The organism is Paenarthrobacter sp. NPDC057355 (assembly GCF_042667405.1).
GTDB lineage: Bacteria > Actinomycetota > Actinomycetes > Actinomycetales > Micrococcaceae > Arthrobacter.
On sequence record NZ_JBHVAL010000011.1, the window covers coordinates 1 to 115,343 of the forward strand.

At 64.0% G+C, this 115,343-nt stretch carries 90 protein-coding genes, 1 tRNA gene and 1 pseudogene (1 of these 92 running past the window's edge); 49 read left to right on the forward strand and 43 right to left on the reverse strand.

The features are described from left to right. Nucleotides 1-17 precede the first annotated feature (17 nt). Nucleotides 18-1,427: an MFS transporter gene (locus ACFUOZ_RS13230; protein ID WP_377548797.1), complete on the reverse strand. Its 1,410-nt coding sequence runs from the start codon at nucleotides 1,425-1,427 to the stop codon at nucleotides 18-20. Between the two features lie 293 nt (nucleotides 1,428-1,720). Here ACFUOZ_RS13230 and ACFUOZ_RS13235 point away from each other — a divergent pair, with 293 nt between their 5' ends. From ACFUOZ_RS13235 to ACFUOZ_RS13245, 3 genes are read left to right on the forward strand one after another with little or no spacing between them, the layout of a single operon-like run. Continuing rightward, nucleotides 1,721-3,133 (forward strand): MFS transporter, encoded by a 1,413-nt coding sequence (locus ACFUOZ_RS13235; RefSeq protein ID WP_377548800.1) that lies wholly within the window; start codon nucleotides 1,721-1,723, stop codon nucleotides 3,131-3,133. Next, nucleotides 3,134-5,332 carry a molybdopterin oxidoreductase family protein gene (locus ACFUOZ_RS13240; RefSeq protein WP_377548802.1) on the forward strand — a complete coding sequence of 733 codons (2,199 nt, stop codon included), beginning with the start codon at nucleotides 3,134-3,136 and terminating at the stop codon, nucleotides 5,330-5,332. It begins immediately after the preceding gene. Then, nucleotides 5,329-6,891: an FAD-dependent oxidoreductase gene (locus ACFUOZ_RS13245; RefSeq protein WP_377548805.1), complete on the forward strand. Its 1,563-nt coding sequence runs from the start codon at nucleotides 5,329-5,331 to the stop codon at nucleotides 6,889-6,891. The genes ACFUOZ_RS13240 and ACFUOZ_RS13245 overlap by 4 nt, the downstream gene beginning before the upstream one ends. 110 nt (nucleotides 6,892-7,001) lie before the next feature. Here the strand turns inward: ACFUOZ_RS13245 and ACFUOZ_RS13250 are convergent, their stop codons facing one another. Continuing rightward, nucleotides 7,002-8,411 (reverse strand): NAD(P)H-quinone dehydrogenase, encoded by a 1,410-nt coding sequence (locus ACFUOZ_RS13250; RefSeq protein WP_262277896.1) that lies wholly within the window; start codon nucleotides 8,409-8,411, stop codon nucleotides 7,002-7,004. A 116-nt stretch (nucleotides 8,412-8,527) separates the two neighbouring features. On the opposite strand from ACFUOZ_RS13250, the gene ACFUOZ_RS13255 reads away from it, so the two are divergent. The 4 genes from ACFUOZ_RS13255 (at nucleotide 8,528) to ACFUOZ_RS13270 (ending at nucleotide 14,952) form a co-directional block, all read left to right on the forward strand. After that, nucleotides 8,528-9,328: a purine-nucleoside phosphorylase gene (locus ACFUOZ_RS13255; protein WP_186313634.1), complete on the forward strand. Its 801-nt coding sequence runs from the start codon at nucleotides 8,528-8,530 to the stop codon at nucleotides 9,326-9,328. A 468-nt stretch (nucleotides 9,329-9,796) separates the two neighbouring features. Continuing rightward, nucleotides 9,797-11,398 carry a glycoside hydrolase family 68 protein gene (locus ACFUOZ_RS13260; RefSeq protein WP_377548808.1) on the forward strand — a complete coding sequence of 534 codons (1,602 nt, stop codon included), beginning with the start codon at nucleotides 9,797-9,799 and terminating at the stop codon, nucleotides 11,396-11,398. Between the two features lie 82 nt (nucleotides 11,399-11,480). Next, the gene (locus tag ACFUOZ_RS13265) at nucleotides 11,481-13,103 is read left to right on the forward strand and encodes a glycoside hydrolase family 32 protein (RefSeq protein ID WP_377548811.1); all 1,623 of its coding nucleotides are present in this window, start codon (nucleotides 11,481-11,483) and stop codon (nucleotides 13,101-13,103) included. Nucleotides 13,104-13,203: 100 nt separating this feature from the next. Beyond that, the gene (locus ACFUOZ_RS13270; RefSeq protein WP_377548813.1) at nucleotides 13,204-14,952 is read left to right on the forward strand and encodes a phospho-sugar mutase; all 1,749 of its coding nucleotides are present in this window, start codon (nucleotides 13,204-13,206) and stop codon (nucleotides 14,950-14,952) included. A 3-nt stretch (nucleotides 14,953-14,955) separates the two neighbouring features. On the opposite strand, the gene nirD is transcribed toward ACFUOZ_RS13270, so the two are convergent. Continuing rightward, on the reverse strand, nucleotides 14,956-15,366 hold the full coding sequence (nirD, locus tag ACFUOZ_RS13275) for a nitrite reductase small subunit NirD (protein ID WP_377548815.1): 411 nt from the start codon (nucleotides 15,364-15,366) through the stop codon (nucleotides 14,956-14,958). 282 nt (nucleotides 15,367-15,648) lie between these two features. Between nirD and nirB the strand changes: the two genes are divergently transcribed. The 3 genes from nirB to ACFUOZ_RS13290 are packed head-to-tail and all read left to right on the forward strand — an operon-like array spanning nucleotide 15,649 to nucleotide 20,478. Next, nucleotides 15,649-18,261, forward strand: a complete 2,613-nt coding sequence (gene nirB / locus ACFUOZ_RS13280; RefSeq protein ID WP_377548817.1) for a nitrite reductase large subunit NirB — start codon at nucleotides 15,649-15,651, stop codon at nucleotides 18,259-18,261. A gap of 12 nt (nucleotides 18,262-18,273) precedes the next feature. After that, nucleotides 18,274-19,308 (forward strand): uroporphyrinogen-III C-methyltransferase, encoded by a 1,035-nt coding sequence (gene cobA, locus ACFUOZ_RS13285; protein ID WP_377548820.1) that lies wholly within the window; start codon nucleotides 18,274-18,276, stop codon nucleotides 19,306-19,308. 12 nt (nucleotides 19,309-19,320) lie between these two features. Then, nucleotides 19,321-20,478 (forward strand): uroporphyrinogen-III synthase, encoded by a 1,158-nt coding sequence (locus ACFUOZ_RS13290; RefSeq protein WP_377548822.1) that lies wholly within the window; start codon nucleotides 19,321-19,323, stop codon nucleotides 20,476-20,478. A 13-nt stretch (nucleotides 20,479-20,491) separates the two neighbouring features. Here the strand turns inward: ACFUOZ_RS13290 and ACFUOZ_RS13295 are convergent. Then, nucleotides 20,492-21,789, reverse strand: a pseudogene (locus ACFUOZ_RS13295) (Y-family DNA polymerase). A 189-nt stretch (nucleotides 21,790-21,978) separates the two neighbouring features. Then, on the reverse strand, nucleotides 21,979-23,445 hold the full coding sequence (locus ACFUOZ_RS13300; RefSeq protein WP_377548824.1) for a sugar porter family MFS transporter: 1,467 nt from the start codon (nucleotides 23,443-23,445) through the stop codon (nucleotides 21,979-21,981). A gap of 137 nt (nucleotides 23,446-23,582) precedes the next feature. Here ACFUOZ_RS13300 and ACFUOZ_RS13305 point away from each other — a divergent pair, with 137 nt between their 5' ends. Then, nucleotides 23,583-24,602, forward strand: coding sequence for a LacI family DNA-binding transcriptional regulator (locus tag ACFUOZ_RS13305; RefSeq protein ID WP_377548826.1), 1,020 nt, complete (start codon nucleotides 23,583-23,585; stop codon nucleotides 24,600-24,602). On the opposite strand, the gene ACFUOZ_RS13310 is transcribed toward ACFUOZ_RS13305, so the two are convergent. Together ACFUOZ_RS13310 and ACFUOZ_RS13315 are read right to left on the reverse strand one after the other, a co-directional pair. After that, complete coding sequence (locus ACFUOZ_RS13310; protein ID WP_377548828.1) at nucleotides 24,599-25,030, reverse strand: LexA family protein; 432 nt, start codon at nucleotides 25,028-25,030, stop codon at nucleotides 24,599-24,601. The two genes, ACFUOZ_RS13305 and ACFUOZ_RS13310, sit on opposite strands and share 4 nt — an antisense overlap. A gap of 190 nt (nucleotides 25,031-25,220) precedes the next feature. Next, a complete protein-coding gene (locus ACFUOZ_RS13315; protein WP_377548830.1) occupies nucleotides 25,221-25,814 on the reverse strand; it encodes a dihydrofolate reductase family protein in 594 nt (197 codons plus the stop codon). 104 nt (nucleotides 25,815-25,918) lie between these two features. On the opposite strand from ACFUOZ_RS13315, the gene ACFUOZ_RS13320 reads away from it, so the two are divergent. The 11 genes from ACFUOZ_RS13320 (at nucleotide 25,919) to ACFUOZ_RS13370 (ending at nucleotide 37,609) form a co-directional block, all read left to right on the forward strand. Beyond that, nucleotides 25,919-26,350 (forward strand): hypothetical protein, encoded by a 432-nt coding sequence (locus ACFUOZ_RS13320; protein WP_377548832.1) that lies wholly within the window; start codon nucleotides 25,919-25,921, stop codon nucleotides 26,348-26,350. A gap of 151 nt (nucleotides 26,351-26,501) precedes the next feature. After that, nucleotides 26,502-29,234, forward strand: coding sequence for a GMC oxidoreductase (locus tag ACFUOZ_RS13325; RefSeq protein WP_377548835.1), 2,733 nt, complete (start codon nucleotides 26,502-26,504; stop codon nucleotides 29,232-29,234). Further along, nucleotides 29,231-31,204: a hypothetical protein gene (locus tag ACFUOZ_RS13330; RefSeq protein ID WP_377548838.1), complete on the forward strand. Its 1,974-nt coding sequence runs from the start codon at nucleotides 29,231-29,233 to the stop codon at nucleotides 31,202-31,204. Before ACFUOZ_RS13325 ends, ACFUOZ_RS13330 begins: the two co-directional genes overlap by 4 nt. Next, nucleotides 31,201-32,274 (forward strand): alpha/beta fold hydrolase, encoded by a 1,074-nt coding sequence (locus ACFUOZ_RS13335; RefSeq protein ID WP_377548841.1) that lies wholly within the window; start codon nucleotides 31,201-31,203, stop codon nucleotides 32,272-32,274. Before ACFUOZ_RS13330 ends, ACFUOZ_RS13335 begins: the two co-directional genes overlap by 4 nt. Further along, a complete protein-coding gene (locus tag ACFUOZ_RS13340; RefSeq protein ID WP_377548843.1) occupies nucleotides 32,271-33,242 on the forward strand; it encodes an acetoacetate decarboxylase family protein in 972 nt (323 codons plus the stop codon). The genes ACFUOZ_RS13335 and ACFUOZ_RS13340 overlap by 4 nt, the downstream gene beginning before the upstream one ends. Further along, complete coding sequence (locus tag ACFUOZ_RS13345; protein WP_377548845.1) at nucleotides 33,239-33,721, forward strand: hypothetical protein; 483 nt, start codon at nucleotides 33,239-33,241, stop codon at nucleotides 33,719-33,721. The genes ACFUOZ_RS13340 and ACFUOZ_RS13345 overlap by 4 nt, the downstream gene beginning before the upstream one ends. Next, nucleotides 33,718-34,131 carry a hypothetical protein gene (locus ACFUOZ_RS13350; protein WP_377548848.1) on the forward strand — a complete coding sequence of 138 codons (414 nt, stop codon included), beginning with the start codon at nucleotides 33,718-33,720 and terminating at the stop codon, nucleotides 34,129-34,131. The genes ACFUOZ_RS13345 and ACFUOZ_RS13350 overlap by 4 nt, the downstream gene beginning before the upstream one ends. Beyond that, nucleotides 34,128-35,471 (forward strand): patatin-like phospholipase family protein, encoded by a 1,344-nt coding sequence (locus tag ACFUOZ_RS13355; RefSeq protein ID WP_377548850.1) that lies wholly within the window; start codon nucleotides 34,128-34,130, stop codon nucleotides 35,469-35,471. The genes ACFUOZ_RS13350 and ACFUOZ_RS13355 overlap by 4 nt, the downstream gene beginning before the upstream one ends. A gap of 160 nt (nucleotides 35,472-35,631) precedes the next feature. Beyond that, entirely contained in the window at nucleotides 35,632-36,498 is an 867-nt protein-coding gene (locus ACFUOZ_RS13360) for an FAD-dependent oxidoreductase (RefSeq protein WP_377548852.1), read from the forward strand. Between the two features lie 137 nt (nucleotides 36,499-36,635). Further along, on the forward strand, nucleotides 36,636-37,328 hold the full coding sequence (gene deoC, locus ACFUOZ_RS13365) for a deoxyribose-phosphate aldolase (protein WP_377548855.1): 693 nt from the start codon (nucleotides 36,636-36,638) through the stop codon (nucleotides 37,326-37,328). Nucleotides 37,329-37,381: 53 nt separating this feature from the next. Continuing rightward, nucleotides 37,382-37,609: a hypothetical protein gene (locus ACFUOZ_RS13370; protein WP_377548857.1), complete on the forward strand. Its 228-nt coding sequence runs from the start codon at nucleotides 37,382-37,384 to the stop codon at nucleotides 37,607-37,609. Between the two features lie 79 nt (nucleotides 37,610-37,688). On the opposite strand, the gene ACFUOZ_RS13375 is transcribed toward ACFUOZ_RS13370, so the two are convergent. After that, nucleotides 37,689-38,483 carry a metal-dependent hydrolase gene (locus ACFUOZ_RS13375; RefSeq protein ID WP_377548859.1) on the reverse strand — a complete coding sequence of 265 codons (795 nt, stop codon included), beginning with the start codon at nucleotides 38,481-38,483 and terminating at the stop codon, nucleotides 37,689-37,691. A 4-nt stretch (nucleotides 38,484-38,487) separates the two neighbouring features. Further along, nucleotides 38,488-42,120: a transcription-repair coupling factor gene (gene mfd / locus ACFUOZ_RS13380; RefSeq protein ID WP_377548861.1), complete on the reverse strand. Its 3,633-nt coding sequence runs from the start codon at nucleotides 42,118-42,120 to the stop codon at nucleotides 38,488-38,490. Between the two features lie 108 nt (nucleotides 42,121-42,228). On the opposite strand from mfd, the gene ACFUOZ_RS13385 reads away from it, so the two are divergent. The 4 genes from ACFUOZ_RS13385 (at nucleotide 42,229) to nhaA (ending at nucleotide 45,964) form a co-directional block, all read left to right on the forward strand. Beyond that, nucleotides 42,229-43,758, forward strand: a complete 1,530-nt coding sequence (locus ACFUOZ_RS13385) for an SDR family oxidoreductase (protein WP_377548862.1) — start codon at nucleotides 42,229-42,231, stop codon at nucleotides 43,756-43,758. Nucleotides 43,759-43,805: 47 nt separating this feature from the next. Beyond that, nucleotides 43,806-44,303 carry a DUF2505 domain-containing protein gene (locus tag ACFUOZ_RS13390; protein WP_377548865.1) on the forward strand — a complete coding sequence of 166 codons (498 nt, stop codon included), beginning with the start codon at nucleotides 43,806-43,808 and terminating at the stop codon, nucleotides 44,301-44,303. Nucleotide 44,304: 1 nt separating this feature from the next. After that, complete coding sequence (locus ACFUOZ_RS13395) at nucleotides 44,305-44,526, forward strand: SCO4848 family membrane protein (protein ID WP_377548867.1); 222 nt, start codon at nucleotides 44,305-44,307, stop codon at nucleotides 44,524-44,526. A gap of 148 nt (nucleotides 44,527-44,674) precedes the next feature. After that, nucleotides 44,675-45,964 (forward strand): Na+/H+ antiporter NhaA, encoded by a 1,290-nt coding sequence (gene nhaA, locus ACFUOZ_RS13400; protein WP_377548870.1) that lies wholly within the window; start codon nucleotides 44,675-44,677, stop codon nucleotides 45,962-45,964. 12 nt (nucleotides 45,965-45,976) lie between these two features. Here nhaA and sufU read toward each other — a convergent pair whose 3' ends face one another. From sufU to ACFUOZ_RS13450, 10 genes are all read right to left on the reverse strand, one after another. Continuing rightward, on the reverse strand, nucleotides 45,977-46,432 hold the full coding sequence (sufU, locus tag ACFUOZ_RS13405; protein ID WP_377549032.1) for a Fe-S cluster assembly sulfur transfer protein SufU: 456 nt from the start codon (nucleotides 46,430-46,432) through the stop codon (nucleotides 45,977-45,979). 37 nt (nucleotides 46,433-46,469) lie between these two features. Next, nucleotides 46,470-47,795, reverse strand: coding sequence for a cysteine desulfurase (locus tag ACFUOZ_RS13410; protein ID WP_377548872.1), 1,326 nt, complete (start codon nucleotides 47,793-47,795; stop codon nucleotides 46,470-46,472). Nucleotides 47,796-47,875: 80 nt separating this feature from the next. Next, a complete protein-coding gene (locus ACFUOZ_RS13415; RefSeq protein WP_377548875.1) occupies nucleotides 47,876-50,383 on the reverse strand; it encodes an AAA family ATPase in 2,508 nt (835 codons plus the stop codon). Between the two features lie 467 nt (nucleotides 50,384-50,850). Next, on the reverse strand, nucleotides 50,851-53,508 hold the full coding sequence (locus ACFUOZ_RS13420) for a LuxR C-terminal-related transcriptional regulator (protein WP_377548877.1): 2,658 nt from the start codon (nucleotides 53,506-53,508) through the stop codon (nucleotides 50,851-50,853). Between the two features lie 41 nt (nucleotides 53,509-53,549). After that, nucleotides 53,550-56,282: a LuxR C-terminal-related transcriptional regulator gene (locus ACFUOZ_RS13425; protein WP_377548879.1), complete on the reverse strand. Its 2,733-nt coding sequence runs from the start codon at nucleotides 56,280-56,282 to the stop codon at nucleotides 53,550-53,552. 142 nt (nucleotides 56,283-56,424) lie between these two features. Next, entirely contained in the window at nucleotides 56,425-57,009 is a 585-nt protein-coding gene (pth, locus tag ACFUOZ_RS13430) for an aminoacyl-tRNA hydrolase (RefSeq protein ID WP_377548881.1), read from the reverse strand. Between the two features lie 120 nt (nucleotides 57,010-57,129). Next, nucleotides 57,130-57,708 (reverse strand): 50S ribosomal protein L25/general stress protein Ctc, encoded by a 579-nt coding sequence (locus ACFUOZ_RS13435; protein ID WP_377548884.1) that lies wholly within the window; start codon nucleotides 57,706-57,708, stop codon nucleotides 57,130-57,132. Between the two features lie 316 nt (nucleotides 57,709-58,024). Then, nucleotides 58,025-59,005: a ribose-phosphate diphosphokinase gene (locus tag ACFUOZ_RS13440; protein ID WP_011774071.1), complete on the reverse strand. Its 981-nt coding sequence runs from the start codon at nucleotides 59,003-59,005 to the stop codon at nucleotides 58,025-58,027. Further along, nucleotides 59,002-60,501, reverse strand: coding sequence for a bifunctional UDP-N-acetylglucosamine diphosphorylase/glucosamine-1-phosphate N-acetyltransferase GlmU (glmU, locus tag ACFUOZ_RS13445; RefSeq protein WP_377548886.1), 1,500 nt, complete (start codon nucleotides 60,499-60,501; stop codon nucleotides 59,002-59,004). The genes ACFUOZ_RS13440 and glmU overlap by 4 nt, the downstream gene beginning before the upstream one ends. A gap of 123 nt (nucleotides 60,502-60,624) precedes the next feature. After that, nucleotides 60,625-60,696: transfer RNA gene (locus tag ACFUOZ_RS13450), tRNA-Gln, on the reverse strand. 276 nt (nucleotides 60,697-60,972) lie between these two features. Here ACFUOZ_RS13450 and ACFUOZ_RS13455 point away from each other — a divergent pair. Next, nucleotides 60,973-61,572, forward strand: a complete 600-nt coding sequence (locus ACFUOZ_RS13455) for a TetR/AcrR family transcriptional regulator (protein WP_377549035.1) — start codon at nucleotides 60,973-60,975, stop codon at nucleotides 61,570-61,572. Between the two features lie 93 nt (nucleotides 61,573-61,665). Beyond that, nucleotides 61,666-62,067: a VOC family protein gene (locus tag ACFUOZ_RS13460; RefSeq protein ID WP_377548889.1), complete on the forward strand. Its 402-nt coding sequence runs from the start codon at nucleotides 61,666-61,668 to the stop codon at nucleotides 62,065-62,067. A gap of 123 nt (nucleotides 62,068-62,190) precedes the next feature. On the opposite strand, the gene ACFUOZ_RS13465 is transcribed toward ACFUOZ_RS13460, so the two are convergent. The 5 genes from ACFUOZ_RS13465 to ACFUOZ_RS13485 form a co-directional block, all read right to left on the reverse strand. After that, nucleotides 62,191-64,026, reverse strand: coding sequence for an ABC-F family ATP-binding cassette domain-containing protein (locus ACFUOZ_RS13465; protein ID WP_377548891.1), 1,836 nt, complete (start codon nucleotides 64,024-64,026; stop codon nucleotides 62,191-62,193). Nucleotides 64,027-64,069: 43 nt separating this feature from the next. Then, entirely contained in the window at nucleotides 64,070-65,062 is a 993-nt protein-coding gene (locus ACFUOZ_RS13470) for a 4-(cytidine 5'-diphospho)-2-C-methyl-D-erythritol kinase (RefSeq protein ID WP_377548893.1), read from the reverse strand. After that, complete coding sequence (gene rsmA, locus ACFUOZ_RS13475; protein WP_377548895.1) at nucleotides 65,059-65,940, reverse strand: 16S rRNA (adenine(1518)-N(6)/adenine(1519)-N(6))-dimethyltransferase RsmA; 882 nt, start codon at nucleotides 65,938-65,940, stop codon at nucleotides 65,059-65,061. The genes ACFUOZ_RS13470 and rsmA overlap by 4 nt, the downstream gene beginning before the upstream one ends. 26 nt (nucleotides 65,941-65,966) lie before the next feature. Then, nucleotides 65,967-67,121: a transglycosylase family protein gene (locus ACFUOZ_RS13480; protein ID WP_377548897.1), complete on the reverse strand. Its 1,155-nt coding sequence runs from the start codon at nucleotides 67,119-67,121 to the stop codon at nucleotides 65,967-65,969. A gap of 291 nt (nucleotides 67,122-67,412) precedes the next feature. Continuing rightward, a complete protein-coding gene (locus ACFUOZ_RS13485) occupies nucleotides 67,413-68,309 on the reverse strand; it encodes a TatD family hydrolase (protein WP_377548899.1) in 897 nt (298 codons plus the stop codon). Nucleotides 68,310-68,473: 164 nt separating this feature from the next. Here ACFUOZ_RS13485 and ACFUOZ_RS13490 point away from each other — a divergent pair, with 164 nt between their 5' ends. From ACFUOZ_RS13490 to ACFUOZ_RS13500, 3 genes are read left to right on the forward strand one after another with little or no spacing between them, the layout of a single operon-like run. Then, nucleotides 68,474-69,571 carry an AAA family ATPase gene (locus tag ACFUOZ_RS13490; RefSeq protein ID WP_377549038.1) on the forward strand — a complete coding sequence of 366 codons (1,098 nt, stop codon included), beginning with the start codon at nucleotides 68,474-68,476 and terminating at the stop codon, nucleotides 69,569-69,571. A gap of 11 nt (nucleotides 69,572-69,582) precedes the next feature. Continuing rightward, entirely contained in the window at nucleotides 69,583-71,049 is a 1,467-nt protein-coding gene (locus tag ACFUOZ_RS13495; protein ID WP_377548902.1) for a DUF58 domain-containing protein, read from the forward strand. Continuing rightward, nucleotides 71,046-73,547 carry a DUF3488 and DUF4129 domain-containing transglutaminase family protein gene (locus tag ACFUOZ_RS13500; RefSeq protein ID WP_377548905.1) on the forward strand — a complete coding sequence of 834 codons (2,502 nt, stop codon included), beginning with the start codon at nucleotides 71,046-71,048 and terminating at the stop codon, nucleotides 73,545-73,547. The genes ACFUOZ_RS13495 and ACFUOZ_RS13500 overlap by 4 nt, the downstream gene beginning before the upstream one ends. A 129-nt stretch (nucleotides 73,548-73,676) precedes the next feature. Here the strand turns inward: ACFUOZ_RS13500 and ACFUOZ_RS13505 are convergent, their stop codons facing one another. Next, nucleotides 73,677-75,158, reverse strand: a complete 1,482-nt coding sequence (locus tag ACFUOZ_RS13505; RefSeq protein ID WP_377548907.1) for an NAD-dependent succinate-semialdehyde dehydrogenase — start codon at nucleotides 75,156-75,158, stop codon at nucleotides 73,677-73,679. Between the two features lie 159 nt (nucleotides 75,159-75,317). After that, nucleotides 75,318-76,187 (reverse strand): 16S rRNA (cytidine(1402)-2'-O)-methyltransferase, encoded by an 870-nt coding sequence (gene rsmI, locus ACFUOZ_RS13510; RefSeq protein ID WP_377549041.1) that lies wholly within the window; start codon nucleotides 76,185-76,187, stop codon nucleotides 75,318-75,320. 358 nt (nucleotides 76,188-76,545) lie between these two features. Here rsmI and ACFUOZ_RS13515 point away from each other — a divergent pair, with 358 nt between their 5' ends. The 3 genes from ACFUOZ_RS13515 to ACFUOZ_RS13525 are packed head-to-tail and all read left to right on the forward strand — an operon-like array spanning nucleotide 76,546 to nucleotide 80,458. After that, nucleotides 76,546-78,126 (forward strand): dolichyl-phosphate-mannose--protein mannosyltransferase, encoded by a 1,581-nt coding sequence (locus ACFUOZ_RS13515; RefSeq protein WP_377548910.1) that lies wholly within the window; start codon nucleotides 76,546-76,548, stop codon nucleotides 78,124-78,126. Nucleotides 78,127-78,136: 10 nt separating this feature from the next. Next, nucleotides 78,137-79,969 (forward strand): AMP-dependent synthetase/ligase, encoded by a 1,833-nt coding sequence (locus ACFUOZ_RS13520; protein WP_377548912.1) that lies wholly within the window; start codon nucleotides 78,137-78,139, stop codon nucleotides 79,967-79,969. Nucleotides 79,970-79,975: 6 nt separating this feature from the next. Further along, nucleotides 79,976-80,458 (forward strand): hypothetical protein, encoded by a 483-nt coding sequence (locus tag ACFUOZ_RS13525; RefSeq protein WP_377548914.1) that lies wholly within the window; start codon nucleotides 79,976-79,978, stop codon nucleotides 80,456-80,458. 3 nt (nucleotides 80,459-80,461) lie between these two features. Here the strand turns inward: ACFUOZ_RS13525 and ACFUOZ_RS13530 are convergent, their stop codons facing one another. The 4 genes from ACFUOZ_RS13530 to ACFUOZ_RS13545 form a co-directional block, all read right to left on the reverse strand. Continuing rightward, on the reverse strand, nucleotides 80,462-83,020 hold the full coding sequence (locus tag ACFUOZ_RS13530) for a DUF4132 domain-containing protein (protein ID WP_377548917.1): 2,559 nt from the start codon (nucleotides 83,018-83,020) through the stop codon (nucleotides 80,462-80,464). Between the two features lie 5 nt (nucleotides 83,021-83,025). Beyond that, nucleotides 83,026-83,445, reverse strand: a complete 420-nt coding sequence (locus tag ACFUOZ_RS13535) for a hypothetical protein (protein ID WP_377548919.1) — start codon at nucleotides 83,443-83,445, stop codon at nucleotides 83,026-83,028. A gap of 134 nt (nucleotides 83,446-83,579) precedes the next feature. Continuing rightward, entirely contained in the window at nucleotides 83,580-84,695 is a 1,116-nt protein-coding gene (locus ACFUOZ_RS13540; protein ID WP_377548921.1) for a TIGR01906 family membrane protein, read from the reverse strand. Nucleotides 84,696-84,832: 137 nt separating this feature from the next. Beyond that, complete coding sequence (locus tag ACFUOZ_RS13545) at nucleotides 84,833-85,828, reverse strand: stage II sporulation protein M (RefSeq protein ID WP_377548924.1); 996 nt, start codon at nucleotides 85,826-85,828, stop codon at nucleotides 84,833-84,835. Nucleotides 85,829-85,952: 124 nt separating this feature from the next. On the opposite strand from ACFUOZ_RS13545, the gene ACFUOZ_RS13550 reads away from it, so the two are divergent. Beyond that, on the forward strand, nucleotides 85,953-86,759 hold the full coding sequence (locus tag ACFUOZ_RS13550; protein ID WP_377548926.1) for an RDD family protein: 807 nt from the start codon (nucleotides 85,953-85,955) through the stop codon (nucleotides 86,757-86,759). Nucleotides 86,760-86,789: 30 nt separating this feature from the next. Here ACFUOZ_RS13550 and ACFUOZ_RS13555 read toward each other — a convergent pair whose 3' ends face one another. From ACFUOZ_RS13555 to ACFUOZ_RS13575, 5 genes are all read right to left on the reverse strand, one after another. Next, complete coding sequence (locus tag ACFUOZ_RS13555; RefSeq protein WP_377548928.1) at nucleotides 86,790-87,614, reverse strand: pentapeptide repeat-containing protein; 825 nt, start codon at nucleotides 87,612-87,614, stop codon at nucleotides 86,790-86,792. A 205-nt stretch (nucleotides 87,615-87,819) separates the two neighbouring features. After that, nucleotides 87,820-89,052 (reverse strand): Ig-like domain-containing protein, encoded by a 1,233-nt coding sequence (locus ACFUOZ_RS13560; RefSeq protein WP_377548931.1) that lies wholly within the window; start codon nucleotides 89,050-89,052, stop codon nucleotides 87,820-87,822. A 106-nt stretch (nucleotides 89,053-89,158) separates the two neighbouring features. After that, nucleotides 89,159-90,637: an adenosylhomocysteinase gene (ahcY, locus tag ACFUOZ_RS13565; protein WP_377548934.1), complete on the reverse strand. Its 1,479-nt coding sequence runs from the start codon at nucleotides 90,635-90,637 to the stop codon at nucleotides 89,159-89,161. A gap of 72 nt (nucleotides 90,638-90,709) precedes the next feature. After that, complete coding sequence (locus tag ACFUOZ_RS13570) at nucleotides 90,710-90,928, reverse strand: Trm112 family protein (RefSeq protein ID WP_377548937.1); 219 nt, start codon at nucleotides 90,926-90,928, stop codon at nucleotides 90,710-90,712. A 158-nt stretch (nucleotides 90,929-91,086) separates the two neighbouring features. Beyond that, on the reverse strand, nucleotides 91,087-91,464 hold the full coding sequence (locus tag ACFUOZ_RS13575; protein ID WP_262278523.1) for a DUF3499 domain-containing protein: 378 nt from the start codon (nucleotides 91,462-91,464) through the stop codon (nucleotides 91,087-91,089). A 141-nt stretch (nucleotides 91,465-91,605) separates the two neighbouring features. Between ACFUOZ_RS13575 and ACFUOZ_RS13580 the strand changes: the two genes are divergently transcribed. Further along, a complete protein-coding gene (locus ACFUOZ_RS13580) occupies nucleotides 91,606-92,124 on the forward strand; it encodes a metallopeptidase family protein (protein WP_377548939.1) in 519 nt (172 codons plus the stop codon). 6 nt (nucleotides 92,125-92,130) lie between these two features. Here the strand turns inward: ACFUOZ_RS13580 and ACFUOZ_RS13585 are convergent, their stop codons facing one another. Genes ACFUOZ_RS13585 through ACFUOZ_RS13595 form a run of 3 tightly spaced genes read right to left on the reverse strand, consistent with a single transcriptional unit; the run spans nucleotide 92,131 to nucleotide 97,773 of the window. Beyond that, nucleotides 92,131-93,867 (reverse strand): DUF5719 family protein, encoded by a 1,737-nt coding sequence (locus ACFUOZ_RS13585; RefSeq protein ID WP_377548942.1) that lies wholly within the window; start codon nucleotides 93,865-93,867, stop codon nucleotides 92,131-92,133. Continuing rightward, nucleotides 93,860-97,216, reverse strand: coding sequence for a glycosyltransferase (locus tag ACFUOZ_RS13590; protein ID WP_377548945.1), 3,357 nt, complete (start codon nucleotides 97,214-97,216; stop codon nucleotides 93,860-93,862). The genes ACFUOZ_RS13585 and ACFUOZ_RS13590 overlap by 8 nt, the downstream gene beginning before the upstream one ends. Nucleotides 97,217-97,227: 11 nt before the next feature. Then, nucleotides 97,228-97,773, reverse strand: coding sequence for a WhiB family transcriptional regulator (locus ACFUOZ_RS13595; protein WP_377548947.1), 546 nt, complete (start codon nucleotides 97,771-97,773; stop codon nucleotides 97,228-97,230). A gap of 377 nt (nucleotides 97,774-98,150) precedes the next feature. Between ACFUOZ_RS13595 and ACFUOZ_RS13600 the strand changes: the two genes are divergently transcribed. After that, nucleotides 98,151-98,846 carry a TIGR03089 family protein gene (locus tag ACFUOZ_RS13600; protein ID WP_377548950.1) on the forward strand — a complete coding sequence of 232 codons (696 nt, stop codon included), beginning with the start codon at nucleotides 98,151-98,153 and terminating at the stop codon, nucleotides 98,844-98,846. Nucleotides 98,847-98,872: 26 nt separating this feature from the next. Here ACFUOZ_RS13600 and ACFUOZ_RS13605 read toward each other — a convergent pair whose 3' ends face one another. After that, on the reverse strand, nucleotides 98,873-99,439 hold the full coding sequence (locus tag ACFUOZ_RS13605) for a GtrA family protein (RefSeq protein ID WP_377548953.1): 567 nt from the start codon (nucleotides 99,437-99,439) through the stop codon (nucleotides 98,873-98,875). 179 nt (nucleotides 99,440-99,618) lie between these two features. On the opposite strand from ACFUOZ_RS13605, the gene ACFUOZ_RS13610 reads away from it, so the two are divergent. From ACFUOZ_RS13610 to ACFUOZ_RS13630, 5 genes are read left to right on the forward strand one after another with little or no spacing between them, the layout of a single operon-like run. Then, complete coding sequence (locus ACFUOZ_RS13610; RefSeq protein ID WP_377548956.1) at nucleotides 99,619-100,806, forward strand: 5-(carboxyamino)imidazole ribonucleotide synthase; 1,188 nt, start codon at nucleotides 99,619-99,621, stop codon at nucleotides 100,804-100,806. Next, the gene (purE, locus tag ACFUOZ_RS13615; protein WP_377548958.1) at nucleotides 100,803-101,366 is read left to right on the forward strand and encodes a 5-(carboxyamino)imidazole ribonucleotide mutase; all 564 of its coding nucleotides are present in this window, start codon (nucleotides 100,803-100,805) and stop codon (nucleotides 101,364-101,366) included. The genes ACFUOZ_RS13610 and purE overlap by 4 nt, the downstream gene beginning before the upstream one ends. 11 nt (nucleotides 101,367-101,377) lie before the next feature. Further along, nucleotides 101,378-103,027 carry an LCP family protein gene (locus tag ACFUOZ_RS13620; RefSeq protein ID WP_377548961.1) on the forward strand — a complete coding sequence of 550 codons (1,650 nt, stop codon included), beginning with the start codon at nucleotides 101,378-101,380 and terminating at the stop codon, nucleotides 103,025-103,027. Between the two features lie 40 nt (nucleotides 103,028-103,067). After that, a complete protein-coding gene (gene manA, locus ACFUOZ_RS13625; RefSeq protein ID WP_377548964.1) occupies nucleotides 103,068-104,318 on the forward strand; it encodes a mannose-6-phosphate isomerase, class I in 1,251 nt (416 codons plus the stop codon). A gap of 3 nt (nucleotides 104,319-104,321) precedes the next feature. After that, a complete protein-coding gene (locus tag ACFUOZ_RS13630) occupies nucleotides 104,322-105,257 on the forward strand; it encodes a lipid II:glycine glycyltransferase FemX (protein WP_377548967.1) in 936 nt (311 codons plus the stop codon). A gap of 442 nt (nucleotides 105,258-105,699) precedes the next feature. Here ACFUOZ_RS13630 and glpX read toward each other — a convergent pair whose 3' ends face one another. Beyond that, the gene (glpX, locus tag ACFUOZ_RS13635) at nucleotides 105,700-106,722 is read right to left on the reverse strand and encodes a class II fructose-bisphosphatase (protein ID WP_186313628.1); all 1,023 of its coding nucleotides are present in this window, start codon (nucleotides 106,720-106,722) and stop codon (nucleotides 105,700-105,702) included. Between the two features lie 201 nt (nucleotides 106,723-106,923). On the opposite strand from glpX, the gene ACFUOZ_RS13640 reads away from it, so the two are divergent. The 5 genes from ACFUOZ_RS13640 (at nucleotide 106,924) to ACFUOZ_RS13660 (ending at nucleotide 112,232) form a co-directional block, all read left to right on the forward strand. Continuing rightward, nucleotides 106,924-107,631 (forward strand): DUF4245 domain-containing protein, encoded by a 708-nt coding sequence (locus ACFUOZ_RS13640; RefSeq protein WP_377548970.1) that lies wholly within the window; start codon nucleotides 106,924-106,926, stop codon nucleotides 107,629-107,631. A gap of 9 nt (nucleotides 107,632-107,640) precedes the next feature. Further along, a complete protein-coding gene (locus ACFUOZ_RS13645; protein ID WP_144661913.1) occupies nucleotides 107,641-108,255 on the forward strand; it encodes a carbonic anhydrase in 615 nt (204 codons plus the stop codon). An 87-nt stretch (nucleotides 108,256-108,342) separates the two neighbouring features. Continuing rightward, nucleotides 108,343-109,770, forward strand: coding sequence for a class II fumarate hydratase (locus tag ACFUOZ_RS13650; RefSeq protein ID WP_144661912.1), 1,428 nt, complete (start codon nucleotides 108,343-108,345; stop codon nucleotides 109,768-109,770). A gap of 183 nt (nucleotides 109,771-109,953) precedes the next feature. Then, nucleotides 109,954-110,640 carry a TetR/AcrR family transcriptional regulator gene (locus tag ACFUOZ_RS13655; RefSeq protein WP_377548973.1) on the forward strand — a complete coding sequence of 229 codons (687 nt, stop codon included), beginning with the start codon at nucleotides 109,954-109,956 and terminating at the stop codon, nucleotides 110,638-110,640. Beyond that, on the forward strand, nucleotides 110,637-112,232 hold the full coding sequence (locus ACFUOZ_RS13660) for an MDR family MFS transporter (RefSeq protein ID WP_262277822.1): 1,596 nt from the start codon (nucleotides 110,637-110,639) through the stop codon (nucleotides 112,230-112,232). Before ACFUOZ_RS13655 ends, ACFUOZ_RS13660 begins: the two co-directional genes overlap by 4 nt. Before the next feature lie 5 nt (nucleotides 112,233-112,237). On the opposite strand, the gene ACFUOZ_RS13665 is transcribed toward ACFUOZ_RS13660, so the two are convergent. Then, nucleotides 112,238-112,711 carry an NUDIX domain-containing protein gene (locus tag ACFUOZ_RS13665; RefSeq protein WP_377548976.1) on the reverse strand — a complete coding sequence of 158 codons (474 nt, stop codon included), beginning with the start codon at nucleotides 112,709-112,711 and terminating at the stop codon, nucleotides 112,238-112,240. A gap of 65 nt (nucleotides 112,712-112,776) precedes the next feature. Beyond that, nucleotides 112,777-113,328: a prepilin peptidase gene (locus ACFUOZ_RS13670; RefSeq protein ID WP_377548978.1), complete on the reverse strand. Its 552-nt coding sequence runs from the start codon at nucleotides 113,326-113,328 to the stop codon at nucleotides 112,777-112,779. A gap of 61 nt (nucleotides 113,329-113,389) precedes the next feature. Here ACFUOZ_RS13670 and ACFUOZ_RS13675 point away from each other — a divergent pair, with 61 nt between their 5' ends. Together ACFUOZ_RS13675 and ACFUOZ_RS13680 are read left to right on the forward strand one after the other, a co-directional pair. Then, nucleotides 113,390-114,151, forward strand: a complete 762-nt coding sequence (locus tag ACFUOZ_RS13675; protein WP_377548981.1) for a hypothetical protein — start codon at nucleotides 113,390-113,392, stop codon at nucleotides 114,149-114,151. A gap of 32 nt (nucleotides 114,152-114,183) precedes the next feature. Continuing rightward, nucleotides 114,184-114,828, forward strand: coding sequence for a GNAT family N-acetyltransferase (locus ACFUOZ_RS13680; protein WP_377548984.1), 645 nt, complete (start codon nucleotides 114,184-114,186; stop codon nucleotides 114,826-114,828). 127 nt (nucleotides 114,829-114,955) lie between these two features. Here ACFUOZ_RS13680 and ACFUOZ_RS13685 read toward each other — a convergent pair whose 3' ends face one another. Then, nucleotides 114,956-115,343: the 3' end of a PhoH family protein gene (locus ACFUOZ_RS13685; protein WP_377548987.1), read on the reverse strand. It continues 1,007 nt past the right edge of the window; the window shows 388 of its 1,395 coding nt (coding positions 1,008-1,395); its start codon lies off the right edge, out of view — the gene reads right to left on this strand; its stop codon occupies nucleotides 114,956-114,958.

A 115,343-nucleotide genomic window follows, 5' to 3' on the forward strand; every position in this document is an offset into this window, starting at 1 on the left:
GCGTCGTTAAGGGGTGCTTAGGCTACGTTGTTCTCGTAGTCCGTGTCCTTGGTTTCGCGGGTGAGCCAGAGTGCGATGAAAGTGACCACCGCAGCGGCTGCCATGTAGGCACCCACCAGCCAGGTGCTTCCATTGGCCGCGGACCACAATGCGATGGCCACGAAGGATGCGGGTGCCGCGCCGATCATGGACGACAGGTTGTAGGCCACAGCCGAACCGGTGTAGCGGACATTCGCCGGGAACAATTCGGGCAGGATGGCCGCCATGGGACCAAAGGTCAGGCCCATGAGGGTGAAGCCGACAATCAGGCCGACCATCGCGGCAGCCTGGCCCGGGCCGAACATGGTGAACCAGAGCGCACCGAAGACAAAGATGCCGGCGGTGACGCCAAGCAGGAACTTCCGGCGGCCCCATTTTTCGGCCAGGGGACCTGAGACCACGGTAAAGATGCCGAAGAAGACAACGCCGAAGATGAGCATCCAGAGGAAGTCCGAGCGGGAGATGCCCAGGCCCGGGACAAAGGCCGCGATCTGATCAGCGGTCATCGGCTTGCCTGCCTTTTCCGCCGCCGCCTGCGCGCCGGCCAGCGTGGGCTTGGTTCCGTAGGACAGGGTGAACGTGGTCATGATGTAGAACAGCACGTAGGTGGCAAACATGATGAACGTACCGGCCACCACGGGGCGCCAGTGGTTCTTGAGGGTTGCACCCAGGGGCAGCTTCTGGATCTTGTCCTGCTGGATGACCTTGGTAAAGGATGCGCTCTCCACGAGCTTGAGGCGGACGTACAGGCCCACGATGACCAGGACGGCGCTCAGCAGGAACGGCACGCGCCAGCCCCAGGCCAGGAACTCTTCCGGCGTCAGTGCCACGTTCATCCAGATGAAGATGACGTTGGCGATGATGAAGCCGATCGGCGCGCCCAACTGCGGGAATGTTCCGTAGATGGCTCGCTTGCCCTCGGGGGCATTCTCGGTGGCAAGCAAGGCCGCTCCGGACCATTCGCCACCGAGGGCGAGGCCTTGGAAGAAGCGCAGGACCACGAGGAGGAGCGGTGCCAGGATGGCCCAGCCGGGCATCGAAGCCGTGGGGAGGAGTCCGATCAGGAATGTGGCGATACCCATGGTCAGCAGCGAGGCGACCAGGGTTCCCTTGCGGCCGATCTTGTCACCGAAGTGGCCGAAGACCACCGCTCCGATGGGGCGTGCGAAGAAGGCAACGCCGAAGATCGCGAACGCACTGAGCAGCGCGTTGATGTCGGTGGCATCGGGGAAGAAGAGCTTCGGGAAGACGAGCACAGACGCAGTCGCGTACGCGTAGAAATCGTAGAACTCGATCGTGGTACCGATCAGGCTGGCGAAGATCACCCGCCCCCGCGAGTTCACCGGTCGAGTGGACTCGCCTTCCTTGGATGGTGCAGTGGAAGACATGTTGTAGCAGCTTTCGTTCACGCCGCGCGGTGCCTGAGCGCACCGCCCGGAGGAGGAATATTTGAGAGTTCAATAATAGTTCCCGATGTCCATTCACTGGACAACTTAGTCCAGTATTCGGACTCTTCGGAAAGTCCCAGTATGTGGTCTGCGACACAATACCTCACCACGGCCTCACGCGCTGGTGACCGCGCTGATAGGGAAATGTCACAGCCCGTTTACAAAGGGCGCCTGTCCGCGAAATGCGCCAAACCTACCTTGGAATAACACCCACCCCACCAAGGAGGCACTCCGTGACTGTTGAAAGCACCGCAGATGCACTGGCTCCAGTCCAGTCCACTGCTGCTGCCACCACCACCCTTGAACACCGCCCCGGCCGCTGGATTGCCAACTGGGATGCCGAGGACAAGGGCCAGTGGGAAGCCGAAGGCCGGGTCATTGCGAAGCGAAACCTGTACTGGTCCATCTTCGCCGAATTCCTCGGATTCGTAGTCTGGCAGCTGTGGTCCATCGTGGTTGTTCAGCTCCCCGCAGCCGGCTTCACCTTCGACACCAACCAGATCTTCTGGCTCATCTCCATCCCCAGCCTCGTAGGCGCGACACTGCGTATCCCCTATACCTTCATGGTTCCCAAGTTCGGTGGCCGTAACTGGACCATCGTCTCGGCGCTCCTGCTCCTGATCCCCACCACGGGATTGGCGCTCTGTGTTTCGAACCCGCAGACTCCATTCGGCGTCATGCTCCTCATGGCCGCACTCGCGGGCTTCGGCGGTGGCAACTTCGCCAGCTCAATGGCCAACATCACCTTCTTCTACCCCGCCCGCGAAAAGGGCTGGGCTCTTGGACTGAACGCAGCAGGCGGCAACCTGGGTGCCGCCGTCGCACAGCTTGTAGTACCCATCGCCATCACCTTGCTGGCGGCCGGAACCGTGAACCTGCCCATGGCCGGCATCATCTGGATCCCGCTGATCATCATCGCCGCCTTCGGCGCCTACAAATACATGAACAATCTCACCAGCGCCAAGGGTGACGTGGCCGGTTCCCTGGCCGCCCTCAAGGAACCGCACCTGTGGATCATGGCGTTCCTGTACATCGGCACTTTCGGCTCGTTCATCGGTTTCGCTGGTGTCTTTCCCAAGCTGATCAAGGACTACTTCCCGGACTTCTCTTCGATCCACGTCGGTGCAGTGGCATTGTCCCTGGCCTTCCTCGGCCCCCTGGTCGGCTCCCTCGCCCGGCCTTATGGCGGGCGCATGGCCGACCGCATGGGTGGGGCGCGCATGACCATCACCGCGTTCGCATCGATGGCTGTCATCACCCTCACCATGGTCTGGACGTTGCCACTGAAGAACTTCTGGCTCTTCCTGTGCCTGTTCCTCCTGCTCTTCGTTTCCAGCGGCTTCGGAAACGGTGCCACCTACCGCATGATTCCGGTCATTTTCGCAACGTCCAGCCGCGCAGCCCGCTCCGGTGCCGACAGCGCTGCCACGGCACGCCTGGCAGCATCTTCCCTGGGCCTGATCTCGGCGATCGGCGCCTACGGCGGCTTCGTGATTCCGCAGGTGCTCAACGCCTCCAACACGGCCAGCGGTTCCTACACCCCGGCGTTCTACGGATTCGTCGCCGCCTATGTGCTGATGCTGGCCGTGTGCTGGTTCTGCTACATCCGCCCAGCCCGCCAGCGCAACACGATCGGACACATCTAGATGCCCAACGGCGCCGAGACCCACTGCCCCTACTGCGCGCTCCAGTGCGCCATGACGTTGAGCCCGGCCACCCCTGAGGTGGCGGGTCAGGCGCCAGCGGCCGCAGCGCCAGCCCAGCCCGCCGCGCCCCTCGAAGTTTCCGGGCGCGACTTCCCCACCAACCGGGGCGGGCTGTGCCGCAAGGGCTGGACATCGGCGTCGTTGTTGCGTCACAACGGCCGCGTCACCGAACCACTGCTCAAAGGCTCTGACGGCGTTCACCAGCCGATCTCCTGGGACCAGGCCCTCACGCTCATCACGGCGGCGGTCAAGGACACGCAACGGCAGTACGGAAACGACGCCGTTGGAGTCTTCGGCGGCGGAGGCCTCACCAATGAGAAGGCGTACATGCTGGGCAAGTTTGCCCGTTTGGCCCTTCGCACTTCAAGGATCGACTACAACGGCCGGTTCTGCATGTCTTCGGCCGCAGCGGCCGGGAACCGCGCGTTCGGCGTTGACCGGGGGCTCCCCTTCCCCGTCACGGACCTGGATTCCGCATCAGTGATCCTCATGCTCGGTTCCAACGTTGCTGAAACCATGCCGCCATTCGTCCAGCACCTGCAGGGCGCACGCGATGCCGGGGGTTTGATTGTGGTGGACCCTCGCCGCTCGGCTACTGCGGCGTTCACGTCCGACGGCGGCGGCCTCCATCTGCAGCCGACTCCCGGCACTGATTTGGCGCTCCTTTTGGGCATTTCGCACGTAGTGGTCCATGAGGGGCTGGTGGACTCTGCTTTCGTGGCGGCCCGCACCTCCGGCTACCCGGCACTGGTCCGAAGCCTCTCCGCCTTCTGGCCGGAACGGGTCCAGTCCATCACCGGCGTCCCCGCGAACCTCATCCGGGACACCGCACGCCGTCTCGCCCAGGGGGCACGAGCCGGCGGCAGCTACATCCTCAGTGGCCGCGGCGTTGAACAGCATGTGGACGGCACCGACACCGCAACGGCCGCCATCAACCTCAGTCTCCTCCTGGGCCTGCCGGGGTCCGCGCGCAGCGGCTACGGCACCCTGACTGGCCAGGGCAACGGCCAGGGCGGACGCGAACACGGGCAGAAAGCCGACCAGCTCCCGGGATACCGCAAGATCACGGACCCTGCCGCACGCGCGCATATCGCCTCCGTGTGGGGAATCGACGAGTCGCTCATCCCAGGTCCCGGTCTGCCCGCCGTCGAACTTCTCAAGTCACTCGGAAAGCGCGACGGCGTTCGTTGCCTTTTCGTGCACGGCGCCAACGTGGTGGTGTCGGCGCCGGACACGAATGCCGTCACTGCCGCCCTGCGCGAACTGGACTTCCTGGTGGTCTGCGACTTCTTTCTCTCAGAGACGGCCATGGAAGCGGACCTGGTTCTGCCAGTGACCCAATGGGCTGAAGAAGAGGGCACCCTGACCAACCTTGAGGGACGGGTGATCCGGCGTCGGCGTGCGCTGACACCTCCCCCGGGTGTCCGCAGCGAATTGTGGTTGATGGCGCGTCTTGCCGAGCTATTGGAAGCGCCATCAACGTTCAGTGACGACCCCGAGACCGTATTCGAGGAACTGCGATTGGCTTCTGCCGGTGGCTTGGCCGATTACTCGGGCATCGACTACGCCATGTTGGACCGCGGCGAAGCTGCCTACTGGCCCTACCCTGTGGGCAGCAGCGGCACTCCCCGACTGTTTTCCGATGGCTTCGCCCACAGCGACCGCCGGGCCGTGATGGTTCCCGTGACACCATCAAAGCGTGCCGTGCGTTCATTCGCCGATGATTCGCTGGCCCTGGCCACCGGACGCCTGCTGGAGCACTACCAGTCCGGCTCGCAGACGCGGCGTGTGGCTGACTTGTTGACGGCTCAGCCCCAGGTGCGCCTGCTCATCCACCCCTCGACGGCGGCCTCCCGTGGGATCGCCGACGGCGACTACGCCACGGTATCCAACGAGCGCGGCGAGGTCCTGTGCCGTGCCGAGTTGAGCAATTCGGTGCGCCCGGACACGGTGTTTTTGCCCTTCCACTTCCCCGGCCAAGAGAACGCCAACCGGCTCACCGAGGCGGCTACTGATCCGATCTCCGGCATGCCGGAATTCAAGACCAGCCGGGTCTGGGTCCGGCGCGCTGTTTCCAACCCCGTCCCCGCGGCCCTGGTGGACGCGGGACTGCCATTGCACGCCGAGGAGGCTTCATGAGCGAGCGCATTGTTGTTGTTGGATTTGGCCCTGTGGCCGCGCGTCTGGTGGACGAATTGCTGCCTGCGGTCCGCTCGGGGCTTGTGCAGCTGCTGGTGGTGGGCCATGAGGCCCAGGCAGCCTACAACCGCGTCATGGTGGCCGAACTGGGGGTTGGCCGGACGACTCCCGAGGCCTTGGCCATGGCCGACGCTGCTGATCTGGAAGCTTCGGGTGTCGAAGTCCGACTGGGGACTGCTGTGACAAGGATCGACCGGGCCCGGCAGAACGTTGTCCTCTCCGATGGCACCACTGAACATTACGACCGGCTGGTCTTCGCCACAGGTTCACGGCCTGTCATCCCCAATCTCACCGGGCTCAATCCCGATCCTTCCGCGCCGGTCCTGCCCCCGGGTGTGATCACCCTCCGTGACCTGAAGGACGCGGCCGTGCTGCGTTCCGCCGTAGCCGGGCGCAAACGCGTGGTGGTCCTGGGCGGCGGCGTGCTCGGTCTTGAGACGGCTTTGGCTGTGTCCGAGGAAGGTGCCCAGGCAACCGTGGTCCATAACGGCCCGTTCCCGCTGGGCCGCAGCATCGACCGCGGCAGTGGCTCGGTGCTGACTGCCAGCCTCCGGGCCAACGGAGTCCGGATGGCCGGCAACGCCCGTTCAACCGGCGTCGAAACCGTGGGTCCTGGCGGCTCGTTCTCAGCTTTGCTGCTCGACGACGGTTCCGCGATCGACGGCGACCTGCTGGTCCTGTCCTGCGGCGTGCGGCCACGGATTGAGCTCGCTGAGCGCTGTGGCCTGCCTGTAGGCCTGGGTATTTTGGTGGACCATCATCTGCGTACGCACCACGAGCCGCACATGTTCGCGATCGGGGATTGCGCGGAGGTGCGCTGCGCCGATGCCTCCTGCGTGGAGTGCCGGACCGCTGGCGGTCCTTCCGGCCTGGTAGGCCCAGGGTGGAGGCAGGCCGAGTGGCTGGCGGAATACCTCGTCGTCTTGGCCCGTGACGGGCAGTCCGCAGCGGATTCCCTGGAACCGCTGGCCGCTGAGAAGCCAGGAGTCGTTGTCCTGAAGGCCCGGGGCATCAACTTGGCCGTCGCCGGCGACAACCAGGCCGATCCGTGGGACGAGGAACTGCTCGAAGCCGGGGCTGCTCCCGGCCGCGCCCGCCGTCAGATCTCGCAGTGGGCCGACCCCGAGCACGGACGGTATGTGAAGATGACCACCCGTGGCGGGGTTCTGGAAGGTCTGGTTGCCGTGGGCATGCCCAGGACTGCCGCTGAACTCGTGATGCTCTTCGAGCGCTCCTCGGAGTTGCCCGCGGACCGCTCCTTGCTGCTGCGGCTCGATGGCCCGGACCAACTCGACACAGGGACTGCCAACAATGATCCCCAGCGGACCGTGTGCCGCTGCGCAGGTGTCAGCGCGGGGAGCATCGCGGACTCAGTGGTGGAAGGCTGCTCAACAGTGGCGGAGGTTTCCAAGGCGACCCGCGCAGGAACCGGCTGCGGTGGCTGCCACGAAGACATCAAGGGCCTCATCGAGAAGCACTTCCAGGGGGCAGTTGCCTGAGGGTGCTCCGCGGAATCGCTGGAAAGCTGCGGGTTAGCCGGAAGGTTCCCTGCGTACTTGCCGCTTTCCAGCGAAGTCGGGTGGCGGCAGCCAGCCCGTGGAGCGACAAGCTACATGTGCACGTGCAAACGGCGCGCGGCCTCGGAGATCGAACCGGTCAGCGACGGGTATACGGTGAAGGCACTGGCCACATCATCCACGTGGAGCTTCTGGGTGACAGCCACGGAGATCGGGAAGATCAGTTCCGAGGCGTTCGGTCCCACCACCACGCCACCAATGACGGTGCCGGATCCCTTGCGGGCGATGATCTTGACGAAGCCGTCCTTGGTGTTGCGCATCTTGGCACGGGCGTTGCTGAGCAGAGAGAGCATCACGACGTCGCCCTGGTACTTGCCGGAGGCGAGATCGGCCTCGGAAACGCCCACGGAGGCAATCTCCGGAGAAGTGAAGATGTTCGATGCCACCTGGTTGAGCTTGAGCGGCTTCACGCCGTCGCCCATGAAGTGGGCAATGGCGATGCGGCCCTGCATGGCCGCCACGGACGCCAGCGCAAAGACGCCCGTGCAGTCGCCGGCAGCGTAGATGTTGGGCGCAGTGGTGCGGGAAACGCCGTCGACCTTGATGTGGCCCGATTCGGTCAGCGTTACGCCGGCTTCCTCAAGTCCGACCCCTGCGGTGTTCGGGATGGATCCGACACACACCAGGCAGTGTGAGCCCGTCACTACGGACCCGTCACCCAAGGTGACCTTTACGCCGTCGTCCGTCCGCTCTACCGCATTCGCGCGGGACTTGGACAAAACACGGACGCCGCGGCGTTCGAAGACGCCCTCCAGCAACTTGGCAGCGTCCGTGTCCTCGCCGGGCAGGACCTGGTCACGGCTGGAAATCAGGGTGACCTTGGAGCCCAGGCCGTTGTAGGCGGAGGCGAATTCGGCACCGGTGACACCGGATCCCACCACGATCAGTTCCTCGGGCAATTCGTCCAGGTTGTAGATCTGGGCCCAGTTGAGGATGCGTTCGCCGTCGGGCTTTGCCGTGGGAAGCTCGCGCGGGTGGGCGCCCACTGCCAAGAGGATGGCGTCGGCGTCGATGGTCCGCGTCCCTTCCAGGGTCAGGACCTCGATGGTGTTGTTGTCCAGCAGTTTGCCGGAGCCAATGACGATTTCCACGCCCAGGCGCTCGAGGCCTGCGCGGATGTCGTTGGACTGGCCATGGGCCAGGTTCAGGACGCGGTCGTTGATGTGCTTGAGGTCGGCGCGGGGCTTGGAAGCCGCGCCGTCGCCGTCGAACTTGACTCCCAGCTCGTCCGCCTCGCCTACGCGGGTCATGAGATCGGCGGTGGCGATCAGGGTCTTGGAAGGTACGACGTCGGTCAGCACGGCGGACCCGCCGAGACCGGCGCGCTCGACGATGGTGACGTGGGCACCCAGTGAGGCGGCTACCATGGCGGCTTCATATCCGCCGGGACCACCTCCCAGGATCGCGATACGGGGGGCACTGAAGTCAACTTGGGTGGTCACAATCCTCAATTCTCGCTTATTGCTCCGCAGGCTGCCACTCAGCCGAGCCTCACCTGCACCCCTACCTGATTGCGGCGGGGGCAAGGTAGCTTGTACCAGTGAGTAACACTGAGCTGATGAACACAGACCCCTTTGAAGCCGCCCAGGCCGCCGCAGACTTCATAGCCGCCGAGACCGGCGTCGAGTCCCACGACGTAGCGCTGGTGCTCGGATCCGGCTGGGCCGAGGCCGCCGATCTCATCGGCGAGACCACGGCTACGTTGAATGCCTCCGAGGTGCCCGGCTTCCACAAGCCGGCCGTGGTGGGCCATGTGGGCACCATCCGCTCCGTGCTCACCAAGGAGGGCAAGCGGGCCCTGGTCCTGGGCGCCAGGACGCACTACTACGAAGGCCGTGGCGTCCGTTCCGTCGTCCACGGCGTCCGGACAGCTGCTGCCGCCGGTTGCAAGACACTGGTCCTGACCAACGGCTGTGGCGGGCTCAACGAGGACTGGACGCCTGGCACCCCTGTGCTGATCAGCGATCACATCAATCTGACGGCAACCTCACCGCTTGAGGGCGCAACGTTCGTGGACCTCACCGACCTCTACTCCTCCCGCATCCGGCAGTTGGCGCGGGAAGTGGATTCCTCGCTGCAGGAAGGCGTGTACGCACAGTTCACGGGTCCCCACTACGAGACGCCGGCGGAGGTGCAGTACGCCAAGCGGATCGGCGCGGACCTGGTGGGCATGTCCACGGCGTTGGAAGCCATCGCCGGCCGGCACGCAGGCATGGAAGTCTTCGGGATCTCTTTGGTGACGAACCTCGCCGCAGGCATCAGCCCGGTTCCCTTGAGCCACGCTGAGGTGCTGGAGGCCGGGCAGGCAGCCGGCAAGCGGATTTCGAAGCTCCTGGCGGAGATCATCGCCAAGCTGTAACCCCGCTCTTTAGGAGCAACGCGGGGTCACTTATGGCCCATGTTTGTCGTAAACATGGGCCATAAGTGACCCCGCGTTGTTTTTAACCGGGGGGTAAACGCACAGTAAATTCACAGATTAAAACAGATTTATTGCGCAACATTTGATTCCCGACGGCGGGATGTGCCACGCGCGCACGTTGGCAATGTAAGCGCTTGCGCATGTACTGGCGAGTAGCTGTTTGGGCCCCTGAAACACCCTTTGATTTGCGGCCTAACACGTGTCTAGCGTGGAGTCTGTTGCGGCAAGTCGACGTGCCGGAACCACCTGTGGTGTGCGCCCTGAAGGGCACTCACCGCCACCTCGAAACGATGGCGTCCTTCGAAGACGCCACCAGCGGATCGATGGACGCCTGAGTCGAGACCCCAACCGGGGAACAGGGCATGCGCCCCACTCCACGAAGTCCAACACTCCGCGAGAAGAGCAAGCATGAACACGCACTCAAACCCACGACGGCCACGGCGCCGCCTGCAACGGGCAGTAGCCGTCGCGGCAGCCGCCAGCGTAGCGGGCACCATCCTGCTGGTGACGCCGGCCGCACAGGCAAACCTGCCTGCCGACCCGCCGTCGAGCACCATGCCGGCACCCACGCCCGGCTTCCCACTGCCGTCGCTGCACACCCAGCAGGCCTACGACCCGGCCGCCAACTTCACCTCGAAGTGGACCCGCGCCGACGCCAAGCAGATCATGGCCCAGAGCAACCCCAACGTGGCGCCGGGCCAGAACTCCATGAGCCCGAACGTCACCATGCCGGAGATTCCCAAGGACTTCCCGGCCATGAACGACGACGTGTGGGTATGGGATACGTGGTCGCTGACTGACGAGAATGCCAACCAGATCAGCTACAAGGGCTGGGATGTCATCTTCGCCCTGGTGGCCGACCGGCACGCCGGCTACGGCTTCGACCAGCGCCACTGGAACGCCCGGATCGGCTACTTCTTCCGGAAGACCAACGCCGATCCCGCCAAGGACAAGTGGAACTACGGCGGACACCTCTTCCTGCCCAACACGTCCATCGGCAACACCGAATGGTCCGGCTCCACACGCCTGATGCAGGGCAACAAGATCAACGTCTTCTACACGGCAACAACGTTCTACGACGTCGCTGAGCGGAACGCAGGTGGCGGCGGGATCGCCCCGGACGCCGTGATCGCCAAGGCACTGGGAAACATCCACGCCACCAAGGATGGCGTGAGCTTCGACGGCTTCCAGCACACCAAGCTCCTGGAACCGGACGGAAAGCTGTACCAGAACAAGGCCCAGAACCCGGGCTTCGCCTTCCGTGACCCGTACACCTTCGCCGACCCGGCCCACCCCGGCAAGACGTTCATGGTGTTCGAAGGCAACACCGGAGGCACCCGCGGCTCCTACAAGTGCAAGCAGGAAGACCTCGGCTACCAGCCAGGCGATCCCCACGCCGAAACAGTGGACCAGGTCAACAGCACCACTGGCGCCTGGTACCAGACCGCCAACGTAGGCCTAGCTGTCGCCGACAACAAGGACCTGACCAAGTGGAGCTTCCTGCCGCCGATCCTGTCAGCGAACTGCGTCAACGATCAGACTGAGCGTCCGCAGATCTTCATCCAGAACGAGAATGGCAAGAACAAGTACTACTTGTTCACCATCAGCCACCAGTTCACGTACGCGGACGGCATGCGCGGTCCTGACGGCGTCTACGGCTTCGTCGGCAACGGCGTCCGGTCGGACTACCAGCCGGTCAACAACAGCGGCCTGGCGCTTGGTTCGCCGACGGACCTGAACATGCCGGCCAACGCGCCGGAGGGTCCTGACCCTCGCCAGAACGGTCGTCAGTTCCAGGCCTACTCGCACTACGTGCAGCCCGGCGGCCTGGTGCAGTCGTTCATCGACAACGTGGACGGCGTCCGCGGCGGTTCGCTCTCCCCGACCGTGAAGATGAACTTCAAGGCCGGCGTGACGCAGGTTGACCGCAGCTTCGGCCAGAACGGCCTCGGTCCGTTCGGCTACCTCCCCACCAACGTGCGTGTTGGCGGCGAAGGCCACTACAAGTAACACCGGCCCCTACGGCCCCGGCGGGGTGCGTCGGCCACAAGCCGGCGCACCCCTGCCACCCCCAACCTTCAGGATTCTCCCCATGACTCATCCCAGCCCCCACCTGTCCCGCCGCCAATTGCTGGCCGCAAGTGCCGCCGTCGTCGTCGCCTTTTCTGCTGCCTCCTGCACAGCAAGCCCGACGCCGGCCCCCACCCCGGCGGGCAGTACGCCTACCGCTTCGGATCCGTGGCGGCCCGTGGCCCATTTGACGGCAGAGAAGAACTGGCTCAACGATCCCAACGGGCTGGTCTACCACGACGGCACCTACCACGCGTTCTACCAGTACAACCCGCGCGGAAACTCGTGGGGCAACATGTCCTGGGGCCATTCCACCAGCAAAGACCTGGTCAACTGGGAGCAGCAGCCTGTAGCCATGGAGGCAAGCGCTGCGGAAGAGATCTTCTCCGGCTGCATGGTGATGGACAGCAACAATGCTTCGGGCCTTGGCTCGGCCGGGAACCCGCCGATGGTAGCCCTCTACACCAGCGCCTACGGCAAGAACGGCGCCCTCCCCCAAGGCGCCCAGGCACAATCTGTCGCGTACAGCCTGGACAGCGGCACCACCTGGCAGAAGCACTCAGGAAACCCTGTGCTCAACCTCGCGCCCACCAACAACAACTTCCGTGACCCCAAAGTCTTCTGGTACGAGCCCGGCCAGTACTGGGTAATGACCACGGTCGTGGCCGACGCCCAGGTGGTCAAGCTGTTCAAGTCCACCGACCTGCTTCACTGGGATTACCTCAGCGATTTCTCCGGCGCCGGCGCGCAGGGTGGCCTGTGGGAGGTGCCTGAACTTGTGCACATGCCGGTGGAAGGCTCCACGGCCAAGAAGTGGGTGATGCTGCTGAGCATCAACCCCGGCGGCATTGCCGGCGGCTCCGGCATGCAGTACTTCGTGGGCGAATTCGACGGGACCCGCTTTACCGCCGAGAACGCAGCGGCCCCCGATGCTCCGTTGACCGAGTCGCAATGGCTGGACCACGGAGCCGACTACTACGCGGCCAATTCGATCTCCCACGCTCCCGGGGACAAGCCGGTGCTGCTTGGCTGGATGGGCAACTGGGACTACGCGCAGAACGTACCCACCACTCCCTGGCGCGGCTCCATGGCGATTCCCAGGGAACTCACGCTGGTCCGGGGAGAACGCCGCTATGAGCTCCGCTCGGCAATCGCCACCACAGCCAGGGAAGCACTGGAACGCCGGCGCGGTGAGGTCAGAAACAAAAACCTCACCGTGGACTCCTCGGTCCAGGACCTGGGTGGTGACTTCGAGGGTCGCAGCCAGCTGATCGAACTCGAACTGGACCTAATTTCTGCGCAGGAAGCCGGCATCATTGTCCGCCGGTCCGCCGACGGTAAATCCGGTCTGCGGATCTCCTACACCAAGGAAAGCCGGACACTGAAGGTGGACCGTTCGCAGGCGGGGACCACCAACTTCTCCGAGAAATTCAGCCCGTACCACCAGGTCCAGCTGCCCTCTGCCGAAAGCGACGGGAAGGTCCACCTCACCATCCTCCTCGATTCCTCCTCAGTGGAAGTTTTTGCCCAGGACGGTGTGGCAGTTATCTCGGACACGTTCTACCCGGATTGGGACGCCACGGGAACCTCGGTGTTCGGCACGGACGGAGAGGCCCGCTTCGACGTGCGCTCGCGTCCGTTCTAAGGCAACGCGGGGTCAGATATGGCCCATTACGACCCGATTTATGGGCCATATCTGACCCCGCGTTGCCCTTGCCGTGCGCAATGAGGATAGTTTTGTCCCTATGACATCCAGTGATGCCGCACGTGAACAGCTGATCAACGACGCCCGCCAATGGGCCGCCCAGGACCCCGATCCAACGACGACGGCGGCCCTCCTGGAGCTTGCCGACCTCGCCGCTGCGGGGGACGCGGGAGCGGCCCAGGAACTGGGCGACAGCTTCAACGGCACCCTCCAATTCGGCACGGCGGGCCTTCGCGCAGCCCTCGGCCCCGGCCCGAACCGCATGAACCGCGTGGTGGTACGCCGGGCAGCGGCAGGTTTGGCGGCATTCCTCACCGAAGCAGTAGCCGCAGCATCCCCGGGAACCCGCCCGCGCGCCGTCGTTGGCTTTGACGCCCGCTACAACTCGGACATTTTCGCGGAAGAAACCGCAGCGATCTTCACTGCCGCCGGGATCGAAACCTTCCTCATGCCGGCCGCCCTTCCGACGCCGTTGCTCGCCTACGCGGTCAAGAACCTGGAGTGCGACGGCGGCGTGATGGTCACCGCCAGCCACAACCCGCCGCAGGACAACGGGTACAAGGTCTACTTGGGGCGGCATGCAGTAGCTGAGAGCGGCCGTGGGGCGCAGATCGTGGCGCCGTACGATGCCATGATCGCGGCCAAGATCGAAGCCGTCGGTGAGCTGGAGTCCATTGAACTGGCCGACTCCGGCTGGTCGGTGCTGCCGGCGTCCATAGCCTCGGACTACGAATCGGCCATCGCCAAGCTGGTGGATCGGCAGCACTTCCCGGCGCGGGACTTGAAAATTGTTCTGACGCCCATGCACGGCGTTGGTGGCGGGACGGCCGTCTCCGTCCTGAACGCAGCGGGGTTCAATGATGTCACCCTGGTGGCCGAGCAAGCTGAGCCGGATCCGGACTTTCCTACCGTTGCCTTCCCGAATCCGGAAGAACCCGGCGCTTTGGACCTGGCACTCGCCGCTGCCGAGGAGGCTGGGGCTGACATCGTTTTGGCCAATGATCCCGACGCCGATCGTGCTGCGGTTGCCGCCCTGGACCCCGCGACGGGTGCCTGGCGCATGCTGCGTGGCGACGAAGTTGGAGCGTTGCTCGGAGCGCACATTGTGGCCCGGTTGGCTGCAGCGGCTTCCTCGGAAGAACCGCACACCGGTGTCTTCGCGAATTCGATCGTGTCCTCACGGCTGCTTTCCCGGATCGCGACTTCCGCTGGGTTCGCCCACGAAGAAACGCTCACGGGCTTCAAGTGGATTTCCCGGGTTCCCGGCCTGACCTACGGGTACGAGGAAGCATTGGGTTACTGCGTGGCGCCGGAGCTGGTCCGCGACAAGGACGGCATCTCAGCGGCAGTGCTGATTGCCGAGATGGCCGCGGCTGCCAAAGCCGAGGGCAAAACGATCTTCGACACCCTGGACGACCTCTATCTGGTGCACGGTCTGCACGCGAGCGACCAGTTGAGCATCCGCGTGGCCGATCTGGGCCTTCTCGATGCCATGATGAACCGCCTGCGGGTCAACCCGCCCGAAGCGTTCGGAGGTTCCGCCGTCGAAGTGTCCACGGACCTTGCGGAAGGAAGCGACGCACTGCCTCCCACGGACGGGCTGCTGTACCTCACACGGGACCAGAGTCGCGTCATCATCCGACCCAGTGGCACCGAGCCCAAACTCAAGTGCTACCTCGAAGTCATCCGCCCCGTGGAATCCGCGGCGGAACTACCCGAAGCGCGCCAAGCGGCACGGATCGCCCTGGACGATGTGCTCAGGGACGTCCGCGAAGCACTGGGCCAGTAGCTTTCAGGCGGATTGCTGGAATCCGACCTCAACAAATCCGTCCACAAGGCGGGTAGCGAAGACCTCGAGACTGAGTTCGGCGTTGCTGAAGCACTCGCCTGTTTCGAGGTCGTAAACCTCTTTGTGCAGCGGTGAAGCTATGGTGGGCCGGCTACCGCGGGAGCCGATAATTCCGCGCGCCATGACATTGGCGAGGGTAGCCGGGTCCTGCTGGGCGACGGCAAAAACCTTCGAGTGCCCAGTTGCCACCGACGGTCCTGTGCGGAAGAGCGCAACCTGGCGCCCTGCAATCAACGCGGCCTCTCCCCAAGCGGGCTCGAGCTCCTCAAGCGGGCAAACCCGGTGCCAGGCGATCTCCCCGGTCAGGTCTTTGGCGCCGTTCAGAGTCCCGGCGCGGTCCAGAATTACGGTCATTTGAGCCCCTCTCGCTGTGCCCGGCAAGGGCGTGTTCCACTGCCGCATCTGCCGGACCTGGCCACACTTGCGGCCACTCCTCCACGCTAAAACCGGGGTGTTTCGTCCGGGGTGCGCATTTGTGTCCGATTGGTAAAAGACACCTCACGCCTGCCGAAATGCGTTTGTGATGCAGAAGTTAAGACCACGAAACAAACGGGAAACTGAAGCGAAACTGCGCCTTCCTAGGCTGGGACCACAAGTTGCGGAGATCCGTCTGCACCATTTGCGAAAGGCCCACCAGTGACCGGACACACTTCAAGCACAGGGACCCCACGTCGCGTCGTCGTCGTCGGCGGCGGGCCCGCTGCCCACCGCTTCACCGATGCCATGGTCAATCGCGGTCTTGAAGGCTGGCAGCTAACGGTACTGGCGGAGGAGGCTCATCTCCCCTACGACCGTGTGGCGTTGAGCAAGGCCCTTACGGAAACCGGCGTTGACCTCACCTTGGGCGACGCCGCAATGTGGGACCACCCGGCCGTGGAACTGAAGACCGGCGAGCGCGCGGTCAGGATTGATGCCACGGCCAAAAGCGTCCTCACCGCATCCGGTAACAAGTACGAGTACGACGAACTGGTGGTCGCTTCCGGTTCGGACGCCGCCCGCCTGCCGATTCCGGGAGCTGAGCACACGCATGTTTACCGCACCCTTGAGGACGTGTGGTCCATCAACAAGGCAATCGCGGAATTGACCGCGAAGCTTGGCCGAAAGGTCAATGCGGTCACCATCGGCGGTGGCCTGCTGGGCCTCGAGTCTGCCGCTGGTACCGAGCAGCTCGGCGCGACCCCCGTTGTCATTAACGGCTCCCCGTGGTTGATGAACACCCAGTTGGATGAAGGCGCAGGCCAGGCCCTGGGCCGCTTGATCGAGGCCAAGGGCTTCGAAGTGCACGGTGGCGTGTTTCCCTCCGAGGTACTGACGGACGACAACGGTCAGGTCACCGGTGTCCTTATGGCCGATGGTCGCACCATCCCCGCTGATCTGGTGATTGTGGCCATTGGCGTCAGGCCCCGGGATGACCTCTTCCGCGCAGCCGAGGGGGAAGAGCAGTTGTTCAGCCTGGGACAACGCGGCGGTGTGGTCATCAACGACTCCTGCGCCACCGAGGTGGAGGGCATCTGGGCCATCGGCGAAGTGGCCAACTTCGGTGGGATGTGCCTGGGTCTGGTGGCTCCGGCCAACACCATGGCTGAGATTGTTGCCGACCGGCTCCATGGTGGCGAAGCGACATTCCCCGGATTCGACACGGCCACCAAACTCAAGCTCTCCGGAGTCGATGTTGCCAGCTTTGGCGATGCCTTTGCCCGCACCGAGCACTCCCTGGAAATCGTCTACGCCGACCCCGCCCGTGGCGTGTACCAAAAGATCGTCACCACCGATGACGCCAAGACCCTCCTGGGCGGCATCTTCGTGGGCGACGCATCTCCGTACATGAGCTTGCGCCCTCTCCTGGGCAGGGAACTTCCGGCCGAACCGGGAGCTTACCTGAGCGCTGCCGGCGGCGGGGAGGCACCGGAGACAGAGCTGCCCGATGACGCGATCCTGTGCTCCTGCAACAACGTGGCCGCAGGCACCATCCGCGACACCATCAACGGCTGCGGAGCGTGCGAAGGCAACGCCCCGGTCCAGGAACTCGGCGAACTCAAGGGATGCACCCGCGCCGGAACCCAGTGCGGCTCCTGCGTTCCCATGCTGAAGAAGCTCCTTGAGGGCGAACTCACCAAGTCCGGGATCGAGGTCTCCAAGGCCCTGTGCGAGCACATCAGCCTCTCCCGCCAGGAACTCTTCGACGCCATCCGGGTCCTTGAACTCACGTCCTTCGAAGACATCATGGCCAAGTACGGCACGGGTGCAGGCTGCGATATCTGCAAGCCGACCATTGCCTCGATCCTGGCCAGCCAGCACTCCGCCTACGTCTTGGACGCCGGCCGCGGTTCGCTGCAGGACACCAACGACCGTGCCCTGGCCAACATGCAGAAAGACGGAACCTATTCGGTGGTCCCCCGCATCGCCGGTGGTGAAATCACTCCCAAAGGCCTTGGGGTCATTGCGGCAGTAGCCGAAAAGTACAACCTCTACACCAAGATCACCGGTGGTCAGCGCATCGATATGTTCGGCGCCAGGCTCGAGCAGCTGCCGGACATCTGGAAGGAACTGGTGGATGCGGGCTTCGAGTCGGGCCAGGCCTACGGGAAGAGCCTGCGCACGGTGAAGTCCTGCGTCGGATCCACCTGGTGCCGCTTCGGCGTCCAGGATTCCGTGGCCATGGCTATCGCACTGGAGCTGCGATACCGGGGGCTGCGAAGCCCGCACAAACTCAAGATGGGTGTCTCCGGCTGCGCGCGTGAGTGCGCCGAGGCCCGGGGCAAAGATGTCGGCGTGATCGCTACGGCGGATGGCTGGAACTTGTATGTGGGAGGTAACGGCGGTGCCACTCCGGCGCACGCCAAACTGCTCGCCAAGGACCTCGACGACGAAACGCTGCTGAAGTACATCGACCGCTACCTGATGTACTACATCCGCACCGCGGACCGCTTGCAGCGCACCGCCCGCTGGCAGGAAGAGCTCGACGGCGACATCAAGCACGTTGAGGACGTGGTGGTTCACGACTCCCTGGGTATTGCCGCTGAACTTGAAGCCGCGATGGCCAAGCACATCGACACCTACCAGGACGAGTGGGCAGAGACCTTGAAGGACCCGGAACGCCTCCGCCGTTTCCGTTCCTTCGTCAACGCCCCTGATCAGAAGGACGAGTCCATTGCCTTCGTTCCGGAGCGCGGCCAGATCCGCCCCGCCACGAATGAAGAAAAGGGCAGCGTGCTCATCGCCTCCACCATCCCGGTCCGCAGCGAATAACAAGGGGTCCCTATGCAGCTCACCATTGATCTCACCGGCCGCGATGTGTTGGTAACAGGATCCGACAAGACCGCCAGGCAAGCTATCCGCCGCTACGAGCACGCTGGCGCCACCGTCCACCGCGTGAGTACTCCGGACGCGGTACCGGCCAAAGGCCAGCTCCCGGCACGCCCGTTCCTGGTAGCCGTAGTGGACGACGGCGACGACCGTTGGGCCACGCTGGTGGAACGCTGCCGCACCACCGGGGTCCCCGTGGCTTTCGAACCAGCACCGGGGGCGGCCGGACACGTGACCTTGGTGGGCGGAGGACCAGGCGCATTGGATTTGCTGACGGTAGGTGCCGTGGACGCTTTGCGGGATGCCGACGTCGTTTTTTATGACCGGTTGGCACCCTGCCAGGAACTGGCGGACCTGACCTCCGCCGAGCTGGTGGATGTCGGAAAGCAGCCAGGCCTGCACAAGGTGACGCAGCGGGACATTGAAAAGCTCATGGTGGAAGCGGCCCTGCTGGGCAAGAACGTCGTCAGGCTCAAGGGCGGTGACCCGTATGTGTTTGGACGCGGCGGCGAGGAGGTTGCTGCCTGCGTGGCAGCCGGCGTTCCCGTCCAGGTTATTTCGGGTGTCACCAGCGCCATCTCCGTCCCTGCTGCTGCGGGGATCCCGGTGACGCACCGCGAAGTGAGCCACATGTTCACAGTGGTTTCCGGCCACGCCCCATTGACGGAGAAGGAGCACCTCCACCTGGCTGGACTGGGCGGCACCATCGTGGTTCTCATGGGCATAGGAACCTTGCCTCAGCTGGCCGCTGGCCTGCGCCGGGCGGGGATGAAATCCGACATGCCCATGGCCGTTGTGGAGCGTGGGTACCGACCCGGGCAGCGCACCACCATCGCCGACCTCGGTAGTATCGAAACGGCAGCGACCGGATGCAGCAACCCTGCCGTCCTGGTCATCGGTGAGGTGGTCAGGGTGGCCGAGGCCAACCGGAATCATGCCCAAGCATCCGCTGAACTGAGCCGACTCGCGGCTTCGCTTCTTGAAGCCTGAAGGTAAATACTCATGACTGTTGCACGTGCCATCGAAGTCCTGGACCCCAATGCCGCACCGGACGCCACAGAGGCCGCAGAAGCACCCCTGGATGGATTCCGCATCGGCGTCACCTCGCACCGCCGCTCCCGTGACCTCATCGAAGCCCTTGAGCGGCGCGGCGCGAGCGTCCTGCACGCCCCCGCGCTGAAGATAGCCCCCGTCCAGGAGGACATGATCCTCATAGAGGACACCCGGACCATCATCGAGGCCAAGCCGGATATCTGCATCGCCACCACCGCCTACGGGATGCGGCGTTGGTGCGAGGCCGCCGATTCCTTTGGCATCGGGGAACAGCTCCTGGAGACCCTGTCCTCCTGCCGCATGTTCGTCAGGGGACCAAAAGCCCGTGGCGCCGTACGCGCGGCGGGTTTGGCCGACGTCGGAATCAGCAGTGACGAGACCACAGCAACGTTGGTGGACATGCTGTTGGTGGAGGGTGTGCGCGGCAAGACCGTGGCGGTGCAACTGCACGGGTACACGGACGTGCGCCAGCTGGAGCGGCTCCGCATGTCCGGAGCGACCGTACTGACCGTTACGCCCTACCGCTGGGTCAAGCCTGACGGCGAGGACAAGTTGCCGCGCCTGATCGAAGCTGTGGTCAGCGGCAATCTCGATGTCCTGACCTTCACCAGTGCCCCTGCCGTTGACGCCATGTGGAGCACTGCACACGAAATGGGCCTCTACCGCCAACTTATTGAAGCGCTCAAGGGCCCCGTCACTGTTGCGGCCGTTGGCCCGGTTACAGCACAGCCGCTGGTCGACGCCGGGCTGACGCCCCTGATCCCGGACCGGTACCGTATGGGTGCCCTCATCCGACTCGTCACCGAGCACCTGTCCCTGAACCACGTGCGACGCTTGGAAACCAAGACAGCCACGATCGAGCTCCGCGGGCGTTGCCTCCGGATTGACGGCGAGGTGGTTGAACTGGCACCGGCTCCCCTCCTGCTGTTGCGGGCGCTCCTCGGGGCAGGCGGAGCGGTCCTGTCGCGTGAGGCGTTGTCGGATCTTTTGGACCTGCGCGGCTCTGTGCATGCCCTAGACATGACAGTCAGCCGGCTGCGGTCGGCGCTGCCTGATGGCAAACTCGTGGAAACCGTGGTGAAGCGCGGGTACCGGCTGCGAGCCTAGTCGCGCGGCCACGCTAAGCCGCCTTCACCAAGGGAAGTTCATCCCAGTTGGTGGTGTAGCGCGGGCTGAGCATATCCCGCTTCATGGACCAGTCCGGACCGCCCCTGATGCCTGCATGACCCAGGCCAATGGAGCCCCGGCCGTAGCGTTTGCTGACTTCCTCCAGCAAACTGCCAATGCCGCGTTCCTCGTGCCGGTTCTCGAAGATCTCCAAGGGCTTCTGATTGCCGGTGGGGCGGAGGTCGGTGACCATGATGCCGGCTTTGGCGTAGCGCACGCCCTCCTGGATCCTGGGAATCAGGGCGTGGGCCGCTTTGGTGAGCAGCACCGGGTCCGCGGTGGGCATGGGGAGTTTGACGTTGACGGTAGGGAACGATTTGTCGTTCGGGTTGTAGACCGACGTTGCTGCGAAGGCCGTCAGGAGCTTGGCTTGAAGGTCATGCTTGGCCAATCGGGCGCTCGCCATTTGCCCGTAGACGCTCAGCACCTGCCGCAGCTGTGCCGTCGTCGTAATCGGCGTTGAGAAGGAGCGCGAAAAGATCAGCTGGTCCCGTCCGATCCTTTCCTCTTCCATGGGAATGCAGGGCGTACCCTGCAGCTCCAGGACGGTGCGCATCATGACGATGGAAAACTTGTCACGCAATGCAACAGGCTCGGCGCGCACGAGGTCCAGGATCGAAAAGATTCCCATCGCGTTCAGCCGCTTGGTGAGCCTGGTGGCGATGCCCCAGATCTCGATGACCGAAAGTCGGGCCATGAGGGCCTCACGCTCGGCTTCCGGAACAGAGTCCCAACGGCATACCCCGTTGAAGGCAGGATTGTGTTTGGCCCACTTGTTGGCCAGCTTGGCTAGCGTTTTGGTGCGGGCGATTCCAACGCACACCGGTACCCCAACATTTCTGCGGCAAGCCTCTTTGATGGTCCGCCCCAGGTGCAGGAGTTCCTCCGGCCTGCCTTTGACGCCGAGGAACGCCTCGTCGATGGAATACACCTCCTGCCAGGCGGAGTACCGCTGCAACAACTCCATGACCCGTGAGCTGATGTCCCCGTACAACTCGTAATTGCTGGACAGGGCAATGAGTCCCCATTCTTTTGCCCGCGGAGCCAATTTGAACCACGGATCCCCCAGCCCAATGCCAAGCCGCTTTGCCTCAGGCGACCTGGTGACAGCGCAGCCATCGTTGTTGGAAGGACGATCAGTGGTTTGCCCTCCAGGGCAGGGTTGAAAGCCCGTTCCGCCGAGGCATAGAAGCAGTTGATGTCCACGTGGGCGATCTCCTGCATGCGGTGCATAAGGGCTGGCCTGGACATGCTCCTCCTTGGTTCGGCAGTATCATGCGCGCACCCACAAACATGGAGGGACACGCCGTCCATTCGAACATATATTCGAATGATTCAACTGTACCTTCGACCTCTGACAACGAAACATCCCGCCCTCCGGACTGTGGAAAAGTCCGAAGGACGGGATGCCGACGCGCACCGAACCGTGCGTAAGTGCAGCTAGGAGCGTGCGGAGTTGTCCTTCCTGTGCACCAGGTAGATGGCGCCAGTGGTGACGTCTTCTTCGAGTGCTTCCAGAGTCCGCCCACGGGTCTCCGGGACCTGGGTGTAGATGAAAATGAGGGCCGCTATACCCACAACACCGAACAGGAAGAACGTCCCCGTGATCCCCACGCCGGCCACCAACGTAGGGAAGAACAGGCCCAGCAGCGCGTTGGCAATCCAGAGGCAGAACACCGAAAGGCCGATGGCAAAACCGCGAACATGAAGCGGGAAGATTTCGGAAAGCATCACCCAAACGGCAATGTTCAGGAACGTCTGCATCGAGCCAACGAAAGCCACCACCAGGAAAAGGATCACGAACGGACGCGCCGCGTTTCCCACGGGAAGCACGATCGAGGCGATGCCGATCAGGAAGTGGCACGCCGTGGTCAAGGTAAAGCCCAGGAGCAGGGTGGTGCGGCGGTTGACACGCTGCATCAAGGTCAGGGCGATCACGCCCCCAATTACCGCGATCACCCCGGGAGCGATGTTGGCAATAAGGGCAGCATTGGAGTCGAATCCGGCCTCGACCAGCACCGACTGGCCGTAGTACATGATCGAATTGATGCCGGTCAGCTGCTGGGCTACACCGAGGCCAATGCCAACCAGGATGATGCGAAGAATCCATTTGTTCTTCAGCGCACCCCATGAGGTCGCCTTCGAGGCCCGCTCTTCGTCGGCAAGGTGCTTTACGTCCGCCATTTCAGCTTCGGCCCGCTCCACCGAGCGGATGGTCTTGAGGACCACCAAGGCCTCTTCCCAGCGCCCCTTGGAAATCAACCAGCGAGGCGATTCGGGCATCCGGAGCATGCCGAAGAACAGTGCGATGGCCGGCAGCGCGGCGACGGCCAGCATGACGCGCCACACTCCCCCGAACTCTCCCCAGATGTTGCCGATAATGGCGTTGACCACGAAGGCAGCGAGCTGGCCGATGACGATCATGAGCTCGTTGCGCCCGGCCAGCGAGCCACGGATCTCGTAGGGCGCCAGCTCGGCAAGGAACACGGGCACCACGGTGGACGCTCCGCCGACAGCCAGGCCGAGAATGACGCGCCCCAGGACCATGACTTCAAAATTCGGGGCAAAGACGCAGGCGATGGTCCCTGCCAGGAAGAGCACCGCGAGCAGGAGGATCGACTTCCGGCGGCCCCATGAATCCGACAGCCGTCCGCCTCCCACAGCCCCGGCCGCTGCGCCGAACAGCAGGGAGCTGGTGACAATTCCCTCTGTCAGTGGCGTCAAGCCGAGGTCGGCCGTCATAGGCCGGAGGGCACCGTTAATGACACCCGTGTCATAGCCGAACAACAGTCCACCGAACGTGGCCACCAAAGCTACGAGGCCAAGGCGCTTTCGATGCGGACCGTTGGTCAGCGGAGGAAGAGCAGCCCCAGGGGCGCCTTCCCGCTGCAATTGCGTTGCAGACATCAGGACTCCTTTGTCAGTGTGTTGCGGGTCATACATATCCGCTCTGGATCCAGACTAACGCGCGAAAGTCTTAAATGTAAGGTCAAACTAACAAACACTTCATTTTGTCCTTTCTGTGACGTGGGAGGATGGAGGGCATGGCCCCCGACCGCCCATACCGCCCCGCAACGCAAAGTGACGTCGCCCGGGAAGTGGGCGTCTCCAGAACGCTGGTGTCATTCGCTTTCCGGGGAGCCCCTGGAGTCAGCGGCGAAACCAAGGAGGCCATCTTCGACGCCGCCAAGCGTCTCGGGTACCGCCCCAACGCGGCAGCCGCCGACCTCGCACGCAAGCACCGTTCCGCCGTCGGGCTTTACTTGATGGATATCCGCAACGAGGTCTACGCCGACATCCTCAGCGGCGTGCGCATGGCCCTTCCATCCGAGGGCAACCGCCTGATCCTGAGCGTATCCCGCTCCGTGGACGGCGTTGACCGGGGCGCGCTGGAGTCCCTCATAGAGGCCCGGGCGGGGATCATCATCGCCGCGACGCTGCTGGATTCGGACGAACAGGTGCAGGAGTTGGCACAGATCGTGCCACTGGTCAGCGTCACCCGGCCAGTGCCAGGCGTAGACAGCGTGTACTCGGATGATGTCGTGGGTGCGGTTGCAGCGACGGAGCACCTGCTCGGCCTCGGACACCAACGCATCGCCCATGTGGCAGGGCCGGCTTACGACGGGCACACCGTCCGGCGCCGCAGTTACCAAAAGACCATGCGCGACGCCGGACTCAAGCCCCTGACATTGGCGGCCGAAGACTTCACCCAGGAAGCGGGACAGCGAGCCGCCACCGTCCTCCTGCAGCAAGCCGACCGGCCGACCGCGATTTTCACGCACAACGATCAACTGGCCCTGGGTGCCCGCGAAGCCGCCCATGCGCTGGGGCTGTCCATCCCGGAGGACCTGTCACTGGTGGGCTACGACAATTCAAGGATTGCCAAGCTGCATGGCATCGATCTGACCACGATCGACCTCCAAGCAGTCGCCCTGGGCCGGGCCGCGGGCACCACTGCACTGGAACGGTTGAAGAATCCTGACGCTCCGGCCGCGGACCAAAAGCTGACGCCCGAACTGGTGATCCGCAGCTCGACGGCGCCACCCCGGACCCAGTACAGCTAGACGTGATGCAGGCACGTCGTCGCTACGCCCCAAATGGTCAGTTCCGACAACGCCGCCACCCTAATGTCGGCAAAGCTGGGGTTATCCGCCTGAAGCACCACGCCCGCGGTGGTGATGCGCAACCGTTTGATGGTCAGCTCACCATCCAAAACAGCGACGACGACGGAGCCGTCCTTGGGCTCCAACGCCCGGTTGACGATCAACTCGTCACCGTCGCTGATTCCGGCGGCTTCCATGGACTGCCCGGTAACACGCACAACGAAAGTGCTCGTGACGTCCTTGATCAGATGCTCATTGAGATCAATCCGGCCATCGAAGTAGTCCTGCGCCGGTGAGGGATACCCCGCCGCCACAGACACAGGAGCCAGCAGCACCGACATCAAGGACAAGCCCGCATCTATCACGCGGGGGCCGACTATCACGCCCACAACACACCTTTATTCGAATATATGTTCGATACTTGAGTGTACAGCGATCGGCGGACATTCGGCGCGGTTTTGGCGAGTTCGCGGGAACGCTGCGAGCTCGCCGGGAAGCTTCCAGCGAACTGGCAGCTTTCCCGCGAACTCGGCGCCGCGAACTGGGCGCTGCGAACCGGCGCCGCGTGCCAGGAGTCCCCTACCCCACCTTGTAGCGAAGGTGCGAGACCAAGCTGGTTCCCCGGACCTCCAAAGGCTCAAGCTTCAGCTCCCCCACCCCATCCAGCAAGCGCTCGCCGCCGCCCAGAACCACAGGCGCGACGTGAAGGCGCAGCTCGTCGATCAGGCCGGCTGACAGGAACTGCCTCGCCGTCGAAGCGCCCCCGGCTATGGCAACGTTCTTCCCGCCCGCAGCTTCCTTGGCGCGCGAGAGCACCGATTCGATGTCGTCATTGACGAAGTGAAACGTGGTGCCGCCTTCCATCACCAGGGGCTCGTGTTCGTGCGAGGTCAGAACGAAAACCGGCGCATGGTAGGGCGGCTCTTCACCCCACCAACCGCGCCATTCCTCGTCCCAGAGCCCGTCGCCAGGCCCGGCGAACATGTTCCGGCCCATGATGTACGCGCCGGCTTCGAGTATCCCGGCCACCTCGGTTGCGTTGATGTCGCGTTCTTTGAACTGCCAACGGTGCAGCATTTCGCCGCCTTCACCGAGCGGTTGCTCCATGCTCTGGTGAGGACCGGCAACGAAGCCGTCAAGAGACACGGTGAGATCACATGTAACCAGGGTCATTCGCCCATCCTGCCATCGCTCCAGGCAGCACGACCAGACCCTATGCGGCGGACCCGGCTGGTCCTACCCTGAAGCTGTCGGCACGCACCAAGAAGAAGGCGGTCATGGCACGTCATCCGGAACCCACGCTGGAGCAGCTCAACGTCCTTGTTGGCGCCTGGGAGACCACTATCCCCACGGCAAAAACCCAGGGCCGGACTACCTTCGAGTGGCTGGAAGGTGGTGGCTTCCTGATCCAGCGCTCCACAGTCCAACGGCCGGAGTACCCCAACGCCGTCAGCATCATCGGTACAACCGGCTCCGACGGGGCATTCCAGCAGCACTACTTCGACTCGCGCGGGGTCGCGCGGATCTACGACATGACCCTCAGTGACGGGGTGTGGACGCTCTTCAGGGACGGACCGGACTGGCCCCAGCGCTTCATTGGCCGGTTCAGCGAAGACCTGAACACCATCACAGCCCGTTTGGAGCGCGGAACGTACCCGGGTGGACCGCTGGAGCACGACTTCGACATGGTTTACGCACGGATCCAGTGACCGCCGGGTAAAAACAGCATTAGTCCACCTCATTTACAGATCCACTGCCCGGTGGGAACATAAGGCCCATAGTCCGCGGAGGCAACGCCCGGCCACGCCCGGCGCCCTCTGCCGCTGCCATGTAGTCAGCTCTCCTCTGAGAGGAACGGCCATGGGTCGTCTGGGGACCGGGAACAGTGGGGATGCGGGTCCTGAACCCGCTGATGATCCCCGGCGCCACACCACGGACAGCATCGAGAAGGTGGATGCCGTGGTGGTGGGATCGGGATTTGGCGGCTCGGTAGCGGCCCTGCGGCTCGCCGAAGCCGGACAGTCCGTGGTGCTGATGGAACGCGGCAGACCCTACCCGCCCGGGAGTTTTGCCCGGACGCCGTCGGAGATGGGCAGGAACTTCTGGGACCCGGACCGCGGCTTGTACGGCCTCTTCGATGCGTGGACCTTCCGCGGCACCGAGGGGCTGGTCTCCAGCGGTCTTGGAGGCGGCTCGCTCATCTACGCGAATGTGCTCCTGCGCAAGGACGAGAAGTGGTTCGTCAATGAATCCCCCGTCCCAGGGGGCGGTTACGAGAATTGGCCGTTCACAAGGGCCGATCTTGATCCCTTCTACGACGCCGCTGAAGCCATGCTGCAGCCCGTCCCCTACCCGTACCAGGACACGGCCAAGACCATGGCCATGGAGAAGACAGCGGCGAATCTGGGCCTTTCCATCACCCGGCCCCCCATCGCCGTCACCTTCTCCACCGGACCAGGCGCAGCGCCCCGCACCAACCAAGCACTCCCGCTCCCCCACTACGGCAGCATCCATGGTCCCAACACTGTGCGGACCACCTGCACCCTCAGCGGTGAGTGCGACATCGGCTGCAACGCAGGCGCCAAGAACACCCTGGACCACAATTATCTGTCCGCGGCAGCCTTCAACGGCGCAGATGTCCGCACCTTCCACGACGTTCGGGGAATCCGTCCCCTGGCTCCCGGCACGGATGACGGCGGTTACGAGGTCCGGTATGTAGTGCATGATCCGGACAGCAAGGGCGGGCTGCTCACCGAACGCATCATCCACTGCCGCCGGCTCATCCTGGGCGCGGGCACTTTCGGGACCAATTTCCTCCTGCTCCGCAACCACGGCTCCCTCCCGGCCCTCAGCGACGCGCTGGGTACGCGCTTCAGCGGCAACGGCGACCTCCTGACCTTCATCATGGACGCCAAGACACCCGCCACCAGCGGTTCCCGCCCCGGCGTCCGCACCCTGACCGGCAGCAAGGGACCGGTCATCACCACCGCGGTCAGGGTCCCGGATTCGAACGACGACGACGGCGACGGCCGCGGCTACTACGTGGAGGACGCCGGGTATCCGGCCTTCATGAACTGGCTCATTGAAACGGCCCAGCTGAAGACCACCGTCAAACGGACGGCCAAAGTCGCTGCCCAGCTTTTCAAAGACAGGCTGTTCGACGCCGGCCGGTCCAATGTCTCGGCGGACCTCGCAGCTGCATTGGGGGACGGGCGGTTGTCGGCCAGCTCCGTGCCCTTGCTGGGTATGGGCCGGGACATACCCGACGGCGTCATGACCCTTCGCGACGGCAGGCTCGCCATCGCCTGGACCATGGCAACGTCCACTGAGTATTTCGGCCGGGTCCGGGGCACAATGTCAGAGATCGCCAAGGACCTGGACGGCGACTTCATCGACAATCCGCTGTGGTGGGCCAAGCGGGTCATCACCGTCCATCCGATCGGTGGAGCACCTGCCGGCCGGCACCCCGCCGAGGCTGTGTGCGACTCGTACGGGGAAGTCTTTGGATACCCGGGGTTGTTCGTGGTGGACGGCGCTGCGATGCCCGGACCCGTGGGGGCCAACCCGTCATTGACCATCGCCGCTTTCGCTGAACGCGCCAGCGCCCACATCATCGAAGTCGGCAACAAGGCCCGGCACCGCGGCATCAGCCCCGGCGATGCGGCAACGGTCCAGGACACAAGCAACCGGGAGGCGACAGGCCAGCGCGAGGCGACAGTCCCACCCGAGGCGGCGGGCGCCGTCGTCGACGTCGGCGCCCTGGCACCGCGGGCACTGGCGCCGGATGCCACCAAGGGCAAGGCGGCGCGTCCGGAACAGCCTGCGAGCGCCGCTGCCCAAGCACAGGCACAGGCACAGGCACAGGCACAGGCACAGGCGTCGGGAACGCGTGGCCTGGAAATGCCAGGCAAGGCGGCAAAGGAAGCAACCTCAGTTCGGTTCACCGAACAGATGCATGGCTGGTTCAGCCCGGGCGTCAGCGACCCGGAGAAGGGCCGCAGCCTGGGCAGGGACAGGTCCCGGAAGATCATGTTTGAACTGACCATCACCGCGGAGGACATCGACGCGTTCGCGGCAGATCCGCGGCACCCGGCCAAGGCGGAGGGCTACGTGCTGGCGGACTACTTCGGCGGCCGGATGCCGGTGGAACGTGGCTGGTTCAACCTGTTCGTCGAGGACCAGTCCGACGACGGCAGGCCGGCCCGGCGCATGCTGTACCGGCTGTGGCTGCGGGACCCGGGCGGGACCCCCTTCACGTTCACCGGCCATAAGCTCATCCACAATGAGGCAGGATTCGACCTCTGGCCGGACACCACCACCCTGTACGCAACGATTCTCCGGGGTCACGTCCCGCCGGACGTCGAGGTGGGGCCGGACGTCGAGGTGGGAGGCAGCCAGGACGGTGTCGTCGGCGCGGGGATCCTGTTCATCCGCCCATTGGATTTTGCCAAGCAATTGACCACCTTCCGGGCAGAGGGTCCTGCTCCCGCCGCGGGCCTGCTGACGTTTGGAAGGTTGTTTGGCGGCGAGCTGTGGCAGGTCTATGGACAGGCCCCCAGGCGCGTGCCGTTCCCCCTCAAGCCGAAGCGATGAAAAGCCGGGAGCTCGCCCAACACCACGCCGTCCTGGGTTTCACTCCCCAAACGGCGGTACGTTGGCTCGCCCCGAAGTCGTTGGCCCGTACTGCCCTGAAGGTCATGGCCGCCACCGTGTTCGCCGATTTCGGTGATAAGCGCGAGTTGGAGGGCAGTTTCCCGGCGGATCCGCTGAGCCTGGACAAACTGCCAGCGCCTGGCCAACCGGCCCAGCCGGCGGTCATGGCGCGTGGTCTGCCGGCCCCCGCTGATCTTGAAACGGGCCCCCAAAAGCGCACTGATTTGTGGATCGACTTCACGGCGGACCTCGGGGACGGCTTCGATGCGAGCTACACGGTTGCTTCCTTGCTGGCGCAGGACGCGCTCAATGTCCACGGTCTTGACCTGCCCAGGGGCCACATCCTGGTGCTGGGTGGTGATGAGGTGTACCCCGTGGCATCCCCGGCCGCGTATGAGGACCGGATGGTGGGGCCGTACCGGATGGCGCTGCCGGCGCGCGGGCCGCTCAAGGAAGCGCCGATCATGCTGGCCCTCCCCGGCAACCACGACTGGTATGACGGCCTGACCTCGTTCATCCGGATCTTCACCCGGAACCGCAGTATCGGCAAGTGGCGGACCATCCAAACCCGCAGCTACTTCGCCCTGCGGCTCACGGGCGAAGCTCCCCGCCCGGACCGTCCCGGCACGCCCGGTTGGTGGCTGCTGGGCCTGGACAGCCAACTGGGCCAGTACATCGACGAACCCCAACTTGAGTACTTCTACCGGAATGTCACTTCGCAACTGCAACCGGGAGACGCGATCATCCTCTGCGTCGCCGCACCATTCTGGGTCAAAGGCCGCGCAGGCTTCCGACAGGTCGGCTTCTTTGAGCAGGACTACCTGCGCCGCCGCTTTGATCCGGAATCACAGTTGTTCGAAGCAACGGGGGCAAGCGTCCGGCTCTGGCTCACCGGCGATCTCCACCACTACTCACGCTATGAAGATGACACTCCGGGCACAGACGCCAAGACCCAGCTCATCACGTGCGGACTCGGTGGAGCCTACTTGTCGGACGCCCACTGGTTGCCGAAGGAGCTCCACCTGCCCGCACCCGCAGGCGTGCCCGCATCAAACAGCGTCCAACAACCGGACAAGCAGCAGCCGCCGACCCGCCGTTTCACGCGAGCCCCCACCATCTATCCGGACCAGTCACACTCACAGCTCCTTGGACCGCGCCTGGCCAACCCCTTCTCCCCGTCCTGGCTACCAGTCCGCAATCCGGGCTTCGGACTCTCCATGGGCGTGGTGCACGTTGTTGCCGCCCTGACCGTCTGGACCGTGTTCAGCGCCTTCAGCGGCGCCTCCTTCATCGAGAGCCTCCGCGGGCTCAGGCACGGGAACACGCCTCTCCTTGTGGCTGCCTTGGTTGTCGCCCTGCCGGCGCTTTTGACAGTGACCACCCTTGCGGCACACGTCCTGCACGTGGCAACTGCCGGGATCACGGTCTTTGTCCGGGGAGCGCTCTGCCAGCTGTCGGCGCTCGCGGTGAGTGCCGCCGTCGTGATCCTGGTGCCATATCCGGGCACGTGGCCGGATGTCGTAGTGGTACTGCTGGCGCTGGCTTTGGTGTACGCGGGCGGTTGGGCGCTGGGAAGCGAGGCGTTCGCCCTGTTCATCCTGGCTACGCCCAGCGGCGAAGTGTCCACCTGGAAAATGTCCGGCCAGGCCATCGAGGACCATAAAGGCTTCCTCCGCCTCCACTTGGCCGCAGACGGCAGCCTGACCGTCTACCCCCTGGCGGTGGACACCATCTGCCGCGACTGGCGGCTGGAAATGAACGACGACGACGCGCGGCTGGTTCCCGAAACGGGCCTGCCTGCCGTGCGGCTGCTTGAACAACCCATCACCATCGCCCAGGCCGTCAGCAATGCACAGGCCGTCAGCAACGCACAAGCAGTCAGCAACGCACAGAAGGGAAGCTCACCATGATCATCACCCGTGCCGAGCACCGGACCGAGGTGATTCCGTTCCGTGCCCGGGACAACACGCCGCTGAGCCTGGTCCACGTCACATCGCCGGTCGAAACCACCAAAGGCCCAGTGCTGCTTGTCCATGGTTCCGGCGTCCGGGCTGAGCTCTTCCGGCCACCAGTACGGACCACGCTGGTCGATGTCCTCCTGGAAGACGGCTGGGACGTGTGGATGCTCAATTGGCGGGCCTCCATCGACCTCGACCCCCTGTCCTGGACCCTCGCCGACGCCGCCGTGTACGACCATCCGGCCGCCGTCGAGCATGTCCTGAACGCAACTGGCGCGGAGACGATGAAGGCTGTGATCCACTGCCAGGGATCGACGTCCTTCACCATGGCCGCCGTCGCAGGGCTGCTGCCGGAGGTGGACACGATCGTCTCCAACGCCGTTTCGCTCCACCCGGTGGTGCCGGCCTTCTCACGCCTGAAGATCGACTACCTGACACCGGTGGTGAAAGTCTTCACCCCGTACCTCTCACCGGCTTGGGGGTACAAGTCGCAGGGCTACTTCACCCGGGCCATCCGCGGCCTGGTCAAAGCCACCCATCACGAATGCGAGAACACCGTTTGCAAGATGGTCAGTTTCACCTACGGCAGCGGCCGTCCCGCCCTCTGGTCGCACGAAAACCTCGACGACGCGACGCACCAGTGGCTCAGCGGCGAGTTCGCGGAGGTGCCGGTGACGTTCTTCGAAGAAATGGGCCGGAGCATCAAGGCCGGGCACATGGTGGCCGCGGGAAACCACCCCGAGCTCCCGGACAACCTCGTGGCGGAAGCTCCGCAAACGGACGCCCGGTTCGCTTTCATCGCCGGGCTGGAGAACCGGTGCTTCCTCCCCGACAGCCAACAACGCAGCTACGGATTTTTCCAGAAACACCGCCCCGGAAAAGACTCACTCCACCTCATCCCCGGTTATGGCCACCTTGATGTTTTCTTCGGCGACCACGCCTGGCAGGACACGTTCCCCATCATCGTCCAGGAGCTGAACGGAACCCAACAGTCGGGCACACACCAGGAGCCAACGCCATGAAAACCCTCACCCAGATGCTCACTCCCCTGCTCAAGCTCATGCCCTCGCCGGTTCCCCGCAGGCAGGAACAGCTCCGTGGCCAGCACGCCTTCGCCGATGGCATCAAGTACGTCATGCCGGTCAACTCCGACGATTCACCTGTGCTGATGGCGGCCTTCCCCATCAACAAACGCGCAGCCGCAGCGGTCCTGCCCGGCGCCGAACTGCGGCCGTTCAGTCTTGGCGGCAAGGGCCTGCTGGTGGTAACCGTGGTCAACTACAAGTCCACGGACATCGGCAAGTACATCGAATACTCGCTGGCCATCGCCATCACCCATGGCAGCAGACCCGCGCCGCCCATCCTGCCTCTGCTGTTCCAGAAGACCTTCAAGCTTGGACAGTTTGTGGTGGACCTGCCCGTCAGCACGGAAATCTCCGTCAAAGGCGGCAAGGGGATTTGGGGCATGCCCAAACACCAGGCCAACCTGGACTTCGTGGTCACAGACTCCACCGTGTCTGCACAGTACGACCAGGACGGCCAGCTGGGGTGCTACATCGAGATCGAGCGCCCTGAGCCTTTGGGCCTGCCACTGAAACTGGCCGCATCCAACTACTGCGCCTTCCGCAACATGCTGTGGAAATCCGACATCTACTTCGAGGCCACAGGAGACATCGCACTCGGAGCACAAGCCAAGGCACGCCTCGTTCTCGGTGACGCGCCCGGCGTCGAGTCCTTGAAAAAACTGCAAGTGGAGAACAAACCGGTCTTCACCGCCTGGCTGCCGCAAGCGCACGGCGTCCTGGATGACCACTACGAAGCCTGGTTCCTCACTGCCCCCACCCAGCTGGAGGCAGTGGCACTTCCCGGCGGCGACATGCTGGACAGCGTGACGGACCTTGGGCAAGCGCAGGAGTGGCTGGCTCCTCCGGACCGGAGCCGGGTACCGGGGGCCGTTCCAAACCCGCAACCGGACGGGGAGAGAGCATGAACTGGCTTCTCCTGCTCAACGCCCTCTATTTCCTCTTCGGTGCCACCATGTACGTCGGCACCATGTGGGTCCTCAAGTTCTTCCTCTACCCCACCTGGCATTCACTGGCCCGCGACAACGTGGACATGCACTTTGGCATCCCCACCCGGGCCGCCACCAAGTTCTTCACCATCGTGGTGCCCATCATGTTCATCTCCGGAGGCATCCTCGTGTGGTCCGAATGGGGCACCGTCCGGGTCATCTTCGCCATCATCTGCCTGGTGGGGATCATCACGCTCACCGTCGTGGGACAGGGACTCATCATCCCCATCAACGTGAGGATCCGGGGCGGCGACTTCGCCGACGACACCGAGCTCCGGTCCCTGCTCCAGCGGTGGATGCTGCTCAACGACATCCGCTTCTACGTCTCTACACTGACCTGGGCGTCGATGGTGTGGCTCCTTGTTGACCGCGGCCGCCTGCTGGAGTCCTTCACATGACTGATCCCCTCCGCGCGGTCCTCACAGCCATCGCCGGCATCACCGTCCTCAGCGGTGCGGCGCAAGTCCCCTTCGGAGGCCCCATCCTCCGCTTGTTGGGCGCAGAAGACACCGCCACCAGCCGCCAACTTTTCGGGACAGTCGGCATGTTCATGGTGATCGTGGGTGGACTGCTCCTCCACACCCTGCTCAGCGGCGCTCCCTCTGCCGTCGTCGTTCTCTGGTCCGGGCTCCAGAAAGCCGGAGCTTTCGGGGCGGTGGGCCTCGGGGTACTGAACGGAGTCTTCTCCCCTCTTGCGCTGGGGGTCGCCTTTTTTGACCTTGCGACGGCGGTACTCCTGTTCATCCATTGGCGCAGGATCCGCGTCCCCGCAGCTTCCAGGGGGCCGGCAGGACGGAAAACACCATGAAGCGCTCCCTGGTCCTGGCCGGCGGCGGAATGCGCGTCGCCTGGCAGGCAGGCGTGGTCAAAGCGCTCGCCGAGGAAGGAATTGAATTCCAGCACATCGACGGCACCTCCGGCGGCATCCTGACCGCTGGAATGATGCTCTCCGGGGTTTCCCCGGAGGAGATGTGCCGCCGCTGGTCCGACGTGGACGTCAAGGATTTCAGCTCTGCCCTGCCCTTTGCCGATTACGTCAAAGGGCCATGGTCCCTGCCCGCACTGGGTGACGCCGACGGCATCCTCAGCAAGATCTTCCCCGCCCTCGGCATCAACGCGGAAACGATCCGTGCCCGCGCCACGGGACGGGGCGCCGTCGAAGGTTCCTTCAACGTAGTGGAGTTCACGTCGAAACAGTGCCACGCCATCGACGCCGCCCACATTGACGCTGGGCTGATGGCTGCCGGCATGTCGCTGCCCATTTTCCTTGAACCGCTCCGCCGTGACGGGAAGATCTGGACCGATGCCGTGTGGGTCCGGGACGCCAACGTTGGAGAGGCCTTGCGTCGCGGCGCCGGGGAAGTCTGGTTGATCTGGTGCATTGGCAATTCCCCGTATTGGGGGGACGGCCCGCTGGAGCAATACGTCCACATGATCGAGATGAGTGCCATGGGCGCCCTCCTGGCTGACTTTGACGCCGCGGCCGCGGCAGGGCGGGAGTTCGTGCTGCATGTGATCCGCCCTGAGCACCCCTTGCCGCTGGATCCCGAGTTCTATCTGGGGCGGATCGACGCCGCAACGTTGATCGGCATGGGGTATCGCGATGCCCGGGCGTATCTCGACGCCAGGGACCTGGGCGGTCTCGCGAAGGACGCACGCTGCACGGCGATGACCGAACCCCTGCCGGGTGTCCGTTTCAACGACGTTCTGCACGGCGAGCTGGACGGCCAACCGCTGAGGTTCCGGGCCGCCGTCGTGATGCCCTCGCAACCCGGGGCCAGGCCACCGAAGCTGAGCGGCTACCTTGACCACCCACGGTTCGGCCGCACGTTCCTGGCCGACGGCCGGGTTGAAGTGATCGGCGACGACATCAGGTACCGCGCCCGGGTCCGGCTGGACGGCCGGTGGCAGGACGTTGCCGTCACCCGGAGCCTTCACGACGACCCCGGCCCCGATGCCTGGCCGGACATCCGGAATGCCAGGCTGGAGATGGGCGGGCACGTGGTGGAGCTCACCATGGACCTGGGTGATGTGGCGGCCCTGCTTGCTTCCGTGGAACCCGTCGGCGCCCATGGGGTGACTGAGCGCGCACAAGCCGTGGCCCGCTTCACCGTCAACGGATTCCGCGAGCTTTTACGGCGGTACTGAGACCCTGCGCACAGGGATGTGACGCACGTTATTACCGGCCGGTAAACAGCAGGCTACGAACGCGCCCAAGATGGCAACAGCGGTGAAACACCCGCGAAAAACCGGCCGCCTACGCTGATGATCAACAGCACCAAACAGGTCATCAGCGAAAGGGCCCACCATGTCCTCCACTTCCGTTCACATCGTCATCGCCGGAGCCGGCCCAGCAGCCCAGGCACTGGTACGGCGGCTGGCGGGCAGGACCGACAACCGTCAACAACCCTTCGCCGGGACCATCACCGTGCTCAGCAACCGCGACGACTGCCCGGACGCCCTCCTGGAACTGGCAGAACTGCCCCAGGTTTCCGTACGCTTCGGCCAGGCCGCAAGTTTCATAGACTCCGACGCCAAAGTGGTCACCACCGTGGACGGCATGGAGTTCACCTACGACCAATTGGTCATCGCCACAGGTTCGGCCCCGGCCCTTCCTCCCGTAGAGGGCGCGGACGCGGTGTTGAGCTACTCCACCATTGACGACGCCGCCTCCATCGGTGAAGCCGTCAAGGATGTCACCCGTTCGGTCGGCCGCCGCCCCTTGGGAATCCTTGTCGGCAATGGTCCAGCAGCGGGCCAGGCCGAAGCGGTGCTGCGTGCACGGGGCGTCCGTCCCGTCCGGACCACCCTCCGCCCTGCGGCCGTGGTCGCCGCCGAGCCGGCGGGTTCCGGGCAAGCCCAGGCCGCCGCGGGCATCGTCTTCGAGGACGGCAGCAGCATGAAGGGTGACCTCGTGGTGCTGGCCGAGGAACGCACCGCACGCAATGACCTGGCTGAAAGTGCCGGGCTCCAGATAGCGTTCGACGGCGGAATCGCCGTGGGGCGCGACCTCGCCACCTCGGTCCCTGGCATCTGGGCGATCGGCGATGCCGCGTCCTGCGACGGCCTGCGCCTGGGCCTGCTCTTGTCCGCTGAGTCCTCGGCGATGCTGTGCGCCTCGGGCATGCTCCTGGGTTCGGCGGGAAGAGGTCTCCAGACCCCGCTGGCTGCCTGATTGCCGTCTGCCCTGGCCCGCCTGAGCACCCCGGGAAGGCCAGGGCAGACCCGCAGCCGTGTGGCAAGATGGTCCTTTGACGGGCAGTGACAACCCTGCGGCCACCGGGCCGGCCACGCCCTGCACGGAAGGATCCCATGAGCAACGAAGCCGTCGCCCCTGCAAACATCGCCTCCTACATCGACCACACTCTTTTGAAGCCTGAGGCCAGCGAGGCGGACATCCTCAAGGTGTGCGCCGAGGCCGTTGAGTACAAGTTCAAGTCCGTTTGCGTGAACCCTGTGTGGGTCAAAACCGTCACCAAAGCCCTCCGGGGCTCGGGAGTGCTGACGTGTTCTGTAATCGGCTTTCCGCTGGGTGCAACGCCCACCGACGTCAAGACGTTCGAAGCCCGGGGTGCCGTGCTCGATGGCGCCAACGAAATCGACATGGTGATCAATATGGCCTCGGCCCGCGCCAACGACAAGGGCGCTTTGGTCGATGACATCCGCGCCGTGGCAGAAACCGTCCACGCCGGCGAAGCCATCCTGAAAGTCATCATTGAGACCTCCATGCTCAACGACGAACAAAAGGTCATCGCCTGCGAGGCAGCGGTTGAGGCCGGCGCCGACTTCGTCAAGACGTCCACCGGATTCAACGGCGGCGGCGCCACTGCGGAAGATGTTGCCTTGATGCGCAAGACCGTAGGCCCGAAGCTCGGCGTCAAAGCCTCCGGTGGCGTGCGCTCCCTGGCCGACGCACAGGCTATGATTGCTGCTGGTGCAACACGTATCGGAGCGAGTTCCGGAATTGCCATCGTCAAGGGTGAACAGGGTTCATCTGCCTACTGAGGCTTCCGCAACTGCCAGAGATTTTTGAGCCCTGCGGGGCCGAGGAGGAATGAATGTCCAAGAACGCCACAAGTGCCCCCATTGAAAAAGAAAACAGTCTCGGCACGAGCATCGTCTTGTTCCTGGTCATGATTGTGCTCTTCCTGGGTGCCATCTACTCGCTCTCCTTCCTGACCCTTGACAACCCGTGGCCGATGGCCGTTTGCCTGGGCCTTTTCGCCCTGGCGTTCTGGATTCCCCAGACCGTCCTTGGCCGCTCTGACTCTGCCGGCGAAAACTAAAAGCCTTTAAGCAACGCGGGGTCACTTACGGCCCATAATCCCCTCTGGGATGGGCCGTAAGTGACCCCGCGTTGCTGTTTTAAAGTGCGAGCGCCGCCAGGAATGCGGGCCAATGCAGTTGGGCCAGCGACCAAGCCGCCGCTCCCATCCCCACCATCGCGTAGCCACTGACGGGAATCAGCACCAGCCATTCGCGTCGGGAGCCAGCACGTCCCAGCAGTGGCAGGGAAAAGGCCCCGTTCGCCCGCCAGATTCCGCTCACCAGCGACTTCCGCAGGAACTTGGGCGGCTTGATGACGATAGGCCACAGTAGGGGCACGCCACCGACCGTGATCATGTCCCCCACGATATGAACCACCACGCCCGTGAGCATGGACAACGGGAGCCAGCCCCACTGATCAGGGGCAAACCAAGTCACCAGGCCTGCCATGACCAGGGCAAAGAGCCAGTTGGTGATCCACCCCGACTTTGGGAACAGATTCAGCGCCTTGGCAGCCAGGTTGATCATGAACATGCACAGCAGCCCCGCGCCGATGGAAAGCTTGCCCACCGGGGTCATCATCTGGAACTGCGCGGCCATCGCGGCAAGCACCACGAACGCCGAGGCCCCCAACAATGAGTGAGTACCCTGCCGGTGCCCACCGCTGGCCTTTTCGATCCCCACGGCGATCACGTTGGACAGGGGCGGCAGCGAGTTCGCGATGGTGCTGTGCCGGTGGTCCCAGTCGCACACGAGCGCAGTTCCCGCCGTCGCCATGGCTCCGATCAGGATTCCAGTGGAATCCAAGGGGTACCAGCCCAAGGCATACGGGCCGGTCGAGGCAATAGCTATCCACGCCGCGGCTCCCGACGCGGCGTGGTGTCCTCCCATCATTCGCTTAGCCTGCCTTTACAGGCACATCGGCGAAGATCGCTTCAATGACGTTGTTGGCCCACTGCAGGATCTCGGCGTCCTGCAGGTCGCGTCCGCCGATCCTGGCGGTCTTGGGCTTGGGAATCAGCACGGCGTCCAGGGCAGGCTTGACCTGCGAACCCGGGTACATGCGATTCAGGCGCATGGTTTTGGATTCGGGCAGTTGCGCCGGCGAGAAGCGGATGAAGTTGCCTTGGAGTGCGACGTCGGACAGGCCGGCTTCGCGGGCACCGACCCGGAAGCGGGCCACGGCAATGAGGTTCTGGGCAGGGAGCGGCGGCTCACCGTAGCGGTCCACGAGTTCTGCAAGGACTTCGTCGATCGCCTCGTAGGTGATGGCGGCAGCGAGCTTGCGGTAGGCCTCCAGGCGCAGCCTCTCCCCCGGCACGTAGTCGTGCGGGAGGTGGGCGTTGACGGGCAGCTCGATCTTCATCTCGGCGGCCTTCTCCTCCGCCTCACCGCGGTACTCGGCCACGGCCTCGCCCACCAGCCGGATGTAGAGGTCGAAACCGACGCCTTGGATGTGGCCTGACTGTTCTCCGCCCAGCAGGTTGCCCGCGCCACGGATTTCGAGGTCCTTCATGGCCAGCTGCATGCCCGCGCCGAGCTCATTATGCGCGGCCACTGCCTTGAGGCGTTCCAGCGCTACCTCGCCCAACGGCTTTTCGGAGGGGTACAGGAAGTAGGCGTAGGCACGCTCCCGTCCACGGCCAACACGGCCACGGAGCTGGTGCAGCTGCGAGAGTCCGTACTTGTCTGCCCCGTCAACAATGAGAGTGTTGGCGTTGGAGATGTCCAGGCCGGTCTCGATGATGGTGGTGCAGACCAGGACGTCGAAGCGCTTCTCCCAGAAGTCAACGATGATCTTCTCCAGGCGGCTCTCGGACATCTGCCCGTGCGCCACCTCCACCCGCGCTTCAGGGACAAGCTCCCGGATCTGGGCGGCGATGCGCTCGATCGAGGACACCCTGTTATGGACGAAGAACACCTGTCCCTCGCGCATGAGTTCGCGGCGGATTGCTGCCGAGGTCTGCTTGTTGGTAAACGGCCCCACGTACGTCAGCACGGGGTGTCGCTCTTCAGGCGGTGTGGCCAGCGTTGAGGTTTCCCGAATGCCGGTGAGCGACATTTCCAGGGTTCGCGGGATGGGCGTGGCGCTCATGGCCAACACGTCCACGTTGGTGCGCATCTTCTTGAGCGCTTCCTTGTGTTCAACGCCGAAACGCTGTTCCTCGTCCACAATGACCAGGCCAAGGTCCTTGAACTCGAAGTCCTTGGACAGCAGCCGGTGCGTTCCGATCACCACGTCCACGGCGCCACTCTTGACGCCTTCGGCTGTTTCCTTGGCCTCTTTGCTGGACTGGAAACGGGACAGCGGCTTCACGCGCAGCGGGAAGCCGGAGAAGCGTTCGGTGAAGGTTTCGTAGTGCTGCTGGGCCAACAGTGTGGTGGGCACAAGAACGGCTACCTGCTTGCCGTCCTGGACAGCTTTGAAGGCCGCCCGGACAGCGATCTCGGTCTTGCCGTAGCCCACATCACCGGACACCAGCCGGTCCATGGGGATCTCGCGTTCCATGTCGGCTTTGACCTCGTTGATGGTGGTCAGCTGGTCAGGTGTCTCCACGTATGGGAAGGCTTCCTCAAGCTCGCGCTGCCACGGGGTGTCCGGGGCGAAGGCGTGGCCGCGGGATGCCATGCGGGCAGAGTACAGGCGGATCAGTTCGCCGGCGATTTCCTTGACGGCTTTGCGGGCCTTGGACTTGGTGCTGGCCCAGTCCGCGCCGCCCATCTTGCTCAACGCGGGCGTGTCCCCACCGACGTAGCGGGTCACCTGGTCCAACTGGTCCGTGGGCACGAAGAGACGGTCTCCCGGGGCGCCGCGCTTGGACGGAGCATACTCGAGCACCAGGTACTCGCGCAGTCCGGCATCGGACGACGACGTCCCGGTCACCTTGCGCTGGATGAGCTCCACGAACCTGCCGATGCCGTGCTGCTCGTGAACCACGAAGTCCCCGGCGTGCAGCTGCAACGGATCAACGGCGTTGCGCCGCTTGGAGGGCATACGCCGCATGTCCTTCGTGGAACTGGCCGAGGCCCGTCCCAGGAGGTCCGCTTCGGTCAGCAGCCCCAGTTTGAGTCCGTCCAAGACAAAGCCACGGCCGACGGCGGCAGTAGTCACCTCGATGATGCCCGGTTGGGGCTCCTCATCCAGGGACTCAACGCGGGAACACGGGATCTCTGCGTCATGGAACAGCTCGGCCAACCGCTGCGCGGGTCCCGGGCCATCTGTTACCACTACGACGCGCCACTGATCGCGGACGCGGGAGCCGATGAATTCGAGCATTTCGGCGACGTCGCCCTGGTAGCCACGAGGTTCCCGGGCTCGCATGTTCAATACATCGATGTCCAGGACCAGGTCCTCGTCCGAGGCGAGGGAAGTGATGGACCACCAGGAAACGCCGTGTTCCAGCGCGGAAGTACGCGTGTCCGTCAGCGAACGGAAACTGGCGGCATGCAGGTCCGTTGAAGCCTGGGACGATAGGTCCAGTGGCGTCGCACCGCCGTCGGACGCTGTTGACCAGGCCGCTTCCAGAAACTCCTCGTTGGTGGCCGCGAGGTCGTGCGCACGGGTGCGTACCTTCTCGGGTTCGATCACCACGGAGAGCGACCCGGCCGGGAGCTGGTCCACAAACGGAACCATGGCATCGACCAGCACGGGCGCCAGGGATTCCATACCCTCAACGGCGATGCCACCGGCGATCTTCTCCAGCATGTCCGCAGCGGCGGGCATGTCGGCCTTCAGCTTGGCGGCGCGCGACATTACGGAGGGAGTGATGAGGATTTCCCGGCACGGCGGGGCGTGCAGTTCCGTGGGGTGGTGGATTCCGGGCGCCGTCAGGGAACGCTGGTCGGCAACGGCAAACCAGCGCATCTGGTCCACTTCGTCGCCGAAGAACTCCACCCGGATGGGGTGGTCCTCGGTGGGCGGGAAGACATCGAGGATGCCACCTCGGACGGCGAATTCACCGCGATGCGTCACCATGTCCACGCGGGCGTAGGCGGCATCGGACAGGGCGCGGACAACCTCGCTGAAGGACCGCTCCTGTCCCACCTGCAACGTCACCGGCACCAGATCGCCCAAGCCGGCCACAATCGGCTGGACCACTGCGCGGACCGGGGCCACCACCACACGCAAGGGGGCCGCCGTCGAGGTTTCCGGGTGGGTGAGGCGGCGCAGGACCGACAGTCGCCGACCCACCGTGTCCGAGCGCGGCGAAAGGCGCTCATGCGGCAGGGTTTCCCAGCTGGGGAAAGCGGCCACGGAATCCGCCGGAAGGTAGGAGCACAGTGCTGCGGCGAGGTCTTCGGCCTCCCTGCCGGTCGCGGTGACGGCGAGGACCACCGGGGCGCCCCCACCATCGGCACCAGCATCGGCCAGGGCATCTGCCATTTCGGCGATCAGAACGGCGCGCATCCCGGTGGGGGCGCTGATCTGGTAGTCGGTGTTGCGGTCGCTGAAGGGCCGCTGCGCCTCTGTTCGAACGCGCGCAAACGTCTTGTCCTCCGCCAGTGCGCGGCGCAGACCGTTGAGGCTCATGGCAGAAACTCCTAGGGTGGGTCCAAGGGCAGGCAACACAAATGCCCGGAAATTCAAAAGAATGCCGGGTCATTCCAGCCTACCTCCACCCCAGCCCCAGGAGTTCCTTTGCAGTCTTCGGAAGCTACGCATTCCAACACCCCGCAAGAGTCCAGGACAGTGCTGGTGACCGGTGCCACAGGGTACATCGGCGGACGCCTGGTCCCGCGCCTGCTTGAAGCCGGTCATCGGGTGAAAGTCCTGGTCCGCACGCCCCGGAAGATCGCCGGCGTGCCATGGCATGACGACGTAGAGATCATCGAGAACAGCCTGTCCGATGCCGACGGCCTCACCGAAGCCCTCCAGGGCGTGGACGTCCTGTACTACCTTGTCCATTCCATGGCCTCAGGCAGCGGTTTCGAGTCGAAGGAGGAAAGCATGGCGCGCTTGGTTGCGGGGGCAGCCACGGACGCCGGGGTGGGCAGGATCGTCTACCTCGGCGGCCTGCACCCGGAGAACACGCAACTTTCCACGCACATGCGCTCCCGCGAGACCGTGGGCAAGGTGTTCCTGGAATCAGCAGTGGGCTCGATCGTGTTCCAGGCCGGAGTGGTGATCGGTTCGGGCTCGGCGTCGTTCGAGATGATCCGGCACCTGGCCGACACGCTGCCGGTCATGCCCGCACCCAGCTGGGTCAACAACCGGATCGAAGCCATCGCGGTCCGGGACGTGCTGCATTACCTCGTTGCCGCTGCTGACCTTCCGGAGAAGCTGAACCGCTCCTTCGACATCGGATCCCGGGACGTCCTGAAATACAAGGAGATGATGAACGAATACGCCGTGGAACGCGGACTCCCCCGGCGCCTGGTGATCGCCCTTCCCGTCCCTGCACCCAAGCTGGCCGGCTTGTGGGTTGCCCTGGTCACCCCGATTCCGCTGTCCATGTCCCTGCCGCTGGTGCAGTCGCTGCAGCATGACGCGGTGTCGCGGGAGCACGACGTCGACCGTTACATCAAGCAGCCCGACGGCGGCCTGACGCCCTACCGCCGTGCCGTTGCGCTGGCGCTGGGCAAGGAACGGGACGGCCAGGTGGAGACTACGTGGGCCAATGCCGGAATCGACGCCGATCCTCTCCCCAGTGACCCCGACTGGGCCGGCTACAAGGTGTTCCTGGACGAGAGGACCTTCCACAGCGAGGCCAAGCCGGAGCACGTGTGGACCATCATTGAGGGAATCGGCGGCAAGAATGGCTGGTACTCCTTGCCTTTGGCCTGGAAGGTGCGCGGTTGGCTGGACAAGCTGCAGGGCGGCGCGGGGCTGTTGCGGGGTCGGCGGCACCCCAAGACACTGAACGCTGGCGAGGTAGTGGACTGGTGGCGGGTCGAAGCCATCGACCGCGGCCACCTGCTGCGGTTGCGGGCCGAAATGCGTGCGCCCGGCGGTGCGTGGTTGGAGTTGGGCGTCGAGCCCGACGGCGACGGGAGCCTCTACAAGCAGCGCGCCATTTTCTTCCCGCGGGGCTTGGCTGGCCGGCTCTATTGGTTGGGCGTGTACCCCTTCCACGGCTTCATCTTCCCATCGATGGCGCGCAATATCTCAGCCGCTGCAACAGAGCTCCAGGACGAAGCGCGTTCCAGTGAGTCCACCCGGACCCCGTAGGATGTTGGGAGCTAAAAAGCTTCACCACCACCATCCACGGAGGACCCATGGCCCTGAGTGCATCCACCACCCTGCCCCACAGCGTTGACCGCGTAGCGGCCGGCTTTGTCGACGAGGATTTCCTGCGCCACACCAGCGAATACGTGGGCGGCTCGCTGGAATCGTTCACCGTTGACGGCGACACCGCCGGCGCGTTCACCACCACCACGGTTCGCACGCTGCCCACCACCCGCCTGCCGGAGATCGCCCGCAAGTTCGTTGGCGAAACCCTGAAGGTGACCCAGACCGAGGAGTGGGAAGCCCCCGCTGCCGACGGTTCACGTGCCAGCAAGATCGCCTTGAAGATCTCCGGCGCCCCGCTGGACGTCACCGCTGTCCAGCGACTCGTCGCTGAGGGCGGGAGCACCCGGATCGAACTCGAAGGCAACGTGACGTCGTCGGTTCCGTTCCTGGGCGGAAAGATCGCTGACGCTGCCGAGCCCATGGTGGGCAAGGCTTTGGGCATCCAGTCGCAGCAGGCCCAGGCCTGGCTCGAAAGCCACTAGCATGCAGATTCCCGCAATCCTTGCGGTCATCCTGATCGTGGCCGGCATCTGGTCGCTGGTTGTGTGGCCGCAGTTCCTCAAGCGCGTCATGAAGGACCCCCGGGCCCGCGACGCCGCAGGCAAGGCCACCAAGTTCCTCACGGTCCACGTCGTCCTGGTTACCATCTCCATGGTGCTGGGACTCGCGACGGCGGTTATCGGGGTCGCGGGCCTTCTCGCCTGAGTTTCACCCAACTGGGTAACAGCTCCTGCTCCAATGACGACTCAATAGGACATGAGCTGTTACCCAGTTGGGTAAGATGGATTGTGGTGTGCCGGGAAGTCTGGTCGGCGGAGTCTTAGTGATACCCCGAACCAGGTAAGGAATTCCCGTGGCCCAGCACTCACCGCCTATCTTCTCCCGCTCCAGCTACCCGGAGTACCGCCGGATCCTCGCAATCCTCCGCACGGAAACTGTCGGTGGCGCGCTACTCCTGGCAGCGACAGTCATTGCCCTTATCTGGGCCAACTCCCCCGCGGCAGCCGGCTACTTCGCCCTCCGCGACCTCAAGCTCGGTTACGAACCCTGGCACCTTGAGCTCAGCCTCGGCCACTGGGCATCCGACGGCTTGCTCGCAGTCTTCTTCTTCCTGGCCGGCCTGGAACTCAAGCGCGAATTCGTGGCCGGGGAGCTCCGCAAACCTGCCCGGGCAGTAGTCCCGGTGGCGGCCGCGATCGGCGGAGTCGCAGTCCCGGCGCTGATCTTCGTCCTCTTCAACCTCGGATCACCTGAAACCCTCAAGGGTTGGGCAATCCCCACGGCCACGGACATTGCCTTCGCCTTGGCCGTCCTGGCGGTCATCAACACGCACCTGCCCGCTGCACTCCGGACGTTCCTGCTCACACTCGCCGTGGTGGATGACCTCATCGCGATCGGCATCATCGCCTTTTTCTATTCCACCGGACTCCAGCCGATCATGTTGCTGGCCGCCGCAGTGCCCTTGGCCCTCTTCACGTTACTGGTGCAAAAACGGATCCGCAGCTGGTATCTCCTGGTGCCGCTGGCCTTGGCAACCTGGGGATTCGTTCATGCCTCCGGCATCCACGCCACAGTGGCGGGCGTCCTGCTCGGTTTCGCCGTGCCGGTCTTCGCCAGCGGCAAGAAGGGCGAACCGGCCGAGGGTTTGGCCGAGCACTTCGAACACCGGCTCCGCCCCTTCTCAGCGGGGTTCGCTGTGCCTGTCTTCGCTTTCTTCTCAGCCGGCGTGGCCTTGGGCGGGCTGCAAGGAATGGGCGCAGCTCTCACGGACCCCGTGGCCCTGGGCATTGTTGCAGCCCTGGTGATCGGCAAGGCCGTGGGTGTTTTCGGCACCACTTTCCTGGTCACCAAGACCACCCGGGCCAGCCTGGATTCGAGCATCGCCTGGATCGACCTTTTCGGCCTCGCCCTCCTGGCGGGCATCGGCTTCACAGTCTCGCTGCTCATTGGCGAGCTGAGCTTCGGCGCCGGCTCGGCACACAACGACCACGCCAAGGTGGCCATCCTGGCAGGTTCCCTGATCTCGGCGCTGCTGGCCGCCGTCGTACTTAGGGCCCGCAACCGGCGGTACCGGCAGGTGCAGGCGGATGAAGAACGGGACGACGACGGCGACGGCGTGCCTGACGTCTTCTCGCGCGCCTAGTCGCAGGGGTACTTAGCTTGTGGTCGCCTGGTTGAGCGCATCCTCAGCGGCGACCCACGAAATCATGGCGCACTTGACGCGTGCCGCGTAGCGGGCAACTCCTTCAAACGCGGCGGCGTCGCCCAGGATCTCCGGATCAGCCTGTACCTTCCCGCGTGAGCGGAGGACCTCGCGGAAGTTGTCGATCACTGAGTGCAGTTCCGCCACCGACATGCCCTCCCCCAGCTCGCTCAGCACGGAGGCCGAGGCCATGGAGATGGAACAACCCGCACCATCCCAGCTGATCTGCTGCACGGTGCCGTCTGCGACGGCCAGCCGGAGCGTCACTTCGTCCCCGCAGACCGGGTTCAACTGGTGCGACTGGCCGGTGACGGCTCCCGAGGGTGCCTCGGTTCCGGCGAGCCCGCTGCCGTGCCGCTGCTTGGAATGGTCAAGGATGATCTGCTGGTACAGCTGGTCAAGACTCATGGTGCTGATGCCCGTTTCTTCGAAAAAGTCGTTGTGCTCAGGCCTGGAAGTAGGCCCGGACTCCGGAGACGGCGTCGAGGAAGGCATCGACGTCATCCGTGGTGTTGTACAGGTAGGTGCTCGCCCGGGTGGTGGCGGTCAGGCCGAGGCGGCGGTGGAGCGGCTGGGCGCAGTGGTGGCCGACGCGGACGGCGATGCCGCGGTCGTCAAGGAACTGCCCGACGTCGTGCGCGTGGACACCGGCGACGTCGAACGCGGCCAGGCCGATCCGCTCAGCACCCGACGCCGGACCAACAACGCGGATGCCCTCGATGCTCTCAAGGCCCTTGACCAGGCGCTGGCCCAACGTCGCTTCCCAGGCGTGGATGCGGTCGATTCCGGTTTCGGAAAGGTAATTCACGGCCGTTGCCAGCGCCACGGCCTGGGAGATGCGCTGTGTTCCGGCCTCGAAGCGCTGCGGCGCGGGCAGGTACTCGGCGCGTTCCATGGTGACCGTGGTGATCATGGAACCACCGGTGAGGAACGGTGGCAGCAAATCAAGAAGCTCCTGCTTGCCGTAGAGCACGCCGACACCCGTGGGGGCCAGCATCTTGTGGCCGGAGAACACCGCGAAGTCGACATCGAGTTTCTTCACGTCAACAGCCAGGTGCGGAACTGACTGGCAGGCATCCAGGACCACCAGCGAGCCCACACGTCGTGCCATGGCGACGAGTTCGGGCACAGGATTGATGGTGCCCAGGACGTTCGAGGCGTGGGTGAAGGCTACAAGCCGGGTCCGGCTCCCGATGATCTCCGCGGCAGCATCGAGTCGCAGCGCGCCGTCGTCGGTGATGGGGATGTACTTCAGCGTGGCGCCGGTGCGGAAGGCGAGCTCCTGCCATGGAATGAGGTTGGCGTGGTGTTCCATTTCGGTGACCACGATCTCATCGCCTGGGCCGATGGCCAGGTCCTTCAAGCCGGAGTTGCCGCGGCCCTGCGCTGCCCACAAGGCTGCGTTGGACAGGGCGTAGCTGATGAGGTTCAGGCCCTCGGTGGCGTTGGAGGTCCACACGGTTTCCTCGTACCGGGCGCCGATGAAGTCAGCTACGGTCTGGCGGGCGTCCTCGAAGGCCTCGGTCGCTTCGACGGCCAAGTGATGGGCTCCACGGTGCACGGCGGCATTGCGTTGTTCGTAGAATTCCTGCTCGGCTTCGATGACACTGAGCGGATTTTGGGAGGTAGCACCGGAATCGAGGTAGACCAGTGGCTTTCCGTTGACCAATTGATCGAGCACCGGGAAGTCGTTCCGGATCCGCAACACCTCCGCGTTGTCCATGGCATGCACGGACTGTTGCAACGAGACGGGAGTTGATACGGCAGTCAAGGGGCGCTCCTTGGGAAATCCTTCAGGGACTCTCCATTATCCCACGCAGGGCCCGATCAGGCGGTGTGCCGTTCAGCACGTCAGTTGCCCGCCCTTCCAGGGACCCATCCCAGCGGCGGCACCGTCTCACTGACGAGTACGCTGCGGAGCCGCTCAGCCAGGGCGGCCGACCTGCGGGCCGCGGCGGTACGTGAAGTGGCCTCGTACGCGACGGCCGCCTTGGCGTAGCAAAGGGCGGCGTGGGCGAACAGCCGGTCGGCGGACAGCGAGCGCCCTGCCGCTTCCAGCGCCCTGGGCGAACCCTCCAACAAGACCCCCGCAAAAACCCGCAGGGCCGCCCCGCCAGTACCTTCGACGACGGTAGCCGCCGCTGCCAGGCGGCTCAGGATGGCACCATTGTCGACGGCGGTACTGCTTGCGTTGAGCGTCACGAGGGAGAGGGCCTCAGCCTGCAGCAACACGGCGCCCTGGACGTGGAACTGCCCTGCCAGCGCGGTCAGGTTCGTGGCTGTACCCGACGCTACGTCCCGTGCTGCTGAAATGTAGAGGGCGCTGAGCTGTGGCAGGAGGCCTACGGGCGTCGAGTCGGCTGAAGCCCCTTCTCCGGCGCGACTACTTCGTTCGGCCCAGGCCAGGGCCGAAACCGTGTTTCCGCACAGCGACTCGCAGTAGGCCAGCATGGCCTGGGCCAGAGACCGCACTGGCGGCAGGCCGGCGTCGTACAGTTCCGCCAGCACCGCTTCCAAAGTGAGGCGCGCAGCCCGCGCGAACCCCTGGCTGAGCTGAACATAGGCCCGCGCTATGTCGGAACACCCGGCCAAATGGCTGGGCACGTTGTAGGCGGAATATTCCAGGAGCGGGCCCACGGCGTTCCAGCCGAGGTTGTAGCGCAGGCAGATCACGTGTCGAAGAAGCACGCCTGCCCGAAACGTTTCCATGGACGGATCGTTGCCCACGGCGTTCATGGCCTGGGTGGAGCTCACAAGGGCCTCCGACGCCTCACCGGAAAGGAGCAGCCGTTCAGCCTGGCGTACGCTCCCAGCGATTCGCCGAGCCGGGTCGTCCGCCCCGTCCCCTGCAGGCACATCACCGTGCACCGCACCCAACAGTTCCAAGGCCATCAGCCGGTGGCCGGCGTCGAGCTTCACCTCGTGCGGACCTGCGGCCGCCAGCTGGCGGAGGACCGGTGCTGCCTCGGCAATCCGGCCTTCGGCAATCAAAGCCCGCGCCCTGAGCATACGGGCTTCCTCCAGATGATCCGGCTCCTTGACCGCCGCGGCTGCCTTGATGACCAGTTCAGCGGTGGATGGGCGGTCCGCAACGGGCGCCGAGGCCAATAGAAGCTCGTCGGCAAGGTCCAGGCCGCAGTCCAGGGTCCAGGTCATCCACCGCAGCATACTCGGCGCCGTTTCACGGGTGAGCTCCGGTTCCTCGATTTGTTGGTGGAGGGCAAGGCTCCGGGACAGCGGGACTGCCAGCCTGGTGGCCTCGCCCCACAGCCATGAACCCATGCGAACCATCGGCCGCCGGCCTGGCATCAGCCTGATACGCCCCTCCGACACAAGACTATCCACGGCCCTCTGTCCAAAATGGCGTTCGAGGACGTCGAGGGCCACCGGCTCGGCCAGAGCAGCCAGTTCCAGTGCGAGCCGCTCCTCCGAAGGCCGCGCTTCGTTGTCGATCAGGACATGCTCCACAACACCGGGCCAGTAGCAATGGGCGCGGGGGTCGATTGTCCAATAGCCTTGCCGGCGCACCAGAAACCCTGCCCGCCGCGCGTCCTCCACTGCCAGGCACAGGAGGGCCACATTGAACCCACTCATCGCAGCAAGAAGGCTGCTGGCCCGTCGCTGGACGTTTCCGCCAAGAAGGGACACGCACACGGCATGCGCTTCCTTCAGCGTGAATGGCGGAAGGAGGTACTGCTCCATGAAGCCGTCTTCCCAGAGTTGATACAGGTCCTGGGGCAACGGGCGCCGGCTGTCCGCGGTGGCTACGAGTTTGGCGCCGAAACCTGGGATGAGCTGAAGCAGCACCCCAAGGGACGCCGGGTCAACGAAGTGGATGTCATCGACCAAAAGGACCAGCTGGGGACGGGAGGACAGGTTGCGGCGTTTGCCCCGCCGCTGCAGGGCCGGTGCCGAGTACACGTATCTGGCCGGTCCCAGCGTGCTGGTGAGTTCACGAAGGACGTGGAGTCCCGGCAGCGGGCCGCCAATGGACAATGCAGCGGCGGTTGGCGCAGCACCGGGCCCGTGCGCTGCATCGGCGCTGGCCGCCGCAGCGAAGCTGGTTCCAGCCAGGTGGACCGAGGCGCCGGGAACCCCCGCTGCAAGGACGCCATACTGGGTGGCGTTCAGGTTGCCGGTGAAGGTGCGGACGTCCATGGTTTCGGGGAGCCCGGCCCTGAGCGAGAGCAGCAAGTGGCTTTTCCCGGACCCCTTCTCTCCTGCCAACACGATGCCGCTGGTGGAGGGTGAATGAACCGTTGAAAGTACCAGCTCCAGCAACTGTGCCCTGTCGGAAAGCTGCGGGGATCCCAGCGTGGCTGTGACGGTATCGTCGTCCAGCCAAGGGTCCGGCAGCATGCACACTCCAATTGCGGCAGTCCCATGTCCGGGAAGGTCTGTTTGCGCGAATCGCGGGTCCCTGGCTTAGAAGCCGGCGGCGGCTGGGGGGAGAGTCTCGGTCTCAGAAGACTCTGTCGCCGCCGGCTTCGTTCAGGGCCGGACCACCTTCCGGTGGCCGGGGCATCGGCTAAAGAGACCACCGATGCGATTGATGCGACTTTCGGAATCCCGGTGATGCTTGGGGCTGAACCGTTCTTCCAAGATCAATATTGCCGGGGGTGGAAATGCCAAACACCAGTAATCGGTACTCGATTACTGGTGGGCATTTCGCCAGTCGATACTGTGTTGTACTCAGTACCCGGAGGGGGCACTACTTGGTTCCGACACGGAACACACGCCAATTACTCCAATGATTGGTTAAATCCTGCCGGATTTGGGCTCGAGGGGGCCGGGAGGCTTTGTGGGGTACTCAAGCGTGCACTGCGTCAGCGACGGACAGCAGCGCCAAGATCTTCACGACGACGGATGCCCAACTTCGCGTAGCTGCGGTACAAGTGGCCTTCCACGGTGCGGACCGAGACCATGAGCTTCTCCGCTATTTGGCGATCGGTGAGCCCCGAAACGGCCAGCGCAACGATGTCTTGTTCCCGGCGGGTCAATGGTACCGAGTGGTCAGAGTCGTTGTGCGGATCGCGGACCGGGGAGTCGCCCATGCTCGCCTCGCTCACGTCCCGCATGACGGCTGCCTGGCGGGCCTCGGGGCGTTTGCCTTCGGCGTCGAAGGTTGCTGCTGCCTTGTCGAACGCAGCGGCAGCCGGGCCCGGCATCCCTGCTGCGGACATGAGGTTTCCGGCGTTCACGAAACTTTGACCGGCGCCGCTGAGTTGGGCGGCGGCCAGCGACTGCCACCCTGCCGCCCAGGCTCCCGTCATCCGGGAGGCGGTTTCTTCGATGGATTCCGTGGCTCCGGCGTCCCCAAGCTCCGTCCTCAAGACCAGGTTTTGCAGGAGCAAGCCCGGCAACGCGTGCAGGCCCCCTGCTTCCGGCAGCTCCCGAAGCTTCTGCAGTCCGGATCCCTTGCCGAGAAGCTCATGGCCGGCCAGTGCGAAAAGGCCGGCGAGCGCCTCAACATAGCTGTTGCCCCTGCCCGGGACCTGTTCGCCCGCCAGCCGCTGGGCAAGCGAAGTGTTGCCGGACTTGGCTGCTGCGTAGAGCGCCAATGCGCACCCGAGGCTCCTGAGCAATTGGGGGTCCTTCACCCGGAGGGCCTCGACAGCCGGGGTGAGCAGTGCCATGGCCTGGTCCGTGCGGCCCTGCCGCAAAAGAGCCAGGCCTTTGAGTGTCTGGATGTCTCCCCCGAAGGTGATCAGCCCCATGGTCGAGCTCGCGGCGTACCGGTCAAGGGCGGCATCGGCTGCACTCCAGTCCCCCGCTTCCAGGGCTGCCAAGGCGTAACGGACCAGGACAAAATCGGCGAAATACAGCAAGTTGTCGCCGTATTCATCCAGCAGGACCAGTGCTTCGCGGCCGGCTTCGAGCGCAAGCCCGGGTTGCCCCTCGACAGTAAGGAGCTCGCACTGCATGGCCAGCAGGAAGACCCGATTCATGGCGCTGTCGGGTTCATCCGTCCGGAGCTCTTCGGCGAAGGAATCCAGCCCGTCCCGCAGTTCGCTGTAACGGCCCTCGTGGGCCAGCGCGGCCAACTCCAAAGTCCAGGCGTGCCGTTTGACCTGCATGGCCGTGGCGTCAGAGGGGCCGGTCCCATCGGTCAGCGATTTGGCTGCGGCCCGCGCGTCGGAGGCTATGTCCGACGCCGAATCCCCCCTCGCCGAGCGAGCGGCCGCCCACAACAAGCCTGCTCCCGTCGGTCCCATGGGATCAGCCTCAAGGAACCCGTTGCGCTCCCCCAGCAGACGCACGGCACTGTTGTAGTCGCCGTCGTTATAGCTGACCATTGCCATCACCGCGCGGGCGCGCGGTGACAGCTCCTCGGAGCGGACCTTCCCGGCAGCTGCAAGCGCCAGCGGATTCTGCAGGAGCTTAACGGCCAGGAACGCGGCGCGCAGGAGCAATTCGTCGTCGACGTCGGCACCGCAGTCCAGCGCCCAGCTCACCGTCCGCAACAGCCCCTCAGCGGTAGTGGGTTCCGAGGCAAGATGTTTCACTATCCGTTGCCGGATCTGGAGGCTGCGGGCGGGCGACACAATCTGGCGGAGTGCCTCGCTGTACATGGGGTGCCACATCTTGAGCGGGCTGCCGGCGCCGTTCGTGGGGACGACAAGCCTGTTGTCCATCAAGGACCGTACGGTGTCCCTGCCCACCTCCGCGTCCAACAAGGCGGCCGGGACGGGCTCGGACAAGGCAATGACGAACATCGCCTCCCGTTCAGCCTCGCTGGTCCGCAGGACCCTGTTCCTGACAACTTCAGCCAGGTTTTCGCCCCTTCCGGAAGGCCCGCGCGTCAATAGCCAAACGCCGTTTCGCCGAACCAGGTTGCCCTCGGCCCGCGAGTCGTCAAGCAGGCATCGCAGCAGCAGCGGGTTGCCTTCGGACAGGGCGTGCAGGACGTCCGCCGCACTGGGCATGACCGTTCCACCCAGGGTTTTCTCGACCAGCTCGGTGGCTGTCTCCTTGTCCAGGGGGTGAAGCTCCAGGCGCTCGGCGAGGCCGTCGTACCAGAGTTGAAGCAGGGCCGCCGGCAGACCGGGCCTGGGCCTGCTGGTGGCAACCAGCCGAGCCCAGCCTGCCGTGACGAGTTCGGCCAGGATCTGCGTGCTGCCTTCATCGAGGTCGTGCGCGTCATCGACCACGAGCAAAAGGCGCGCCCCTTCGCCGCCGCGGCGCTTCTCGAACTGTGACCAGAACTCGCGCAGGATGGCCACCGGAGAAGTGGCCTGCTCCACGGGCAGGTCCAACAAATACGGTGCCAGGACTCCAAAGGGCACGGCGGACAGCGCCGGGCTTCCGTGGATCCGCATCACCACCATTTCCGAGGCCAGGCGGGCTGCGATCTCGTCCGAAAACGCAGTCTTGCCGATGCCGGCGTCCGCCACGACCAGCACGGCCCCGGCACCTTCCTGACGCAATATCTCCAAGGCCAGCTCCAGATCGGTGTCCCGGCCCACAAGGTACTCAGCCAGCATGGGCAGCCCGCACGAAGAATGTGGATGCCGCCCGCCCTACCTCACAGGAGCCCATTAAGCTCGCCCCGAGACGACACACCGAGCTTGGTGAACACTTGGTATAAATGGCCTTCTACAGTTCGCACAGACACCCCAATATCCATCGCGATTTCGCGGTTGCTGACACCCTTTCCGGCGAGTTTAGCAATTTGGCGTTCCCGATCGGTCAATACCGGCGCGTCGGACCTTGGCTGGATGGGAAGCGCGGAGACTGAATGCTCCAGACGCTCCAACCTCAACTGGGCCGTCCGCGCCGTCGTGGTCTCCCCGGCATCCCGGGCGAAGTCCAACGCCATGGCCACACAACGCGCCTCCACCACCAGCAGATCAAGGGACGCGGCGGCATCGGCGGCTTCCAACAAGCTGCGGGAACTCTTGTTCAGGGAGCCGCGGGCGAGGTCACCGGAGATCTTTGCCAGCGGCCCCTGGCGGCGGCCCGCAATTTCCTCGAGCAGCCGGTACTCCTCGTCAGTGCCCTCAACGGTGGCCCCGAAAAGACAGATGCCCGCCGTCGTGTAACGCTGCTGGGCGATGTCGTCGCGGACACGCTCAAGCAGCCGCTCCTTCACGTCGGGGTCACCCATCCACCTGCCTGCCATCTCGGCGCAAAACACCGCAACGGATTCAGAGAAGTACATCCCCGCTCCCCTGCAGGTCCTGTACAGGTCCAGGTAGCGGCCGGCCTCAACAAAGTTGCCCAGCTGGGCATACGCGAAGGCAGTGGCGGCATAAGCCACTTTGTTCATGTTCATTGCGGGCCGGAGCTCCAACTGGGCAACCGCGGAGCGCAGCGGTTCGATGGCGCTGGCCGGTTTGCCTGCATAGGCATAGGCAAGGCCGACGCCCAACTCGGTAAGCGCTCCCCGGTACTGGAGGCGGGAGGGCCTTGAAGGAGTACGCCTCATCAATTCGATGCACTTGCGCCATTGGCCGGACAAGAGAAGAACCAGGAAAGCGTGCTTCGCGAATGCCTCTTCCAGCTGGGCCGGCCTGTCCGTGTCTGCCAAATGCCGTGAAACGCTTCGGGCGAGCTGTTGTGCCTCCATCTCCCGGCCCAGGATGCAGCGGGCTTCGATCAGGAAGAAGGACGAGCGAAGCCAGTGCTCACGGTCCTCCGCGAAGTCCTTCGCCAGTTCCTTCTCGAGGTCCTCAACCATGGACGCGTACTCGCCCATGAATGTCTTGTACTCGAAGTTGCACAGCTGCAGCCGGTTCCGGGCCTTGATCACTGTTGCCGATGGATAGTCGGAAGCCATCGCCTCAAGCCTTTCGAAGGCCTCCGCCAGGACACTTGGAACCATGGCGGACCGGCCGTCAATCCAGGTCATGGCCTGGCATTGTGCAGCTGTGACCTCCGCGAACTCCAGCGGGTCCAGTCCGGCGAGGTGCGCCTCGGAAATTTCGTCCAGCGCCTGGGCGGCATGCAACGGCAGGTCCAGCATGAGGTACGCGGCGGCTTTGAGCCGCTGGCCGCGCACCCATTCGACGTCGTTGGGACTCAATGAGACGGTGCATTGGATGGCGAAATTGGGATCGTAATCGTCCAAAGCAGCGACTCCGGCGGCAAGGGCCAAAGCCGGCGACGGCTGCGGCTCGTCCTCGCAGGCGTGCATCCAGGCTGCATAACTCAACAGGTCCCGGGGAGCCAGGCCACTGGGCTCCGGCTCTTCGGAACCGTGCAGCATCACCCGGAGTTCCCTCATGCGGCGCGTACTCAGCCAGCCGCGCACTACCTCGCCAACGTACGGGTCCCGGAGGGAAACCCAGTGTTCGCCCTCCCGCTCGACTGTGAGCAGGCCGGATTCCTCCATCTCCACCAGGACCTGTGGCCCGAAGATGGCTGCGAGAGCTACCAGGGTGGCGCGCTGCGCGCAGGCCAGAACTTCCACCACTGTCCTGTTGGCCTGCGGTTCGCGCGCCAGTCTGGACCGAACGAAGTCCTCCACCACCGTGGCGCCCTCGAGTGTGATCCGGTCGCGGAGGGTCCACACGGAGTCGTTAAGGACCAGATTGCCCCTGTGGCGCTGCTCCTCCAGGAGCGCGTGCAGCAGCATCGGATTTCCGCCAACGGCCGCATGCAAGGAGCCCGCCAGGGTTGTTGAGACATAGTGGCCCAGGACTGAGCCCAGCACCTGCTTGGTTTGTTCCTCGCTGAGCGTGTTCAGGTGCACCTCGCCCAGTTCACCGTCCAAGACCATCCGGTGGAAATCTGCTGGAAGATCACTGGCGCGCTGGACCGTAGCCACCACCTTGGCCGTACCCGTGGCCATCAGGTTCAGCAAGACACCGGTGCTCATGGGATCCATGCCGCCGGCGTTGTCCAGAATGAAGACGGTTTCCCGCCCCGCAGCTTCGGTCCTGATCAGGCTGGTTACGGCATGGAGGATGCCCGTGGGGGAACCAACAGCTTCCGAGGGCAAGCGGGCCAACAGGAACCCGAGGCAACCGTATGGGGTTTGGCCGTTGGCTACCGTATTGCGGAGCTGCAGGCTGTGGACCTTGGGACCGAGGGATGACACCACTGCACGCGCCAGGCCTGATTTGCCGATCCCACGCTCGCCCGTGAGGATCACCCCATAAGACTCCGGCGAGTCAAGATACTTGACGGCCTTGGATAGATCATGGCTCCGGGCCAGCAGTGACCAGGTCTGGCGGTCACTTGGTCCGCCCACGAGATCGGGAGCCGCAGCCCTCGCTGCGCCTCCACCGCTCCTGTTTAGCAACTCCGCCGACATCTGCATCCTTAGCTAACACAATCGCGATAGTCCCCCACCGCTCATCTGCGTACCATGCACACTACCTGCGGGCGCCGACAGTTTGTAGGCCTAAAGCTCGTCGAAGCAGTCAGTCTTTCATCAGGCTTTACTCAAGATTTGCTCAAGCTTTGGCGGGGTGGTGTTTCTGTTGGGCGGCCAGCAGGCCTTCGGCGATCAGAAGTTCCACCGCGTCGGCGGCCTCGTCCAGGAGGAAAGGGAGTTCTTTCTTCTCCGCAGTGGCGAAGTCCCGGAGCACGTAGTCTGCGGTATCCATGCGTCCCGGGGGCCTCCCGACGCCTACCCGGACCCGCAAATAGTCCTTGGTTGCCAATGCTTTGGAGATGTCGCGGAGGCCGTTGTGGCCACCCTCGCCGCCGCCGATTTTTAGCTTGACCGTGTTAAAAGGGATGTCGATCTCATCATGGACGGCAATCACATGATCGGCGGCAATGTCGAAGAACTTGCACAGCCCTGCCACAGGACCGCCGGAGACGTTCATGTAGGTCATCGGTTTGGCGAGCACCACGCGCGGGCCGCCAAGACCGAGGCGGCCTTCCACTACCTGGGCACGCGTTTTGTGGACCTTGAATTTCCCACCCATGCGGGAGGCCAGTTCATCCAGCACCATCTGGCCCACATTGTGCCTGTTGTTGCTGTACTCACTGCCGGGGTTGCCGAGGCCGACAATCAGCCAGGTGTCAGTCATGGTCTCATCCTAGGAAACGTTGTGCGACGCAGCGACGATAGGGGCGTCATGGAAAAGGAAAGTGGCCGGACCCCAAGGGACCCGGCCACTTCAAAGGCATCAGCCTCAAGCAGTCAGAGACTACTCGGCAGCTGCTTCCCCGGACTCCTCGGCTTCTTCAGCTGCGGCTTCCTCGGCAACGCGGACAACCAGGGTCTCGGCGTCGGCGAGCAGGGTGGAACCCTTCGGCAGGACGAGGTCCGAAGCGTGGACGTTCTCGCCGGCCTTACGGCCTTCGATGTCAACCTCGACGGCGGTGGGAACGTGGGTTGCCTCGGCCTCCAGGGAGATGGTGGTGGCTTCGAGGGTCGCGACAGCGCCCGGAGCAACTTCGCCGCTTACGTGGATTGCAACGTCAACGGTTACCTTTTCGCCGGCCTTGACGGTCTGGAGGTCAACGTGCTCGATGATCTGCTTTACCGGATCGCGCTGGATGTCCTTGACCAGCGTCAGGTGCTGCTCGCCGTCGACGTCGATTGCCAGGAGTGCGTTCGAAACGCGGACAGCCAACGTGGTGGCCTTGGCAGGCAGGTTGACGTGCAGCGGCTCTGCGCCGTGGCCGTAGATGACAGCCGGGATCTGGCCGGCCATGCGTGCACGGCGGGCGTAGCCCTTGCCGAATTCGGTGCGCAGTTCTGCGGTGAGCTTCTGCTCAGACATGTGTACTCCTTGATTACTGTGGCGCCCGGTCGGTATCCGGGCTGGTCTATCAGCAAGGGCGGAGGTCTGGAGACCTTCGACGCCCGGCTGAGGAGGCCGCGTGCAGCCGTTCCGCCTGTGTTGAAGGAGATGCAGACCCAGTCGATAACGGAGACCCGCAACCCTGGTCCACGAAAACGCGGACCGGATGTGCTCTCCCTCGCCAAGGTATCCCCAAGAGTCTAGCAGCGCTGCCCGCATTCGGTGAAAACGGGCGCAAAAACGGGCCATCCGCACGCCCGGAGGCGGCGGATGGCCCGTTTCAGCTCAGGTGGAGTCAGGCCTTGCCGTCGAACAGGCTGGTGACCGAACCGTCGTCGAACACTTCGCGGATGGCGCGCGCAATCAAAGGCGCGATCGACAACACCGTGAGCGACGGGAAGCGCTTCTCCGCCGGGATCGGCAGGGTGTTGGTGACAACGACTTCGCGGGCGCCCGAGTCAGCGAGGCGCTGCGCTGCGGGATCGGAGAAGACAGCGTGGGTGCAGGCGATGATGACGTCCTTGGCACCGGCGTTCTTCAGGACCTGAACCGCGCCGGAGATGGTTCCTCCGGTGTCGATCATGTCGTCGATCAGCACGCAGGTACGGCCTTCGACCTGGCCCACGACGGTCTTGGAGACTGCCTGGTTGGGCACCGTGAGGTCGCGGCTCTTGTGCACGAACGCGAGCGGGGCGCCGCCCAGGCGTTCGGCCCACTGCTCGGCAACGCGGACACGCCCGGTATCAGGGGAAACCACCGTGATGTTGTCGGCTTCAACCTTGGTGCGGATGTAGTCAGCCAGCAGCGGGATGGCCATCAGGTGGTCGACGGGACCGTCGAAGAAGCCCTGGATCTGCGAAGTGTGCAGGTCCACGGACATGATGCGGTCAGCACCGGCGGTCTTGTAGAGGTCGGCAACCAGACGGGCGGAGATGGGCTCGCGGCCACGGCCCTTCTTGTCCTGGCGGGAGTAGGGGTAGAACGGCGAAACAACTGTGATCCTCTTGGCGGAAGCGCGCTTGAGGGAATCGATCATGATCAACTGCTCCATGAGCCAGTTGTTCAGCGGTGCCGGGTGGGCCTGGATGACGAAGGCATCAGTGCCTCGCACGCTCTCGGCCGAACGGACGTAGATCTCACCGTTGGCGAAGTCGTAGGCGTCGATGGGCAGGAGCTCTGTCTCCAGCTCCTTCGCGATTTCCTGCGCCAGCTCCGGATGCGCCCTTCCGGCGGCGAGAATCAGTTTCTTCTCGCCGTGTGCGGTAATTTCGCTCATGCCTGATTGCCTTCTTCTGTGGTTGCCGGGGATTGTGGGGACGTGGAGGTGGAGGTCAGCTCTTGCGCTGCTTCGGCCAGCTTGGCGGAGCCGCTGCCCGGACGGTTGGCGATGACCCAACCTTCGGCGTTGCGCTGGGCTGCGAGGCTGACGGCAAGGGCTCCGGCGGGAACGTCCTTGCGGATTACCGCCCCGGCGCCGCTGTAGGCGCCGTCGCCTACGGTGACGGGAGCCACGAAGACCGTGTTCGACCCTGTGCGGACGCCCGAGCCGATCACCGTGCGGTGCTTCTTCTCGCCGTCGTAATTTGCGGTGATGTTGCCACAGCCGATGTTGGTGTCTTCGCCGATTTCGGCGTCACCGGCGTAACCCAGGTGGGAAAGCTTCGAGCCCCGGCCGATGGTCACATTCTTGGTCTCGTAGAACGCGCCGATCTTGCCCGTCTCCCCCAGGACCGTGCCAGGGCGGAGATAGGTGAACGGGCCTACGGTCGCCTTCGCACCGATCGTGGAACCGGATCCGTGGGTGCGGACCACCTTCGCGCCTTCGCCGACGTTTACGTCGGTGAGGGTCGTGTCAGGCCCGACGACGGCGTCACGCGCCACCGTTGTGGAACCGTGCAGTTGCGTATTGGGCAGGAGGCGGACGTCCTCATCGAGGGTCACCGTCGAATCGATCCAGGTGGTGGAGGGGTCCACCACGGTTACGCCGGCGCGCATCCAGGCCTCGATGATGCGGCGGTTGTGCTCGGCGCCCAGCGCCGAAAGCTGGATGCGGTCGTTGGCGCCCTCAACCTGCCAGCGGTCTTCTGTCACGACGGCGGCAACCCGGCCTCCGGCGTCGCGGGCCAATCCGAGCACATCGGTGAGGTACATCTCGCCCTGCGCGTTGTCCGTAGTAACGCTTTCGAGTGCCTTGCGCAGGACAGCGGCGTCGAAGGCGTAGATACCGGAATTGACTTCGCGGATGCTGCGCTCTGCCTCGCTTGCGTCCTTGTGTTCGCGGATTCCGGTCACGGTGCCGTCTTCGGCACGGAGAATACGGCCATAGCCGGTGGCATCGTCCAGGACCGCAGTCAGGACTGTGACGGCGTTGGCTTCGGACTCGTGGGTCGCGACCAGTTCTGCCAGCAGTTCGCCGGTCAGGAGGGGAACATCGCCGTACGTAACTACCACCGTGCCGGTCAGGATGGCTTCGGCGTCGAGAGCGTTCAACGCAACTTCAACCGCGCGTCCGGTGCCAGGGATCTCGTCCTGGTCAACGATCAGTGCTTCGGGGTCCAGCGCCGACACGTGCTCGGCCACGCGGTCACGCTCGTGACGGACAACCAGCGCGAGCTTTTGGGGGTTGATGGCGCGGGCTGCGAGCAGAGCGTGGCCAACCATTGAACGGCCGCCGATTTCGTGGAGGATCTTGGGAGTGCGCGATTTCATGCGCGTTCCGGCACCTGCGGCCAAGACGATCACCGCTGCGGGACCGTTGGTTTCGGGGCTCACGTACTGGCTCTCCTTGCTCTGTATGTCCCGGGTAACCCGGCTTCGGAATGCTGCCATCCGACAATGGACCCAGGCACCGTTAGAGCCGTCACAGGTACAGAGAAGGAGCGCGTTTTCCGACCGTTCCGCCCATAGGATTCGAACCTATACTCCACGGCTCCAAAGGCCGGGGTGCTGCCGTTACACCAGAGCGGACCGTGCGTGGCTCCGCCTTCGGACCGGGGGCCCGGAGGGTCTCCCGGATCACCGGGTTCCACACACAAGAAACTAGTTTGCCATGACCATTGCATGCTTCGCGACTTGGCCACCCGGCGAACGCTTCGCGACGCACCATCGCAGGGTGCCTTTACCGGCTCCCACGGCCACCTGGGGCATGATGGTCACGTGAGCAAGCGCACTGAACTTTCCCGGCCCGTAGGCTCTTCCGCCCCGTTGGACCACGCTCCCAACGGCGTTCCGCCGCGGGTCAGGATGACCGGGCAGCAGCGCAAGACACAGTTGATCGGCATAGGCAGGGCGTTGTTTTCCGCCCGCGGCCTGGATGGCACCACAATCGAGGAAATCGCCGCATCGGCGGGTGTTTCCAAGCCGGTGATCTACGAACACTTTGGGTCCAAGGAGGGCCTGTACCGGCAGGTGGTGGAGACCGAATTCCGGATTCTACTGGACTCCATCACCGAGGCCCTCAGCACCGAGGCCAAGCCGCGTGTTCTCGTGGAGCGCGCAGCCTTGGCCCTCCTGGGCTACATCGAGGACCGCACTGACGGCTTCCGGATCCTCATGCGTGACGCCCCGCCTTCGCAGCCCGAAGGCGCCTTCTCAACCCTGCTTTCCCATGTCACCGCCCGGGTGGAGCACCTGCTCTCGGACGAGTTTGCGCGCCGCGGGTTCAGCGCTGCCGACGGCGCCATGTACGCCCAGATGCTGGTGGGTATGGTCGCCATGACCGGGCAATGGTGGCTGGACAGCCGCCAGCCCGACAAGCGCGTTGTGGCGGCCCACTTGGTGAACCTTGCCTGGAACGGCCTGACCGGGCTGCAGAAGGAACCGGAGCTGCGTTCGGAGGGCTGACCCTCCATCACACCCCACCCCCTTCAACCCCACGCTCTCTCACACCCCACCCCCTACAACCGGTGTGATCCAGCGTATGAGTAGGATGTGCGCATGACAGCACCCCAGCTCTACCTCACCTTTCCTGGCACGGCGCGCGAGGCCCTCAGCTATTACGCAGACATCTTTGGAGGGGAACTATCGTTGCACTCCTACGCGGATTTCGGCCGTGACGATGGGCCTTCGGATGCCATCGCGCATGGTGTTCTCAACGGCGTCGTGTCGTTGATGGGTTCCGATGCCGCCAGCGGCGAAAAGACGGTTCGCATGGAGGGCGCGATGCTCTCCCTCCTCGGCGCCACGGAACCTCCGCTTCTGCACGAATGGTTCGACAAGCTCGCCGACGGCGGCCGGATCGTGGACCCGTTGATGCCCAAGCCGTGGGGCGCCTCAGATGGACAGGTCATCGACCGATACGGCCTGCATTGGCTGATCGGCTACGAACCCACGGCGTAAGCTCCGGGAACGTGAACCAGCGTCCACACCAAACCCCGGGAACGTGAACGAGCGTCCACACCAAACCCCGGGAACGTGAACCAGCGTTGGGTCTACTCGCCCAGGACCTCTGCGGCGTTGGGTCTACTCGCCCAGGACCTCTGCGGCTTCGAGCCACTCCAGTTCGAGTCCCTCTTTTTCATCGAGCAACTCACGAAGCTTGACGTTGAGCTCACCCAGGGCGTCGAAATCACCGGACTCGGACTTCGCTGCCATCTGCGCGTGGAGCTTCTCCTCCTGCTGCGCCAGCTTCCCGAGTTGCCGGTCGATCCTGTTGAGGTCCTTCCGGGCTTCGCGTTTCTCGGCTTCGCTGGCCCCGGATTGCGCGGCGGAGCCGCTGCTTGAGGACCCGCTGGCTGCCGTCGGAGCCGTGGAGCCGCCAAGGACTTGTCCGGAGGCAAGTGCTGCCTCGCGAAGCTCAAGATATTGATCCACGCCGCCGGGCAGCCCGCGGAGCTTCCCGTCGCCCAACAAAGCCATCTGGTTGTCGGTAACGCGCTCCAGGAGGTACCGGTCGTGGCTGACCACAACCAGGGTCCCGGGCCAGCCGTCCAGGACATCCTCGACGGCGGCGAGGGTGTCGGTGTCGAGGTCGTTGGTGGGTTCGTCGAGCATGAGGACATTCGGCTCCCCCACCAGCAGGCGAAGCAGCTGGAGCCGACGTCGTTCGCCACCGGAGAGGTCCGGGACCGGCGTCCACTGCTTTTCCTTGGTGAATCCGAGTTGCTCCACCAGCTGGCCGGCCGTGAATTCCTTTCCGCCAACACTGAAGGACCGCTTTTCGCGCTCGATCACTTCGATGACCCGCAGGTCCGAAACTTCATCGAGCTCCTTCACGTCCTGCGTCAGGACGGCAGTAACCACCGTCTTGCCGCGCTTGACCTTGCCCGACGTCGGCTGGATCTCCCCGTTGAGCAGCTTCAGCAGGGTCGACTTGCCTGCACCGTTGACGCCAACCAGTCCGAGGCGCTCCCCCGGCGCCAGGCGAAGGGTGATGTTGTCAAAGAGTTTCTGCCCGGACTCGCCACCCTGGAAATCCAGGGTCACGTTTTCGAGGTCCAGCACGTCCTTGCCCAAACGTGCCGTCGCCATCTTGCTCAGGGCCACCGAATCCCGCGGCTCGGGTACGTCGGCAATGAGGTCGTTGGCAGCTTCGATACGGAATTTCGGCTTTGCCGTTCGGGCGGGCGCGCCGCGCCGCAGCCAGGCAAGTTCCTTCTTGACGAGCTGCTGGCGCTTGTTTTCGACGACGGCGGCCATGCGGTCACGCTCGGCACGGGCCAGGACGTAGGCGGCGTAACCGCCGTCGAACATGTCCACCATGGCGTCGTGGACTTCCCAGGTGTAGTTGCAGACTTCATCAAGGAACCAGCGGTCGTGGGTGACCACCAGGAACGCGCCTTGGTTGGCCCGCCAGCGCGACTTGAGGTGACGGGCCAGCCAGGCGACACCTTCGACGTCGAGGTGGTTGGTGGGTTCGTCCAGCATGATGACGTCGTGGTCTTCGATGAGGAGTTTTGCCAGGGCGACGCGCCGCTTCTGGCCACCGGAAAGGGCGTGGACGTTGGCGTGCCAGTCGACATCGCCCACCAGACCGCCCATGACCTCGCGGATCTTGGGGTTGGCCGCCCATTCGTGGTCAGCGCGGTCGCCCACAATGGCAGCGCCCACTGTCAGGTCGCCGTCGAGTACGTCTGCCTGGTCGAGGTAGCCCACGGTGACGTCACCGCGCTTGGTGACCCGGCCTGAATCCGGGGTTGAGCGCATGGCAAGCAACCGCATGAGGGTGGATTTTCCGTCGCCGTTGCGGCCCACCATGCCGATCCGGTCGCCATCCTCCAAACCGAGGGTGACGCCGTCGAGGACAGTGCGGGTCGCGAACGAAACGGTGAGGTTTTCGCCGCCGAGCAGGTGGGCCAATGGGTACTACTTTCTACTGCTGGAATGCGGAGTTACAGGGGTACTAGAGGAGCGTATCGGAGATGATCCGCGCCCCGGGAACGGGACCGTGGACCGCGACGGCGGTGTGGCCGCGATGGGTCAGCTCCTCGGCGAGGACGCTGGCTGAGACGGAGTCCCGCGCGAGCAGCGCGATCGTGGGCCCTGAGCCTGAGACCATGCCGGCCAGGGCACCGCGTGCTTCACCCAATCCGATGGTGTCCCTAAGTTGTGGGGCCAGGGTGATCGACGCCCGTTGAAGGTCATTGATGAGTACGCGGCTGAGGGTCTCCGGATCTCCGTTGCGCAGGGCCTGGAGGATCGTCGGATCCACATCCACCGGCTCGGGAATATCCACGCCTTCGGAGTCCCGGAGCCCGTCCAGGGTGCGGAATACGTCCGGGGTGGACAGACCGTAGTCAGCGAACACCAGTACCCAGTCCATCTGCGCCTTCGCCAAGGCCGGCGAGAGTTTGTCGCCCACGCCAAGTCCGACGGCGGTGCCGCCCAGGAGCGAGAACGGCACGTCCGCTCCCAGCTCGGCCGCCAGGTGCGCGAGTTCCTCGCGCGAGAGCCCGCTGTCCCACAACGCGTCGCAAGCCAGCAGTGTTGCCGCAGCATCGGCCGAACCGCCACCCATGCCGCCGGCTACGGGAACCCTTTTGGTGATTTCAAGGTGCACACCCGTGGACTTTTCGGAGACCTCGGCCATGATCGCCGCAGCTTTGTACGCGAGGTTCCGTTCGTCCAGCGGGATGTCTACACCGTCCAGGTCCAGCGTGCTGTCCGGACTGATGCTGACTGTGATTCCCGGCGTTTCCGTGCTGGTGGCAGCTACTTCCTCGTACAAGGAAACTGCCAGATAGACGCTTGCCACGGAGTGGTACCCATCGGCCCTGAGCGGTCCAACACTCAGCGAGACGTTGATCTTTCCGGGCGCTTTGACACGGACTGTCCGGGCGTGGAACCGTTCCCCAGCGAAAGGGAGGATGCCGGGCTTTCGGGTTCCCGGATTCATGCGCCCACGGGGTGGCGGGCTTCGGCGATCCTGACATAGGAGTTGATGTCCAGGACCTCGCCGCGGGCAGTGGGGTCCACTCCGGCAGCCACGAGGCACCGTTCGGCCTCGGCGGCACTTCCGGCCCAACCAGCCAGGGCCGCGCGAAGGGTCTTCCGGCGCTGGGCGAAGGCGGCGTCAATGACGGCAAAGACCTGCTCGCGCGTTGCATGCGTGGCCGGAGGTTCGTGCCGGGTGAAGGCGACGAGTCCGGAATGGATTTTCGGTGCCGGCCAAAATACGTTCATCCCGATCACACCGGCCTTGCGCATGTGCCCGTACCAAGCCGCCTTGACCGATGGAACGCCGTAGATCTTGGACCCGGGAGTGGCAGCGAGCCGGTCTGCGACCTCGTCCTGGACCATGACAAGCCCGTGCTGGAGGCTGGGGAAATGCTGCAGGAGATGCAGGACCACGGGCACGGCCACGTTGTACGGAAGGTTTGCCACCAACGCCGTGGGCGCAACCGGAAGTTCCGTCACTTTCATGGCGTCGGAAAGGACCAGGTGGAAGTTGTCCTGGGCTTCGGGCCGCCAGGAGCGCACCGTCTCCGGCAGCTTTTCCGCCAGGACGGGGTCGATCTCCACCGCCACAACAGTCTTTGCGGCATCAAGGAGGCCCAGGGTCAGGGAGCCCAGTCCGGGCCCTACCTCAAGGACCGTCTCGCCGGCGTCAATGCCTGCCGCCGAGACGATCCTCCGGATGGTGTTGCCATCGATCACAAAGTTCTGCCCCAATGTTTTCGTGGGGCGTACACCGATTTCTTCGGCGAGCCGTCGGATGTCTGTGGCGCCCAGCAAAGGCGCGACGGCGGCGGGTTCGGAATTCGGTTCAGTCACCTAGGTATCGTATCGCCTGTCCGGGGTCACGCTGCGTGGGCGCAGCCCCAGTCGCTGAGTCCGTTCTTGGCGTAGAGGCGGTTGGCGATTTCGATCTGCTGGGCCTTGGTGGCGAGGTTGGCCGTGGGAGCGTAGGCGCCACCGCCGTTGGCAAGCCAGGTGGGGCCGGAGAACTGGAGACCACCGTAGTAGCCGTTGCCGGTGTTGATGGCCCAGTTTCCACCAGACTCGCACTGGGCGATCCTGTCCCACATTGCTTCGTTCGGGGCGCCGGTGGGTCCGCTTGATACGGGAGCTGCAGCAGCTGCGGGAGTGGCAGCGGGACGGGCCTTGGTGCCGACGCTGATCTTTTCGGCGACAGGCGGGGTGGCTACGTTGCTGGAGACGAGGGTGCGCGATGCTTCGCGGCCATCGACGAGGACCAGCTTGAACGTCTTGACCAGCGAACCTGCGACGCCTTCCTGGGTGACCTTTTCTTCGCCCTTGAAGAGATCGGCGCTTTCAGTCTTGACGCTGTCGAAGGGCACTTCTTCAGTGGCCTCTGCCGTCTTGCTGGTGTCTACGCGGGAAACCTTGATCACCATGTCCTGGATGACCGGGGCGTTACCCGGCTGGGAGAGGCGGTCGTTGGCGCCAACAGTGATGCCGGCGTCCTTCAGGACGCTGGCGACGTCGGCCGCCGTCGTGGTGGTGCTGGTGCTCTTGCCGTCAGCTACCACGCTGATGGTCTTGGGCGTTGAGATCGAGACGAAGGACCCCGATACTTCGAGGGCAGCTTCCTTCGGCTGGGAGACCTGCGAGGAACTTGCCACGCCCAGTTCACTGACCAGTCCGGCGACGTCGGAGGCAGTGGTGTTGACCGTCTTGCGGGCACCGTCCAACTCGATGGACACGGCCTTGGCGAGGTTGATATTCACCACGGAGCCGTTGTCCACCCGTGCGTCCAGTGCCGGCGACACGCGGTCTGCGTCCTTCAACTCGACCTTGGCTGCCCTGACTACTTCATCAACAGTGCCGCCGAAGGTCTGGATGGAGCTCACTTTTCCGTCAACGTTGAGGGTGACGGTCTTGTTGTTGCCGACGAAGGCAACAACACCAACCACCAGCGCTGTGACCACCAGCAACTGGGCACCGACTTTGAGGAAGCTGAACTTGCCATCCGTAGTGAAGAACTTGATCACGATTGCCCATAACTCTCAGACCATCCGGGCACGGGGAAAAGCACAGAAATAATGCCAGCCGCAAAACCGAGGGGCCAGGCAAAACTGCCTGGTCCCACTCTTGCTGCCGGCATCTGCGCCGCCAAAAACATTCAACTGATAGGCCCGGATATAACGGGCCTAGTTGTCCGAAGGCCTTCCCCGACCCCGGCTACTTGTTTAACACAGTAACCGATCTGTTATAAACGGGCCAAGACTTCTGCATACCCGGTATCCACAAGAGGGTCCCCTCCGCAGGACAAAAAGTCCCGATTACGCCCAGGAACCGTAGGCTTCCAGCGTGTTTTCGGCCAAGCGCGAACAAAGCTCCGCCAAGTCATTTTCTGTCACTTCTGCCATGGAACGAACGGTGTACGGGACCATGTAGCTCGCGTTGGGGCGTCCTCGATGTGGATGCGGCGTGAGGAACGGCGAGTCCGTTTCAACCAGGATCCGGCTCGGTTCGGCGATGGACAAAGCTGAGCGCAGGTTTCCGGCATTCTTGAACGTCATGGTTCCCGCGAACGACATGTACCAGCCGTTGTCGTTGCAGATCCGGGCCAGTTCCTCATCACCGGAGAAGCAGTGGAACACCACACGTTCCGGGGCTCCTTCTTCCCGGAGTACCTGGACCACGTCGTCGTGGGCATCGCGGTCGTGGATCTGCAAGGTCAGCCCCAGCCGCTTGGCGATGTCGATGTGTCGCCGGAATGAGTAGCGCTGATGGGTCAGCCCTTCCCCGTGGGTGCGGAAAAAGTCCAGTCCGGTCTCGCCAATGGCCCGGACCCGCGGGTGGGATGCGAGGTCCTCGATCTCCGCGAGCGCCGACTCCAACTCACCACGCCCGGCATACAAGGGCGCATCGTTGGGGTGGATTGCCACAGCACCCAGCAGCCGGGGGTCCGCCTCGACGGCCTGGACGGTGAAACGCGAGGACTCCAGGTCGCAACCAACCTGGACGGCTCCTTGCACGCCCACGGCCTCGGCCGAGTCCATCGCGTCCCGGACCGACACCTCAAGCAGACCCTGCCTGAAGTCCAAGTGCGTGTGGTTGTCCATCACCGGCACCGGCAACGGTTCCGGGGCGGGCGGGTACTCGCGGCGGGGATCCGGCTTTTCTTCGGCGTCCTGTGACGGACGGTACGGGACGGGAGCAAGGGAATTGCACATGCTCCCACCTTAATCGGACTGCGGTCCCCCTGTTGCGCCGGATAAATTCCAGTTGGCACATAAATTCCGGAAGCACTATGTCAGGGACGGCCAAAGTCTGGGTAGTCTGGAACGGACAAGCGGCCAGCACCGGCGGTGCCGCGGCCAAGGCTGAAGGGCAATCCATGGAGTCCAAGCGACAAGTCACCGTTGAATCCTCGCCCCTCCAGGACGGGGCTTACAGTTCGCTGCCCCAGGACAGCCGGGAAGGCGCAGGACTGAACGGGCACCGGCCGCAGGTCATGGATCAGGACAGGTTCCACGATGCCAGCGAGCGCGTCCTGGGTTCAATCAACAAAGTCATTGACGGAAAAGCTGATGCTGCCAAGCTGGCGCTGACGGTCCTGTTGGCGCAGGGCCATTTGCTGCTGGAGGACGTGCCCGGGGTCGGGAAGACCCTGCTGGCAAAGACGTTGGCCCGCACCGTGGACTGTACGGTGTCCCGTATCCAGTTCACCCCCGATCTTCTGCCTTCGGATGTCACCGGCGTATCGATCTACAACCAGTCATCCCGGCAGTTTGAATTCCGTCCGGGAGCCGTGTTCGCGAACATCGTGATCGGCGATGAGATCAACCGTGCATCGGCCAAAACCCAATCCGCCCTGCTGGAATGCATGGAAGAGCATCAGGTCACAGTGGATGGCCATTCTTATCAGCTGGGCTCGCCGTTCATGGTGGTGGCCACCCAGAATCCGATCGAGATGGAGGGCACTTATCCCTTGCCCGAGGCACAGCGTGACCGCTTCATGGCAAGGATCTCGATGGGCTATCCGGATAAGGATGCGGAAATCGAGATGCTCGAAACCCATCAGGCAGCTTCTCCCCTGGTCAAGGTGACACCGGTGGTCACTGCCGGTGATGTCGCCGCCATGATTGCTACGGTCCAACAGGTCCACGTGTCCACCGCCATCAAGGAATACACGGTGGCCATCGGAAGGGCCACCCGCGACAGCGCCCGCCTTCGTCTCGGCGCCAGTCCCCGGTCGCTGCTGCAACTGTTGCGTGCGGCAAAGGCAACAGCCGCCCTGGATGGCCGGGATTTCGTTCTTCCGGATGACGTGGTTGATGTTGCGGAGTCCGTGCTCGCCCACCGGATCATCCTGGACCGGAAGGCGGCCAGTTCCGGGGACACTCCCCAAACCGTCCTGCGCGGAATCCTGGCATCCCTTCCGGTCGCCCAGGAACCGCCCGGCGCGTGGCGCAGGGACCGCCACGCCGTTTAGGAGGCACCCCGATGGCACTCATGGACCGGCTTCCCAAGCACCTGTTCACTACCCGGGGCTGGGGCCTTTTGGCCGCGGGCGCAATTTCCCTGGGCTCTGCCTATGTCATGGGCCGGCGTGATTTGCTCTCCCTGGCGGTCCTGCTGCTCCTGCTCCCCTTGGTTGCCCTTGCCGGTGTCCGGGTGCTCAAACCCAAATTCCAGGTGTACCGGGAGTTCAATCCCTCCACTGTTGAAACGTCCAGCACCACCACTGTCCGACTTGCGGTTGCGCGGACGAACTATTCCACCGGGCACGTCATCATGGAGGAGCAGTTACCGCCCCGTTTTGGCGAGCCTCCCGCCTTCCGTTTCCCGGCCCGCTCGGCTTCGGGCGGCACCAGCCGCTACGAATACCATCTCCGCTCGGGTAAACGGGGACAGTTCCGGATCGGTCCGGTGACCGCCGAGTTCAGCGATCCGTTCGGCCTTTCCTTGAGGCGCCATGCCATAGACGACGGCGACCTCCTCACCGTGACGCCGGCCGCCGTCGAACTTCCGGTCACCGGATTGGCCGGGGCGCGGGGGAACGATGGCGTGACGGCGACGCGCATCCGCGCCAACCCGAGCGACGACGACATCATGACCCGTGAATACCGACATGGGGATCCCATGCGCCGCGTGCACTGGGCGGCCACGGCACGCCATGGTCAGCTCATGGTCCGGCAGGAGGAATCCGTGACCACTCCAGAGGCCACCATCATCCTGGATCAACGTTTTTCGGCCTTCGCCACCGGTGCCGGATCTGTCTTTGGCGCTCATGAGGAAGACTCGGACCTGGTAACGAGCCCTGATTTTGAATGGATGGTTACCGCCGCGATGTCTGTGTCTGCGCATCTGTCGGAGCGGAACTATTCCTTGCGGGTCCTGGATGCGTTCGGTGCTCCCGCGTTCCTTCGTTCCCGCTCGGCACCGGATCCGGACATCGAGGAGTTCTCCGGCGCAGGTGGCCTGCAGGCCATCGCTGAGGGTCTGGCGGCCATCGAGCTCAGCGGCCCCAGGCACGCACGGGCGGAGCATCACCGGGCTGACCACGCCGGGTCCGATCACCGCAGGACCGGTCACCACGAAGCCCGGACGGACCAGGCGTTCACCGAGGCTTCGGACTCAGTCTTCGATGACCGACTCATGGACAAGCTGGCAGCGCACCGCTTGCGCGGACCACTCCTGGCCTTGCTGGGCGCCCTGTCGCCCGCAGAGGCCAGGGCGCTGGCTCCCGCAGCAGCGTACGGAGCCAACGCCTTCGCGTTGGTCATCGGCGACCCGTCGCGAAGCAACGAGGATGCCCTGGAGATCCTGCGGCGCGCCGGCTGGCGGGTAGCGCCCGTGACAGCCAAGTCCCAGTTGGGCTCTGCCTGGTCAGCCTTTGACGAAGGCGGAATCGTTGCTGCTGCGGGTGCTGCCATGGATGTCCGGCGTGGAGCGGCGGTACCGCGATGACAACCACATCCCACCGCGGCAGCCCGTCGCCCAGTCCTGCCGGCGGAACCACGGGCCGGGACCGAGCTGTCGCACCACGACGGCCGCGCCGCGCCGGCCCCGGTGCCTACCCCTGGATCATGGCCGGTTCCATCGCCGTGGCCGTCCTGGGCGCCGCTTTATCGCTCAATGGCGTCCTCAGGGGCTGGGCCTGGTTCATGCCGTTGATCACCACTGTCGTGGTGGTCTCTGTGACGCTTGCAGCCCTTCGGGCCCTCCGCGCCCAGCCGTTGCTGGCCACACTCGGTTCCTTTGTGTCATTGGCTGCCATTCTCAGCTTCACATTCTGCCGTCAGGAGAGTCTGGCCGGTTTTATCCCTACTCCGGCAACCTTCACCGCCGTCGGGCGCCATATCAAGCGGGCCGCGGAGACCGTAGTCTCCGAGAGTGCGCCGGTCGCGCCAAACGCCGGGATCGTTTTTGTCATGTGCGCCTGCCTTGGGCTGCTGGTCATCCTCATTGACGCATTGGCGGTTCCGCTTTCGATGCCGGCCGCGAGCGGCATCGGGATCCTGGCCATCATGGTGGTCCCGGCAACCATCAAACCCCAAAGCGTGGGGATTGCCGGGTTCCTCGGCGCAGCGGTGGGCTATCTGCTGATTCTCGGATGCAGCCACTGGTTCGCCCCTGATGCCCGCCTGCAGTCGGGAACAGGCCGGGGTCCCGGACAATTCAGGCGTTCGTTGGTCACCGGTGGGCTGGCGCTGGCCCTGACGATGGTGGTGCCCCTTGCCATCCCCGGATTTGAAACGGGCACGTTCCCCCAAGGTTCGCGGCTCAGTCCCTGGGGTACCGCCAACGGGCTGAATCCAATGATCACCTTGGGAAACAGTCTCCGGAGCCCCACAGGATCCGGCCGGATCACCTACGCAACAAGCGCCACGACGCCTCTCTATCTGAGGTCCGTCACGATCGACAACTTCGACGGCGAAACCTGGGCGCCCAATGATCGTGTGGCCGAGCGCCGCGCAGGGGCGGACAGGATTGAGACGGGTTACGCGGTCCAGGGCCAGGTGGTCAACGCCGTGACGTCGGTCAACGCCGGCCTGTTCACCAGTCCCTACCTCCCCGCCCCCTTCGCCCCGGCCTCGGTCAACGGCCTCAACGGACGGTGGACCTGGGATCCGAACACGCTGAGCATCATGAGCACCGAGACCACAACGCGTGCCCAACGCTACGTTGTCTTCTCAGCCGCGCCGAAAGTCACAGCGGCAGCCCTGTCGCAAGCCACGGCGCCACCCCGATCCATCTCCGACGACTTCCTGAAGATCCCCGCCAACCTGCCCGACATCGTGCGGCAAACCGCGGATTCGGTCACGGCCCCGGCAGGAAACAACAATTACTCCAAAGCGCTGGCCATCCAGAAGTACCTGCGGTCGGGCGCGTTCACCTATTCCTTGCAGGCCCCCGTGCAAAACGGCTACGACGGAAACGGCCTCTCTGTCCTGGCCGATTTCCTGGCGGTCAAGAGCGGCTATTGCGTCCACTTCTCCTCAGCCATGGCGGTCATGGCACGGGCAGAAGGCATTCCAAGCCGCATCGCAGTTGGCTACGCGCCCGGCCGCCTCACCGGTGAATCGGTTGCTTTGGTGGGACAGGGCTCGTTCCCCGAGTACGAGGTCGACGCCCGGGACGCCCACGCCTGGCCGGAGCTCTACTTCGAAGGCCTCGGCTGGGTCCCGTTTGAACCAACCCCTTCCCGTGGCGTGGTCCCCGAGTACGCCACGGAAAGCTCCGTCCCCGGCAACCTGAGCACCAACACCGACGAGAAGGAACCCCTGACCACTCCCGCCCCGGTTGCTATGGCCCCGGTACCCGTCCCCGATGTTGGGGCACCGGCAGCGGGATCGCGCAACGTCAGCCCCCTTCCGGTGATCGGCGCAGTGGCGGCCGGGGTAGTGCTCCTGCTCGGTTTCGTGTGCTCGCCCAGACTCAGCAGGGCCCTTCTCAGACGGCGGAGGCTGAACATCAAACCCCGGGACGACACCGGCGGGCTGCCGCCAGGGTACAAGGACCCCGGACCGGACTTGGCCTGGGCCGAGCTGCAGGACCTTGCCACCGACTACGGCATATCCTCGACGTCCAGCGAAACGCCCCGGCACTTCTCCAGCAGGTTGCGTTCCAGCCCCGCATTGGGTGAGGCGGGAGGGCTCGACGACGCCGCGCACACCGCAGTCGCGTCCCTCACCGCGGACTTCGAACGGCTGCGTTACGGCCGCCTTGCCGTGACGGCCCCCGCAGCGTCGCCCCGCATCGCCGTCGTGCGTGAGTCGTTACGGAACAATGCCCGCTGGTTGGTTCGTTTCCGCGCCGACTGGCTGCCGCCGTCGATGATGCGCCGCTGGCGCCGGGCCCTGGGTGCGCCGTTCCGGGCGTTGGGCAGCCTGGGCAAAGCCGTGGGGTGGGCAGCCATCCGCGGATGGCGGTCGGTGCGCGGGGTTCTCCCCCAGCGTCGCTGAGGCCGTGGCACCGCGATGCCCATCAGCGCCAACGCCAAAAGGGCCCGGCCTGGAACTTGTGGTTCCGGGCCGGGCCCTTTGGTGTCAACCGTTCTTGTTGCGAGAGCGGCGGACGGGATCCTGCGCAGCCTAGTCGGCGTACGGGTCCGCGATACCTACGTACTGGGTGTAGAGGTACTCTTCGATGCCCTCGGAGCCGCCTTCGCGGCCGAGGCCGGACTGCTTGACGCCACCGAACGGAGCGGCGGCGTTGGAGATGACGCCGGCGTTCAGGCCCAGCATGCCGGTCTCCAGCTTCTCGCTGATGCGCAGGCCCCGGTTCAGGTCCTTGGTGAAGACGTAGGCCACCAGGCCGTACTCGGTGTTGTTGGCCAGACGGACGGCGTCATCTTCGGAAGAGAAGGTGATGATCGGGGCTACCGGTCCAAAGATCTCTTCCTTGAGGATGCGGGCGTCCTCGGCAACGTTCTTCAGCACGGTGGGCTTGTAGAAGTAACCGGGACCGTCGACGGCGGCACCACCGGTGACTGCCTCGGCGCCACCTTCGACGGCCTCGCTGACCAGGGCGTGGACGCCGTCGCGTGCCTTGCCGTCGATCAGGGGGCCGACCTTGGATTCGGGCTCGGTGCCGCGGGCGGTGGTGAGCGAACCGATCTTGGCGGCGAACTTCTCAGCGAAGGCGTCGGCGATGGACTCGTGCACAATGAAGCGGTTGGCCGCCGTGCAGGCCTCGCCCATGTTGCGCATCTTGGCTGCGAGGGCGCCCTCAACAGCCTTGTCCAGGTCAGCGTCTTCGAAAACAACGAACGGTGCGTTGCCGCCCAGTTCCATTGATGTACGCAGGACCTTGTCCGCAGCTTCACGGATGAGGGCCTGGCCCACCGGGGTGGAGCCGGTGAAGGAGATCTTGCGGAGGCGGTCGTCCTTGATCAACGGGCCCGTAACAGCGCCGGCCGTCGAGGTCTGGATGACGTTCAGGACACCGGCGGGAAGGCCGGCTTCCTGCATGACCTGTGCGAAGAGCAGGCTGGTCAGCGGGGTGAGGTTGGCAGGCTTGAGGACCATGGTGCAACCGGCGGCGACAGCCGGAGCCACCTTGCGGGTGGCCATTGCCAACGGGAAGTTCCACGGGGTGATCAGCAGGCAAGGGCCAACAGGCTTCTTCTGAACGAGCAGGCGGTTCTTACCGTCCGGGGCTGCGGAGTAGCGGCCGGATACGCGGACAGCTTCTTCGGAGAACCAGCGCAGGAACTCAGCACCGTAGGTCACTTCACCGCGGGCTTCGGCCAGCGGCTTGCCCATTTCAAGGGTCATGAGAAGCGCGAAGTCCTCGGCACGTTCGGTGACAAGCTCGAAGGCGCGGCGCAGGATTTCACCGCGTTCGCGCGGGGCTGTACGGGCCCAGTCGGCCTGTGCAGCAGCGGCGGCGTCGAGGGCGGCGGCACCGTCCTCCGCACCGGCGTCGGAGATGCTGAGCAGGACCTTGCCCGTGGCGGGGTCCTCAACATCAAAGGTCTTACCCGAACCAGCCGGGCGCCACTGACCGTTGATCAGCAGGCCGGTGGGAACGGAAGCCAGCAGTTCGCTTTCGCGTTCAACCGTGACAGTCATGGCGACTCCTTCGTCTTGGGTGCTTTGGAGATATGCACCACGGGGGTTCGTTGCCGGAAGTGGCTTGAATTACTGCCACGGTACTGCCCCGCCGGAAGGAGTGTCTACGCCTTCACGCACTGCCATGCGGACGCTATTTTGTGCAGCTGCACAGCTTTGTCAGCGGGCTGCGAGCACCGCTGAGTAAAGCTCCCGCTTGCTCACCCGCGCGTCCTCGGCCACGGCTGCCACGGCCTCTTTCAGGCGGATGCCCTGCGCCACCAGTTCATTCACGGCCGCAACGTGGTCCTCGGGTTTTCCGGGCTCCTGTTCAGGCGCACCGGCCACCACCACGGCGATTTCACCACGCACCTCGTTGTTTTCTGCCCACTCCAGAAGCTCACGCAGCGTGCCGCGGATGACTTCCTCATAGGTCTTGGTGAGCTCGCGGCATACGGCCACGCGGCGATCCGGCCCGAAGCGCTCGTGCAATGCGCGCAGCATGACTTCAAGCCTGTGCGGTGCCTCGAAGAAAACCATGGTGCGGCGTTCATCGGCCAGATGGGCCAGACGGGAATTGCGGTCTCCGGACTTCCGCGGGAGGAAGCCTTCAAAGCAGAATCGGTCGGTCGGCAGGCCTGAGAGGGCAAGCGCGGTCAGGACGGCGGACGGCCCGGGGACCGCGGTGACGGTCAATCCGGCTTCCACGGCCCCCTCCACCAGACGGAAACCCGGGTCCGAGACGGCAGGCATGCCGGCGTCGCTGACCATGAGAATGGTCTTTCCGGCGCGCACGTGGTCCAGCAGCTCAGCGGTCTTGGTGGCTTCATTGTGTTCGTGATAGCTGATGACCCGACCGGAAACCTCCACCCCAAGGGCCTGGACCAGGCGGTGCAGGCGGCGGGTATCTTCCGCCGCGATAATGTCCGAGGTTCCCAGCAGCTCGATCAGCCTGGTGGATGCGTCGCCGACGTTGCCTATGGGCGTCGCGGCCAGCACGATCCGGCCAACTCCCGGGGTTGTTCCGCTTGGAACCGCGGGCTCCCCCAGCTCAAGGGATTCGTCGTCCAACGGGGTTTCAACGGGGGTGCTTCGCTCTTCGTCCACTTGCCAAGCCTACTGCCCACGCCGGGCGGAACGGCAGTTCAGCTTTGCGCCAAGAATCGGCAGGTAGCATGGGCGGGTGAACCAGTCACCCGTTTCCGACACCGCCTCCGGGAGTCCCGCCACGCCGGGCCCACCGGAGAAGGTGGGCCAACGCCCTGCCGGGAAAATTTCCCCGGATCCGGTAAGGAAACTGATTGCCTGGCAGCCTCCACGAACATCACGGGACGGGAGGACGAAGCCAGGGGCTGCCCGGGGCCTTGAAGGGCACCGCTGGATTGAGAGGCCTTCAGAGGCTTTCAGCATGGAGGCATTGAGGCAGCGCCTCATCGGCGGCATCCAGAGCTGGCGTGATTACCCGGCATCGCTGCGCTTGTGGTTCTGGTTGATTCCGACCATCACCGCAGTCCTTGGTGGCGTTCTCAGGTTTTTCAGGCTTGAGGTTCCGCACAGCCTGGTTTTCGACGAAACGTATTACGTCAAGGACGCCTACTCGTATATGGTGAGCGGCTATGAGCGAAGCTGGCCTGCCAATGCCAACGATTCGTTCAACGCAGGCAATCCCAACATCCTGCTGAACACCCCCGAGTACGTGGTCCATCCACCGGTCGGCAAGTGGATGATCGCCTTCGGGATGTGGCTGTTCGGCGCCGACAACCCCTTCGGCTGGCGCTTCGCCGCTGCGCTCACCGGCACGCTCACGGTTTTCCTGGTTTCCCTCATAGCCCTGAAGCTTTTCCGATCCCATATCCTCGGGGCCGTTGCCGGGTTGCTGCTCGCCATCGACGGACACCATCTTGTCCTCTCACGCACCTCGCTGCTTGATATTTTTCTTGCATTCTGGCTTTTCGCCGCTTTTGGCGCCCTTCTGTTGGACCGCGACGACGGCCGGCGTCGTCTGGCTTCCCGGCTCGCCGCGCAAGCGGCTGCTTGGCCCGGCGGCCGCCCGCTGGGGAGCCAACTCGTGGCCGGTCCCTGGTTGGGAATGCGGTGGTGGCGCCTTGTGGCCGGTATCTGCCTCGGGCTCGCCGTGGGCACCAAATGGTCGGCGTTGTTCTTCGTCGCGGCTTTTGGCATCATGACCGTTCTGTGGGATCTGAACGCCCGCCGGATCGCAGGCATCAAGAACTGGTTCAGTGCCGGTGTCATCAAGGACGGCATCCCGGCGTTCTTCACTCTTATTCCTGTCGCTGTGGTCACCTACACCGCAACGTGGACAGGCTGGTTCCTTTCGAAGGACGCTTACTACCGTCAATGGGCCGTCACCAACCCGGCGCCCGGATGGGACTGGTTGCCCGATTCGGTGCGCTCCCTGGCCCACTATCACCTGGAGGCGTACAAGTTCCACCAGGGGCTCAGCGCGGAGCATCCCTACCAATCCAGTCCATGGACCTGGCTGCTCATGGGTCGCCCCACATCGTTCTATTACCAGTCACCCAAGCAGGGAACCGCGGGCTGCCTCGTGGAGACCTGTTCCTCGGCGATCCTCCCCGTGGGAAATCCCGTGCTCTGGTGGGGCGGAACCATCGCCCTGGTCGTTCTGCTGTTCTGGTGGGCGGGACGCCGCGATTGGCGGGCGGGAGCAATCCTCGCCGGGGTCGCCGCCGGATATCTGCCGTGGTTCATGTACCCCGAACGCACCATGTTCATCTTCTATGCGGTCTCGTTCGAACCGTTCCTGGTGCTTGCCCTGACGTACGTTCTGGGCTTGGTGCTCGGACGCAGCACGGATCCGCCGTGGCGCAGACGCTCCGGACTGTACGTGGTGGCCGGTGTCGTGGTTTTGGCTGTCCTGGCCACGGCGTTCTTCTATCCCGTGCTGACAGCGGAGGTCATCGGCTACCAGGAATGGCGTATGAGAATGTGGATGCCGTCGTGGATCTAGGAGGCAAGCAGTGAGGGAAGCAAGCACGGAGCTCCTAGTCGAGGCCGACGAGGACAGCAATGTGACGGATCTCCTTCTGGAGCGGTGCGCCAAGGATCCGTTCGGCATCCTGTACGCGCACAACACGGCCAACGGTTGGCTCAACGTTTCAGCTGCGCGGTTCCTTGCAGACGTCACTGCGTTGGCCAAAGGCCTCATAGCCGGCGGACTCAACCCCGGTGACCCCGTGGCGGTTTTGTCGCATTCCAGTTTCGAGTGGACCTTGGTGGACTTCGCGATCTGGATGGCTGGCGGCGTCACCGTACCGATCTACGAGACCTCGTCCGCAAGCCAGATCGAATGGATCCTCGCCGACTCCGGAGCCCGTCGGGTATTCGTGGAGGATGCCGCGAAGGCCCAAGTGGTCCATTCCGTCGTGGACAAATCCGGGCTCCTGGGCGACGACCCGATCGCCATCATCCGGATGGAACACGACGGCGACGCCCCCAACCTCACCAGCGTGTCCGCCGTCGGGATCGGTGTCATGGATGCAGAACTGGAGCGTCAGCGCAGCGCAGCAAAGCTGGCCGATGTCGCCTCCATCGTCTACACCTCCGGAACGACGGGCAAGCCAAAGGGTTGCGAAATCACGCACGGAAATTTTGTGCTGGTGGCCCGCAACGTTATTCCTTTCCTGCCAGAGCTTTTGATGCAGCCGGGAGCCAGGACGTTGATGTTCCTGCCGCTGGCCCACGTCCTGGCCCGGGCAGTCCAGGTGGTTTGCCTCACTGCCGGCATCACTCTGGGCCACAGCGCCGGAGCCAGCGGGCTGATGGCAGATCTCGGATCCTTCAAGCCAACGTTCCTGCTGGCCGTCCCGAGGATCTTCGAAAAGGTTTACGCCGGCGCCAGCCATAAGGCCGCCATGTCGGGAAAATCCGCCCTCTTCGCGGCGGCGTCCGCAACCGCTGTTGAATATTCGACGGCGCTTGACCTCGCCTCGCGAGGTCAGGGTTCGGGTCCTGGTTGGTTGCTGAGAACCAAGCACGGCGCATTCAACAGGCTTCTCTATCCCAAGGTGAGGGAAATTTTCGGTGGCAACGTGGGCTACACGGTTTCTGGCGCCAGTCCCCTGAGCCTGCGGGAAAATCACTTCTTCCATGGCGCCGGTGTCCCCATTTTGGAGGGCTATGGCCTCACTGAAACCACTGCGCCCTGCACCGTCAACACGCCCAGCATGTCGCGTATCGGCACCGTGGGTATCCCCCTGCCGGGAACCACCATCAGGGTGGCCGAGGACGGTGAGGTTCTGGTCAAAGGCATCGGCGTGTTCAAGGGTTACCACGGCAATGACGAAGCCACTGAGGCCGCCTTCGCGGATGGCTTTTTCCGTACCGGAGATCTGGGTGAGCTCGACTCTGACGGCTTCCTGACCATCACCGGCCGCAAGAAGGATCTCCTCGTAACGGCCGGCGGCAAGAACGTGGCTCCCGCTCCGCTGGAAGAGAAGCTGCGCGAACACCCGTTGGTGGGTCAGGCTGTGGTCGTTGGAGATGGGCGGCCTTTCGTGGCGGCCTTGATCATCTTGGACCCCGAAGGCCTGGCGGATTGGTGCACTGAGAACAAATACGGTGCACTGAGCCTTGAAGAAGCAACCCACGACGAGCGCGTGAAAGCCGCCGTGCAGTCTGCCGTAAACGAGGCCAACAAGCTCGTCTCAGACGCCGAGTCCATCAGGAAGTTCGCTTTCATCACGGCGGAGCTCAGCGTCGAGTCCGGGCACCTGACGCCCTCCCTGAAACTCAAGCGGGTGGCCGTGGTTGCAGACTTTTCCTCGACTGTGGAGAAGCTCTACGCGAAGTAGGAGCGCATGTCAGATCGATCGGTAATGCCGGCCCCGCTGCTTTACTACTCCCGCGTGCGGGCAACACTGTTGCCCCGTTACATCGGGCTGGCGATCATGGCCTTCGGCGTGCTCTTCATAGCTCTCGCATTGGCTCAGCGCCGGATCGACTTCCTGTTGGTCCCCTTGGTGATGCTGCCGACCGGGGCATTTGTCGGCTTCATGACGGTCACGGTGAGAGTCGATCAACAAAATGTGGTCATGGACTTTTGCGGCATTTTCAAACGCAAACTGCCCCGGGACCAAATCGCCATGGTCACCACCGACAACGCCGCCGGCATCAACGGCTACGGGCTTCGGTACATGGGACCCGGCATGGTCGGATACCTGGTCGGCGGCCCCGAGATCAGCATCGAGATGAACAACGGCAAGACCGTCATTGCCAGCACCGATCGTCCCGAACTACTCATCAGCATTCTTAGGGCCCGGACTGCCCGTGAAACTGGCTGAGGCTCATCGACGGCCCTGAATCTGGCTAAGGATGGAGGGATCCTTGATCTTGTGGTCATTGGTGAGCATGAAGGCTTTGGACAGAATCGTAGCCAGCCGCCCCGCCTTTTCCTCGAAGGGAAGGAAGATGCGTTCTGCTCGTGAAGCGGGCGCTTGAACAATGCAAAGGTAGGAGTCGTCCGGTTCCATCAGGATGTTTCCTGACCCAAGGTGGATCTTGTAGCTACGAAGCGCACCTCGGACAAGGAGATGGCGATCAGTCAACTTACAATTCTCTGCGAGGATTGTGCGGGGAAGGATGCTGGCAAGATATTCGCGTCGCGTCTGGGCGGATTCCGTAAGGGGCGCTGTATGCGAAGCGCTCCAGTAATTCTGGACAGAGCTGTTGGGGTGGTCCGCCCATTCCAGGTCCGGCCCGATTGCGGCCACTGCGGTAACCAAATCAACATCACGCATTGCTTCGCTGAAAACTGCCCGTGGCACCTCACCGAGGTCTACTGGCTCCCAGGTATCCCGGGCTACGTTCCGTTCGAACCACACCCTGTTGGTTGTGCACAGAGATGCCAGGTCGTCCTGGACTTCAAGGAGTTCGATGCTGAAACCCGCCCTGAGCCGCTCGTCAAGGAAGTCTACGTAGAGTTGGCTGTCTTGGCCGCCGTCCCAAGAGCCCAACTGCGTGCCGTGCCAACCACGGTCTTTCAGTAGCGCCTGCGCCCTCGGATAGTCAAGGATATGAGCCGCGAATCGGTTGGAATACAGCCTGGTCTGCCGCTCGGCGTCCGTGAGCAGATACAGCTCGCGGTACACCTGCCTGAAGGGTTGCCTGAGCTGGTGCTCCATCTGGTGCAGGCGCCAAGCCCGCACTTCCTCCGCACCGCGCTCCCAGGGCTTCCACAACACGACGACGGCGTCGCTGGTGATTTCACGTACTTCACCGTCGATTCCCGCCAGTTCCCAGCCCGCGTCCCCCTCAATGCGTCTAGGGTAACCGGAAAATCCACCTTCGTTGGATGCCAGGGTCCACAGCAGCTGCCGCGCGATGGTTCCGACCACGGCGTGTTCCAGGTACCGGGTCCGGAAGTCGACCCCGGCCCATGCCCTGTCTGAAGCCATAAGGCCCTCCATCCGGCGGCGCTGGCTGCCGAGGGCCCTTTTTGCTTCGCTCACTGCTAGTTTTACTTCAGCAAGCACCGGCGTGTTCTTGAACTCAGACGGCATTGCCATGCGTCTGTCGTCCGCATCTACCCAAACCAGCTCCACAGCCGCGGCACCGGTTGCGTTCGTCAAGGCGACCCTTGCCGTGTAGCTGCCCGCGGCAAATTCCTTGACGCCCTGGGCATCGAACCCGAGATCCGGAACAGCCGTTTCCAGGAGTTCCGAGGGGGCGAGGCCGCGTTCAGAGGAGAGCTGGTCGATGACGCTGACAAGGCGCTTATGCAGGTTCTTGTTTTTAACAACATCGCGGATCCTTGCCAGGGCACCAACCACTTCTGTGGTGGCGTCCGGGTGGCTCCTGGCGATCTCCAACAGCGCCTCAACACCCGCGTTGGCTCCTGTGGTTGAGCGGCAGACTCCGTTCTTGCCATTGTGACCGGCTCCGAGGTAGGCGCTGGCATCACGGATGAGGCTGATCTGTCCCGGGGCATCCGGTTGGAAAGCCAGCAGCCACAAGGAAGCACGAACCACTGATCCCGAGTACGGGGTGAGACAGGAGAACTCACCAAAGTCCGCTGTCGGGGTTCGCTCCGCGGTAATGCCAAGCAGTCGCTGAGCAGCCAATAGTGCCTCAGGCTGCTCGGCCACGTACTCCGCTGCCGCCCGCTTCCATTTGGCAGTGGGCTTGGGACCTGTCAGTTCGCTCATGAAAAGAAGCAGACGGGCGGACTGGTACTCGGGCAGTACGGCTTGTAGTGTCTCGCCGACCCGGGGCCCGAAGTCGTCATTATCGGTTACGTATTGCAGCGGTATGCGGCCGGTCCCGGTGTCGTCATCGAGCAGCAGTTCATTGAACTTCCGCACTTCGGGGTGCAGGCCCGGACCATCCCGGAAATCCATGAGAAGGATGGCTTCCACTCGGCGCGTCGCAGCGGGAATGCTCCTCCGTTCAGAGGAATCAAGTGCCATGACCGGCTCGTGAAATGCCTGCCGCCACGACGGAAAGATGTATTGCGAGTAGGGCACGTGGGAGAGCATCCAGTCGAGTTCTTCGAAATCCCACTCCAACGGAGCCAGCTCCGACAACGCGTAAAGCCCCTGCTCTACCAGAGGCGGCATTCGAACCCGTCCACCCGGATTGTTGGGCTGCTCATGGCGCCACTCGACGATTCCATACTTATGCTCATGTATGTATTTGAAGGTCAGGGCGAACGCTCCCTTCCGCCCCTCGGGGTCGAGTTCCTCGAGATAACGGGCAAACTGCTCACGGTAACCATTAAGGGCTTCCCCGCCAGCAGCCCATTCGGAATGCGCAGGTTCGAAAAATTCCAACAGCCGGTCCCTTTGGTCATCGGCAAGCCGGGCCAGCTTCTGCGGGAACGCCCTGGGTGCTGCTGTTTCAGTCATTCCACTCATCCCCCGACCAGTGGTACAAGCTTGATGAAAGTTGCTTCAGTAGCTTTGCTGACGTCTATCTGGTCCGAAAGGCTGCAAAGCTGCCGATCGTCCACCAGCACGACGAAGGCGTTCCGTTCGAAGCCCTTTATCGCGGCATCGGCTTGGTTCTCCCAGCTTCCGGGTCCAGGTCCTTTGACAGTCCTTTGGGCCCCCCGGGCATTGAGCTCGCGTTCGGTGGCGGACACGGCCACCACAGTGGTGCGGCTACCGGCAAGGGCATTGTGGCGGGCGACCTCCTCGCGCACACGCCAACGGATCAATTCCTCTACCGTTATGACATCAGGCAACCCGGACAGTTCTTGCGCGGCTGATGCCCCGGCTCCAGGCAGTTGTTCATCGCACACCCTCAACACGGCCATATGGTCCTCCCCCATCGACTGGACGTTTCCCGCAGCATATACGGCGAGGCAGACATTCAGGGTCGCAAGTCGAAATGGCAATAAAAAACGGACACGGAGCCGGGATGTTTCCGGCTCCGTGTCCGTTCGGAGATGGGTTACGCGTCGATTCAGCCCCGATCCCCCGCAACAGCGGGGTTGGAGACCTCATCGCTTGATTCGTCTTGGTCCTCGGCGTCGCGTTCCGCATCGCCGGACACCAGGCCCCGGCGCCGCTTGGTCGGCCACGTGAAGATGAAGGTCAGCGTCGCCGCGATGAACACCAAAGCTCCAATGACGATGCCCGCGTCAACCCAGAACTGACCCGGGAAGAGCCTGATGAGGGTGTCTTCCAAGGAGAAGGTCCATGTGCCGCTGGCGAAGAAGATCCGGTGGAATTCGGTGAAGAACTGCTGCCAGCTCAGTACAGCCAGGACGGCGAGGCCAATGATGATGACCAGGGTGACGATGGAGCCGGCAAACAGCCCGCGACGGATTCCGCCGTTGCTCCGCTTCCGCAGGTACAGGATGGCGATGATACTGAGGATGATGAGCAGGAGCCCGCCACCGAAGGAGGACAGAATCACCGTCTTGACGTCCGCCATGTGCGCCACTTCGCTGTCCTTGAAGAGCTTGGCGCCGTCCTGGTTCACCAGTCCACCCAGGTACCGGGGACCTGCCCAGTTGCTGAGGTAGTCCACGGCGTATGAGCCATAGGTCATGCGGTCATCAGTGTTGAAGCCGTAGCCGTCGCCAGGGAATCCCGGACGGTTGTACTCCACCCAGAGGAACAACGGGCTGGTCACTGCCCTGACGGCCAACACCAGGAGGATGACAGGGTAGAAAACCGCCAACAGCACCTGGAAGACGCGGGGACCAACCGGCTTAACCTTGGCCGCTTGCTCGCGTTCAGCATTGCGCCTTGCCACTTCGTCTTCTGGCGGACGGACCTGAAGGGCCGACGTCGGCAACGGTTCAGAATAGTGCGAGGGCTGCTTGTTCGAGGATGCACCCGCGAGCGTGTCGGCGAACAGCGGCGGCTCGGCAGGGGCGTCGGCTGCTTCTGCTGCCTTGCGGTCAGCGCGGCTCTCCGGCTGCCCGGCGCCGGCTGAAGCGGGTGACGTCGTTGCAGGCGCAGGGGTGGCACCACTGGACGTCTTTGGCTTCATCCAGTCGAAGGCCGGTTCGTCGGGGTCCTCGTGGACGTCCGTGTCCGGTTCTTGTGGTTTTGGGCTCTTGTCGCTCACAGGGTTCACTTCCGTAGGCATCCACCGGCGAATGCGTGCTGCCGGCTCTCTTGTCTGCATTCGAGCCTACCGCCCGGGTTTGCGCCGACACGAGGAACCAAGCCGCCTTACATCAGATTGAAACGCAACTGTAAGGTCTATGCGGCGATGCTTCTATAACCGCCGTCATTGGCATCCAAGTCACCGGTCTCCCCCGCGCGTACGGCCCGGCCACCCAAAAGCAGCGTGTAAGTCCAGTATCCGCCAAGAACCAAGGCTCCAATGGCGATCTTCGCCCAGACCGGGAGCTGGCTGGGCGTTACAAAGCCTTCCACAATGCCTGACACCAGCAGGACCAGCACGAGGCCCAGGGCGATCGTGATCAAAGACCGTCCCTCATCGGCCACAGCCTGCATTCGTGTCCGGGGGCCAGGACGGACCATGGCCCAGAATATTCTGAGTCCTGCAGCACATGCGATGAACACAGCAGTGAGCTCCATCAACCCGTGCGGGAGAATGTAGCTGAAGAACACGTCGGTTTTCCCTGAGGCCATGAAGACTCCGCCGGCGATTCCCACGGCCTGGGCGTTCATGAAAAGGATGTAGGGCACCCAGAATCCCGTGATCCCGAACGCCACGGCTTGGGCTGAAATCCACGCGTTATTTGTCCACACGGCCCCGGCAAAGGACGCCGCCGGGTTCTCTGAGTAGTAGTCGATGAAGTCTTCCTCGACGTACCTGCGCACTCTCTCATCACTTCCGAACGCCGCTCTCAGCGCATCCGGTGAAGTGCCTATCCAGAGAGCGTAGGCCACCCCGACCACGGTGAAGGCCAGCCCGCACCAGAGTGTCAGCCAGCGGATCCGGTAGAAAGCGGCGGGCAGTGAGATGACGAAGAAGCGGGCCAGGTCTTCCATGAAGTTGGAGCGCGCACCCGTGAACCTGGTGCGGGCTTGCGCAAGGGCAGCGGACAACGAGGACGACAAACCGGTTTCAGGAGCTACCGAACGGATCAGGGACAGGTGCCCGGAAACCGTTTGGTACAGGCGCAGCAGCTCGTCCGCTTCCTCTCCCGTCAGCCGGCGCTTATGCGCCAGAGCATGAAGCCGCGACCATTTATCCCCATGTATGGCCGAGAAGGCATCGATGTCCACGGCACCACCCTAACGCCTGTAGCCCGGGTCCATGCCTCAAAGCAGCGTCAATTGGCCCGGCACGCCGCTAGACTCGTTTGTGCAGGCGCCACGGGGCGCATGTTCGGGAAGCATGGGGGCTGGCTTGAGTTCGATCATTACAGGCGAGGCAGTGGTCCTCGAGCTGCGCGCAGCGTCCTTTGCAGCCCGCGGGCTGGGTCTTGTTCTCGACGTCATTTCCCAAGTCATCCTGGCAATCTTGCTGATCATCCTCGTCTTGTCGGCGTCCTCTGACCTCGACGATTCGGCCATCCAGGCACTGGTCCTGTGCAGCATCGTATTCTCCGTGGTGGTTGTGCCCGTCACTGTGGAAACCCTCACCCGAGGTCGCTCGTTGGGAAAGCTCGCCACCGGTCTGCGGATAGTGCGCGACGACGGCGGATCCATCCGCTTCCGCCACGCCCTGATCCGTGGACTGCTCGGTTTTCTGGAGATCTATATGACCTTCGGGGGCCTGGCGATTGGCGTGGCATTGTTCAACGAGAAGTCCAAGAGGCTGGGCGACATCGTTGCCGGAACGTACTCACTACGCCTGCGCGTGCCGTCGAAACCCCGGATCATGCCCGTCGCGTCGCCTTACCTGCAGGGATGGGTTTCCATGGCGGACATTGGCCGGGTACCGGACTCCACCGCACGGCGGGCAGGCACCTTTGTCCAGCAGGCGTACCTCATGGCGCCGGCATCACGCCTGTCCATGGCAACGTCCCTGGCCACTGAGCTGGCCGGCTATGTTGCACCGCCCCCACCCCATGGCACCATCCCCGAGGACTACATTGGTGCAGTCCTCGGGGAGCGGCGCAACAGGGAACTTGCGCGCCTGCGTCAGGCCGAGCAGAGGAACGCTGTGGTGGGCGCACGGTTACGAAGGCTCCCGTTCACCCACGAGCCCTAGTTAGGCACAGAACCACAGTTCGGCACGGACTCACCCCCAGTGGTCCGGCCTGCGAAGCCGCGGAGGCAGCAGTGTCCGTGAGTTGCCGTCGGCCGCGTTGATCTGCGGCTGCGTCAGATAGAGCGCTGTGGAAAGGTCCGCGCCCGACAATTCTGCTCCGCGAAGATCCGCCCCCAGCAAGTCCACTGCCGCCAGGTCACTGCCCGTCAGCTTGGCCCCTATCAGGTAGGAACCGCGCAGATCCGCCCCGCATAGGCTGAGGCCCACAAGCTGGGCGCCCATCAGGTCGGCACCCGGCTGCAGGCCGCCGTCGGCCATCTGCCGTTCGTCCGCACAGTAAGAAGCGCGGACTTCCTCGCTGACCTCCACGAGAAGGTTCCGCACCTGCCCATGGAGGGTTTCGACGTCGGCATTAAGTACCGTGGTGGCCTCACCACGCGCGGTGGCCGCCACATGCCCGGCGAGGCGGGCTGCCGCCGTGGCAAGCCCGGGATCGAAGGTCCGTTGCCGGGCTTCGTCCAGGTACCAGAGCATCTCGTGGAGTTGCCTGACGATTTTGAAGACGGCAAACATCCCGGGCGCCGAAGCAGGGCGCTCCCGCCAACTGGTACCACCGAAGGTGTGCTGGGAAACCAGCTGTCCGGCGCCGAAACAATCAAAAACCGTGCAGCCGGCGAACCCGCGGGGCCGCAGCCGCTGGTGGATGGTGCAGGAAAAGTCCGCAGCCAGGTTTTGGCACGGCGAAGCGGCAGGCTTATCGATGGCGAAATCCGCAGAGCGGGAGAATCCCAGCGCAGTGCAGCACAGCGCAAAGCAGTTGCCGCAGTCGGGACGAAGGGTTGGTTGAGTGGTCATATAGTGCTCCAGGTGATGAAGTGGGTCCGTTTGAGAGGAGCCGGGGAACCCGTCAGCGGGTTCCCCTAAGGGACACCTGTCATCACGATGGAGGGCAGCACAAAACCGGAGGCCAACAGATGGTTGGCACGGAAAATCCGGGTCAAAGAGAAGTCCGGGTCAAAGAGCGCAAGAAATAATCACTGCGCCGATCCTAACAGCTGGATTACCGCTGGGCGTAGCTGGCCCAGGGAATGTTCCAGTCGCCAAAACCTTCCAATGGTTCAACAGCGGGTGCTCCCGTGTTCAGGATTTGCACCACATCGCCGGTCTTCATGTTGTTGAAGAACCACGCCGCGTCATCCGGCAGCAAGCCCACACAACCGTGCGAGACGTTCACACGGCCGATGGCTCCCCAGGCTGCCTCAAGCGCCTGGTGGACGTATACACCCGACCAGGTCAGACGGTTGGCATAGTCCACTACCATCGGCGGGTAGTAGCCCTTGTCTCCAGGCTTCAGACCGATGCTGCCGGCGTTGAAGTTGGACTTGCGTTCCTGCTCGAGGATGACGGCGTAGCCGGTGGGCGACAACCAGTCTTCGCCGCCGAGGGACACAGGAGCCGTGTGGACCAGTTGTCCATCGGAATACACGTTCATGGTCTTGGTGGTGTCGTCCACTACAGCTATCCGCTGCGGTCCGGTGGTGAAGGTGGACACAACGTCTCCATTGCCGATCATGTTGTTGCCGAAATCGACACCCAACAGCTTCATGTCAACGGTGACTGTGGTTCCGGATGCCCAGAATGCCTCTGGCCGGATGCGCACCTTCTTATCCGAGTACCAATGCCACGCCACCGGCTGGCCGGAGGAGACGGTGATGGCCACCCGCTTCTCCATGGCCGCCTTGTCCACAACCGGCTCACTGAAGTTGATTTCAATGGGTTGGCCGGATCCTGCCGTGCTGCCATTCCGGGGGTAGATGGATGCGTCTGCCTCATACGCGGCGGAAACCGTGGTGAAGGTCTGCGACTTCGTGGTTTCCTTCCCGGCTGTGTCCACCACCGTGTAGGAATAGTTGTACTTGGTCTTGAACTTCAGCACTTCCTGGGTGGTCCACGTGGTGCCATCCGGGCTGATCTTGCCAACCACCGGCGTCCCGCCGTCGGCAGGAGTCAACACGACATTTTTGACCTTGCCGTTGACCGCTTTGAGCTGGGGACCCACCACCGGGTTCCACTCCACCGCGCCGTCCAACGGGGTGATCCCTACCTCGACGGGTTTCGCCTCAACAGTCGGAGTGGGAGACGGGGCGTTGGCGGTGTCCTGCGAAGAGCCGGGCAACAGTCCAGGCACGGTGGCCACGCCGATTCCGCCCACGGCAATGGCCGCGCAGATCCCAATGATGGCAAGGACCTTGCCCGTTTTCCGTTTGGCGACTTCCGTCATGTTTCCCGTCATCCTGTCCCCCGGCAAGCAATACTGAATACCCAATTCTAGTCGAAAGGCCGGCCACGCTGATTGCGCGCCGGCCTTTCTCCATCGATTTGTGGATTATGTGGAGCTCTTAGTAGCGGTAGTGCTCCGGCTTGTAGGGCCCGGCGACATCGAGGTCCAGGTACTCGGCCTGTTCCTTGCTTAGCTCCGTCAATTCAACACCGAGGGCGTCCAGGTGCAGTCGGGCGACCTTCTCGTCCAGGATCTTCGGCAGAACGTAAACCTGCTTCTGGTACTCCCGCTCGCCGGCAGGCTGGTCCTTCTTCGTCCACAGCTCGATCTGCGCGATCGTCTGGTTGGCGAACGAGTTGCTCATCACGAACGAAGGGTGGCCCGTGGCGTTGCCCAGGTTCAGCAAGCGGCCCTCGGAGAGGACGATGATGGAGCGCTCGTTGTCCGTGCCGGAGTCGAAGACCCACTCGTGGACCTGCGGCTTGATCTCTACCTTCTTGACCCCTTCGACCTTGGCCAGGCCGGCGATGTCGATCTCGTTGTCGAAGTGGCCGATGTTGCCCACGATCGCTTTGTTCTTCATGCCCAGCATGTGCTCGGCCAGGATGACGTCCTTGTTGCCGGTCGTGGTGATGAAGATATCGCCTTGTGCCAGCACCGTCTCCAACTTGGCAACCTGGTAGCCGTCCATTGCTGCCTGGAGCGCACAGATGGGGTCGATCTCGGTAACGATGACGCGCGATCCCTGTCCACGCAGAGCTTCCGCCGCGCCCTTGCCGACGTCGCCATAACCACAGACGACGGCGACCTTGCCGCCCATGAGGACGTCCGTGGCCCTGTTGATGCCGTCCGGGAGGGAGTGGCGGATGCCGTACTTGTTGTCGAACTTGCTCTTGGTGACAGAGTCGTTGACGTTGATGGCCGGGAAGAGGAGCTTGCCCTGCTCAGCCAGCTGGTACAAGCGGTGGACACCCGTGGTGGTTTCTTCGGTGACGCCCTGGATGAGGCCTGCGGTGCGGGTCCACTTCTGCGGGTCCTCAGCCAGCGTGCGGCGAAGGAGGTCGAGGATGATCGCATATTCCTCGGGGTCCTCTTCGGTGGCCGCCGGGACAGCGCCGGCTGCCTCGAACTCCACGCCTTTGTGCAGCAGCAGCGTGGCGTCGCCGCCGTCGTCGAGAATCATGTTGGGACCCAACTCAGGGTCGGTGTCGGCGCCCGGCCAGGTGAGGATCTGTTCGGCAGTCCACCAGTACTCTTCAAGGGTTTCACCCTTCCAGGCGAAGACCGGAACACCCTGCGGGTCTTCCGGGGTTCCCTTGCCGACCACGATCGCGGCAGCGGCTTCGTCCTGGGTGGAGAAGATGTTGCAGGAGGCCCAACGGACTTCCGCGCCAAGCGCTGTGAGGGTCTCGATGAGCACGGCGGTCTGGACCGTCATGTGCAGGGAACCGGCGATCCGCGCGCCCTTGAGCGGCTGGGAAGCGCCGAACTCGGCGCGAAGCGACATCAGGCCGGGCATCTCGTGCTCGGCAAGCCTGATCTGGTGGCGGCCTGCCTCGGCGAGCGAAATATCAGCCACTTTGTAGTCGAAAGTCATGGAAGTCCTTAGGGTGCCGTGCGGGTGTAAAAATGTGCGTTCTGAAGCGATGCCCGGTAGGAAAACGGGCTGCTAGGCCTTGGAGTCGTGCTGGCCCGAGCCGGCAGCATTGGCCGCAGCCAGAAGCTCCGGAGGCAGCAGCAGCGGAATGCCGTCCTCGATGGAGTAGCGGAGCTTGGCGCCGTCCCCGGCTTCAGCTGTCGATACCAGCTCCTCGCCCTCCTGGACCAGCGATGAACCCGTCACGGGGCAACGCAGGATGGACAACAGTTCAGGACTGACCTTAGGCATGAATGATGCTCCCTGGGTGGCGCCGGCCTGGCGCCGCTGGCGGATTTATCTGCAGCTTCCAGACTACCGCGCGGGACCGCGGGCTTTGGATCACTGCGACGGTTTGAGTCACGACGGCGGTGCGAGCCGTCGTCGTGACCTCTGACGGCGGTGGAACCTTAGGACGGCTCGCGGAGAATGCGGAGATGGCCCCGGCGGGTGCCCTCGGCGCTCGCCGGGGCTTCAATGTGCGGGTGGCTTTGGCGGGCAGGGGTCTCTGGGGCCGCGGATGCTGCCTCGCGGACAGCGTTCGCCAGCGCCAGGAGATCGTCCGGGCCAGGTTGCGGGGGCGTCGTGGGCATCGCCAAACGCAGCACTTCCCAGCCGCGCGGGACGGTGAGGCTGTCGGCGTGCTGTGTGCAGAGGTCATACGCGTGCGGTTCCGCATAGGTGGCAAGCGGCCCGAGGACAGCCGTTGAATCTGCGTACACGTACGTCAAAGTGGCCACCGCAGACTGGCGGCAGGCTGATCTTGAACACTGACGAATAGCACCCACAACATCCCAGATTAGCGCTACTTGGCACCTGGGGCGCGCATTGAGGCGCCGTGGCCGGCAATGATGGCGTGGTTTGGGCGACTTCGGCGCGGTGTGGACAATGATGTCGCGCTGGCCGGTACCCGGGACTAAAGTCGATATATGCAGTCACAGCCACATGTTCCCGGATTTACCGTCCGGTGGACTGACGCCGATGGCGATCAGACAGAGGGACACGCCGGACCGGGCGTGCGGGGATTCCGGCAGCGCCGGCGCAACCGCCATGGCAGGGGGCTGCGGGGCGAGCTGATGCTTCCCAACCTTCCAGGTTTCCGCACGCGTTCCGAGCGGTTCGACGACATGGTGCTCGACTCCGCCGAACGTCTCCAGGACATGTGGGGCAAACAGCTGGACGGTGTCCTTTTCGCCGTCGACGAGATCCCGCCGAACCTGGAACAGCTGGTCGCCACGGGCAACCCGGCTCCCATGGGTGCCTATACCCCCGGCGGTCGCGGCGAGCCGCCCATGATCACGGTCTTCCGCCGGGTGGTGGAGCAAGGCACCACCACCCGTGACGAACTGCAGGACCTGGTCCACGACGTTGTGGTGGAGTACACGGCGGAAATGCTGGGCGTACCCCCGGAGACCTTGGACCCCGTTTATCGCCGCCGCTACCAGTAGGGCCTGCTAGTAGCCCACTGTGACGGGGACCTTCTCCAGCCCCGCCGCAGCATCCTGGATCGCCACCACTGACACGTCATTGCGGCCTTGTTTTCCCAGGACCATTGCGCCATAGACGGGATCGCCGGATGCGGAAACCACGTATCCCGCTACGACGGCATCGCCGGTCTTTGCCGGGAGTTCGATGACCGACGTGGTGCCACCGGCGAGGTCTAGGTCAACGGCCTTGCCCACCTTGCCGTCGGCCGTGACAGGAGCGTAGCTGACCGTGGCACGGCCCTCAGGGACGCCAAAGCTCAAAGAGCGCAGCCCATCACGCGGAACGGCCACCAGGTGCTGGCTCCCCAACCGCGCCGATGCCGGAGACCAGGCGAAATCCGTGGCTTCTTCAGCCTTCGCGCCACGGGTAACCCTGGTGGATGCAACAAACGAAACGTCGGAGCTGGCACGGACTGTATAACTGCCGGCCGGTACGCCATCGAGATTCATGGTGGCAACAGAGCCACCCTTGACCGTCACTACTCCCCCATTGGGAAGCTTCCGCTCGCCGTTGGCGCCGTACAGGCTGACTTGGACCACTGCATCCGTTGATCCGGGAACGGCGATCTGGAGGGCCGGAACCGCGTCGGCGAAACCGGACTTCGCGCCCAGTGCCTTGATACCGTCGGCGTCCTGAACAGCGACGCCGGACATCACCTGGACGTTCGATGGCCCGTCACCAGGGGAAAGGTACTCGACTCCCCCGGGAGCGAGCCCGCGCAGTACGCTTTGCTGGATTGTTGCCGCCACCGGACCGCCAGTGCTGCGGACGCGGACTGCCAGCTGGGATTCTCCCGGGGCCAGCCCGGCGAGGTTCAGGGAGCGGGTAGTTCCCGGAGCCACCAGGAGTCCCCTGGCGCCCGGGGCCTGGATCTGGCCTTCGTAACCGTAAAGGTCCAGGTTCACCGTGGCTGGGGTTTCTGAGGGGTTACTCACGTTGAGTACCGCAGTGCGGCCAACCGAGGTGTTCGCACCCTGCAACCATGAGTCGTTGGCCGGCGACTGGCACTGCGCCGACGCAAGTCCCCTGAGATCCCCATCCGTAGCCGAATAGCTGAGGTTGGCGGCCATGGACGCCTGCTCGTTTCCGATGGGTGCTGCCTCCACCACTGAGGGCGACGTGACCGGACTGATGGACGCCACACCGGCTGCGAGAACCGGCGGTCCGGACGTAGGCGCAGGAGAGCTCGTGGGAGCCTTGGCGATCTCTGCAACCGCTCCGCCACCCAGGGCCGTGACCTTGCTCCCGGGAACCGTCCCAGCGGGATTGCTCAGCACCACAGCGTTGAGGGCGCTTGCGGCCGTGGTCGAGACAGGGCTGAAGTCGGCGTCCGTGCCCACCACCGTCCCGCTGACCAGCCGCGCCGGTTCGGGGCATACGCCCAGTGCTCGGCCGGCAGGAACGTCAGCCTGGAGGATGTCCGTGCCGGTACCGCCGGAAGGTCCGGGAACCATCGAGGTGGCGGCCACAGCGCCCCCGCCGGCAGCCAGGATGACAACAGCGGAGAGCATCCCGGTGACGACGCCCGAATTGGATCGTCGCGAACCCTTGGTGCGGGACGACTTTTCGCTGCGCTGCGACTTGTCGCTGCGGGAGGGCTTCTCGCTGCGGGGGGACTTTTCGCTGCGGGAGGAGTCCTCGGCCGGATTCGTATCAGCCGCCGGTGTTGCTTCCTCGGCGTTCTTCTTCTGGTCCTCAGACACTGCTGTACTCCTTACGGAGGGATACTTCGTCCCTCGACATGCCCGTGCGGGAACGGCGGGCCGGCATCGGAATCGCCAGCAGGATCGTCAAGGCCATGACCACCACCTGCAGAACTCCCAGCCATACGGCCCAGGGGTTCGTGTAGCGGATTTCGAGTTCCCCGCCACCAGCTGGCAGGTCGAACGCCTGCGACCACCCGGATGTTGTCGCCGTCAACGGCTTGCCGTCGAACACGGCCGACCAACCGGGATCAGCGCGTTCGGCCAGCACCACTTTCCTGCCGTCATCTCCGGCTGGAACGCTGGCCTTTGCCGAAACGTCGTCAGAGGGCAGCGTCCCCACGGTGGCGCCTTGGCCATTGACGATGCGGACACGATGCGCCGCGTCAGCAGCATTGCCCGCCGCTTGGCGGGGCGTCACCCGCCATAGCCAGCCCGCTTCCGTCTGACCCACGGCAACCAGCCCCGGGACGGCGTCGATCCTGCTCGCAGTCAGTTGATCAGCGTTGTCGGCGGCCTTCAGCACCACGAAACCCGCACCGAGTTGCTCAAGGTCGGGGCGGGGATCCACGCCCGTGCTGGCTACGATCGTTGCCACGGCCCGCCGGAGGGATGCGGTAGCGGCGTCATCGGTCGTCAGTTCCTCACGGCCCGGCGCACCAATAATGGTCCTGGCCGAGGCGATCGTGGACAGGCTGTCCAGCGTTGTTCCGGCTCCGCGCATGAGTGAGGATGTGAAGGCGCCTTGCTCTCCGCTGGTGATCACCAGGGTTCGCGTACGTTCTGGCCCTTGGCCACGATCGACGGCGGTAGCGGGCAGGGTGCCGGACTCCGTGGGCCACACTTGGCGGTGGGCGCCCAGGGACGAAGCCGACTGCGGGGTTTTGGAAGCCGGGGAACCCGTGGAGGTCGAAGGTTGGAGGACGTTCTGCGCAGCCCAGGATCCCATTCCCGCCAAAGGCCCGGCAACAAACAGGATCACCACGACGGCCGAAGCAGCGCGTCGCAGCGGAAGCTTCCGGCGGGCAGCATCAGAGGTTCTGCGGCTCGCAGTGAAGATCTTCTCAGCGCCAAGCAAGGCAGCACCGAGCAACAGCATCCCGGAGGCGGACACGGACGGGCCGGTGAAGGGCCCAACGATGACGTTGTTGTTGACGCCCGTGGCCACGTGCCCGACGAGCCAGCCGCTTCCCAAGGTGGCCAGGGCAGCCAACCAGAAAACCCGCGCCAGTGCTGTGCGCTTACCGGGCAGGAACAAAGCCGCCACGGCAAGCAGCACCACAGGCACACCAATCAGCAACGCCAGAATCAGCGCCCACGGCACAGGCCCTGCACCGAACAGCGACAGTCCCGTCAGGCCGCCGTCGATCTTGAAGGCCAGCGGCTGGCCGAGCAGCTGCTGCCACAGCGGAGCGGCTTCGAAGCCGAGGGGAAGTCCAGGGTCGGCCAGCAACGAGCGGGGCCTGTCGAGAACGGAAATGCCATAGGGAAGGAACAATGCCAGTGTTGGCAGCAATGACCACCACATGGTCTTGCCGCGCTGCCCCAGGACCACGGCAGCCAGAACTACTGCGACGATGACCGGCCCCAACAAGGATGGCGCCGAGGCTGTGACGACAGCCATGGCCAAACCGGCGGCGGCTGCTGCAGTCCACGAAGGCGTCCCGTTAACGCCGGGTTTGCTGCGGATGGGACCGGAGGTCGTGTGCCCCTGACCCATCGCGGGGTGCGATGTCCTCGATTGTCCGACCGCAGATCCCGATGCCCGCAGCAATGCAAGCAGCAGCAGCGGCATCATGAGGTGGGCCATCAACGCGCCGATGCGGCCTTCATTGATGGAAATCAAGAGGGTCGGAGCGCCTGCCCACACAAGTGCTGCCACAGTCCGGAACCGGCGTTTGGTGGTCAACGCTCCCGACGCAAACCACGCTCCAACAGCGGACACCGGCATTGCGAGGATGAGGAGCCATGCCATGGCTGCATTCCCGTCCCCGCCGCCGATGAGGGACAGAATCCACAAGACGTAGCCAAATGGGTCGCCGTGGCCCGGCAGGCCTGCGCCAAGGGAAATCCACCATGTGGATGCGTTGGCCCAGATCTCCGCCGGGGATTCCGAGAGAGGGAGGAGCCCGCCTCCGGTGACAGGACCGGAGCGAAGGAGCCCCAGCAGCCCAACTACGGCTGCTGCCAGGGCGATGCAGGCCGCGGCAACAGCGCCGGTTCCCACCCAGCCCCGCTCGTTCGTTGCCAGGGCTTCAAAGTCGTCTGCGGCGTCACCGCTGGGCTCGGGAGCCAGGAGATCGCTGGCGGGCTGGGTGTCCTCACCAGGGCGGATGGCTTCCAGCAAGGATCGCCGATGGGCCCGGACCTCGCGCGTCGGTGTCTGGAGGCCGCGCACCACGGAACGATGGACGCGCCGCGTCCTGGCCGCGACGCGGCGCCCCCGGGCAATCGCGACGGGACGAACCAAAGCTGCCAGAGTGGCCGTGAATTGGGAAAAGCCGTATCCCGGTTCCTTCACGAGGATGCTCAGGACCAGGCGGACGATGGCACCGAAGAAAGCACCAACAGCCTGGAACGGCACCTTCCACCAGGGCGTGTGCTTGAGCCGGAGATGGATCTGGGCTTTTCGCGCTGCCGAGGACGTGCCCAGGCCATGCGGGCGGTGCTCCACGTGGAACATCCGGGCAGAGGGAACAACAACCACCCGGTTGCCGGCAAGCCAGTTCCGCCAGCAGAAATCCACGTCGTCACCACTGCCGGGCAGTGCGGGATCGAATCCGTCCAGCTGCTCCCAGACGTCTCGTCGTACCAACATTCCCGCGGAGTTAACGGCGAACGTGTCCGACCTCGCGTCGTACTGCCCTTGGTCAACTTCGTCGGCGTCGATCAAGGTGAGGCGCTCTGCCCAGCGACTCGTTGAAAGTCCTACATCCACCAAGTGTCGGTCGTTGTCCCAACCGAGCTGCTTGCAACCGGCGACAGTTACCGACGGCGCGCGCTCAACCGCGTGGAGCAGCTCTGCCAGCGCGTCGGGCGCGGGAGCGGCATCATCATGCAGGAGCCAGATCCACTCCACGGCCGGGTTCTCCCCGGACTTGTTCCGGGCAGGAGCAAGCTCCTGCAAACCCGCGCGGACAGCAGCGCCAAAGCCGGTCTTTGCTTGGTGGAAGGTGGTGACATTGCTTTCGCCGAGGGCGCCCCGGAGCAGGCCCAAGGAGTTATCCGTGGAACCTGTATCAATGCCAATGGCGGCATCTGCCGAACGCGTCTGGTCCGACAATGCCGCCAATGTCCTGGGCAGGTAGTTGCCGCCATCGTGGGAAACCACGATGGCGGTAACGTGCACTTCCTTGAGAATTAGACCGCTCGCTTCCTTAGCCGACGGCGCTCCCGCTCGGAAAGCCCGCCCCAAATACCGAACCGCTCGTCATTGGCCAGAGCGTACTCCAAGCACTGTGAGCGCACGTTGCACGCTCCGCAGACCTTCTTGGCATCCCGGGTTGATCCGCCCTTCTCGGGGAAGAATGCTTCGGGATCGGTTTGCGCGCACAGTGCGTCCGTCTGCCAGCCAAGCTCACCTTCGTCGTCGAATTCCCCTTGGCCGGGGAGACCGATCCATACAGGTTGTCCGGGCGTCTCAAGCGGACGGCGCAGCTCCATGGGAGGATCGTCGAGTTCATCTTCCGGACCAGCCGGCAAGTCACCGATCAATGCCTCATGTGCCGCGAGGAGGGCCGTTGCCTGGTCCTCCAAAGACTGCTGCACATTCTGGTTGTATCGGTCTGCCGCTTCCGGATCCGCGGGGTCCACGTACCAGTCTCCTGGCACTTCCCGCGAACGGTATTTCACCGACGCATGTTCTGCGACGACTGCATCTTCCTGGATACGCAACGCTTGCCCCATGGCGTCCCTCCTGAGTTTGCAGCTGCTGCTTGGATGTATTTCCGACTTCCGGTGGTGTTTCCGGATGCCTGTGCAGCGGCGTTGATTACTAATTACACGCGTGTAACTACAGTCAGTCAAGCCGCGCCGGGATAATAATCAAGAAGCTGTGGAAAAGTGGGATGCGCCACGCCCAACATCCCGGGCCTTGGCCCAATCGAAACCCGCGGAAAATTGGGACCCCTGAATCGCTTGCGTGAACATTCGTTGAATTACCGCGGAATCGGCATGGGCGTAACGGACGCAACCAGCGATTGGACAAAAGCGAGTGTGTCGCAATTCACATCCGGCGCTCTCTTCCCGGGAACGCTGCGCAACGGCCGTGGCAAGATTGACGCATGAGCATTCCGGCAGTGAACTTGATGACCGCCCTTCGGTCCGGGCATTCAACATCGCCCCGACTCACTTGGTACGGCCCCGACTCAGAGCGGGTTGAACTGTCCGGGCGTGTTCTGGACAACTGGGTGGCCAAAACAAGCAACCTGCTCCAGGACGAGCTCGACGCCGAACCCGGGATGTCCATCCGTCTGGACCTTCCGGCCCACTGGAAGTCCTTTGTCTGGGCACTGGCTGCCTGGCAGTTGGGAATGGAGGTAGTCCTGGACGGCACCTCCGCCAATCTTTTGGTCACCGATAAGCCTGACGACGGCGCCGGGGCCGGCTTCGATGCGGTGGTCGCCGTACCGCTCGCGGCACTTGCGATGCGCTGGCCCGGTGAGCTGCCATCCGGCGTCGTGGATTACGCGGCGGAAGTACGCTCCCACGGCGACGTCTTCATGGCCCATAACGACGTCGAGGAGGCCAACTCCGCCGTGCGCGGTTCTGCCGGGCACCTGCACGCGGAGCTGCTGGAGGGCTTTGCCGCTGCGCAGCAGCCCTCAGTCCGGCTTCTGGTGCGCACAACCGACGGATTGGAATCATGCCTCGCCGCGGCCCTCGGGGCATGGAAAGAGGACGGCTCCGTTGTGCTCGTGCACCCAGACGTGGATGTTACCGAGCATCTCCTGGACAACGAGCGGATCAGCCGGCCGTAGTATCAGCGGCTCGGGTTTACTGGGCGTCAGGGCTTCTTGCTGGAGGGAAGCTCGCCGGTTGCCGGATTTCCCGCTCCTGCTTCGGCGCCGGCTTTGGCCTTGGGGTGGATATCCAGAAGTTCGTGGTCGTGCGAAAATTCCGGTTCCTGGTCGAGTTCCTTGTTGAAGACCAGGAAGCGGTAGGCAAAGAACCGGACTACTGTCGCTACCAGAATGCCAACTACACCGGCGGCGAAGAGCAGGTTCTTGTCCGTGATGTTCAACCAATAGTTGGCGATGAACGTGAAACCGGTGGAGATCCCGATTCCGATTCCGTTGATGATGACGAACATCACGAACTCGCGCAGAACGTTGTCCTGCCTGCGATGCCGGAAAGTCCAGAACCTGTTGGCGATCCAGGAGAAGATAGTTGCCACCACGGCACCAACAAAACGCGCTTTGGACGGGCTGTCCGTCATCGGGCCGTGCATCAGGTAGTACGTGAGGCCGTTGTCGATAACGAACGCAACACCACCCACAGCGCCGAACTTGGCCACTTCGCGCCAGAAAAGCGAAGCAAGTCCGCGGATGCGATCTGCAAGTGTGGTGATCATGACCCTCCATGGCCGTTGAAAGTGGGCCGATGGGCCTCGACCATTTTAGCGCCGATTTCCATGCGCTGCCCGGGAGTACGCTGTGAGAACACCTATACGGTGGCCTGAACTGACGATAAATGGCGCCAAAAGGGCAGCAGAATCAGTGATCCCCCTGCCGGTTCGGTAGGCTGAACCTTGTGACTTTTCCAGTAATTGGCGTTGTTGGCGGCGGCCAACTCGCACGAATGATGGCTCCGCCCGCTACCGCACTGGGCTTCGAACTCCGTGTTTTGGCCGAAGGCGAGGACGTTTCGGCGGTTGCCGCCGTGGCTACGGCTCCCATTGGCGACTACAAGGACCTCAACGCCCTCCTTGAGTTCTCAAAAGGCCTGGACGTACTGACGTTCGATCACGAGCACGTCCCCACAGGGCACCTGAGGGCTCTGCTGGATGCAGGCGTCAATGTCCAACCCGGACCTGACGCGCTGGTCAACGCCCAGGACAAGCTCGTAATGCGCGCAGCTATCGACCGCCTTGGCCTGCCCAACCCCGAATGGTCCGCCGTGCACACCGTAGATGAACTGGTGGCCTTCGGCGACAGGATCGGCTGGCCCGTCGTACTGAAAACGCCACGCGGCGGTTACGACGGCAAGGGCGTCAGGATCGTCGACTCCGCATCCGATGCTTTGGAAACCGCCGACTGGTTCCAGGCCATGAGTCCCCTCTTGGCCGAAGCAAAGGTGGAGTTCAGCCGGGAACTCTCCGCCCTGGTGGCACGCACCCCCAGCGGCGAATCCCGTGCTTGGCCTGTTGTCCACACTATCCAGGTGGATGGTGTCTGTGACGAAGTCATCGCTCCGGCCCAGAACATCCCTGTGGAAGTGGCCGCAGCCGCCGAGGAAGCCGCGCTCCGCATCGCCAACGAACTCGGTGTTACGGGCGTCATGGCTGCCGAGCTGTTCGAAACCCCGGGCGTCGGTGCGGGATTCCTGATTAATGAATTGGCCATGCGTCCGCACAACACCGGCCACTGGACCCAGGATGGTTCCATCACCAGCCAGTTCGAACAGCACCTGCGTGCCGTGCTGGACCTGCCGCTGGGGGCCACCGACGCACTGGCACCGGTAGTTGTCATGAAGAACTTCCTTGGTGGGGAAAACCAGGATCTTTTCAAGGCCTTCCCCATGGCTCTGGCGTACGAGCCTGCCGCCAAGGTGCATTCGTACGGCAAATCCGTACGCCCGGGCCGAAAGATCGGTCACGTCAATCTCGTCGGCACCTCCGTCGCCGACGTCGACTCCGTGCGTGAGCGCGCCACCACGGTGGCCAACATCATCCGTAATGGCCGCACGCCCGAACAGACCCCACTCGAGGAGACCGTATGACGACCACACCGCAAGCTCCGCTGGTAGGACTCGTCATGGGCTCGGATTCCGACTGGCCCGTCATGGAGGCGGCCGCGGACGCCCTGGCCGAGTTCGGCATCCCTTTCGAAGCAGACGTGGTCTCCGCCCACCGCATGCCCACCGAAATGATCAGCTACGGACAGACCGCCCATGAGCGCGGCCTTCGCGTCATCATTGCCGGTGCCGGCGGCGCTGCCCACCTCCCGGGCATGCTGGCATCCGTGACGCCGCTTCCCGTCATCGGTGTTCCCGTTCCGCTCAAAACACTGGACGGGATGGACTCCCTGCTGTCGATCGTGCAGATGCCGGCCGGCGTTCCGGTAGCCACCGTGTCCATCGCAGGTGCCCGCAACGCCGGGCTCCTGGCCGTACGCATGCTCGCATCCGGCACTGACGAATTGGCCGCAAAACTCAGGGGCGATCTTCTCGATTTCGCCCAGGAGCTCAACGACGTGGCCAGCAAGAAGGGCGAGAACCTTCGCCGCAAAGTGGAGGAAGTCTTCTCCCCGGCCAACGCTTCAGCCCGGAGCACCCGCTAGGAAGGCAGCGGATGACTACCATGCACAAGAACCCGAATCAGCCTGGTTCCGCCCTGACTGATCCCGTCCGCTACCCATCCGGTGCCAGTGCACCGGTGCGGACCAAACGCGCTTTCGTGCTGGTCCTCCTCACCCTCTTTGTTCCCGGCAGCGCCCAGATCGTCGCAGGCGACCGTAAGCTTGGCCGCCTGGCCCTGCGCGTGACGCTCACTGTGTGGGCCCTGGCGCTGCTGACCATAATCATTGCCGTGGCGAACAGAACACTGCTGCTGGGCATTGTGACCCATCCTGTGGGGTCGCTGTTCATCATTGTCGTTCTGGTTGCCCTCGCCCTTGGCTGGGCGTACCTGTTCCTCAACACCCTGCGGATCATCAGGCCAACGCTTCTGGCTCCCGGAATGCGGCCCATCATCGCCGTAGTGGTGGCAATTGCCACCGTTCTCGCCAGCGGATCGCTGGGATACATCGCCTACGTGCTGAACGTGAGCCGTAACGCGATCGGCAGCATCTTCGAAGCCGGTCCCGCGATCGACCCCGTGGACGGGCGCTACAACTTCCTGATGATGGGCGGCGACGCCGGGGATGACCGCACCGGTCGCCGTCCCGACAGCCTCTCCGTCATCAGCGTCGACGCGAAAACGGGCGAGAGCGCGATCATCTCGGTTCCCCGCAACCTCCAGAACGCACAGTTCAGCGAGGAATCGCCCATGCGGAAGATTTACCCGGACGGCTACAACTGCGGCGACGAATGCCTCATCAATGCCGTCAACACCGAGGTCACCAACAAGTACAAGGACCTCTACCCGGGCGTCCAGGACCCCGGTGCCCAAGCAACCCTGGAGGCTGTCTCCGGTACGCTCGGCATCACTGTCCAGGCGTACGTCCTGGTGGACATGGATGGCTTCGCCAAACTCATCGACGCCATGGGCGGCATCCGCATCAAGGCCGGCGGCTGGGTACCGATCAGTGGCCCGGTCACAGATGAAGCCAATGGAATCCACGGTATGCCGGACGGCTGGATCCCTGCCGGGGACCAGCATCTGGATGGCTTCCACGCACTTTGGTATGGCCGCTCCCGCGAATTCGTGGACGACTACGCCCGCATTGCGCGCCAGCAGTGCGTTCAGCAGGCCATGCTCAAGCAGCTGGACCCTGCCACCCTCCTGACCAAGTTCGAGGACATCGCCAACGCCGGAACCAAAGTAGTGGATTCCAACATTTCGTCCAACCAGCTGGGCAGCTTCGTTGACCTTGCTCTGAAGTCCAAGAATCAGCCCGTCAAACGCCTCACCATCGGGCCACCGGATTTCGATGCTTCCTTCTCCACGGTCCCTGACTTTGATCTGATCCATTCAAAGGTCCAGGAAGTGCTGGCCTCCTCCAGCAACAGCCCCAAGGCGAGTGACGCCGTCGTGCCTTCCGGCGGACGCGGTGCTGCCGCGGGAGCCGCAGCTGCCGGCCCGTTAGTGGCTGCCGGAGCTGTCAGCGCCCTGGCACCCGCAAGCCAGCTGCCTTCGCCGTCGGCGGATTTCACCCCCGTGACCACCACCCCGGACGGCACGCCGATCACCATAGAGTTGTTGAACGGCCTTAAGGCCCAAGGCGACGAGCAGGGCATCCGCGACCTCGTGGCCACCAATGGCCAGTGCGCACCCCTGTAAGTTCCACCCACGTTCAGCGCAACGATAAGGACTTTCTTTCGTGTACCAGATTGAGAATGTTTTGCGACCCTACGCGTGGGGTTCGACGACGGCGATCGCCGGGCTGCTGGGACGGCCGGCGTCAGGCGGTCCTGAAGCCGAAATGTGGATAGGGGCCCACCCGGACTCCCCCTCCACCGCCATTCACCCCAACGGCGTCACCCAGCCCCTCGACGCCCTCATCGCATCCGACCCCCAGCGCAACCTTGGTTCGGAAAGCCTCGCCGAGTTCGGTCCCCGCCTGCCGTTCCTCACCAAGCTCCTGGCGGCAGAACAACCGCTGTCCCTCCAGGTCCACCCAAGCCTGGAGCAGGCACGGGAAGGATTTGCACGCGAGAATGCCGCGGGAGTCGCCCCGGACGCCGCGGATCGCAATTACCGCGATGACAACCATAAGCCGGAGATGATTTTCGCCCTCACACCGTTTAAGGCGCTGTGCGGCTTCCGCCCCCCTGCTGATTCCCGTGCCATCTTCGAGCACCTGGCCCACGTCCTGGACTCCGCCGCCGTCGACGTTCCGCAGGTGATCACCGACGTCGCCTCCGACCTCGCCCAGGCCGACCCGACGGCGGCACTGAAGGCCGCCTTCAGCCGCCTGATCCAGGGCGGCAGCGAGGTCTCCGATGCCATCCACGAGGTCGTCGCCGTCCTGGCAGCAGGAGCGCCCCTGGAACCCCACCGTCAGGCGTTGACGGCGATGCTCGACATCAACGAAGCCTTCCCCGGCGACCCCGGCGTCCTCATCTCCCTGCTCCTGAACCACCTTTCGCTGGAACCCGGGGAGGTTGTCTACCTGCCGGCGGGCAACGTCCATGCCTACCTCCACGGGTTGGGTGTCGAGGTCATGGCGTCCTCGGACAATGTCCTCCGCGGCGGCCTCACGCCCAAGCATGTGGACGTTCCGGAGCTGTTGAAAACCGTCCGTTTCGAAGCCCTCGGCGTTCCGCGCGTGGAAGCCAGCGGGACCGAATTCGGACAGGAACTGTACCGTCCGCCCTTCAAGGAGTTCCAGCTCCAGCGCATCGAACTCGCCCCTGACGGAGCCCCGGTGCCGTTGGCGCAGACAGGACCCGCCGTCGTCGTGGTTGTTTCCGGTTCGGTGCTGCTCGACTCGCCCAAGAGCGATCTCCAGCTTGGCCGCGGCGCTGCCGCTTTCATCCCCGAGATCGAGGCTCCGGTCAACGTCCACCCCGTTCAGGGCGCCACCGACACCAGCATCGCCTTTGCCGTGACCACGGGCTTGGGGAACTAACGCATGGAATTTTTTCTTCAAACGCCCGCTTGGGCGGCAGTCCAGCGTTCCCTGGGGCGCCGCGTGCACGAACAATCAGGCCCGGGCTGGAGCTTCCTCGCCATCGAGGAAAAGAACCCGGCCGGCAAAGTCATCTACGCCCCCTACGGGCCGGTGGCAGATTCCGTTGAGGCCTTCGACGCCGCCACGGCAGCCCTGGTGGCTTTGGCCAAGGCGGAGCACGCAGTGTTCGTCCGCATGGAACCAGCTGCGGCAGGATTCACTGCGGACGACGCCGGTCCCCTCCTTCGCGCCCGCGGCCTGCGGCCCGCGCCGGTCAACCAGCAGCCGGAGCTCAGCTGGGTGGTGGACCTGGAGGGGGATTTCAAGGATGTACTGGCCGGCATGAAGCCGACCAACCGCAACCTGTACCGGAACATCCACAAAAAGGGCGTGACGTTCCGGGCCTCCCAGGACCCGTCGGACATCTCGATCCTGCTGCACTTCCTCCATCTGACGGCTGCGCGCAATGGCTTCAAGCCGCAAAGCGACGAGTACCTGACCCAGGTGGCGGCGTCGTTGTTGCCCTCCGGTGCCGGAACCCTGTTCATTGCCGAGCTGGAGGGTGAGCCCATCGCGGCCGCATTCGCCTACGACTCGGCAGACACGCGTGTCTACGCCCATGCAGCACTGGATGACACGCACCGCAAGCTCAGTGCCGGTATCCCGCTCCTGGTCACGCTTATGGCTGATGCCAAGGAGAAGGGCCTCAGGCACGTGGACCTCTGGGGCGTGGCACCTGAGGACCAGCCCGATCACAAGTGGGCCGGCTTCACCGCCTTCAAGAAGTCCTTCGGGGGCCGCGAAGTCTCCTACCCCGGCACCTGGGACCTCCCGGTCAACAAACTCCGCTACGGTGCCTACCAGCTGGCCCGGAAGGTCCGCGACAAGCTCCGCTAGAGCGCTCGGTATTTGGTGTCGCGGCGTGCCTCTGCGACCCACTTTGCAGGCTCTCGGGACGGGACACGCCGGTGCTTACGGAGTGTCGGGCGGCCCAAGGCGGCAAAGTAGGTGGCGACGGTACGCCCAGGCGCCGCCCGCGGAAGGCTCGACGTCGGGCCCCCACCCAAGTGCCGCCGTCGGTATGTGCCGCTGCGACCCACTTTGTGCCCGCTCAGGAGGGGACACACTGCTGATGGCGGCGTGTCGGGCTGCCCACGGCGGCAAAGTAGGTGGCGGCGGCACACTCCATCGGCCCCGCCCCACCCAAAAACGCGCGAAGCCGAAACCGGGCGGGCACAAAGAAGGACGGCGGGTATCGCGAAAGCGGCATCAAATCGACGAGGTACGAGGAGATAGCCGCCGAGCGATGCCCGCCGTCCTTCAGTTGGTACGTAGGTGTTTAGGCCTTGCGCGCGTACGTCTCCCACTTGGATGCGTGGTGCTCAGCATCGACGAAACGCACCGTGCCCGACTTCGAGCGCATCACGATGGACTGCGTCAGGACGCGGTCCTTCTGGTAGCGAACGCCGCGCAAGAGGTCGCCGTCGGTGATGCCGGTGGCCGCGAAGTAGCAGTTGTCCGAGGTAACGAGGTCGTTGGTGGACAGGACGCGGTCGAGGTCGTGTCCGGCGTCGATCGCCTTCTGCTTCTCTTCGTCCGACGTCGGCCAGAGGCGGCCCTGGATGACGCCACCAAGGGACTTGATGGCGCACGCTGCAACGATGCCTTCAGGCGTACCGCCGATGCCCATAAGGGCGTCGACGCCGGTGCCCGATCGTGCCGCGGCGATGGCGCCTGCGACGTCGCCGTCCATGATGAACTTGGTGCGCGCACCTGCTTCGCGAATCTCTTCGACCAGCGGACGGTGGCGGTCACGGTCAAGGATCATGACGTTGAGCTGGTTGACCTTGACGCCCTTGGCTTTGGCGATCAGGTGCAGGTTCTGCTTGACGGGCAGGCGAAGGTCCACCATGTCGGCAGCTTCGGGCCCCGTGACGAGCTTCTCCATGTAGAAGACAGCCGAGGGGTCGAACATGGAGCCACGCTCGGCTACTGCCAGCACAGCCAGGGCGTTGTTGATGCCCAGCGCGGTGAGGCGGGTTCCATCGATGGGGTCGACTGCAACGTCACACTCGGGACCAGTGCCGTCGCCAACCTGTTCGCCGTTGAACAGCATGGGGGCTTCGTCCTTTTCGCCTTCACCAATCACCACGACGCCATTGAAGTGGACGGTGTGAAGGAACGAACGCATGGCGTCGACGGCGGCGCCGTCTGCTTTGTTCTTGTCGCCGAAACCAACCCAGTGGCCACCGGCAATAGCCGCGGCCTCGGTGACTCGGACGAGTTCAAGCGCAAGGTTGCGGTCGGGTTCGTCGATGCCGACGGCGAGCGACGGCGAAATCGTGGAATACTGCTGGGTCATTGGTGCAGGAGACACTTGAACCTCTTCTTCGAGTGACGATTCACGGGACCGGACAAGGTTGCACAAAGGCAACCCGGGGTTCCTCTACCAACGATCATAGTCGCCACGTCCACTGAGGGTGGTTGAATGACCACCGGCCGCAATACCGTTGGTGAGATTGCCCGATGTGTGTTCCCCGCCCCGATAAGGGATCATTGAGGGGTGAGTGAAACGCAGGACAAGCCCGCCACCGGTCAGCAACCGGAAGCTGCTGTGGCTGACCCCATCAACGCCCAGGAAGCCCCCTTCAAGCCCGTGATCGCGGCGAAAGCTGCCAAACGGGCCAACGCCTCCGTCATTGGCATGGTCATCGCCCTTCTGGTCTGCGTACTGGCTTTCCTTCCCATCGTATTGATGAATCCCGCACCCAAGGGCGAGGGCTTCCGGCCAGCCATCGACGTGGCCTCCATCGCCAAAAACGCCGAAGGTGTGGCGGGATTCACACCCGTGACGCCGGATACCGGCGACACATTCCACCCGAACTACGCCCGCTGGGAGTCGGGAAGCGGAACGGGCGTCCCCACCTGGGAGGTTGGTTTCCTCACTCCCAAGGAAGGCTTCATTGGACTCACCCAGACCAATAAAGCCAATCCCACCTGGACCCTGCAACAGACCGGCAACCTCCCGGTGACCGGTACCCGCAATGCCGGCGGGCAGGATTGGGAACTGCGCGACTCCGGCAAGGAAAAGCGCAGCATGGTCCTTGAGTACAAGGGCACCACCATCATCCTGAGCGGCACGGCAAGTCTTGAGGAATTCGCGACGCTGGCCGCCGCCGTCGTGAAGTCCGCTGACAAGGCCACAGCGGCCGCGTCACCATCGGCTCAAAGCAGCGCAACAGTTTCACAGCCAGCAACGCCTGCACCGTAAAGTAATAAGGTGCCTACTAAACTGACTCCAGCCCTGGCCTGGCAACGCCTCCGCGAGGGCAATGAACGATTTGTTTCCGGCGAATCCCGGCATCCAAACCAGGATGCCTCCCGCCGCTCGTCCCTGCTCGAGGGCCAGAACCCCTTCGCCGTGATCTTCGGCTGCGCGGATTCACGCCTGGCCGCAGAGATCATCTTCGACCTCGGTCTGGGCGATGCCTTCGTGGTGCGCACGGCCGGTCAGGTGATCGATGACGCCGTCCTGGGTTCGCTCGAGTACAGCATCAGCGAACTCAAGGTTCCCCTGATCGCCATCCTGGGCCACGACAGCTGCGGCGCCGTGACTGCCACCAAGGGCGCAGTGGAAACCGGCGAAATGCCGCCGGGCTTCATCCGCGACCTGGTCGAGCGCATCACCCCTTCGGTCCTCACCGCCAAGCGCAACGGTCAGGAGGACGTCAACGACATGGTGGTGGAACACGTCAAGCAAACTGCAGAACGGCTTGCAGACAGCTCACGTGTGATTTCCGACGCCATTGAGGATGGCCGCGTGGCTGTCATCGGTCTCTCCTACAAACTCGGCGAGGGCCAAGCTGCCCTTGTTTCCGCGATCGGCGAGCTCTAGGAAGCCGTGCCCCGGCCACCTGGCCGGGGCACGTAGCACTCCCCTGCGGGTTTTCTGTGCGGCGCCCAATCGCCATAAGCTAGCCCCATGACTTCCACCACTGAGTTCCGTATTGAACATGACACGATGGGCGAAGTTCGCGTCCCCGTGAACGCCCTGTACCGCGCCCAGACGCAGCGTGCTGTGGAGAACTTCCCCATCTCCGGCAAGACGCTTGAGCGCACCCACATTGAAGCCCTTGCCCGGGTGAAGAAGGCAGCCGCATTGGCGAACGCTGAGCTGGGGGTGCTCGATGGCGAGCTCGCCGAGGCCATCGCCGCAGCAGCCGATGAGGTTGCAACCGGCAAGTACGACGGCGACTTCCCGATTGACGTCTTCCAGACCGGCTCGGGCACGTCCTCCAACATGAACACCAACGAGGTCATCGCCGAGTTGGCTTCCCGCGCCCTCTCCGCTGCCGGCAGCGACAAGGTGGTCCACCCCAACGACCACGTCAACGCTTCGCAGTCCTCCAACGACGTCTTCCCGACGTCCGTCCACGTTGCCGCCACCTCGGCCCTGATCAACGACCTGATCCCGGCCCTTGAGTACCTGGCAGCTTCATTGGACCGCAAGGCCGTGGAGTTCAAGGACGTCGTCAAGTCCGGCCGTACGCACCTCATGGATGCCACGCCGGTCACCCTCGGCCAGGAATTCGGCGGCTACGCAGCACAGGTGCGCTACGGCATTGAGCGCATCAACGCAGCCCTCCCCCGCGTTGCCGAAGTTCCCCTTGGTGGCACCGCCGTCGGTACCGGCATCAACACCCCGGCCGGCTTCCCGGAGCGCGTCATCGAACTTCTCGCAGCCGACACCGGCCTTCCGCTGACCGAAGCCCGCGACCACTTCGAGGCCCAGGCCAACCGCGACGGCCTCATCGAAGGCTCCAGCCAGCTGCGCAACATCGCGATCTCCTTCATGAAGATCAACAACGACCTCCGCTGGATGGGTTCCGGCCCCAACACCGGCCTCGGCGAAATCGCCATCCCCGACCTGCAGCCGGGCTCCTCGATCATGCCCGGCAAGGTCAACCCGGTCATCTGCGAAGCGTCCATCATGGTCTGCGCCCAGGTCATCGGCAACGACACCGCCATCGCCTGGTCCGGCACCAACGGCGCCTTCGAGCTCAACGTCGGCATCCCCGTCATGGCCGCCAACCTGCTCGAGTCCATCCGCCTGCTGGCCAACACCAGCCGCGTCATGGCCGACAAGATGATCGACGGCATCACCGCGAACGTTGAGCGTGCCCGCTTCCTGGCCGAGGCTTCCCCGTCCATCGTGACCCCGCTGAACAAGTACATCGGCTACGAGAACGCTGCCAAGATCGCCAAGATCGCCGTCAAGGAAGGCCTGACCATCCGCCAGGCCACCGAGAAGCTCGGCTTCGTCGGTGAAGGCGAAGGCAAGGTTTCCGAGGCCGACCTCGACAAGGCCCTCGACGTCACCACCATGACGTCCCCGGCCCACAAGGCCTAGCACTGGATTAACCGCCAAAGCACGACGACGGCCGGTACCTCCCACGCGGAAGGTGCCGGCCGTCGTCGTACCCGGAGTTTTTGTACACCTAACGCCCTTAAGAAGCCTCTTTAAGGTCATTAGCTGTACGAAAACTCCACGGTGATTTTGCACTTTTGGGACTATGGTGCAAAACTTTACTCTGTGACTAATAGTGCAAATTTCGACGGCGGCCTCCGCGAGCGCAAGCGGGCGGCGACGCGGACGGCGATCACCGCCGTCGCGCGTTCCTTTACCGCTGCCCGCGGCCTGAACGGTTTCACCGTGGAGGAAGTCTGCGAAGAGGCCGGGATCTCGCGCCGGACCTTCTTCAACTACTTCCATACCAAGGAAGACGCCGTGATCGGTTCGTTCTCGGATGAACTTCCCGAGGACGTGCTGGAGGCCTTCAACGAGAACCCGTCCCGCACACCCGGCAGCATCTCGGGCACCCTCCTGGCAGCGCTGCACGTCCTTACGGTGACTTTGATGGAGCGTTCCTCCATCAGCCGCACGGAAGTCCAGCAGTTCATTGCCGCCGTTACGGCCGAGCCTCAACTTCTTGCACGGCTCACGGTTGAAGGGGAGGCCCGGGAGCGGCAATTCGCCGCACTGGTGGCCGCCCGCGAAGGACTGGACCCCGAACACCCCGAAGTCATGACAGCAACAGTGTTGTTCGGGGCGGTTTCGAAGAAGACGGCCCAGCAGTTCTTCTCAGAGGACAACACACGCAGTTACCGCGGGATCCTCGAACAAAACCTCAATGCCGCGCGGAAACTCTTTGCCCAGCCGCTGGCCACGAACCACCAACTGGGCAACAACCCCCTTGAAACCCCGAAGGACCCCGCATGAGTACACTCCCGAAGGCAGCAGAACCCCTGCTGCTGACCCAGAAACGAATCTGGATCATCTTCTCGGCGCTGATCGCAGGCATGCTGCTGTCCAGCCTCGACCAAACCATCGTTTCCACGGCAATGCCGACCATCGTCGGAAAGCTTGGCGGCGTGGAACACCAGGCCTGGATCACCACGGCCTACCTGCTGGCCACCACCATCGTCATGCCCATCTACGGCAAGTTCGGCGACATCCTTGGCCGGCGCAACCTGTTCCTCGTGGCCATCGCACTCTTTACGTTGGCATCCGTCGGCTGTGCTTTTGCCACCGATTTCTGGGGCTTTGTGATCTTCCGTGCCATCCAGGGCCTGGGCGGCGGTGGCCTCATGATCCTCTCGCAAGCCATCATCGCCGACATTGTTCCGGCCAAGGAGCGCGGCAAGTACATGGGCCCCCTGGGCGCCATCTTCGGCCTCTCGGCTGTAGCCGGTCCCCTGCTGGGTGGCTTCTTCGTTGACCACCTCACGTGGGAATGGGCGTTCTACATCAACATCCCCATTGGCATCGCTGCATTCATCACGGCGTGGTTCACCCTGACCCTGCCGAACAAGAAGGCCGAAAAGAAGATCGACATCCTGGGCGTCATCTTCCTCTCCGCAGCCACCACCTGCCTCATCTTCTTCACGGACTTCGGCGGCAAAAAGGACGAAGGCTGGGATTCTCCCCTCACGTGGGCCTTTGGCGCCGGCATGGTCCTCGCCGCTTTCGCCTTTGTCATGGCAGAGCGCCGTGCCGAGGACCCCATCATTCCGCTGAGCCTGTTCAAGAATCCCATTTTCATCAACGCCACAGCCATCGGCTTCACGCTGGGCCTGGGCATGTTCGCAGCCATCGCGTTCGTGCCTACGTTCCTGCAGATGTCCTCGGGGACGTCCGCCGCCGAGTCAGGCCTGCTGATGCTCCCGATGATGGTGGGGCTCATGGGCACCTCGATCTTCTCCGGTATCCGGATCTCCAAGACGGGCAAGTACAAGCTGTACCCGATCATGGGCGCTGCCCTGACCATCCTGGCCATGCTCTGGCTGACCACCTTGACCGCGGAGACGCCGATCTGGATGATCTGCGTGCAGCTGTTCATCTTCGGTGCAGGGCTCGGCCTGATCATGCAGGTGATCGTGTTGGTGGTGCAGAACTCCGTACCGGCAGACCAGATCGGCACAGCAACGAGCACCAACAACTACTTCCGCGAAGTGGGTGCCTCCCTGGGCGTCGCCGTCTTTGGCTCCATTTTCACCAACCGCCTGGCCGAGTCGCTCACCAAAGCCTTCACCGGCGCAGGGGCATCGGCCGAGCAAGCGTCACAGTCCACCAGCACCCTGGACCCGCAGGCATTGGCACAACTCCCGGAGCAGCTGCGGGACGCGATCGTGAACGCCTACGCCGACTCCCTTGCGCCGGTGTTCTGGTATTTGGTGCCGTTCATCGCCATCGCGCTGATCCTGGCCATCACTTTGAAGCAGATCCCGCTCTCCGACACCGCCGGAATGGTGGCCCGCGGTGAGGCCATCGGCGGTGCCGAAGCCGAAGAACTCGAAGCGGCCCGCCGCTAGGCTGGCTACTCAGTCTGGTATGCCACGGGGCCCTCGGGCTCCGTGGCGAGCCGGATGGCTTCAAGGTTTCCCGCACTCATTTCGGGAAGATCGTCCAGGGCGAACCAGCCCACCGCAAGGGATTCGTCGTCGTTGACCCTGGCGTCTCCGGAGACGTACCTGCAGCGGAAGATGATATCCAGGAAGTCGCAGACGTCACCGTTCGGGAAGGTCACCGGGCCTACGACGCCGACGCCGACGATCCGCTCTGTTTCTGCCACCACCGCCGTTTCCTCGAAGATTTCGCGCACCAACCCCGGTGCCGGATGCTCCCCCGGTTCCAGCATTCCGGTAATGAGGGCCCAGTGTCCGTTGTCGGCGCGTTGGCCCAGCAGGACCCTGCCTTCGTCGTCGAAGACCACGCCTCGGACGGCCGGAAGCCACAGGGGGTCGTGTCCGATCTTCTCCCGCAGTTTCAGCACGAAATCAGGTGCACCCATGGGTCAGCGTTCCTTATAAGAATTCTCGATCGTGCCGCTGTTGCAGCCTTGCTGACAGGCTAGCCTCATGCGGGCAGCAGCACCATTGCAGCGGCTGCACCGGCGAGCATGAAGGGACCAAACGGGATCGCCGAGCGCAGCGTCCCCCGGCGCGCGGCCAGGACTACCAGGCTCCACAGCCCGCCCAGGAGGAACGCCGCGAAGGTGCCCGCGAAGACATGGCTCCAGCCGAGGTAGCCGAGATACAGCCCCAGCACTCCGGCCAGCTTCACATCGCCAAAGCCCATCCCGGGCGGATGGATGAACCGCAGCAGGAAATAGAAGGACCACAGAACCGCGCCCCCAGCTATTACCGCCAGTCCCGGCACCCCGAACAGCGCCGCAGAGGCCGCATTGCCCGTTCCCGCCCCCGAGGCAGCCACGGATATGGCTGCCGCCAGCAACAGCACGCCCGCCCCACCGTACGACGGAAGCACGATCCGGTTCGGCAGCAAGTGGCTTCGAATGTCGATGATGGTGAGCCGGACAGCCATCACCACGAAGTACAGGCAGGCAGCAGCCAGTAGCCAGAAGCCCACGGGACTGGCTGTCCATAGCTCTGAGAGTCGACGGATCACCTTCGGATGCTATCCCGATTTGTCCGTCCAGCCCGCTTGAACGCATGGGTAAACTGTGGATATGGGGCGCTACAGTGCAGATGTAAAGGGCTTTGACTTGTCCTCCACATTCCGGAATTTGTGCCGCTCTTCGCCCTGGAAATGGACAACTCTAAGGTTTGAGTACCTTGAGCGGCCTGGAACCGGCGCCGATATTGTCCGGGCGTGGCTTCGTCGCCCCGGAGCCCTTCGCCTGGAGACGGCCGAGGGGCAGTTGCTTCACAGCACCACGGGCATCAACGACTCCCGGGATGACATGTACGTCAGCGCCACACGCCGCTCCTGGCTGCTTCCCGCCCACCTGGTGACCCCTGTCTACGACGACGCCGGGCTGGTCCGACGTCGTCCCGAGGCGCTCTATGGAGAACCTTCCTTCGGCAACGGGCGGCTCGCCGCGGCCTTGGATCCGGTGGAACTGGCAGGCAATGCGCCCGTTCCCATCGAGTTCCCCGACACCAACCGCGTCTTTTTCGAAGAGCCCCGCGAGGTGGACCACGAAGGCCGCTCCGCCCTGGAAACCATCGTGACCCCCAGCCGGACCTATGTTCCGTCAGATCCCGCCCAACCCCTGGTCCACCCCGGCAGGACACTGATCAGGATCGACGCCGGCACCGGGGTATGCGTAGCCAGCCAGGGCCTGGACGGTGACACGTCCGGCGTTGGCCATTGGCTGAAGATCCTTGGGGTGGACGAGTACATGCTGGACGACCTGTTCCTGGCCGAATCAATGAACCTGACGGACGTCCGCCGCCACATTCCCTGGGACATAGGACCCGCGGCCTGACTGGGCGCTGCCTTTCGGGCTAGGCTACGGCGATGACATCGCTGGCAGAAATATGGCCCCCGTTCGGACTCACCCTCACCACCCCGCGGTTGACTGTCCGTCCGATTCTCGACGACGACATCCCCGCCGCGGTTGACGCGGCGCGGTCCGGCATCCACGAACCCGGCAAGAGCCCCTTCAGCATGCCTTGGGCCGAGATGTCGGCGGACGAGCTGGCTCCGAACATGGCCCAATGGTATTGGCGGTGCCGCGCGAATTTCACCAAGGAGTCCTGGACCCTCCTTCTCGCAGTCTGGCACGAAGACGAATTCCTGGGTGTCCAGGACCTTGGAGCCAAGAACTTCAAGACCCTTAGGACCGTCAGTACCGGCTCCTGGCTCAAGCAGTCCGCGCAGGGCCGGGGCTTCGGCAAGGAGATGCGTGCCGCCGTCGTCAGTTTTGCGTTCGACTATCTGCACGCTGAAGTGGCCGAGTCCGAAGCGGCGGCCTGGAACAAACAATCCCTGGGTGTCTCCACCAGCCTCGGCTACGAACCCAACGGCATCTTCCGCGACGGCTGGGGTGACAAGGTGGAAACCGTCCAGAGAGTCCGCCTCACCCCCGCCACCTTCAAACGCCCGCACTGGACCCTCAAAGTCCAAGGCCACGAAGCCTTTTCCCAATACATAGCCATCTAGCAACTTCCGGCGGGGCGCCTGACAAGGCGAAGGCCAGGCATCCGGCAGCGTGCGTCAAAAGCGAGGAACGAGCTAGCACGCAGAGGATGTCTGGCCTTCGCCGTAGGTGGGCAAAGCGTCGATGGGGCTAGATCTCGGCCCCCTCCAGAAGCTCCGTCACGAGGGCCGCGATCGGCGAGCGCTCGGACCGGGTCAACGTGATGTGACCGAAGAGCGGATGTCCCTTGAGGGTCTCCACCACTGCCGCCACGCCGTCATGCCGCCCCACCCGGAGGTTGTCGCGCTGGGCGACATCGTGGGTGAGGACGATCTTGGAGTTTTGCCCGATGCGGCTCATGACGGTCAGGAGGACGTTCTTCTCCAGCGACTGTGCCTCGTCCACGATCACGAAAGCGTCGTGCAGGGAACGCCCGCGAATGTGGGTCAGCGGCAGGACCTCAAGCATGCCGCGGTCCATGACCTCTTCCACGACCTCCTGGCTGACCAGGGCTCCGAGGGTGTCGAACACGGCCTGC

What these genes read in the sequence shown, in the direction of transcription:
- ACFUOZ_RS13495 (WP_377548902.1), top strand. Translation starts at nt 69,583, where the DNA reads ATGGCACTCATGGACCGGCTTCCCAAGCACCTGTTCACTACCCGGGGC.
- ACFUOZ_RS13535 (WP_377548919.1), bottom strand. Translation starts at nt 83,445, where the DNA reads ATGGGGGAGGACCATATGGCCGTGTTGAGGGTGTGCGATGAACAACTG.
- ACFUOZ_RS13370 (WP_377548857.1), top strand. Translation starts at nt 37,382, where the DNA reads ATGTCCAAGAACGCCACAAGTGCCCCCATTGAAAAAGAAAACAGTCTC.
- ACFUOZ_RS13490 (WP_377549038.1), top strand. Translation starts at nt 68,474, where the DNA reads ATGGAGTCCAAGCGACAAGTCACCGTTGAATCCTCGCCCCTCCAGGAC.
- ACFUOZ_RS13470 (WP_377548893.1), bottom strand. Translation starts at nt 65,062, where the DNA reads ATGAATCCGGGAACCCGAAAGCCCGGCATCCTCCCTTTCGCTGGGGAA.
- sufU (WP_377549032.1), bottom strand. Translation starts at nt 46,432, where the DNA reads ATGAGTCTTGACCAGCTGTACCAGCAGATCATCCTTGACCATTCCAAG.
- ACFUOZ_RS13375 (WP_377548859.1), bottom strand. Translation starts at nt 38,483, where the DNA reads ATGATGGGAGGACACCACGCCGCGTCGGGAGCCGCGGCGTGGATAGCT.
- ACFUOZ_RS13435 (WP_377548884.1), bottom strand. Translation starts at nt 57,708, where the DNA reads ATGTCTGAGCAGAAGCTCACCGCAGAACTGCGCACCGAATTCGGCAAG.
- ACFUOZ_RS13340 (WP_377548843.1), top strand. Translation starts at nt 32,271, where the DNA reads ATGAAAACCCTCACCCAGATGCTCACTCCCCTGCTCAAGCTCATGCCC.
- nirD (WP_377548815.1), bottom strand. Translation starts at nt 15,366, where the DNA reads ATGACCGTAATTCTGGACCGCGCCGGGACTCTGAACGGCGCCAAAGAC.
- ACFUOZ_RS13325 (WP_377548835.1), top strand. Translation starts at nt 26,502, where the DNA reads ATGGGTCGTCTGGGGACCGGGAACAGTGGGGATGCGGGTCCTGAACCC.
- ACFUOZ_RS13515 (WP_377548910.1), top strand. Translation starts at nt 76,546, where the DNA reads ATGGAGGCATTGAGGCAGCGCCTCATCGGCGGCATCCAGAGCTGGCGT.
- ACFUOZ_RS13665 (WP_377548976.1), bottom strand. Translation starts at nt 112,711, where the DNA reads ATGGGTGCACCTGATTTCGTGCTGAAACTGCGGGAGAAGATCGGACAC.
- ACFUOZ_RS13420 (WP_377548877.1), bottom strand. Translation starts at nt 53,508, where the DNA reads ATGCTGGCTGAGTACCTTGTGGGCCGGGACACCGATCTGGAGCTGGCC.
- glpX (WP_186313628.1), bottom strand. Translation starts at nt 106,722, where the DNA reads ATGACCCAGCAGTATTCCACGATTTCGCCGTCGCTCGCCGTCGGCATC.
- ACFUOZ_RS13630 (WP_377548967.1), top strand. Translation starts at nt 104,322, where the DNA reads ATGGAATTTTTTCTTCAAACGCCCGCTTGGGCGGCAGTCCAGCGTTCC.
- ACFUOZ_RS13290 (WP_377548822.1), top strand. Translation starts at nt 19,321, where the DNA reads ATGACTGTTGCACGTGCCATCGAAGTCCTGGACCCCAATGCCGCACCG.
- purE (WP_377548958.1), top strand. Translation starts at nt 100,803, where the DNA reads ATGACGACCACACCGCAAGCTCCGCTGGTAGGACTCGTCATGGGCTCG.
- ACFUOZ_RS13440 (WP_011774071.1), bottom strand. Translation starts at nt 59,005, where the DNA reads ATGAGCGAAATTACCGCACACGGCGAGAAGAAACTGATTCTCGCCGCC.
- ACFUOZ_RS13345 (WP_377548845.1), top strand. Translation starts at nt 33,239, where the DNA reads ATGAACTGGCTTCTCCTGCTCAACGCCCTCTATTTCCTCTTCGGTGCC.
- ACFUOZ_RS13360 (WP_377548852.1), top strand. Translation starts at nt 35,632, where the DNA reads ATGTCCTCCACTTCCGTTCACATCGTCATCGCCGGAGCCGGCCCAGCA.
- pth (WP_377548881.1), bottom strand. Translation starts at nt 57,009, where the DNA reads ATGACTGACACCTGGCTGATTGTCGGCCTCGGCAACCCCGGCAGTGAG.
- ACFUOZ_RS13660 (WP_262277822.1), top strand. Translation starts at nt 110,637, where the DNA reads ATGAGTACACTCCCGAAGGCAGCAGAACCCCTGCTGCTGACCCAGAAA.
- ACFUOZ_RS13390 (WP_377548865.1), top strand. Translation starts at nt 43,806, where the DNA reads ATGGCCCTGAGTGCATCCACCACCCTGCCCCACAGCGTTGACCGCGTA.
- ACFUOZ_RS13620 (WP_377548961.1), top strand. Translation starts at nt 101,378, where the DNA reads ATGACTACCATGCACAAGAACCCGAATCAGCCTGGTTCCGCCCTGACT.
- ACFUOZ_RS13305 (WP_377548826.1), top strand. Translation starts at nt 23,583, where the DNA reads ATGGCCCCCGACCGCCCATACCGCCCCGCAACGCAAAGTGACGTCGCC.
- ACFUOZ_RS13335 (WP_377548841.1), top strand. Translation starts at nt 31,201, where the DNA reads ATGATCATCACCCGTGCCGAGCACCGGACCGAGGTGATTCCGTTCCGT.
- ACFUOZ_RS13300 (WP_377548824.1), bottom strand. Translation starts at nt 23,445, where the DNA reads ATGTCTGCAACGCAATTGCAGCGGGAAGGCGCCCCTGGGGCTGCTCTT.
- ACFUOZ_RS13395 (WP_377548867.1), top strand. Translation starts at nt 44,305, where the DNA reads ATGCAGATTCCCGCAATCCTTGCGGTCATCCTGATCGTGGCCGGCATC.
- ACFUOZ_RS13330 (WP_377548838.1), top strand. Translation starts at nt 29,231, where the DNA reads ATGAAAAGCCGGGAGCTCGCCCAACACCACGCCGTCCTGGGTTTCACT.
- ACFUOZ_RS13505 (WP_377548907.1), bottom strand. Translation starts at nt 75,158, where the DNA reads ATGACTGTCACGGTTGAACGCGAAAGCGAACTGCTGGCTTCCGTTCCC.
- cobA (WP_377548820.1), top strand. Translation starts at nt 18,274, where the DNA reads ATGCAGCTCACCATTGATCTCACCGGCCGCGATGTGTTGGTAACAGGA.
- ACFUOZ_RS13600 (WP_377548950.1), top strand. Translation starts at nt 98,151, where the DNA reads ATGAGCATTCCGGCAGTGAACTTGATGACCGCCCTTCGGTCCGGGCAT.
- ACFUOZ_RS13555 (WP_377548928.1), bottom strand. Translation starts at nt 87,614, where the DNA reads ATGACCACTCAACCAACCCTTCGTCCCGACTGCGGCAACTGCTTTGCG.
- ACFUOZ_RS13245 (WP_377548805.1), top strand. Translation starts at nt 5,329, where the DNA reads ATGAGCGAGCGCATTGTTGTTGTTGGATTTGGCCCTGTGGCCGCGCGT.
- ACFUOZ_RS13680 (WP_377548984.1), top strand. Translation starts at nt 114,184, where the DNA reads ATGACATCGCTGGCAGAAATATGGCCCCCGTTCGGACTCACCCTCACC.
- ACFUOZ_RS13415 (WP_377548875.1), bottom strand. Translation starts at nt 50,383, where the DNA reads ATGCTGCCGGACCCTTGGCTGGACGACGATACCGTCACAGCCACGCTG.
- ahcY (WP_377548934.1), bottom strand. Translation starts at nt 90,637, where the DNA reads ATGACTTTCGACTACAAAGTGGCTGATATTTCGCTCGCCGAGGCAGGC.
- ACFUOZ_RS13355 (WP_377548850.1), top strand. Translation starts at nt 34,128, where the DNA reads ATGAAGCGCTCCCTGGTCCTGGCCGGCGGCGGAATGCGCGTCGCCTGG.
- ACFUOZ_RS13230 (WP_377548797.1), bottom strand. Translation starts at nt 1,427, where the DNA reads ATGTCTTCCACTGCACCATCCAAGGAAGGCGAGTCCACTCGACCGGTG.
- ACFUOZ_RS13500 (WP_377548905.1), top strand. Translation starts at nt 71,046, where the DNA reads ATGACAACCACATCCCACCGCGGCAGCCCGTCGCCCAGTCCTGCCGGC.
- ACFUOZ_RS13485 (WP_377548899.1), bottom strand. Translation starts at nt 68,309, where the DNA reads ATGTGCAATTCCCTTGCTCCCGTCCCGTACCGTCCGTCACAGGACGCC.
- ACFUOZ_RS13455 (WP_377549035.1), top strand. Translation starts at nt 60,973, where the DNA reads ATGACCGGGCAGCAGCGCAAGACACAGTTGATCGGCATAGGCAGGGCG.
- ACFUOZ_RS13350 (WP_377548848.1), top strand. Translation starts at nt 33,718, where the DNA reads ATGACTGATCCCCTCCGCGCGGTCCTCACAGCCATCGCCGGCATCACC.
- ACFUOZ_RS13570 (WP_377548937.1), bottom strand. Translation starts at nt 90,928, where the DNA reads ATGCCTAAGGTCAGTCCTGAACTGTTGTCCATCCTGCGTTGCCCCGTG.
- ACFUOZ_RS13460 (WP_377548889.1), top strand. Translation starts at nt 61,666, where the DNA reads ATGACAGCACCCCAGCTCTACCTCACCTTTCCTGGCACGGCGCGCGAG.
- ACFUOZ_RS13675 (WP_377548981.1), top strand. Translation starts at nt 113,390, where the DNA reads ATGGGGCGCTACAGTGCAGATGTAAAGGGCTTTGACTTGTCCTCCACA.
- ACFUOZ_RS13320 (WP_377548832.1), top strand. Translation starts at nt 25,919, where the DNA reads ATGGCACGTCATCCGGAACCCACGCTGGAGCAGCTCAACGTCCTTGTT.
- mfd (WP_377548861.1), bottom strand. Translation starts at nt 42,120, where the DNA reads ATGAGCCTCAACGGTCTGCGCCGCGCACTGGCGGAGGACAAGACGTTT.
- ACFUOZ_RS13560 (WP_377548931.1), bottom strand. Translation starts at nt 89,052, where the DNA reads ATGACGGGAAACATGACGGAAGTCGCCAAACGGAAAACGGGCAAGGTC.
- ACFUOZ_RS13260 (WP_377548808.1), top strand. Translation starts at nt 9,797, where the DNA reads ATGAACACGCACTCAAACCCACGACGGCCACGGCGCCGCCTGCAACGG.
- ACFUOZ_RS13240 (WP_377548802.1), top strand. Translation starts at nt 3,134, where the DNA reads ATGCCCAACGGCGCCGAGACCCACTGCCCCTACTGCGCGCTCCAGTGC.
- ACFUOZ_RS13270 (WP_377548813.1), top strand. Translation starts at nt 13,204, where the DNA reads ATGACATCCAGTGATGCCGCACGTGAACAGCTGATCAACGACGCCCGC.
- ACFUOZ_RS13595 (WP_377548947.1), bottom strand. Translation starts at nt 97,773, where the DNA reads ATGGGGCAAGCGTTGCGTATCCAGGAAGATGCAGTCGTCGCAGAACAT.
- ACFUOZ_RS13650 (WP_144661912.1), top strand. Translation starts at nt 108,343, where the DNA reads ATGACTTCCACCACTGAGTTCCGTATTGAACATGACACGATGGGCGAA.
- ACFUOZ_RS13315 (WP_377548830.1), bottom strand. Translation starts at nt 25,814, where the DNA reads ATGACCCTGGTTACATGTGATCTCACCGTGTCTCTTGACGGCTTCGTT.
- ACFUOZ_RS13580 (WP_377548939.1), top strand. Translation starts at nt 91,606, where the DNA reads ATGCAGTCACAGCCACATGTTCCCGGATTTACCGTCCGGTGGACTGAC.
- ACFUOZ_RS13265 (WP_377548811.1), top strand. Translation starts at nt 11,481, where the DNA reads ATGACTCATCCCAGCCCCCACCTGTCCCGCCGCCAATTGCTGGCCGCA.
- ACFUOZ_RS13605 (WP_377548953.1), bottom strand. Translation starts at nt 99,439, where the DNA reads ATGATCACCACACTTGCAGATCGCATCCGCGGACTTGCTTCGCTTTTC.
- ACFUOZ_RS13530 (WP_377548917.1), bottom strand. Translation starts at nt 83,020, where the DNA reads ATGACTGAAACAGCAGCACCCAGGGCGTTCCCGCAGAAGCTGGCCCGG.
- ACFUOZ_RS13525 (WP_377548914.1), top strand. Translation starts at nt 79,976, where the DNA reads ATGTCAGATCGATCGGTAATGCCGGCCCCGCTGCTTTACTACTCCCGC.
- ACFUOZ_RS13255 (WP_186313634.1), top strand. Translation starts at nt 8,528, where the DNA reads ATGAACACAGACCCCTTTGAAGCCGCCCAGGCCGCCGCAGACTTCATA.
- deoC (WP_377548855.1), top strand. Translation starts at nt 36,636, where the DNA reads ATGAGCAACGAAGCCGTCGCCCCTGCAAACATCGCCTCCTACATCGAC.
- ACFUOZ_RS13425 (WP_377548879.1), bottom strand. Translation starts at nt 56,282, where the DNA reads ATGTCGGCGGAGTTGCTAAACAGGAGCGGTGGAGGCGCAGCGAGGGCT.